We start from the raw sequence: 115,343 nt of genomic DNA, 5'->3' as shown, positions 1-115,343 counted from the left end.
GTCTCGCAGCAGCTGTCCAACCTCGCCAGGCAGCTCGGCGTGACGCTGCTCGAAGCGCACGGCCGCCGGGTCCGCCTCACCGACGCCGCCCATCTCGTACTGCGCCACGCCGAGGCCGTCTTCGCCCAACTGGAGCGCGCGGACGCCGAGTTGGCGGGCTATCTGCAAGGAGAGGCGGGAGAGGTGCGGGTGGGGGCGTTCTCCACGGCCGTGGCCGCTCTCGTCGTGCCGGCCGTGCAGCAGCTGCGCCGCAGCCACCCGGCTCTGGAGGTACGGGTGCGGGAGGCCGAGGCGGCCGAGGCGTACGAGCTGCTCTCGGCCGGGGCGGTGGACCTCGCCCTCTCCCTCGCCGCCCACGCGCCGAGCGCCCGCGACCCGAAGTTCGCGCTGCTTCCGCTGCTCACCGACCCGCTCGACGTGGCGCTGCCCGCCGGGCACCCGCTCGCCGCCGAACCGGGCCTCCGGCTCGCCGACCTGGCGCACGAGCCGTGGATCTTCGGCGGCAGCGGGCCCTGGTCGGAGATCACCACGGCGGCCTGCGAGGCGGCCGGCTTCGTCCCCGAACAGGCGCACAGCGCGGCCGGCTGGACCGCGATCCTGGCCATGGTCGAGGCCGGGATGGGGGTCGCCCTGGTGCCCCGGATGGCCGCCGCGGAGCGCCGCGCGGGCGTCGTCACGCGGATACTCAGTGCGGATCAGCCTCGGCGGCATGTCGTGGCCGCCGTGCGGCGCGGCGCGGAGGAGGGGCCTGCGGTGGCCCGGGTGCTGGCCGCGCTGCGGGAGGTCGCGGGCGCGCGGGCCGCGTAGGCGCTCCGCGGGGTGCGGGGATTCGTCTGCAGGCCGTCGGTGGCTGGTCGCGCAGTTCCCCGCGCCCCTGGAGGGTGTTGCTGTCAGGACGCCGAAGGGTGCGGCGCGTCCAGGCGGGCGAGTTCATCCTCGGTCAGCCGCAGCGCGCCCGCCGCCACGTTGTCCACGAGGTGGGCCGGGTCGCCCGTGCCGGGGATGGCCAGGATGTGCGGGCCGCGGTGCAGCGTCCAGGCGAGGCGGACCTGCGCCGCGCTCACGCCCCGCTCGCGTGCGACCGCGAGGACCTCCTCGCTCTCCGCGCCGCCCGCACCCGTCTCGCGCCCGGCTCCCGCGATCGCGTAGAACGGCACGAACGCGATCCCCTTCTCGCCGCACAGCCGCAGCATCTCCTCCTGCGCCGCGGGCGCGCCGATGCCGTACGGATTCTGCACGCAGACGACGGGCGCGATGGCCAGCGCCTCGTCGAGGTGCGCGGGGCCGACGTTCGACAGGCCCAGGTGCCGGATGAGCCCCGCCTCGCGCAGCTCGGCCAGCGCGCCGAAGCGGTCGGCGACGGAATCGGTGCCGGTGATGCGCAGATTCACCACGTCCAGGTGGTCGCGGCCGAGCTGGCGCAGGTTCTCCTCGACCTGCGCGCGCAGCGCCTCGGGCGTCCTGGCGTGCTCGCCCCACTCGCCCGAGGGGACCCGGGTGGGCCCGACCTTGGTGACGATGACGAGATCGTCCACGTACGGGGCAAGGGCCCGGCCGATCAGCTCGTTCGCGGATCGCAGCGGGGAGAAGTAGAACGCGGCGGTGTCGATGTGATTGACGCCGAGCTCAACTGCCTTGCGCAGTACGGCAATTGACCGTGCGCGGTCACTCGGTACGGCATCGGCGCGCAACGCCGCGCCCTGCTGCGGCAGGCGCATCGCACCGAAGCCGATCCGGTTGACGGTCAGGTCGCCGAGCTGCCAGGTGCCCGCGGCCGCCGCGGTGATGGTCTCTGGGGTGGTGGTCGTGGTCATGGCGGGAGTCTGGCAGCGGGAGGGTGGCCCGCCCCGAGATGGCAGCAAGCTGCCAGGAGCGCCAGGAGTGTTCACTATTGCTGAACGTATTGTGCGGAAACTTTCGATGGACGTGGAGTGTGGGGCGGGCGAGAGTCGGGTCATGACTTCCGCCACCGACGCCCCCGAGAACATCGCCGACCACGCATCCGCGGCGGTCCCGCACGCCAATGACGCCGCCCCCTATGGAGGCGGCGACCCGTACGCCGACTACCGATCCGGCGACTTCGCGTTCACCGAGCTCGTCGACCTCGCGGACCGCCGGCTCGGCGCCGGAGTCATCGCCGCCAACGACGAGTTCTTCGCCGAGCGCGAGAACCTGCTCGTTCGCGATCGGGCCGTGTTCGACCCGGAGCACTTCGGGCACAAGGGCAAGATCATGGACGGCTGGGAGACCCGCCGCCGTCGCGGCGTGGACGCCACTCACGTCTTCCCCGCGCCCGAGGACCACGACTGGGCGCTCGTACGGCTCGGCGCGCCCGGCGTGATCAAGGGGATCGTCGTCGACACGGCGCACTTCCGCGGCAACTATCCGCAGCGCATCTCCGTGCAGGCGACGGCGGTCGAGGGCTCGCCCAGCCCCGAGCAGTTGCTCGCCGACGACGTGAAGTGGGACGAGCTCGTCCCGCCGACGCCGGTGCGCGGCCACGCCGAGAACGGCTTCGAGATCACCACCGGCCGCCGCTACACCCACGTCCGGCTCTGTCAGCACCCCGACGGCGGCGTGGCCCGCCTGCGCGTGCACGGCGAGGTCGTACCGGACCCGGAGTGGCTGGACACGCTGGGCACGATCGACCTCGTGGCGGTCGTCAACGGCGGTTCGTACGAGGACGCGTCCGACAAGTTCTACTCCTCGCCGACGCAGATCATCCTGCCGGGGACGTCGCGGAAGATGGACGACGGCTGGGAGAACCGCCGTCGCCGTGTCCGCGACACCAACGACTGGGTACGGTTCCGGCTGGTCGCACAGGGGGCGATCAGGGCGGTCGAGATCGACACGGCGTACCTGAAGGGGAACTCTGCGGGGTGGGTCGCGCTGAGCGGGCGCAACGGTGAGGCGGGGGAGTGGTTCGAGATCATCCCGCGTACGCGTCTGCAGCCCGACACGCTGCACCGGTTCCGCCTGCCGGCGCAGGCGGTGGCGACGCATGTCCGCCTGGACGCGTTCCCGGACGGCGGGGTGGCCCGTATGCGGCTGCACGGGGCGCTGACGACCGAGGGCGCGGCCGAACTCCGCCGCCGCTACACGGAGCTGACCGGCTGACCCCCGGTCCCTCCCTCTTCCGCCCGGCGGCACGGTTGCGCACAGACGCCCGTCCGCCGGGCGGGTTTCATTTCCCCACCCCGCCCCATCCCGAGAGCCTCCGGCAGGCGGGGGCGACAGATGCGTCCGGTGGGCACGGGGCTCCGCCCCGGACCCCGCTCCTCAAACGCCGGAGGGGCTGATTTCGCGTACAGCACCCCCGGCGGGTTTCGGGAAGGGGCGGGGCGGGGTGGGGGCGGCCCCGGAGGGAAACGCCCCCACCCCGCACACCGCTACGCGGCCTCCGCGTCGGCCGCTCGTGCCCTCAGGGCCCGCTCCACGCCCGAGCGGGACTCCGAGATCAGGCGGCGCAGCGACGCGTTCGGCTGGGCCGAGGCGAGCCAGGCGTCCGTCGCGTCCAGGGTTTCCTGGGAGACCAGGAGGGACGGGTACAGGCCCACCGCGATCTGCTGGGCGATTTCGTGCGAGCGGGACTCCCATACGCCCTTGACCGCGTCGAAGAACTTCGCCGAGTACGGGGCCAGCAGTTCGCGCTGGTCCGTCTGGACGAAGCCGCCGATCACCGCTTCCTGGACGGCGTTGGGGAGCGTGTCGGCCTCCACCACCGACGCCCACGCCTCCGCCTTCGCCTCCGGCGTCGGACGCGCGGCCCGGGCGGTCGCCGCGTGGCGCTCGCCCGCTGCCGTCCTGTCGCGCTCCAGCTCCGCCGCGATCTCCGGCTCGTCGAAGACGCCCGTCGCCGCAAGCCGCTCCACGAACGCCCAGCGCAGCTCGGTGTCCACCGCGAGGCCCTCGATGGTCTCCGTGCCCGCCAACAGGCCCTGGAGCAGGTCGAGTTGCTGCGGCGTGCGGGCCGTCGCCGCGAAGGCGCGGGCCCAGGCCAGCTGGTGGTCGCCGGCCGGCTCGGCGGTGCGCAGGTGCGCCAGCGTCGCGTCGGTCCACTGGGTCAGGCCCGCGTCGCGCCACTCGGGCGCCGCGTACAGGTCGATGGCCAGCTTCACCTGGCGGTGCAGGGACTGCACCACGCCGATGTCCGACTCCTTGGCGATGCCCGACAGGACGAGCGCCAGGTAGTCGCGCGTCGCGAGTTCGCCGTCGCGGGTCATGTCCCAGGCCGAGGCCCAGCACAGCGCGCGCGGCAGCGACTCGGCGAAGTCGCCCAGGTGCTCGGTGACGAACCGCAGGGACTCCTCGTCGAGGCGGACCTTCGCGTACGACAGGTCGTCGTCGTTGAGCAGGACGACCGCCGGGCGGGGCGTGCCCGCGGGCAGCTCGACCTCGGTGCGGGCGGCCGCCTCGATGTCCAGCTCGAACCGGTTCGTACGGACCAGCTTGCCCGAGCCGTCCAGGTCGTAGAAGCCGATCGCGATGCGGTGCGGGCGCAGCGTCGGCTCACCCTTCGCACCGGCCGGCAGCGCCGGGGCCTCCTGGAGGACCGTGAAGGAGGCGATGGCGCCGGACGCGTCCGTCGCGATCTCGGGGCGCAGCACGTTGATGCCCGCCGTCTCCAGCCACGCCTTCGACCAGGTCTTCAGGTCGCGGCCGCTCGTCTTCTCCAGCGCGCCGAGCAGGTCCGGAAGGCGCGTGTTGCCGAACGCGTGCGCCTTGAAGTACGCCTGCACGCCCTGGAAGAACTCGTCCATGCCGACATAGGCGACGAGCTGCTTCAGGACCGAGGCGCCCTTCGCGTACGTGATGCCGTCGAAGTTGACCAGGACGTCTTCCAGGTCATTGATCTCGGCCATGATCGGGTGCGTGGACGGCAGCTGGTCCTGGCGGTAGGCCCAGGTCTTCTCGGAGTTCGCGAACGTGGTCCACGCGTTCGGCCACTTCGAGCCCGGAGCGTAGGCCTGGCAGGCGACCGAGGTGTAGGTGGCGAACGACTCGTTCAGCCACAGGTCGTTCCACCACTCCATCGTCACGAGGTCGCCGAACCACATGTGGGCCAGCTCGTGCAGGATGGTCTCGGCCCGGCGCTCGTACGCCGCGTCCGTCACCTTCGAGCGGAACACGTACTGGTCGCGGAAGGTCACCGCGCCCGCGTTCTCCATCGCGCCGGCGTTGAACTCCGGCACGAAGAGCTGGTCGTACTTGGCGAACGGGTAGGCGTAGTCGAACTTCTCCTGGAACCAGTCGAAGCCCTGCCGGGTCACCTCGAAGATCTCGTCCGCGTCGAGGAACTCGGCGAGCGAGGGACGGCAGTAGATGCCCAGCGGCACGGTCTGCCCGGCCGGACCCTCGTACGAGGAGTGCACCGAGTGGTACGGGCCCACGATCAGCGCGGTGATGTACGTGGAGATGCGCGGCGTCGGCTCGAAGACCCAGAGGTCGTCCTTGGGCTCCGGCGTCGGCGAGTTGGAGATCACAGTCCAGCCGGCCGGCGCCTTCACGGTGAACTGGAAGGTCGCCTTCAGGTCCGGCTGCTCGAACGAGGCGAACACGCGGCGCGCGTCCGGAACCTCGAACTGCGTGTACAGATAGGCCTGTTGGTCCACCGGGTCCACGAAGCGGTGCAGACCCTCGCCGGAGTTGGTGTACGCGCAGTCCGCGACCACCCTCAGCACGTTCGGGCCCGCTTCGAGCCCGGCCAGGGTGATCCGGCTGTCATGGAACACGGCGGCCGCGTCCAGCGCGGTCCCGTTCAGGACGACCTCGTGCACGGTCGGCGCGACCAGGTCGATGAAGGTCTCCGCCCCGGCCTCGGCCGAATCGAAGCGCACGGTGGCGACGGACCGGTAGGTCCCGCCCTCCTGCGCGCCGCTCAGGTCGAGCTCGATCTCGTACGAGTCAACGGTGAGCAGGGCCGCCCGCCGCTGCGCCTCTTCACGGGTCAGATTCGTGCCAGGCACCCGGTCATCTCCTTCAGATGCTTCAGTTCCATCAGATCGTGACGTTCCGGCCATCCTTGCACGCACGGCGCGCACAGCGCGATGTCCGTTTTCCGCCGGTGAACAGGGCCTCGCGCGGCCACGCTGGGGACATGACGATCTACACGGCACGCCCCATCGAGCCCGCCGTCCTCAAGCAGCTCCGCGACACCGACGACGCCGGGCGCGCCTGCGTCCCGTACATCGATCACGAGGGCGGCGACCCCTTGCGCTGCTGCCTGAGGCGGATCCGGCCGGGCGAGCGGGTGGCCCTGGTCACGTACGCGCCGCTGCGACGCTGGGCCGCCGAGGCCTCGGCCGCGCCGGGTGCGTATGACGAGCAGGGGCCCGTCTTCATCCATGCCGAGGAGTGCGACGGGCCGGCGGGCGCCGACCCGTACCCCTTCACGCACCCGGGAGCACTGCGGGTCCTGCGGCGCTACAGCCGTGCCGGGCACATTCTCGGGGGGCGGCTTCTCGAGTTCCCGGAGGCCGCCGCGGAGGGCTTCGACGCGGCCCTCGACGAGGCCTTCTCCGACCCGGAGGTCGCCCTGGTGCACGTCCGTGCCGTCGAATACGGCTGCTTCCAGTTCGAGGTGCGCAGGCCCTGACGTCGGCTGCGGACCGGTGGGGGCTGTGAGCACCCACCGGCCCGCAGCCGAAGACCAGCGGGGTCCAGGGGCGCTAGCCCTTGAGCTCGGCCGCCACCAGCTCGGCAATCTGGACGGCGTTCAGCGCGGCGCCCTTGCGGAGGTTGTCGTTCGAGAGGAACAGCGCGAGACCGTTCTCCACGGTCTCGTCGTTGCGGATGCGCCCCACGTACGACGCGTCCTTGCCCGCAGCCTGGAGCGGCGTCGGGATCTCGGACAGCTCCACGCCGGGCGCGGACGCAAGGAGCTCGTAGGCGCGCTCCACGCTGATCGGGCGCTCGAAGCGGGCGTTCACCTGGAGCGAGTGGCCGGAGAAGACCGGCACGCGGACGCAGGTGCCGGAGACCTTCAGGCCGGGGATCTCCAGGATCTTGCGGGACTCGTTGCGGAGCTTCTGCTCCTCGTCGGTCTCGAAGGAGCCGTCATCGACGATGCTGCCCGCGAGGGGGAGCACGTTGAAGGCGATGGGGCGCTTGTAGACGCCGGGCTCGGGGAACTCGACCGCGTCGCCGTCGAAGGTCAGCTGGTCGGCGGCCTCGGCGACCTTGCAGGCCTGGGTGTGCAACTCGGCGACGCCCGCCAGGCCCGAGCCGGAGACGGCCTGGTAGGTGGTGGCGACCATCGCGGTGAGGCCGGCCTCGTCGTGCAGCGGACGCAGGACGGGCATCGCGGCCATCGTCGTGCAGTTCGGGTTGGCGATGATGCCCTTGGGGCGGTTCTTGACCGCGTGCGGGTTGACCTCGGAGACCACGAGCGGGACCTCGGGGTGGCCGCGCCAGGCGGAGGAGTTGTCGATCACGACGGGGCCCTGGGACGCGACCTTCTCGGCCAGGGCCCGCGAGGTGGCGCCGCCCGCCGAGAACAGCACGATGTCCAGGCCCGAGTAGTCGGCGGTGGACGCGTCCTCGACCGTCACGCCGTCCAGGACCGTGCCCGCGGAGCGCGCGGAGGCGAACAGGCGCAGCTCGTCGACCGGGAACGCCCGCTCGACGAGGATCTTGCGCATGACCGACCCGACCTGCCCGGTGGCTCCGACGATTCCGACCCTCACGGTGACTCCCTTGGTGCTCACGTGCTTCACGCGCTCCTGTACGACTCCGGCGCTCCCATGATGCGTCGGAGTCCGGCGGACTTGTCCAATCCATTGTCCGTTGTGTGGGACGCCTGCCCACTTGTGACAAGTCCATGGCATCCGTGTTGCATCCGCCCCGAATTGCCCCACGGAGCCGTTTTTGCTGGCTACGGTCCTGACAAGCCGGTCGATCACCGGCGACACCACACCGTATTCCGGAGGATTTCCCGTGCCCGTATCCCGCCGCGTCCGGGCCATAGCCGCCCTCGCCGCCGCCCCGGTGATCCTGTCCTTGGCGACCCCCGCCGTCGCCCGCGGGGGGCCCGGCCAGCACTTCGCGAAGAAACTGGTCAAGGAGGCGTCGGGGGAGAGCGCCTATCGCCACTTGGAGGCGTTCCAGAAGATCGCCGACTCGAACGGCGGCAACCGGGCGGCAGGCACCCCCGGCTACGACGCCTCGGCCGCCTATGTCTACGGACAGCTCAAGCAGGCCGGGTACGACGTCTCGTACCAGGACTTCACCTTCTACGAGTCGAAGACCCTGCGCCAGAAGCTGACCGTGCAAGGCGCGGGCGGGCGTCAACTGACCGCAGCCGCCTACCAGTTCAGCAAGTCGACGCCGGCCGGCGGGCTCACCGCCGAGGTGAAGGCGGCCCGGGTCGACGACACCCCGGGCTGCTCGCTCGACGACTACGCCTCCGGCACCTTCACGGGCAAGATCGCGCTGGTGAAGCGCGGCAGCTGCACCTTCCAGGAGAAGGAGGCCGTCGCCGCGAAGGCGGGCGCGGCCGGCGTCATCGTCTACAACCACTCCGGGACCGACGTGGTGCACGCCACGGTCGGGGAGCCGGGGAACGCGCACATTCCGGCCGCCGGGATCTCCCTCGCGGACGGCGAGGCGCTCGCCGGGCAGCTCGCCAAGGGGCCGGTCGAGGTCACCCTGGACGTGGCCACCGAGGCCGTCGCCAAGAAGACCCGCAACGTGATCGCCGAGACCCGCACCGGCAGCCCGGACAGCGTGGTCGCGCTCGGCAGCCACCTCGACTCGGTCCCCGCCGGCCCCGGCATCAACGACAACGGCTCCGGCTCGGCCGGCCTGCTCGAAGTCGCGCTCAAGCTCGCCAAGGAGACCAAGCAGACCCGCAAGCACCCGAGGCAGCTCCCCAACAAGGTGCGGTTCGCCTGGTGGTCCGGCGAGGAGCTCGGACTGCTCGGCTCGGAGCACTACGTCAAGAACCTCACCGAGCAGCAGCAGAAGCAGATCAAGCTCTATCTGAACTTCGACATGATCGCCTCGCCGAACGCCGCCCAGCTCGTCTACGACGGCGACGACTCCGACAAGAAGGGCGCGGGCCCCGGCCCCGCCGGATCGGCGCAGATCGAGGGCCTGATCAACAGCTACCTCGACAAGCGGCACGTCCAGCACGAGGGCTACGACTTCGACGGCCGCTCCGACTATGGCCCCTTCATCGCGGTCGGCATCCCGGCCGGCGGCACCTACACCGGCGCCGAGGAGATCAAGACGCCCGAGCAGGCCAAGAAGTGGGGCGGCACGGCGGGCCAGGCCTTCGACCCCAACTACCACGCCAAGGGCGACACGTTGAAGAACATCGACAAGAGGTACTTCGACCTCAACATCGACGTCATCGCGCAGGCCGTCGGCACGTACGCCTACGACCTGAGCTCACTCAAGGGCTGAGCGGACACGAAGAGGCGGGGCGGGTGCTCGTGAAGAGCGCCCGCCCCGCCGTGTTCGTGCCAGCCGCTACTGAGTGACCTTGCCGATGATCACGCTGCCGCTGCCCGCGGCGGTGCCGCGCTCGTTCACCAGCTGGACCGTCCCGAAGAACTGGCGCCCCTCGGGAGCCGCACCGGCCGTGACGACATCCGCCGTGACCTGGGCGGACGCGCCGCCCACGAGCTTGACGGTCTTGCTCTCGTCGACCTTGACGGTGCCGAGCGAGGGAGCGAAGAACACGTCCCTGTAGGCGTACGTGGTCGAACCGGCCGGGACCGCGTAGCCCGCGACCTGGATCGTGTACGTGCCCGCGGCCGGCTTGACCAGGCTGACCGACTCGTCCGAGCTGCTGGTCGTGGACTTGCCGACGGTCTTGCCGTTCTGGTCCAGGACGTACAGGTCGAGGTCGGCGCCCTTGTCGGAGGTGCCGCCGATCGACACGTCCAGGTGCTCGACGCCCGCGCCGATGGTGACCGTGCTGGTCTGCGTCTCACCGGTCTTGATGGTGGGGGTCGCGACCTTCGCCGAACCCAGCGAGCCGCCCTTCAGCTTGCCGTCGAGGGCGGCGAAGTTGTTGGTGACCTTCCACTGCACGGGGGCCGGGGTGCCCGCCTTCGCCTCGGGCACCGTCTGGGTGGCCGGGTCGAAGTTCACGCCGAGCACCGAGACGTCCAGCTTGTAGGAGTTGTCCAGGTACGGCGACGTACGGCGCGCCTCGACCTCGATCTCCCACACGCCGGCCTGCGGGTTCGCGTACGAACGCAGGTCGGGGCGGCAGGTGTTGGCCGGGTTGTCGTAGTTCGGGTAGCAGTTCGGCGTGCCCGTCGTGTCCAGGGCGACACCGTAGGGGTGGATCGAGATGAAGCGGGTCTGGCTGCCCGAGCGCAGCGCGCCCATGCGGACCTCCAGGTTCTTCGCGCCCGCCGGGACGTTCACGAAGTACGACTTGGTGGAGTTGCGCTGCACCGTCGAGGACGCCGTGAAGGTGTAGCCGGGGCCCGCGACCGGCGTCGCGACGATGACGGTGGCCATGATCTGCTGGTCCACGCCGACGGTCTTGGGGTCGTCGACCTGGAGGATCGCGCTGTGCACGCCGCCGGACTTCGGCTGCGCCTGCACCTTGACGGTGACGGGCTTGCCGAGCGGGAGGCTCACCTCGTCGTCACCGAGGATCTTGAAAGTGCCGTCGTCGTTCTTCAGGGACAGCTTGTGCTTGACGTTCTTGTCCGGTCCGGTGGTGCGGGTGACCGTGACGTCGTACGCCTTCTTCTGTCCGGCCTTCAGGCCGCTCTCGCGGTCGTAGATGCCGGTGCCGGTGTCCGGGGTCTTGAGCGCGAAGGAGAGCGCGCTGGAGACCGGCGCGGTCACCGTGTACTCGTGCGCCGGGGCGTGCTTCTTCGCGGTCTGCTTGATCGCGTCCCAGGCGCCCACGATGTTGATGAGCCCGGCACCCTCGGAGTAGGCCTGGACTCCCTTGATGTGCTTGGCCGTCGAGGTCAGCGCGGTGCGCAGGTCGGCCGGCGGCAGGTCGATGCCCTGCTGCTTGGCGGCCGAGATCAGCAGCGCCGAGGCGCCGGCGGCCTGCGGGGAGGCCATCGAGGTGCCCTGGAGCATCGAGTAGCCGGCGGGGAGGCTGTAGCCCGACTCCTTGACCGGGCTGCCGGGCAGCCAGGTCTGGGTGGAGTTGATGGCCGCGCCCGGGGCGGTCAGCGTCGGTGTGAAGCCGCCGTCCTCACGCGGGCCGCGCGAGGAGAACGGCATCATCTGGTAGTCCGTGGAGACGCCGGAGCCGTAGTTGGCGGCCCAGGTCTCCTTGGAGATGCTCGCGCCGACGGATATGACGTGGTCGGCGAGGCCGGGGTCGCCGATGGTGTTGACGCCCGGACCGTCGTTGCCGGCCGAGATGACCAGCTGGACGCCGTAGCTGTCGATGAGGCGCTTGTAGAGCTCGGCGCGCGCGTTGTTGCCGTCGTTGAGCGCCGGCAGGCCGCCGATCGACATGTTCACGATGTCGACGTGGCGGTTGGTGACGAGGTCGATCATGCCCTCGGTCAGCGCGATGTTGGTGCAGCCGCCGTCCCAGTTGCAGGCGCGCGAGGAGACGATCTTCGCGCCGGGCGCGGCACCGCTCATCTTGCCGCCGAACAGGCCGTTCGCGGAGGTGATGCCCGCGACGTGGGTGCCGTGCTCGGACTCGATGACGCCGATGTTGACGTAGTCCGAGGTGTGCCCGGCCGCGTCGTAGACGACGTTCTTGCGGATCTCGACGGTGAACGGGACGCGCTCGACGACATCGGTCGCCGGGTTGTCCGTGCCGAAGTAGCCGACCTGGTAGCCGTCCTTGTACGGCTTCATCGGGACGTCGTCCGAGAAGTCGTTGTTGTTGTTCAGGTCGACGCGGACCGTGCCGGCGACCGGGTCGTAGAGCACGCCCCAGCTGTCGGTGGTGTCGCCGTCCCGGTTCAGGTCACCGGCCGCGTCGCCGCCCTTGGTGACCTTCTCGGCGAAGGTGGAGAACTCGTACGAGCCCGCCGGGGCCGTCCACGTCTTGCCGCCCGCGGTGAACGTCGGCCCGGAGACCGCGGTGTTGGCGCGCAGCCAGGTGCCGTCGTTGTCCTGCACCGGGTCGGTCGAGGTGACCCAGTCGACGATCTTGCGCTCGCCGGTGGTGGTCTTCTGGAGCGCCGGGTGGCCGAGGTCGACGCCCGAGTCCAGGATGCCGATGGTGACCCCGCGGCCGTCCGCCTCGGGGTGCTGCTTCACGAAGTCGACCGCACCCGTCTCGAAGTTCGGGTTGTACGGGTTCTTCGCGGGGGTGTCCTTGCCCGGCGCCGGGTAACTGCCCGACGTGCGCAGCTGCTTCGCGGACTTGGTGGTGTCCGCGGAGGGCGTCGGGTCGTCCAGCTGGATGTCCTGCTTCAGGTCGATGCCGTGCACCGAGGGCAGCTTCGCGGCCGCCTTCAGGGCCGCCTCGGCCTTCGCCGTCGGCAGGGTCGCGCGGACGTAGCCGAGCTTGTCGTCCTGCTTGCCGACGGTCGCCCCCGCGACCGCGTGCAACTGCGAGGTGACGGCGGACGTGGCGCCCGGTGCGGTCGCCACCATGACGGTGACGCTCTTCTCGCCCTTGGCCTGCGCCTCGGCGAGCCGCTGCTCGTCGGCCTTGCCGAGCTTGTCCTCGGCGGTCTTGGCCGGAGCGGTCTTGACCGGCGGCGCGGTCCACGGGTCGTCGCCGCCCCTCGCGGCGAAGGCGGGTGCGGCGCCCGCCGCGACGAGCGCGGCCACCAGGCCGGCCGCCGCCGCTGTGCGGGCTGTGCGTCTCGCCCCGGGTATGGAGCGCGGGGATTCAGTGGTCATTCAGCATCCCTATGAGGTGGGTAAGGGTCCGGCCGCAGGGAAGGTTCGAATTGCGGTGCCGGATGACCGCTGAGCATTGCGTATATGACTGTTGTTTGTGGAGAGTTGACCGTTACGTGATGTGAACATGGCGCTTTTCCGCCACCGCCCGGAGCCCGCCAGGCCGAGCCGGTCCGGTCGCGGCGCCGGAGAGCGGCGCCCCCGCGCACTGGGGCCCGTAACCTCACTGAATGAACACGGAGTTGCGGGTGGCGGCCTACGCCGTATGCGTACGGGAAACCGGTGGCGTCCAGGAGATCCTGCTCGCCCGCTGGGTGGCCGGGGACGGCACCAAGCGGTGGACGCTGCCGGGCGGCGGCATGGACCACGGCGAGGACCCCCTCGACACCGTGGTGCGCGAGCTAGACGAGGAGACCGGGTACGCCGTCGAACCCGTCCGGCTGCTCGGCATCGACTCCATCAACCGGCGCTACCCCCGAAAACTCGGCCGCTTCGCCGACTTCCAGGGCCTGCGCATCGTGTACGAGGCCCGCATCACCGGCGGCGAGCTGCGCCACGAGACCAACGGCTCCACCGACCTGGCCGCCTGGCACCCGCTGACCGGGGTGGCCGGCCTGGACCGGGTCGAACTCGTCGACGTGGGCGTTGAGTTGTGGCGCACCCGGCCGCCCACGGGCAAGGCGTCCCTGCCCGTGGGCTGAGCCGTACGTTTTCCGATCGCGGGCGGTGGGCCGTTCCCCTCCGAAGGCCCGCCGCCCGCGTCGGGTCTAGGGGGTGCCCGGTGGGCCATGGCCGGGGCCGCGGCGTCTGGCACGGCACCTCGCCGCGTTGCCGAAACGCCCCGAGAGCTCCTCCCCCAAGGCCTGAAGGGCCAGGGGGGACCCCCATTCGAGACGCTCCGGCGCCTTGCGATGCACCGCACCAGACGCCACGACCTACCCGACCCTGACCCACCGGACACCCCCTAGCGGGGGAGCACCACCACATAGGCGGCGGGCTCCCGGTCGGTGGACGCCATCAGCGCGGTCCGCACCACGGCCGCCTGCTGTTCGAGGGAGTCGCGGAGCTTCTTCGGCGTGATGTGCACGACGGTGATCCCGAGCCGTTCGAGTGCCTCGCGCTTGCGCGTGTATTCCGACCACATCGCGTCGTCATCCTGCCTCGGAGCCCGGGTGTCCAGCTCCACCGCCACCGCCTGCTCGGGCCAGTACGCGTCCAGGCCGCCCAGGTGCGGGCCGCCCGGCAGGCGCAGGTCCACGTTCCACAGCGGGTCCGGCAGGCCGAACCCGCGCACCATCGTGTACAGCCGCTCCTCGGCGATCGAGCGCCCCTCGGCGAGCAGCGCGTCCACCGCGTCCACGACATGGGCCCGGGTCAGCAGCCGCGCCTGGGTCAACTCCCGTACGATCGCGGCCGGTTCGGTGTGGCCGCGGCGCACCGCCTCGGTGAGCAGGCGGCGTACGGCCTGGGCGTCGCCGAGGACCGCGACGGCGTCCGCGAGCGCCCGTGGCACCGGCGCCACCGGCACCCCGGTGATCATCTCCTCGTACGGCATCGCGTGGGCCCGCACCAGCTGGACGCAGCCCGTCGAGCGCAGCCGCCGGGTGCGCGGCACCAGGATGTCGATCCGGTCGAGCGAGAGCAGCGGGGGAGCCGAGGAGAACCCGTGCAGCGCGAGCGCCGCGAGCCCGGTGACGATCGCCTGCGGCGCCTCGGTGCGGGCCTGGCCCTGCGCCGGGATGGCCTTGGCGCGCCCGGCGGCCGGCCACCCCGCGTACAACAGCGCGGCATGCAGCCGCTCCTCGCTGGTGGCGGGGCCCGGGTGCAGCACGTACACGCCCGGAAGGAGCTGCTGCCACGGCCCGCCGGGCAGGCACTGGGCGGCGGTCCGCGCGGCCGAAACCCCGTGCGCGCGCAGCTGGTTGGCGGACAGGACGCGCTGCTGTACGTCGGTGAGGTGGCTCAGGGGGCGGGGGGAGAGCGGGGTGTTGTGGTTCATGCTGCGGGGTTTTCCGCAGCCGAACCGCCTACTAACCGCTGTTACATGCCCGTCGACAAATCCGGACAACCCCGTCCTAAAGTACGGGCGTTCGAATGCCGATCAGGGGGCCCGTTCGCGGGCCCCCTCATCGGGCGTCAGACTGCGGTCGCCGCCGCGTCGCAGGCCTGGCCGCGCAGGGTGCGGGCCAGGTCGTCGCGGGCTTCGAGGACCAGGCGGCGCAGGGCCGGGGCCGCGTCCTCGTGCGCGGTGAGCCACTCGTCCGTGGCCGCCAGCGTCGCCTCGTCGTCCTGGAGGCCCGGGAACAGGCCCTTGACGATGTCCATGCCGATCTGGATCGAACGCTCGGCCCACACCCGCTCGATCACCTCGAAGTACTTCGGGGCGTACGGGGCGGTCAGCGCGCGCTGCGAGGGCTGGTTGAAGCCCGAAATCGTGGCCTCCGCCAGCGCGTTGGACAGCGCGTCCGACTCCACGACCTGTGCCCAGGCCTGCGCCTTGACGGCCTCGGAGGGGCGCGCGGCCAGGCAGCGCACCTGGTGGCGCTTGCCGGACGCGGTGTCGTCGCGGGCCAGTTCCGCGTCGATCGCCGACTCGTCCACGACGCCGTGTGCGGCCAGCGGTTCGAGCAGCGCCCAGCGCAGCTCCTGGTCCACGTCGAGGCCGTCGATCTTCGCCGTGCCCGCGAGCAGGCCTTCGAGGAGCTGGAAGTCGGCGCCGGTGGTGGCCGTCGCCGCGAAGAAGCGGGCCCAGGTCAGCTGGTGCTGGCTGCCCGGCTCGGCGAGCCGCAGCTCGTGCAGGGCGCCCTCGGCGAGCAGCCGGCCGCCCTCCTCGCGCCGGTCCGGCGCCGCGTAGTGCACGACCGCCGACTGGGCCCAGGAATGCAGCATCTGGAGCACGCCGATGTCCGACTCGCGGCCCGCGTGCGCGAGGACGAGCGCCACGAAGTCACGGGCGGGCATGAGCGCGTCCCGCGTCAGGTTCCACAGCGCGGACCAGCACAGGGCCCGCGCGAGCGGGTCGTCCATGTCGCCGAGGTGGGCGCGCAGGGTGGCGAGCGAGCCCTCGTCGAAGCGGATCTTGCAGTAGGTCAGGTCGTCGTCGTTGACCAGGATCAGGTCGGGCCGCTCGGCCCCGGCGAGCTCGGTCACGACCGTGCGCGGTCCCTCGACGTCGACCTCGGCGCGGGCGTAGCGCACCAGGGCGCCCGCCTCGTTGCGGTACAGGCCCACCGCGACCCGGTGCGGGCGCAGTTCGGGGTGTGTTTCCGCGGCCTCCTGGATGACGGCGAGCTCGGTGAGGCGGTCGCCCGCGTCGTAAGTGGCCACCGGCGTGAGGGAGTTGACCCCGGCCGTCTGGAGCCAGGAGCGCGACCACGTCGCCATGTCGCGCCCGGAGACCTCTTCGAGGACCGAGAGCAGGTCGCCCAGACGGGTGTTGCCGTACGCGTGCCGCTTGAAGTAGCGCCGGGCTCCTTCGAGGAAGGCGTCCCGGCCGACGTACGCGACGAGCTGCTTGAGCACCGAGGCACCCTTGGCGTACGTGATGCCGTCGAAGTTGAGCTTGGCGTCCTCCAGGTCACGGATGTCGGCCGTGACCGGGTGCGTGGACGGCAGCTGGTCGGCCCGGTAGGCCCACGCCTTGCGGTTGTTGGCGAACGTCACCCAGCTGTTGGTGAAGCGCGTCGCCTCGGCCTGCGAGAACGACCCCATGAAGTCGGCGAAGGACTCCTTCAGCCACAGGTCGTCCCACCACACCATGGTGACCAGGTCGCCGAACCACATGTGCGCCATCTCGTGCAGGATGACGTTGGCCCGGCGCTCGTAGGCGGCCTGCGTCACCTTGCCGCGGTAGATGTACTCCTCGCGGAAGGTCACCAGACCCGGGTTCTCCATCGCGCCCAGGTTGTACTCCGGCACGAACGCCTGGTCGTACTTCCCGAACGGGTACGGGAAGTCGAAGTTCTCGTGGAAGAAGTCCAGGCCCTGCTTGGTGATCAGGAAGATGTCGTCGGCGTCGAAGTGCCGGGCGAGCCCCTTGCGGCACATCGCGCCGAGCGGGATCTCCAGCTTGTGACCGTCGTCGAAGGTGCGCGTGTAGGAGTCCGTCACGTAGTGGTACGGGCCCGCGACCACGCACGTGATGTACGTCGAGATCGGCTCGGTGGGCGCGAAGCGCCACACCCCGCCCTCCCGTCGCCCGTCACCACCCTTATTCGGAAGCGCTTCGCGCGCCCCTTCCGTTACCTGGCCGCCCGCGCCGTTGGACCACACCGTCCAGCCCTCGGGGGCCCGCACCTCGAAGACGAAGGGTGCCTTGAGGTCGGGCTGCTCGAAGTTGGCGAAGACGCGGCGCGAGTCGGCGGGCTCGTACTGCGTGTAGAGGTAGACCTCGCCGTCCTCCGGGTCGACGAAGCGGTGCATGCCCTCGCCGGTCCTGCTGTACGCGCACTGGGCGTCGACCACCAGGACGTTGTCCTCGGCGAGGCCGTCCAGGGCGATCCGGCTGCCGTCGAAGACCTCGGCGGGGTCGAGCGCGCGGCCGTTCAGCGTCACCGACGTCACCGACGGGGCGATCAGATCGGCGAACGTCGAGGCGCCGGGGCGCGCCGAGCGGAACCGGATCGTGGTCAGCGACCGGAACGTGCGGGGCCCGTCCGGGGCGTCCCCGACGGCGGACCGCAGGTCGAGGGAGACGTCGTAGCCCTCGACGGACAGCAGCTCGGCCCGCTCGCGGGCCTCGTCGCGGGACAGATTCTCACCGGGCACGGGCACTCCTTCGTGTCTCGTTCGAACGGCCTCGATCCTCCCATGCCGCCGAGGCGGAGGCCGAACGGGAATGGGTCGGCCGAAACGGGCCCGGGGCGGAATGCTTTCGGCCGATGCCGGTGTTCGACCGTAGAGATGCTTGCTTGACCGACGTTGCTCGATATTGCCCGAGGAGAGACATGCCCGAGTCCGCCAAGACCCCCGTCGACTTCTGGTTCGACCCCCTCTGCCCCTGGGCCTGGATGACCTCGCGCTGGATGCTGGAGGTCGAGAAGGTCCGCGACGTCGAGGTCCGCTGGCACGTGATGAGCCTCGCGGTGCTGAACGAGGACCGCCTGGACGAGCTGCCCGAGGAGTACGCCGAGAACATGCGGCCCGGCGGCAAGTCCTGGGGCCCGGTGCGCGTCGTGACCGCGGCACAGCAGCTGCACGGCGACGAGGTCGTCGGCAAGCTGTACACCGCGCTCGGTACCCGCTTCCACAACGAGGGCCTCGGCGTGAACCGGGACTCCATCGCCGCGGCGCTGAAGGACGTGGGCCTGCCCGCCGACCTCATCGACTACGTCGACCGGGACACCTACGACGTGCAGATGCGCGCCTCCCACAAGGAGGGCATCGAGAAGGTCGGCCAGGACGTCGGCACCCCGGTCATCGCGGTGCCGGGCGCCGACGGCGAGCAGATCGCCTTCTTCGGCCCGGTCGTCACCCCCGCTCCCCAGGGCGAGGCCGCCGCCAAGCTGTGGGACGGCACCCTGCTCGTCGCCGCCACCCCGGGCTTCTACGAAATCAAGCGCAGCCGCACCAAGGGCCCCGACTTCAGCAACCTCTGACCGTCACGGGGCGTCCGGGCCCGTCCGTACGGGCGCCCCGTTCAGGGCAGCCGGATGTGGTCCCCGAAGAGGCGCTTGCCGAAGCCGGCGCGCAGGTTGCGGCAGCCCCCTTTCGGCGAGTGGCGGGGATTCCCGGGCCATTGGCGGGGGAGCGGCAGTACCAGAAGCAGCCGGGTACGCGACCGGCCCCCGCGAGTCACGTCCTCGCGGGGGCCGGTCGTTCTTCCGCCTGCAGGTGAAGGTTGAGAAGACGATCACGAGCAGGACGTCGGGTGTCGTAAGGGCGTGCCTTACGGGGCCAGGATCAGGTTGTTACCGGCCTGCTTGGCGGCGGCGTAACGCTTCGCCACGTCCTGCCAGTTGACGACCCGCCACATGGCCTCGATGAAGTCGACCTTCTGGTTCTTGTACTGGAGGTAGAAGGCGTGCTCCCAGGCGTCGAAGACCAGGATCGGGGTCGAGCCCTGGCCGACGTTGCCCTGGTGGTCGTAGATCTGCTCGACCACGAGGCGGCCGCTGATCGGCTCGTAGGCGAGGACGCCCCAGCCCGAACCCTGCGTCGTCGCCGAGGCCTTGGTCAGCTGGGCCTTGAACTTGGCGAAGGAGCCGAAGGACTCGGTGATGGCGTCGGACAGTTCGCCCACGCCGTCCTTGTCGAGCGGCTCGCCGCCGCCGTCGCCCGTCATGTTGTGCCAGTAGATCGAGTGCAGGATGTGGCCGGAGAGGTGGAACGCGAGGTTCTTCTCCAGGCCGTTGATCGAGCCCCAGGCGTCCTTGTCGCGCGCCTCCGCGAGCTGCTCCAGGGTGTCGTTCGCGCCCTTCACGTACGCCGCGTGGTGCTTGTCGTGGTGCAGCTCGATGATCTCCGGGCTGATGACGGGTTCGAGCGCCGCGTAGTCGTACGGAAGTTCAGGAAGCGTGTAAATGGCCATGTCCGAGCCCTCCGACTGCTCACTGCAAATGCTTATTGCAATTGATGTGCAAGTGCACGCTACCAGCAGCAATGCGGGTTTGCAGGTAAGGGTGGCCTCAGCAAAAAGTCCTGCGTCCCGAGGCCTAGGGCCAGGGGGCGCAGGACAGTTGAGAGGGGGGACGGGCCGTTCGGTCAGGCGTCGATCGGGGTCTGCGTCGACGTGCGCTGACGGATGTAGCCGATGATCGCGAGCACCAGGGTGAGGCCGCCCGTGTAGTAGAGCTGCACCCGCGTGCCGTCCTCACGGGCCATCAGGACGAAGACGATCGCCATGCCGAACAGCGCGGCCCAGGTGAGCCACGGGTATAGCCACATCTTCACGACGAGCTTCTCCGGCGACTCGCGCTCGAGGCGGCGGCGCAGCAGCAACTGCGAGGCGGCGATGAAGAACCAGACGACCAGGATGATCGCGCCGATGGTGTTCAGGAGCCACTGGAAGATGTCGTCCGGACGCCAGTAGCTGAGCAGCACGCACACGAAGCCGAAGGCGGAGGAGACGAGGACCGCGACCCGCGGCACCCCGCCGGAGATCCTGCCGAGCGCCTTGGGGCCCTGGCCGCGCGAGACGAGCGAGCCGGCCATGCGGGAGGCGCCGTAGATGTTCGCGTTCATCGCCGAGAGCAGGGCGACCAGGATCACGACGTTCATGATGTGGCTCGCGGCCGGGATGCCGAGGTAGTCCAGGGTGGCGACGTAGGGGCCCTTGGTCGCGATGTCCTTCGCGGTCCAGGGCAGCAGCGTCACGACGACCGCCATCGAGCCGATGTAGAAGATCGCGATCCGCCACATCGCGGTGCGCACGGCCTTCGCGACGCCCTGGACGGGGTGTTCGGACTCGGCCGCGGCGATGGTGACCGTCTCCAGGCCGCCGTACGCGAAGACGGAGGCGAGCAGCCCGACGATGAGGCCCTCGCTGCCGTTGGGCATGAAGCCGCCCTGGCCGGTGAGGTTGGTCAGGCCCGGGGCGCTCGTGTCCGGCAGCACGCCGATGATCGCGAGCACGCCGATGACCAGGAAGAGGACGATCGCGCCGATCTTCAGCGCGGCGAACCAGAACTCGAACTCGCCGAAGTTCTTCACGGCCGCCAGGTTGGTGCCGCAGAACAGCAGCATGAACACGGCGACCAGGGCCCACTCCGGGACGCCCGGCAGCCAGCCGTGCACGATGCCGGCGGCGCCGATGCCCTCCAGACCGACGGCCACACAGAGCAGGAACCAGAAGGCCCAGCCCGCGGTGAACCCGGCCCACGGGCCGATCGCCCGCTCGGCGTGCACCGAGAACGAGCCGGACGCGGGGTTGGCGGCCGACATCTCGCCCAGCATGCGCATGACGAGCATGACCAGGGCGCCGGATATCGCATAGGCGAGGACGATCGAGGGGCCGGCCGCGGCGATCGCGGTGCCGGAGCCGACGAACAGGCCGGCGCCGATGACGCCGCCGAGGGCGATCATCGAGAGATGGCGCTGCTTGAGACCATGGGTGAGCGGTGAGTCGGTCTGCGGCCGGCTGTCGTTCTGCGCGGGCGCGGTTGTCCGAGACATGGGCATGCCCTGTTCAGTAGCTGATCCACCGGGTCGGCGGCACGGAGGCCCACAGTCTTAGGGCGGCCCCGCTCAGAGGGAACACCCGACCGCTATGCGGACACCCGACTCACACAGCGTGAAGATACGGGCGCTTTTTGTTTACATGAACTTCACACGCGGCGCGTGCGCAACTCCCGTACCCCTGCCACCAGAAGCACCGCGGCCGTCGCGCCGGCCGACCACAGTACCTGCGGCCGGGCCGAGTCGTCGAAGAGCATCAGGACGAGCACCGCGGCCATCGCGGCGAGCGCCGCCCACGTGAGATACGGGAAGGCCCACATCTTCAGCGTCAGCGTCTCGGGCGCCTCGCGCTCGATCCGGCGGCGCAGCCGCAGCTGCGAGACGGCGATCAGCGCCCACACGAACAGGAGCACCGCACCGACCGCGTTGAGCATGTAGAGGAACACCGAGTCCGGCCACTTCAGGTTCAGCAGGACGGAGATGAACCCGAAGGCCACCGACGCGAGCACCGCCCGGCGCGGCACCCCGCCGCCGGACACCTTCAGCAGGCCCCCCGGCGCCTCGCCCCGCTCGGCGAGCGAGAAGACCATGCGCGAGGAGCCGTACAGATTGGCGTTCAGGGCGGAGAGCAGCGCCACGAACACCACGATGTTCATGATCTGGCCGGCATACGGGATGCCGATCGCGTCGAGGACCGCGACGTACGGGCTCTGGCCCGGCTTCATCGACGTCCACGGCAGCAGCGTCACGATGACCAGCATCGAGCCCACGTAGAAGAAGAGGATCCGCCACACCGCGCTGCGCACCGCGCGCCCGACCGCGCGGGCCGGGTCGTCGGACTCGGCGGCGGCGATCGTGACGACCTCCAGACCGCCGAACGCGAAGATCACCGCGAGCACCCCGGAGACCACCCCGCTCCATCCGGCGGGCAGGAAGCCGCCCTGCCCGGTCAGGTTGGACAGGCCCACCGCCGAGGTGTCCGGAAGGACACCGAAGATCGCGAGCAGCCCGAGCACCAGGAACGTGACGATCGCGAAGATCTTCAGGGCGGCGAACCAGAACTCGAATTCGCCGAAGTTCTTGACCGCGGCCAGGTTGGCGCCGGTGAACACCACCATGAAGATCAGCACCCAGGCCCACTGCGGCACCCCGGGTGCCCAGCCGTTCGCGATCTTCGCGGCACCGGTCGCCTCCACGGCGAGGACCACCACGAGCAGGAACCAGTAGAGCCAGCCGACGCTGAACCCGGCCCAGCGGCCGAGCGCGCGCTCCGCATGCACCGAGAAGGAGCCCGAAGCGGGCATCGCCGACGACATCTCGCCGAGCATCCGCATCACCAGCATCGCGATCGCGCCCGCGATCAGATACGAGACGACGATGCCCGGGCCCGCCACCGCGATCCCGGCACCCGACCCCACGAAGAGCCCCGCGCCGATCACCCCGCCGAGGCCGAGCATGGTCAGATGGCGCTGCTTCAGCCCGTGCGAGAGGGGCTCCGCGGGCAAGGAGTCGTGCATGGCCCTCGTACTTTCGGTTTATGGAGAACCTACAGTCTCGCGGAGCCACGGCCTCCGGCGCAAAAGGGATACTCGACTCCATCACCGCAGTGACGAGGGTCACGCGCGAGCGGGCATGAAACCAGCCCTTTGTTCAGACCCCACCAAGGCTTCAACGCCCGCTTTGTGGGCGGCTGCTGGTGATCCAGTGAGAATCAGTGGGCTAACGTCACCGTGTCCCCAGCACGTCCCGCTGCCCCAATACCTGCCGGAGTTCCGATGAGCACTGCGTCCGCCGCCGCCCCCCGCACCGGATCGGTACTCGCCGACCTGCTGCCTGCCTCCCGCACCAAGGACATCGCGCTCGTCGTCGGCGGCGCGGCGCTGACCGGACTCGCCGCCCAGATCGCCGTGCCCGTCCCCGGCTCGCCCGTCCCGGTCACCGGCCAGACGTTCGCGGCGCTGCTCGTCGGCGCGGGCCTCGGCGCGGGCCGCGGCTTCCTCTCGCTCGCGCTGTACGCCCTGGTCGGCATGGCCGGGATGCCCTGGTTCGCGAACGGCACCTCCGGTGCGGGCGGCGCCTCCTTCGGCTACGTGCTCGGCATGCTGCTCGCCTCCACCGTCGTCGGCGCCCTGGCCCGCCGTGGCGCGGACCGCTCGGTGCCGCGCACCGCGGGCACGATGGTGCTCGGCTCGGCGATCATCTACGCGGTGGGCGTCCCCTACCTCGCCGCCTCGGCCGGCATGTCCCTGACCGCGGCGGTCGCCGCCGGCCTCACGCCGTTCCTCCTGGGCGACGCCCTGAAGGCGGCCCTGGCGATGGGCCTGCTCCCGGCGGCCTGGAAGCTGATCGGCCGCAAGGGCTGACGTCCCTACGATGCGCGATGCAAAAAGGGCCCGGCAACTGCCGGGCCCTTTTTGCGTTACCGGTGTGGACGTCAGTGCCTGGCCATCCACCGGCGGCCCCGGGTCGTCCACCACAGGCCCGTGCCCCCGGCGATCAGGAACAGGGCGCCCGCCGCGGCCAGCGGGAGTACTCCGTCGTTGACGCCCGTCTTGGGGAGCTGGGGCGGTGCGGAGGGGGAGGACGGGGGCTCAGTGGCCGGGGTTCCGCTCGGGGACGGCGAGGCCGTGCCCGAGGGCGGGGCGGCGGGGACGTTGTCCGTGCCGAGCAGCAGCGGGGTGTCCGGCGCGTTCGGCGTCGGCTTGGTCGTGCCGAACGGCACCGGGCCCTGCTGCCAGAGCACCTTGTCGCTCTTCCCCTCCATCACCGGCAGGCAGATCTTGCCGGTCTTCGACAGGTCGTACGTCGCCGAGACGGTGTACGACTTCGACCGGCCGGGCGCCAGATCCGAAATCGCGCAGCCGTAGCCGCTGTTGGTGCCCGCCGGCAGCTTGTTCTTCGCGACCGGCGTGCAGTCCTTGACGCCGGTGATCTTCATGCCGTCCAGGCCGAGCACGGTCAGGGTGACCGGCCCGGTGGCCTTGCTCCCGTGGTTGGCGACCGTCGCCGTGAACGTGGTGCGGTGCGTCGTGTTGTCGACCTTGATCGTCGACGGCAGCTCGGTGGAGATCTTCAGGTCCGCCGGGGCGCTCGGCCCGGGTGTGCCGCCCTGGCTGCTGCCCGGCGTCGGATCGGCCGCGAACGCCGCCCCCGCTCCGAACGGCAAAATCAGCAAGGCCGCGAATACAGAGGCAAATAGAGATCCCTTGGCTTTTCGAACGTGCATTTCCCATCCCCCTCACCCGCATTGGGTGTGTCTGTGCACAGAAGGGTCCCACAAGATTTCCAGGAATTATGCTGTGATGGTGTCACTGTCGTGAATCAGTCCTGGTCACAGTAGGTGCTGAGGGGGTGGGTGTTCATGCCGGGAACGCGGGGGCTATTGATCGCCGGGCGCTACCGCCTGGGCGAAACAATTGGCCAGGGTGGAATGGGGCGGGTGTGGCGCGCGGCGGACGAGATACTCGACCGGCAGGTCGCTGTAAAGGAAATGCGCATCAATGAACTCGATGCAGAGGACAGCCGGATTCGCCGCGAACGCACCCTGCGCGAGGCCCGGGCCACCGCCCGGATCGACCACCCCAATGTGGTGCGGGTCTACGACGTGGTGGCCGAGGAGAGCGACCGGCTCTGGATCGTGATGGAGCTCGTCGAGTCCCGCTCCCTGGAGAAACTCCTCCTGGAGGACGGGCCGGTGACTCCGCGCGAGGCCGCCCGCATCGGCATCGGCCTCGCCGCGGCCCTCGTCGAGGTGCACGCGGTGGGCGTCCTGCACCGCGACATCAAACCCGGCAACGTCCTGCTCGGCCCCGGCGGCCGCGTCGTCCTCACCGACTTCGGCATCGCCGCGATCCAGGACGCGGCCGCCCTCACCGTCGTCGGCATGCTGGTCGGCTCCCCGGACTACATGGCGCCCGAACGGGTCTCGGGCAAGCCGCAGGGCCCCGCGTCCGACGTGTGGTCGCTCGGCGCCACCCTGTGCGCGGCGGTCGCCGGCTGCTCCCCGTTCGCCCGGCCCTCCACCCTCGCCACCCTGCACGCCGTGCTCTACGAGGAGCCCGAACTCCCGGACACCGCAGGCCCGTTGGCCCCGCTCCTCGCGCAGCTCCTGGTCAAGGACCCCGAGCTGCGGCCCGGCCTGGACGAGATCGCCGCCCGTCTGATGCCGATCGCCGCGCCCCCCACCGTCCTCGCCACCGGGCCGGCGCCCGTGCCGCATCCCCCCACCCTCCAGGTGTTCGGCGACCCGCCGCGCTGGCCCGGTGGCCCGTCCGTACGGGAGGAACCGCCGCCCCCGCCCAGGGAGTCGCCCCCGGCGCCCGGATCCGTATCACCCGGGCCCGCAGCGCCCGGACCCGTAGCGCCGGAGCCCGTGCGGGAGGAGCCGAAGCCGTCGCCCCGGCGTCGGCGGGCAGGCAAGGGGCTCCTGCTCACGGCCGTCGTTGTGGTGGCCGCCGCCGTGGCCGCCGTGCTGATCGCCACGACCGCGAATCAGCACGGCGACAGCGGCGGCGCGGGGGGCTCCAGCAGTTCCGCGCCGCCCACCGTGGCCGGCACCTCGCGCCCGCCCTCCGCGACTCCGCCCGCCGGTTCGATCGACGAGACCGGCTTCGCCTGGATCCCGCCCAAGGGCTGGACCCGTACCGCCAAGAGCCCGTCCAACGTCCACTACCACGCGCCGGGCGGAAAACAGGAGATCGCCGCCTCGTACGCACTCGTACGCGGCGGCGATCTCATGACCCAGTGGCAGGAGGCCGAGGCGGGTTCCCACGACGTGCCCGGCTACCAGAAGATCCGGCTCGACCGGACGACCTTCCACGACCAGCCCGCCATCATCTGGGACTACGACTTCACCCAGAACGGCGTCCCGTGGAAGGCCCGCCAGATCGGCTTCAACGAGGGCGGCAAGTCGTACCAGATCAACACCTGGTACGAGGCCGACACGGAGTCCGCCGCCCTCACCACCTATGACGCGGTGACGTCCTCGTTCACCCCGCTGTAGGCGGGGGCGGCGCGGCCCGCGAGGACCTTCTCCTTGACGACCGCGATCACGATGACGATCGCCGCGACGAGCAGCGACAGGAGCACCTGCTCGCGCCCGGACTTGTCGAACAGCATGTAGACGAGGACGAAGGAGATCATCCCGATCGTCAGCCAGGTGAGATAGGGGAAGCCCCACATCTTCACGGTCAGCTTCTCCGGCTGCTCGCGCAGGATGATCCCGCGCATCCGCAGCTGCGTGAAGCAGATGACCAGCCACACGAACAGGGCGACCGCGCCCGAGGAGTTCAGGAGGAACGCGAAGACGGTGTCCGGCCACTTGTAGTTGAAGAACACCGCGATGAAGCCGAAGACGACCGAGGACAGGATCGCGACCTGCGGCACGCCCCGCTTGTTCGTCCGGGCGAAGGACTTCGGCGCGTCCCCGCGCTCACCGAGCGAGAACGCCATCCGGGAGGCCGTGTACAGGCCGGAGTTGAGGCAGGACAGCACCGCCGTCAGAACGATCACGTTCATGATCTGGTCGGCGTGCGGGATGCCGATCGTCTTCAGGGCGGCGACGTACGAGCCGTCCGCGACGATCGAGGGGTCGCTCCACTTCAGGAGGGTGAGCACGATGAAGATCGAGCCGAGGTAGAAGACCGCGATCCGCCAGATCACGCTGTTGGTGGCCTTGGTCACGGCGCGCCGCGGGTCCTCGGACTCGCCGGCGGCCAGGGTGACGATCTCGGAGCCCATGAAGGAGAATACGACCATCAGCACACCGGTCAGGATCGCGCCGTAGCCCTTGGGGAAGAACCCGCCCGCGTCCGTGAGGTGCGCGAAGCCCGCGCCCGGGTTGTGCGAGCCCGGCAGCACGCCGAACACCGCGAGCAGACCGATGACCACGAAGCCGCCGATCGCGACGACCTTGATCCCGGCGAACCAGAACTCGAACTCACCGTACGAGGACACCGAGGCCAGGTTGGTGGCGGTGAGCACCACCATCACTATGAGCGCCCAGCCCCACTGCGGGACCCCCGGCACCCACTCGTGCAGGATCTTCGCGCCGGCCGTTCCCTCGACCGCGAGCACCACGACCCAGAAGAACCAGTAGAGCCAGCCGATCGAGAACCCGGCCCAGCGGCCGAGCGCACGGTCCGCGTATGCCGAGAACGAGCCCGACGACGGGCGGGCGGCGGCCATCTCGCCCAGCATCCGCATGACGAAGACGACCATCACGCCGACGAGTGCGTACGAGAGCAGGATGGCGGGTCCGGCGGCGGCGATGCCGGAGCCGGAGCCCACGAACAGGCCGGCGCCGATCACGCCACCGATGGCGATCATGGACAGATGGCGGTTCTTGAGACCGGCCTTGAGGCCGCTGTCGGGCACCTGCGAATCACCGGTTTCACCGGGCAGGCGGTCTTCCTTCGCAAGGGACGGCTGCGAGGTCATGGACGCTTCCTTACGTCTTCGGAGCACTCGGGTTACGAGCCCGGGTATTCAAACCTGGTCCGCTTCGGGACGGAAGGCCTGAATCCGGATCGTTAGACGGGACCAAGTGCGGGGACCAAAGTCCTCACCCCGCTCAGCCCTGCCCAGCCCCGCGCATGCCACACTCGGGGGCATGCGCGTGTACCTCGGCTCCGACCATGCCGGCTTCGAACTCAAGAACCACCTCGTCGAGTGGCTCACGGCCCACGGCCACGAGCCCGTGGACTGCGGTCCGCACATCTATGACGCCCAGGACGACTACCCGCCGTTCTGCCTGCGTGCCGCCGAGAAGACGGCCGCGGACCCGGACTCCCTCGGCATCGTCATCGGCGGCTCCGGCAACGGAGAGCAGATCGCCGCCAACAAGGTCAAGGGCGTCCGCGCCGCACTGGCCTGGAGCGAGCAGACCGCGGCGCTCGGCCGTGAGCACAACGACGCCAACGTGATCTCCATCGGCGGCCGGATGCACACCGAGGAGGAGGCGACCAAGTTCGTCGAGATCTTCCTCGCCACCCCGTACTCGGGTGAGGCACGTCACACCCGCCGGATCGAGATGCTCACCGAGTACGAGACCACCGGCAAGCTCCCCGAGATCCCGGCCCACCACCCCCAGCAGGGCTGATCATCACCCATGCCTGAAGGGCACACGATCCACCGGCTGGCCGCCGACCACGACCTCGTGTTCGGCGGCCGTCCGCTGCGCGTCTCCAGCCCCCAGGGCAAGTTCTCGGACGGCGCGGCCCTGGTCGACGGCCTGGTCCTGGAGAGCGCCGAGGCGCACGGCAAGCACCTGTTCCTCGGCTTCGGCCCGTCCGGCTGGGTCCACATCCACCTGGGCCTGTTCGGCAAGTACGGCTTCGGCGATGCCCCGGCCCCGCCGGCCACCGAGACCGTACGGCTGCGGCTGATCAACGACGAGGCGTACGCGGACCTGCGCGGACCGACGACCTGTGCGCTGATCACCGACGGCGAGAAGCAGGCGATACACGACCGGCTCGGCCCCGACCCGCTGCGCGCCCGCGACACCGGCGAGAAGGCCTGGCAGCGGATCTCGAAGAGCCGCACCACGATCGCCGCCCTGCTCATGGACCAGAAGGTCATCGCGGGCGTGGGCAACGTGTACCGCGCCGAGGTCCTCTTCCGGCACGGCATCGACCCGTACCGGCTCGGCAAGGACCTCACCCGCGCCGAGTGGGACGCGGTCTGGGCCGACCTGGTGGAGCTGATGCGCGAGGGCGTGCGGCTGGGCAGGATCGACACCGTCCGCCCCGAGCACACCCCCGAGGCGATGGGCCGCCCGCCGCGCGTGGACGACCACGGCGGCGAGGTGTACGTCTACCGCCGCGCCCACCAGCCCTGCCACATCTGTGGCGGCGAGATCCGCACCGCCGGTCTCGCCGCCCGCAATCTCTTCTGGTGCCCCGGCTGTCAGAAGCCGTGAGGCAGCCACGGCGCGAGCTCGCTGCCGAACGCCGTCGAGGCCTCGGCCAGCGCGCCCGGGCGCAGCTCGCGCACCCGGCCCGAGCCCGCGAGTGAGGCAAGGGTGACCCCGCCGAGGTAGGCGGCGCCCAACTCCCTTACGGACAGGGCCAGTTCGGCCGGATCCTCGGTGCGGACGCAGGACGCGCCCTTCGCGTCACCGGTCAGCCGCCAGCGGCCCGCGTTCCACGGACAGAACGCGTCCTCGACCTCCAGGACCACGTCGACGGGCGCCGCGTACGTACGCGCCTCGAGGGCCGCGCCCACCTCGACGAGCCGTACGTGCAGCGAGTCCTTCAGCCGCAGCTCGCAGCGGCGCACGTCGGAGACGAGGTGCTGGAACGGGTCGTCGGCCGGGCGGCTCTTCACCTTCAGCGTGTTCGTCAGGTCGATGCCGAACAGGTAGCGCCACAGCGCCGCGGACACCGCCGGGTCCACCGCCTCCAGGTCGGTCAGCGTGACCGTGCCGTCCACGCCGGCCGGCCCCGACTTCGAGGCGACCCGGTAGCGGGCGTATCCGACGAGCTCCCCGTCGCGCTCGGCCAGCACGCACTGCAACGGCGAGGCGCCGTCCCGGTAGGCCACCGGGTCGCACGTGGTGAACCGGTCCCAGCCGGGCTGCCGGGCCAGCATGCCGGGCCGCCCCGGCACGAGGCGCGCGTACAGGGCCTCGCACTCGGCCAGCGAATCCGCCACCTTCACGTACCGCAGCCGCACCTCGTCGGTGCCGGGCGGCACATCGAGGCGGACCCGGGTCGTGTCGATCTCCGCGGACAGCGCCATCGTGGCGATGCCGTACCCGAAGCGCCCGTAGATGGCCGGCTCGGACGCGGTCAGGACGGCCAGCGCCTCGCCGCGCTCGCGCACGTCGTCGAGCTGGCGGCGCATCATCGAGGTGAGGATGCCGCGGCGGCGGTGGGTGCCCATGACGCCGACCCCGGTCACGCCCGCGGCCGGCACCACGGCCCCGCCCGGCACGCTCAGCCGGAACGGGAAGGTGCTGGTGCCGGCCACGCACTGCGAGCCGTCCCACACGGCGATCGACCGCGCGGGGTCGATCAGCTCGCGCCACAGCTCGACTTCCTCGGGGGCATCCGAAATCCCCCCGAAGGCCACCAGCAGGGCTCCGTACCACTCGTCCCACTCGGCCGGGTCCAGAACCCGAAACTCCATCGTCATATGCCATGACTAGCAGGGACGACACGGGGGGAGCGAACGGATTTCAGGCACCTGCGGCCGCCGGGCAGGGGGCCGTGCCCCGGCGAGCCGTACGAGACCCGGGGGGGGAACGGATTTTCCTCACACCCCCGCTGGGGGGGGGACCGGCCCGGGGCGCGAGCGCCCGCCGCGCCGTGCCCGGCGGGCCGTACGCCTCCCTGGCTACCGGTTTTCCACCGGGGAGCCCCCTCCGGGCGCCGGGGGCCACCTGCACGGGAAGCCACCGGCTGGATAGGGTCCTCGGCAATGGCACGTGCGATGAGAGCGGACTCGTTCACCGCCCGGTGGCGCAAGGCGCTGCACCGGGTCCGCAACGCCGTGCGCAGATCCGGCGTCGACTACTTCCGCGGCGACGGCTCCGACTGGATCGCCCTGGCCGGCCTGCTCCTCACCGTCCCCGCCATCGCCTGCGCCACCCTCTTCGCCCCGGTCTGGTGCGCCCCCTCCGCCCTGGTCCTGCCGATCGTGGCGGGCGGGCTCCTGCTGCGGCCCGCCAACCTCCTCGCCCTGTACGCGGCCGCCGCGGCCGCGCTGATCGTGGAGTCGGTACGGCTCGGCCCGTACACGGCGGGGCCGTCGCGGGTCACCCCGGGCACGGTCCTCGTGGTGGCCGCCTGCGGGCTCTTCGGGCTGCTCATCGCCCAGTTCCGGGCCCGCGTCGGCGTGCCGTGGCGGCGCGGCGGCACCATGCTCTTCGACCTGCGCGAACGCATCCGGGTCCAGAGCGCACTGCCCCACCTGCCCAAGGGCTGGCACCGCGAGATGGCGCTGCGTCCCGCGGGCGGCCAGTCGTTCTCCGGCGACTTCGTGGTCGCGGCCCGCACCGGCGGCGGACGCACCCTGGAGGTCGTCCTCACCGACGTCTCCGGCAAGGGCATGGACGCGGGCTCCCGCGCCCTGCTGCTCTCCGGCGCGTTCGGCGGCCTCCTCGGCTCGCTGCCCCCGCACGCCTTCCTGCCGGCGGCCAACGGCTACCTGCTGCGCCAGGACTGGGACGAGGGCTTCGCCACCGCCATCCACCTGGTCCTGGACCTCGACTCCGGCGACTACGAACTCCTCTCCGCGGGCCACCCCCCGGCCATCCAGCTCCACGCCGGCTCGGGCCGCTGGCACGAACAGGCCGCCGAAGGCCCCCTGCTCGGCGTGTACGACGGCGCCGAGTTCCACCCCTCGAAGGGCTCGCTGGCCCCCGGCGACGTCCTGATGCTCTTCACGGACGGCCTGGTCGAGACCTCCGAACGCGACATCGGCGAAGGCATCGACCGCCTGACGGGCGAGGCCGACCGGTACGTGTCGACGGGCTTCGACGGGGCGGCGTGGCACCTGATCGAGGCGGTGGCGAAGGACGTCAACGACGACAGGGCGCTGCTGCTGATCCGACGAGAGGCGTGAGGGGGCTCCGGCTTTCCTTTCCCACCCGCCCGCCCGTTCCGCCCGCTCGGGAGCGGGAGGGACCTGTGGGCGGTTGGGGTGCGTTGGCGTCCGCGGGCTGTGGGTGGGCCCGGCCCGGCCTGCGGCCGGAGGGCGCTTCCCCACCCGCCCGCCCGTTCCGCCTGCTTGAGAGAGGGCTGGGGACCAGTGGATGAATCCGGTTCGTCGGCGGCCGCGGGCGGGGGGGGTGTCGCATCGGGCCGGGATGGCGGGTGGGGTGTCTGCGGCCGGGCGGCAGACGTTGGGGGCGCGGAACCGCGAGGCTGGCCACGGATGGCCCGCGGGCTGCACTGCGTCGGGCGTTGTGGGTCGCAGCCCGAGGTAGGCGCCATTGGCTCTGCCAGGGGCGCGGGAACTGCGCGACTGGCCACAGACGACCCGGAGGCCAATGTACGTCGGGGGCCCGGGCCGCAGTCCCGAGGGAGTCGGTATCAGCCCGGCCAGGGGCGCGGGGAACTGCGCAAAGCCCCCGACGGGCCCGCGGCCGAACCCGTACCGCCCCCCCCGAATCCGCCCGCAGCACGTCACAGGCGGAGCCCGCCCGCAGCATGCCCGAGCCGGGCTCGGAGGAGTGGGAGGTCCGGGCAGAGCCCAGCAGGGCATCCCTCAGCCCCCCCGCCGGGGGTGGGGTCAACCCCACCCTTGATCCACCGGCGGCCGCCATGGTTCGCACCCCTCCCTGATCCGTACGTTCGAAGGGTCGGCGTGAGTGCGTCGGCCAGGACGAGCGGAAGGCAAGGGCCATGGCATTGCGACGGGCCAAGAACACATGGCGGACGACCGCGGACGCGGCACCCGCCCACGACTGGGCCGTCGAACTTCGCGGGGTCCGTCGGCAGTACGGCCGCGGCGCCTCCGCCGTACACGCCCTGCGCGGCATCGACCTCACCCTGCCCCGGGGCAGCTTCACCGCGGTGATGGGGCCGTCCGGCTCCGGCAAGTCCACGTTCCTGCAGTGCGCGGCGGGCCTGGACCGGCCCACCGACGGCTCGGTCCGGCTCGGCGGCACCGAGATCACCGGCATGAGCGAGAACAAGCTCACCGAGCTGCGCCGCTCTCGCCTCGGCTTCGTCTTCCAGGCCTTCAACCTGCTGCCCTCGCTCACGGTCGAGCAGAACGTCGTGCTGCCCATGCGGCTCGCCGGGGACCGCCCCGACCGGCGCCGCGCGGCCGAACTCCTGGGCCAGGTGGGCCTCGCCGGCAAGGGCGACCGTCGCCCCGGCGAGCTCTCCGGCGGCCAGCAGCAGCGCGTGGCGATCGCCCGGGCCCTGGTCACAAGCCCCGACGTGATCTTCGCCGACGAGCCGACCGGAGCCCTGGACACCACCACCGCGGCCGAGATCCTGGCCCTCCTCCGCAACGCGGTGGACTCCCTGCGGGCGACGGTGGTGATGGTCACCCACGACCCGGCGGCCGCCGCCTACGCCGACCAGGTCCTGTTCCTGGCCGACGGCGCGATAGCCGACGCCCTCCCGAGCGCGTCGTCGTCCCAGATCGCAGCGAGGATGACAGCCCTGACAACAGCGAGGCACCCGTTGGCAGGGGTGGCGGCGTAAGCGCTCCGCGGGAATGGGGTGCTTCGTCCTCGGCCTGGGTGGCTGGTCGCGTAGTTCCCCTCGGACCGGTGGGGGCTGGTCGCGCAGTTCCCCGCGCCCCTGCAGGGTCGCGTGCAGCGCAGCACACACAGCCAAGCCCGCTTGAGCCGAACCCGCCCCGCCACACAGCGCGACCGCCCCGTTCGAACGGGCGGGCGGGTGGGGAAGCGCCAGCCGGCCGCGGGCCGGTGCCCCACCCACCGGCCCGCCGCCGCCAACGCACCCGCACCCGCACCCCCACCAGTCCCTCCCCTTCCCGAGGGAGCGGAACGGGTGGGCGGGTGGGAAGACCCCGCATCCCCGACCCAGCCCCCGCAGGAGCCCCGCATGCACCCCCCCAACCGCCTGGCCCGCGCAGCGATCCGGTTCAAACCCTCCGCCTTCGCCGGTACCTTCGTCGCCCTCCTCATGGCCTCGATGATCGTCTCCGCCTGCGGCCTCCTGCTCGCAACGGGCATCACCGCCTCCGTCCCGCCCCAGCGCTACGCCGCCGCCCCCGTCGTGGCCGCCGCCGACCAGAGCTTCCACTACACGACCGGCTCCGGCGAGGACCGCGACACCCAGTCCGTCGCCTACCCGGACCGGGCCCGCCTCGACGACTCCCTGGTCGCGAAGGCCGCCTCGGCCCCCGGCGCCGCCCAAGCCGTCGCCGACCTCGCCCTGCCCGTACGTACCGACAACAACACCCCCGCCACCGCCCACAACTGGGCCTCCACCGCCTTCACCGGTACGAAGCCGGCCACCGGCACGGCCCCGGGCCCCGGGGAGGCGGTCACCACGACCGGCACCGTGGGGGAGCGGATCACCCTCGACACCCCCGGTGGCAAGCGGGAGTTCAGGATCTCCGGCACCGCGGGCGCCCCCGGCAGCAACGAAATCTGGCTTGCCGACGCCGACGCCCGCGCCCTGTCCGGCCACCCCGGCAAGGTCGACGCGATCGCCGTACTCCCCAAGCCCGGCACCCCCACCGCCACCCTCGCCGCCCAGGTGAAGCAGGCCCTCGGCGGCCAGGCCCAGGTGCGTACCGGCGACGACCGGGCCGCCGTCGAGGACAGCGGCCTCGCCAAGGCGAAGGAGATGCTCACCGGCCTCGGCGGCTCGTTCGGCGGCGTCGCCGCGATGGTCGCCGTGTTCACCGCCGCAGGCACCGTCGCCCTCTCCGTCGGCCAGCGCCGCCGCGAGTACGCCCTGCTGCGCGCGATCGGCGCCACCCCGCGCCAGATCCGCCGCACCATCGCCACCGAAGCCCTCCTGGTCGCCCCGCTCGCCGGAGTGCTCGGCTGCCTGCCCGGCGTCGCGCTCGCCACCTGGTGGTTCGGCCAGCTCCGCGACAAGGGCGCCGTCCCGGACGCAGTCGACCTCGCGATCACCCCGCTCCCGCTGCTCATCGCCGCCGCCACCACCGTCCTGACCGCCCTGTGCGCCGGAGCGGCCGCCGCCCGCCGCCCCTCGAAGATCAAGCCCGGCCAGGCGCTGGCCGAATCCGTCGCCGAACGCCTGCGCCCCGGCTGGATCCGTACGCCGCTCGGCATCGCCTCCCTCGTCGGCGGCTGCGTGTTCGCCGGGGTCGCGGCCTCCGAGACCGGCGAGAACGCGGCCAACGCGGCCCTCGGCGTCGTCATGCTCTTCATGCTCGCCGTCGCCCTGCTCGGCCCGCTGGTCGCCCGCGCCTGCGCCGCCGTCTTCGGCCTCCCGCTGCGCGCGGCGGGCGCCCCCGGCTCGCTGGCCGCCGCCAACTCCCGTACGAACGCCCGCAGGCTGGCCTCCGCGATCACGCCCATCGTCCTCGCGATGGCCTTCTCGTCCGTGCTTGTCTTCATGCACACCAGCGAGGAGAGGGCGACCGAGGACCAGCAGCGGGCGGGCATCACCGCGAACCAGGTCGTCACCGCCCCCGCGGGCCTCCCCTCCGGCGCGGTCGCCCGCGCCGCGGCCACCCCCGGCGTCGACACCGCGGTCGGCCTCACCCGCACCGCCGTCCTGATCCCGAAAGCAGGCGCCGGCTCCACCCCGCGCGACGCCTCCGCCCAGGGCGTCACCGGCACCGGAACCGACCTCGCCAAGGTCCAGGACCTGGGCATACGCACCGGATCCCTGGCCTCCCTCGCCCCCGGCACGGCCGCGATCGACGCCTCCCTCGCCGACGCGGCCGGCGTACGCACCGGAGACCGCCTCCCGCTGCTGCTCCCCGACGGCACCAAGGCCGCCCCGAAGATCATCGCCACGTACGACCGGGGCCTGGGCCTTGCCCAAGTCACCTTCCCCCAGGCCGACGTGAGGTCCCACCTGACCTCTCCGACCCCCACCACCCTGCTCACCCGGGCCACCCCCGCCGCGGCCACCTCCCTCGCCGCCTTCGGCCACGTCACCGACGCCGCCGGCTATGCCACCGCGCAGAGCCTGGACCGGGAGGTCAACGCCTGGGCCAACACCGTCATGGCCGCGGTCCTCGGCGGATTCGCCGCCGTCGCCGCCGTCAACACCCTGGTGATGACCGTCTTCGACCGCCGCCGTGAACTCGGCACCCTGCGTCTCATCGGCACCACCCGCCGCCAGGTCCTCAAGATGATCCGCTGGGAGGCCCTCCTGGTGGTCGCGGCGGGCGTCGTCATCGGCAGCGCGATCGCCCTGGCCACCCTGGTCCCGATGATGAACGGCCTGACCGGCCGCGCCCCCTACATACCGCCGCTCCTGTACGGCTCGTTCGCGGGCGGCATCCTGGTCCTCGGGCTCGCGGCGACCGCCCTTCCGGCGCGGGCGGCACTGAAGTGAGCCGCACCCGGGCCCGTACAGTCGAAGCCATGTCCCACGCGAAGCCGATGATGACGCTCGGCGAGGTCGAGACCCTCGCACGGGCCGCCCACGAGGGCCAGACCGACAAGGCGGGCCGCCCCTACGCCGAACACCTGGCGGCGGTCGCCGAGGGCGTACGGGCCCGGGGCGGCACCGAGGACCAGATCAAGGCGGCCTGGCTGCACGACGCGATCGAGGACGACGCGCTGTCGGTCCAGTGGCTGGAATCCGCCCAACTCCCGCAATCTGTCAAGGAGTTGGTGCTCGCCATGACCAAGCGCCCGGGCGAGACGCTGGAGTCCTACACGCGGCGCATCCTTACCACCGAGGGCGCGCTCCTGATCAAGGAGTCCGACCTGGCGCACAACGCCGACCCGGCCCGCCTGGCGGTCCTCGACGAGCCGACCCGCACGCGTCTGAAGGCCAAGTACACCGAGGTACGCCGCCTGCTCGGCCTCGCGTGACCCCTGGAGCCCGGCTCGCGGTTGGCCTGATCCTTACCTTGGCGATCCGTCACCCGGCAGCAACCACAGGGGTGTTGGTGGCACGATAGTCATCGCGGGGGTGTGCGCGGCATGCTCCCGGGCCGGCAAGGCGGACCGACCAAGGGTGTGTGATCAGTTGTGGCCATTTCACTGTCAGTGGTGCTGCTGTTGGCGGTCGTCCTCGTGGTGCTCATCCGCGGCGGCTCCATCAAGGCCGGGCCGGCCATCGTCGCGATACTTTTCGGCTTCTTCCTGGCCTCGACGGGCATGGCCCCCTCGATCCAGCGATTCCTGAACTCGATAGCGGACACGATCAACCAGATCAAGTTCTGACCACGCCGAAGGGCCCGGCAGCCGAGCTGCCGGGCCCTTCGGGACTCAAGAGCGGGCGACGGGAATCGAACCCGCGTAGCTAGTTTGGAAGACTAGGGCTCTACCATTGAGCTACGCCCGCAAGCATCGCGCCGCAGGTCATCGCGACCGCGGCACGTAGAGCATCGTAGCGGGTCGCGCCCCGGACGCGCACACCGCCTTCTCCGGCGCGTGCTCCCGCGAAACGATTCCGGCCACACCCGAGCCGCACCCGCGCAACGATCCGGACCGCGCCGCCCGCACATTCCGGGTCACCCGTACCCGCGCATCCCGGTTACCCGTGCCCGCGCATTCCCGGCCACCCGCGCCCGCGCGATCCCGCCAGGCCGCGCCCCCCGAACGATCCGCACCGCACCGGCCGAACAAAGGGGCCGACGCACTCCCCGCGGCCATGTACCCTACGTGTCGCACCGACGGGGTGTGGCGCAGCTTGGTAGCGCGTCCGCTTTGGGAGCGGAAGGCCGTGGGTTCAAATCCCGCCACCCCGACCAGCGTCACCGATGTCCGATCTCCACGGACAAGATCACATTGTGGGTGGCATCCCGCTTGCGGTTACTATGCAAGCTGCGTGCCCGTGTGTCTGATGAATGATGTACCGGGCCCCATCCGCCAGGGACCGTCGGTCTTAGGCAGAACCCCCAAAGAAGTCAGCCACAAGGAGACCGAACCGTGAAGAGCGCCGTGGAGACCCTGAACCCGACCCGGGTTCGGCTCACTGTCGAGGTGCCCTTCGAGGAGCTCAAGGACAGCCTCGACGCGGCGTACAAGAAGATCAACCAGCAGGTCACGGTCAAGGGCTTCCGTAAGGGCAAGATCCCGGCCCGAGTGATCGACCAGCGGTTCGGTCGTGGCGCCGTGCTCGAAGAGGCCGTCAATGACGCCCTTCCGAAGTTCTACACCGAGGCGATCAACGAGGCGGAGCTGAACCCGCTGGGTCAGCCCGAGGTCGACATCACCGAGCTGAAGGACGGCGAGACGCTGAACTTCACCGCCGAGGTCGACATCCGCCCGACCATCGAGATCCCGGACTACTCCGGCATCGAGGTCACCGTGGACGCCGTCGAGGTCAGCGACGAGGACGTCGAGAAGTCCGTGGAGCAGCTCCGCGAGCGCTTCGCCTCGACCTCCCCCGTCGAGCGTGCCGCCGAGGACGGCGACGTCGTGACGATCGACCTGCAGGCCAAGGTCGACGGCGAGGTCCTGGAGGACGGCGTGGCCGAGGGTGTCTCGTACACCATCGGTTCCGGCGAGCTCCTCGAGGGCATCGACGACGCCGTGAAGGGCCTGGAGGCCGGTGGCGAGGCCACCTTCACCTCCGAGCTCAAGGGCGGCTCGGCCGAGGGCAAGGAGGCCGAGGTCACCGTCAAGGTCACCCAGGTCGCCGCCCGTGAACTGCCCGCCCTGGACGACGACTTCGCGCAGCTCGCGTCGGAGTTCGACACCCTGGACGAGCTCAAGGCCGACAGCCGCAAGCGCCTTGAGAACATGAAGCAGTACGACCAGGCCACCCAGGCCCAGGAGCGCGTCCTGGACGAGCTCCTGAAGCTGGCCGAGGTCCCGATCCCCGAGAAGCTCCTCGCGGACGAGATCCAGACCCGCAAGCACAACCTCGAGCACCACCAGCTCGGCCAGATGGGCATCGACCTCGCCAAGTACCTGGAGATCCAGGGCAAGACCGAGGAAGAGTTCACCGCCGAGACCGAGGAGCAGGCGGTCAAGGGCATCAAGACGCAGTTCATCCTGGACGAGCTCGTCAACAAGGAGAAGCTGAACGTCAACCAGGAGGAGCTCACCGAGCACCTCATGCGGCGTGCGGCCTCCTCCGGCATGAGCCCGGACCAGTTCGCCCAGGCCGTCGTCGAGGGCGGCCAGGTGCCGATGCTCGTCGGCGAGGTCGCCCGCGGCAAGGCGCTGGCCGTGGTCGTCGAGGCCGCCAAGGTCACCGACACCAACGGTGAGGTCGTCGACCTCGAGGACGACGAGGACGAGGTCGCCGAGGCCGTCGTCGCCGCCGCCGAGGGCGAGCCGGTCGAGGCCGCCGCCGAGGAGAAGACCGAGGCCTGAGCCTCTGCCCGACCCATCGGGAAGGGCCCGTACGCAGCCGCGTACGGGCCCTTCTTCGTGCGTAATTCCGCTTCAACCACCTTGCGCTCCGAGCGAACAGTTCGGGAACCGGGATGGCGTTGTCCCACCTGCGCGTTAGGGTCCATGAATACGAGGGTGGTGGAGTCTGGCGAGCCGGAGTCCGCGCCCCCGGAACGAAGACGCTGAGACGGCCGAAGCCGTCAGAGACGAGCAGGTGGATACGTGACGAATCTGATGCCTTACGCCGCCGGTGAGCCGTCCCTCGGTGGTGGCCTCGGCGACCAGGTCTACAGCCGACTGCTCAACGACCGCATCATCTTCCTCGGCCAGCAGGTCGACGACGAGATCGCCAACAAGATCACTGCCCAGATGCTCCTCCTGGCCGCTGCCGACCAGGACAAGGACATCTACCTGTACATCAACAGCCCCGGCGGCTCGGTGACGGCCGGCATGGCGGTCTACGACACCATGCAGTACATCCAGAACGACGTCGTCACCATCGGCATGGGCATGGCCGCCTCGATGGGCCAGTTCCTGCTGACCGGCGGCACCGCGGGCAAGCGCTTCGCGCTCCCCAACACCGACATCCTGATGCACCAGGGCTCCGCCGGCATCGGTGGCACCGCCTCCGACATCAAGATCCAGGCCGAGTACCTGATCCGTACGAAGAAGCGCATGGCGGAGATCACTGCCGCGCACTCCGGCCAGACCGTCGAGACGATCATCCGCGACGGCGACCGCGACCGCTGGTACACGGCGGAGGAGGCCAAGGACTACGGCCTCATCGACGAGATCATCTCCGCTGCCTCGGGCGTTCCGGGCGGCGGCGGCACCGGGGCCTGAGCCCCGACCCGCACCGCATCGACCCCGCCCACTTGAACGCCACCAGGATGGTGAACACCCCAATGAGCAACTTCTCCGGCCCCTCGGCCAACGCGAGCGGCCTCTACACCGGCCCGCAGGTCGACAACCGCTACATCGTGCCGCGCTTCGTCGAGCGCACCTCGCAGGGCGTGCGCGAGTACGACCCGTACGCGAAGCTCTTCGAGGAGCGCGTGATCTTCCTCGGCGTGCAGATCGACGACGCGTCCGCCAACGATGTGATGGCGCAGCTCCTGTGCCTGGAGTCGATGGACCCGGACCGTGACATCTCGATCTACATCAACAGCCCGGGCGGTTCCTTCACCGCCCTCACGGCGATCTACGACACGATGCAGTTCGTGAAGCCCGACATCCAGACGGTCTGCATGGGCCAGGCGGCCTCCGCCGCCGCCGTCCTGCTCGCCGCCGGCACGCCGGGCAAGCGCATGGCGCTGCCGAACGCCCGCGTCCTGATCCACCAGCCCTCGGGCGGCACCGGCCGTGAGCAGCTCTCCGACCTGGAGATCGCGGCCAACGAGATCCTCCGGATGCGTTCGCAGCTGGAGGAGATGCTGGCCAAGCACTCGACGACGCCGATCGAGAAGATCCGCGACGACATCGAGCGCGACAAGATCCTCACGGCCGAGGACGCGCTGGCCTACGGTCTCGTCGACCAGATCGTTTCGACCCGCAAGACGACGACCTCCGCGGCGGCCTGAGCCGCTTCGGTGACCTTGGCGCGGTCCACGTCGAAGTGAACCGCGCCAAGGGGGGCCCGAACGAGGGGCTCGGCAAGGTACCGTCGGTAGGGGGTCTGGGGGTGTCCCCCCGGAACACGCAGTAGGCACCAGGAGGCGGCGCACATGGCGTCTCCCAGGCGAAGGGGAAGCACCTCGTGGCACGCATCGGTGACGGCGGCGACCTGCTCAAGTGCTCGTTCTGCGGAAAGAGCCAGAAGCAGGTGAAGAAGCTCATCGCAGGCCCCGGGGTGTACATCTGCGACGAGTGCATCGACCTCTGCAACGAGATCATCGAGGAGGAGCTCGCCGAGTCCTCCGAGGTGCGGTGGGAGGAACTCCCCAAGCCGCGCGAGATCTACGAGTTCCTCGAGGGCTACGTCGTGGGCCAGGAGCCGGCCAAGAAGGCCCTCTCGGTCGCGGTGTACAACCACTACAAGCGCGTCCAGGCCGGCGAGAACGGCGGCGCCCAGGGCCGTGACGACGCGATCGAGCTCGCCAAGTCCAACATCCTGCTCCTCGGCCCGACGGGCTCCGGCAAGACGCTCCTCGCCCAGACCCTCGCCCGGATGCTCAACGTCCCCTTCGCCATCGCCGACGCCACGGCGCTCACGGAGGCCGGCTACGTCGGCGAGGACGTCGAGAACATCCTCCTCAAGCTGATCCAGGCCGCCGACTACGACGTCAAGAAGGCCGAGACCGGGATCATCTACATCGACGAGATCGACAAGGTCGCCCGCAAGAGCGAGAACCCGTCGATCACGCGCGACGTCAGCGGCGAAGGCGTCCAGCAGGCCCTGCTGAAGATCCTGGAGGGCACCACCGCCTCCGTCCCGCCGCAGGGCGGCCGCAAGCACCCCCACCAGGAATTCATCCAGATCGACACGACGAACGTCCTGTTCATCGTGGGCGGCGCCTTCGCGGGCCTGGAGAAGATCATCGAGTCCCGGGCCGGCGCCAAGGGCATCGGCTTCGGCGCGACGATCCGCTCCAAGCGGGAGATCGAGGCCAGCGACCAGTTCCAGGAGGTCATGCCGGAGGACCTGGTGAAGTTCGGGATGATCCCCGAGTTCATCGGCCGCCTGCCCGTCCTGACCTCGGTCCACAACCTCGACCGCGAAGCCCTTCTCCAGATCCTGGTCGAGCCGCGCAACGCGCTGGTCAAGCAGTACCAGCGCCTCTTCGAACTCGACGGCGTGGAGCTGGACTTCGACCGCCCGGCCCTGGAGGCCATCGCCGACCAGGCCATCCTGCGCGGCACCGGCGCGCGCGGCCTGCGCGCCATCATGGAGGAGGTCCTCCAGTCGGTGATGTACGAGGTCCCGTCCCGCAAGGACGTCGCCCGCGTCGTCATCACCGCGGACGTGGTCCGCAACAACGTGAACCCGACGCTGGTCCCGCGCGAGCCGCGCATCGTCAAGAACGACGGGCGGCACGAGAAGAGCGCGTAGCGCTGCGCTGGCTCAGGCATGACAAAGGGGCGCCCGGTCAACTTCCTTGACCGGGCGCCCCTGCTATAGGGCATGACATTCGAATAGTCGTGAGGCGTAGTAGGCCGATTCCTCCTGGGGAGGGCCGCGCGCAGCGATGCCCTCGCTCCGAGAGAGCCGTGCGGTGATGAATGCAGAGGGGCGCCCAGCCGGTCTGCCGGCAGGACGCCCCTCTTATTCGATCCTTGTGCTACGCGTTGGGCTACTTCTTGACGCGTGCGGTGTTGTAAAGCTTGGCGGCGAGTTCGGCGACCTTGTCCGTAGGCATGGTCGTACCACCTGTGCCCATCATCTGCTGGACATCGATGGCCTCCACGATGCCGACGGTGCTGTAGTCGGCCCAGATGCAGATCGGAATCTCCGCGGATGTGGGGCCCTTGCCCGTGCCGCTGGTGTCGGTCACCTTGGCGTTCTGGCACTTCATGAGGGCGCCGCTGAAGCCGGAGGGCTTCACCGCCGTGGGGCTGCCGACCAGCTCCATCTTCGTCTTGTCGTCCGACGACCCGCTGGCCTTGTCCTCGTCGCTGCCCTTCTGCATCTTCTGGAAGGTGGCGTCGAGGGTTTTCGCCGGGTCGCTGATGTCGCCGTAGACGCCGTTGAACATCAGCATCTTCGCGGCCATCGGGTTGCTGGAGTCGCCGGACTTGTAGCTGCCGGAGGTCGAGCTGGGGTCCTTGACGCCCATCGCCTCGGTCGATGCTTTGTCCTTGCCCGTCAGGGGCTTGCCGTCGGTCGACTTGGACTTGGAGGTGTCCTTCTTGTAGTCGCCCACCTCGGCCGGGGCCACCAGCTTGTACCCCTTCGTGCTCGCCGACACGTCGCTGTTGCTCGCGCCGCCCTTCGTCAGGAACCACACGCCGCCGCCGATCACTGCGACCGCCACGACGACGGCCGTGACGATCAGGCCCGTCTTCTTCTTCGGCGGGGCCGGGGGCATGGGCTGCATCGGGGCGCCGTACGGGGGCTGCTGGCCGTAAGGCGGCTGCTGCTGCGGGTAGCCGTACGGCTGCTGCGGCGGCACGCCCTGCGGGGCCTGCTGCGGGTAGCCGTAGCCGGGCTGCTGCGGACCGGGCTGCCCGTAAGGCTGCTGCGGAGGCTGCTGGCCGTACGGGCCGGGCTGCTGGGGCTGGCCGCCGTACGGGCCCGGCTGGTTGTAGCTCATTGCTGGGTTCCCCCTAGGGATGCTTATCCGATCCGAACATCCTGGCCGACGGGCCGATGACGTGGTGCATCGGGGGGCCTACCGTTACGAAAGATTCCCGTTTCGGCACGGGCCCGTGACACCCCTAAACTGACCCCGTGACCGAGAACACTCAGCAGCAGAATCCAGCGCCCACCACCGAACTGCCGACCCAGTACGCGCCGGCCGAGGTAGAGGGGAAGCTGTACGAGCGCTGGGTAGAGCGCGGTTACTTCACCGCCGACGCCGGGTCCGACAAGGACCCGTACACCATCGTCATTCCGCCGCCGAACGTCACGGGCGCGCTGCACCTCGGGCACGCCTTCCAGGTCACGCTCATGGACGCCCTCACCCGCCGCAAGCGGATGCAGGGGTACGAGACGCTGTGGCTGCCCGGCATGGACCACGCGGGCATCGCCACCCAGAACAAGGTCGAGCAGCAGCTCGCCGAGGAGGGCAAGTCCCGGCACGATCTGGGGCGCGAGGCGTTCACAGAGCGCGTGTGGCAGTGGAAGGGTGAGTACGGCGGCCGGATCCTGGGCCAGCTCAAGCGCCTGGGTGCCGGGCTCGACTGGACCCGTGAGCGGTTCACCATGGACGAGGGTCTTTCCAAGGCCGTCCAGACCATCTTCAAGAACCTGTACGACGACGAGCTGATCTACCGCGCCGAGCGCATCATCAACTGGTGCCCGCGCTGTCTGACCGCCATCTCGGACATCGAGGTCGAGTACCAGGACGACCCGGGCGAGCTCGTCTCGCTCAAGTACGGGGAAGGGGACGACGCCCTCGTCGTCGCCACCACCCGCGCGGAGACGATGCTGGGTGACACCGCGATCGCCGTCCACCCGGACGACGAGCGCTACCAGCACCTCATCGGCAGGCTCATCAAGCTGCCGCTGACCAACCGCTCCATCCCGGTCGTCGCGGACACCCACGTCGACCCCGAGTTCGGCACCGGCTGCGTCAAGGTGACCCCGGCGCACGACCCGAACGACTTCGCCATCGGGCAGCGGCACGGCCTTGAGTCGATCACGGTGATGGACGAGCGCGGTGTCATCACCGTTCCCGGCCCGTTCCAGGGGCTCGACCGCTACGAGGCCCGTTCGGCGATCGTCGGCGCGCTCAAGGAGCAGGGCCGCGTCGTCGCCGAGAAGCGCCCGTACATGCACTCCGTCGGGCACTGCTCGCGCTGCAAGACGACCGTCGAGCCGCGCCTGTCGATGCAGTGGTGGGTCAAGGTCGGCCCGCTCGCGCAGGCTGCCGGTGACGCCGTCCGCGACGGCCGGGTCAAGATCCACCCCGAGGACATGTCGAAGCGGTACTTCGACTGGGTCGACAACATGCACGACTGGTGCATCTCGCGCCAGCTGTGGTGGGGTCACCGCATCCCGATCTGGTACGGCCCGGAGGGTCAGGTCGTGTGCGTCGGGCCCGACGACGAGATTCCGACCGGCGAGGGCTGGCACCAGGACCCCGACGTCCTGGACACCTGGTTCTCGTCCGGCCTGTGGCCGTTCTCCACGCTCGGCTGGCCGGAGAAGACCGCCGACCTGGAGAAGTTCTACTCGACCGACGTCCTGCTCACCGGTCACGACATCATCTTCTTCTGGGTCGCCCGGATGATGATGTTCGGCCTGTACGCGATGGACGGCGAAGTCCCGTTCAAGACGGTCGCGTTGACCGGTCTCGTCCGCGACGAGTTCGGCAAGAAGATGTCGAAGTCCAACCCGAACGCGGTCGACCCGATCGACTGGATGGACGCGTACGGCTCGGACGCCGTCCGCTTCACCCTGGCCAAGGGCGCCAACCCGGGCGCGGACGTGCCGATCGGCGAGGACTGGGTCCAGGCGTCCCGCAACTTCGCCAACAAGATCTGGAACGCGACCCGCTTCGCGCTCATGAACGGCGCCACGGTCGAGGGTGAACTCCCGCCCGTGGAGCAGCTGTCGGCGGTCGACCGCTGGATCCTGTCCCGGCTGAACAAGACCGTGGCCGAGGTCGACGCGTACTACGAGGACTACCAGTTCGCGAAGCTCAGCGAGTCGCTGTACCACTTCGCGTGGGACGAGGTCTTCGACTGGTACGTCGAGCTGTCGAAGACCACGTTCTTCGCGGGCGGCGAGCAGGCCAAGGTCTCCGGCCGGGTCCTCGGTGAGGTCCTCGACGTGATGCTGCGGGTCCTGCACCCGATCGTCCCGTTCGTCACCGACACCCTGTGGACGACGCTGACCGGCGGCGAGTCCCTCGTCGTGGCCGACTGGCCCAAGGACAGTGGCTTCCGCGACGACGCCGCCGAGCGCGAGATCGAGCTGGTCCAGCAGGTCGTCACCGAGGTCCGCCGGTTCCGTTCCGACCAGGGCCTCCAGCCCGGCCAGAAGGTTCCGGCCGAGCTCACCCTGACCGGCACCGCGCTGGCCCCGCACGAGGCGGCCATCCGTCAGCTGCTCCGGCTCCAGCCGGCCGGCGAGGGCTTCCACGCCACCGCCTCGCTGCCGGTCGCGGGCGCCACGGTCGCGCTGGACCTGTCCGGCACGATCGACGTCGAGGCCGAGCGCAAGCGCCTGACCAAGGACCTCGGGGCGGCCGAGAAGGAGAAGGCGGACGCCAACAAGAAGCTCGGCAACGGGGCCTTCCTCGCGAAGGCCCCGGACAACGTGGTCGACAAGATCCGTACGCGCCTGACCAAGGCCGAGGCCGACATCGAGCGCATCACCAACCAGATCGCCGCCCTGCCCAAGGGCTGATCCGGACGCCCATACGGACATACGCACATGAGGAAGGCCCCCAGGAATCGACCTGGGGGCCTTCCTCATGCGTACGGAAGGACAAGGCGGTCAGAACAGGCGGTCGCCGAGCTCCGCCCACACCAGCGCCGCCACCACCGCGTACATCGCCAGCGGCACCAGCCAGTGCGGCGCCACCCGGCGCACCCACGAATGGGGCCCCGCCACGTGACGGGTGACGTACCAGAACAGAGGGATCATCACCGCCCACACCAGCAGGCACCACGGGCACAGCGCCCCGATGACGTACAGGCACTGGCTGATCAGCCACACGGTGAAGGCGAAGCCCGCCGTGACGCCGGCCCAGATGCCGAGCCACAGCCACCGCGGGAACTCCGCGCCCGCGAGCAGGGCCAGGCCCAGGGCCGCCAGGGCCGCGAACGTACCGACGCCGAGCAGCATGTTGGGGAAGCCGAGCAGGTTGCTCTGCCAGGTGTCCATCACGTCGCCGCAGCTCAGGACCGCGTTGATGTTGCAGCCGGGGGAGAAGGCCGGGTTCTGAAGGGTGTGGATGCGGTCGGCGGTCAGGACGGCCGAGGCGAGGGGGCCGAGCAGTCCGCCGATCAGCAGGAGCAGGGCGGGGCCGCGCGCCGGACGGCGGAAGGAGAGGGCAGGCATGGGAGCAACGCTAGGGATCCATGGGGCCACCGGGGCAGGGCCGAACGGCCAGGGGCCGCGTGCGACATATCACTAAATTTGGGCCGTTCGGCTTAGGCGTTCGGGTCCAAAGACCTTGGATGATGGAGGGCATGCACACGCCGCCCTCCTCCTCCGCGCCGCAGCGCGCGCTGGCGGCGGCGCGTGCCGCGAGCGCGCGCTGGGTGGGCGAGGAGCGCGCCCTGGACGTGCTGATCGCGCTGAGCTGCTTCGGCCTGATGGTCCTGGACGTGCCGGGCCTGGCCAAGGCCGACAACTCCCTCAGCAGCTACACCGCGCCGCCCGTCCTCGCCCTCGGCGCGGCGACCCTGCTCTTCCGGCGCCGCTGGCCGTGGTTGCCGTATCTGGTCTCGCTGGTATTCCTGGGCTGGCTGCACCAGCTGAACCTGGTGCAGTTCGCGCTGTATTCGCTCGGCCGCTTCCGGGGGCGGCGCGCGGGCATCATCGCCACGTGCGGGTACATCGCGGTGGCGTACGCCCTGTTCAACCTGCCGGGCTGGCCCGACACCCGGGGCGAGACGCTGAGTTCGTTCCTGGCGATCGTGGTGCCGGTGGGGGTGCTCGCCTCGGGCGTCGGCATCTCGGCCTACCGCCACGACCTCGTACGCGAGCTGGAGGCCCAGCGTGCCGAGCACGCGGCCCTGCAGGCCGTGCAGGTCGAGCGGGTCTCGGTGGCCCGGGACGTGCACGACATGGTGGGCCGGGAGCTGACGATGCTCGCGGTGCGTTCCGAGGTGCTCGCGATGCGGGCCAGGAACGAGCCGCACCACAAGGACTTCGAGGAGCTCGCCGACACCGCGCGCCGGGCCCATCTCATGCTGAACGAGATCATCGTGCGGCGCGCGGACGAGCGCACGGCCACGCCCGGCATCGACGGCCTGCACGCGCTCGCCGAGGAGAGCCGGAGCGCGGGCACCCCGGTCGGCCTGGACATCGAGCCGGCCGCGCACCGGGTGTCCCCGCTGCGCCAGGCGGCGGTCTACCGGGTGGTCCAGGAGTGCCTGACGAACTCGGTCAAGCACGCCCAGGGCGAGCCGGTCGCGGTGACGATCCGGCTCGCGGCGGGGGACCTGGTCGTGACGGTCCAGAACCCGCTGCCCCGCGCGGTACCGGTGAAGGCCCCGGTCTCCACGGGGACCGGGACCTTCTCGATGCGGGAGCGGGTGGAGAGCATGGGTGGCTCGCTCGCCACGACCCGTACGGACACGACCTATGAGGTGCGGGCGACGCTTCCGGCCGGGGCGGTCGGCTGACGCTTCCGGCCGGGGTGCGGGCACGGGCGCTCAGGCCGCCGCCCCGGCCGTCGAGGGCAGCTGGATCAGCGAGTGGATGTCGACGGGCAGCCGCTGCGGGACCGGGAGCCGGGCGGGGGCGTTCTGGGTGCCGTCCGTCGTCAGCAGGGTGAGCCCGCCCATCACGACCGCGCCGCAGGCCAGCGCGAGCAGCGTGCCCGTGGTCCCGTACCGGAAGCTCTCGCCGAACAGGGCGAGGCCGACGGCGGCGGCGATCACCGGGTTGGCCACCGTGACCACGGCCAGCGGGGTGGCGAGGCCGGCGCCTCGGTAGGCGGCCTGCGAGACCAGGGTGCCCGCCGTGGCGAGGACCGCGATCACGGCCAGGCTCGGCAGCTGCTCGACGACGGATCCGCTCGCCCAGTCGACCGCCACCAGCTTGGTGAACACCGAGCCCATGCCGAAGGCGATCCCGGCCGCCGTGGCGAGCAGCACGCTGCGCAGGACGGGGCGTCCGGCGGTGCGGGCGGCCATCATCAGGGCGCCGATCACGACGAAGGTGGTGAGGGCGACCGCGATGCGCTGGGCGCCGCCGAGCGAGGAGGAGTCGGCGCTGCCGGTCAGCGAGAGCAGCCCGGCCAGGCCCACCGTCGCCATGACCGCCCCGCGCCAGGCGGCGGCGCCGGCCCGGCGGCGTACGAACAGCGCGGCCATCGGCAGGGCGAAGACGATGGTGAGCGCGCCGAGCGGCTGGACCAGGCTGAGCGGGCCGCAGGCCAGGGCCACCACGTGGAGCAGCGCGCCCAGGCCGTTGAGCCCGATCGCGATCACCCAGCGGGCCCGGCGCGCGGCCGCGCTCCCGGCGGTCGCCTCCGCGACCCGCTCCTGCATGATCGCGCCGCCCGCGTACGCCACGGCGGAGACGAGGGAGAGCAGGACGGACAGTGCGAGTGCACTCATCGGGGGCTCCTTCCGGGGCGGCGTTCGGTGCGCGGTGGTGAGACCGACGAGAACACTGTACGACTCTGCGAACAGTGTGCGCAAGGGCGTACGGCGTACTGGAGGTGTCTTCGGGCCTGCACCGGGTGGACGGACTCGGGAACGACGACGGGCCGGGACCCCTGGGGGGATCCCGGCCCGAAGCGGCGCCCCTACGCGCCGACCAGCAGCTTCTGGAGCTGGTCGAAGTCCTCCACACACTTGCCCGAGCCGAGCGCCACGCAGTCCAGCGGGTTGTCCGCCACGAACACCGGGATGCCGGTCGCCGACGCGAGGCGCAGATCCAGGCCCGGAAGGAGCGCACCGCCACCGGTCAGCACGATGCCGTGCTCCATCACGTCGCCGGACAGCTCCGGCGGGCACTCCTCCAGGGTCACCCGCACCGCCGCGATGATCGACTCGACCGGCTCGTCGAGCGCGGCCCGCACCTCGCGCGCGGTGAGCCGGAGCGTCTTGGGCAGGCCGCCCACCTTCTCGCGGCCCCGGACCGCGAAGGTCAGCTCCTCCAGCTCCTCATTGCCCGGCACCGGCCAGGCCGACCCGATCGCGCACTTGACGTCCTCGGCGGTGCGCTCGCCTATGAGGAGCGAGTGCTCCTTGCGTACGTAGTCGGTGATCGCGGTGTCCAGGCGGTCGCCGCCCACCCGAAGGGACTGCGCGGTCACGATGCCGCCGAGCGAGATCACGGCGACCTCGGTGGTGCCGCCGCCGATGTCCACCACCATCGAGCCGCGCGGCTCGGCCACCGGGAGCCCGGCCCCGATCGCCGCCGCCATCGGCTCCTCGATGAGGTGCACGGCCTTCGCGCCGGACCGCTGCGCGGCGTGCACGATCGCGCGCCGCTCCACCGGCGTCACCCCGCTCGGCACGCACACCACCATGCGGGTGCGCGGGCGGCGTCCCGGCACCGCCTTCTTCACGAAGTGGCGGATCATTTCCTCCGCCGCCTCGTAGTCGCTGATCACGCCGTCCCGCAGCGGCCGGATCGCGGTGATCGAACCGGGCGTGCGGCCGATGGTCTCCTTGGCCTCCGTGCCGACGGCGAGCGCCGTGCGGCCGCCCTCCTTCATCGCCACCACGGACGGCTCGTTGAGCACGATGCCCTGCCCCCTGGCGTACAGCAGGGTGTTGGCGGTCCCGAGGTCGATCCCTATGTCCATGATCGCCAAGTTTGCCCGGAGAGTCTGCGGGACCCGGGGGTCGAACGTCCCGAAAGGGGCGGGTCCAAGGTCCTGTCGGTGCCCCTCCGTAGACTGGTCCCGTGACCGAGCAGCCCGACCGCAGTGAAGCCGATGACTTCGACGGAATCGTCGAAGCCGAAACCGATCGAGACCCCGACCTGGCGGTGATCGAGGCCGGCAGCCGCACCCTGCGCACCCACGGCGGCGTGCCCCAGGGCGAGGCCGTGCCCGCCCGCCCCGCCGACCCCGAGGTGGACGCGGCGCTGCGCGCGGTCGAGACCGAGCTCGCGGGCCGCTGGGGCGAGACCAAGCTGGAGCCGTCCGTCCGCCGCATCGCCGCCCTCATGGACGTCCTCGGAGAGCCGCAGCGCGCCTACCCGACGATCCACATCACCGGCACCAACGGCAAGACCTCCACCGCCCGCATGATCGAGGCCCTGCTCGGCGCCTTCGAGCTGCGCACCGGCCGCTACACCTCGCCGCACGTCCAGTCGATCACCGAGCGGATCAGCCTGGACGGCCTGCCGATCCCCGCCGAGCGCTTCATCGAGACGTATGAGGACATCAAGCCGTACGTCGAGATGGTGGACGCCAAGGAGGAGTTCCGGCTCTCCTTCTTCGAGGTCCTCACCGGCATGGCGTACGCGGCCTTCGCGGACGCCCCGGTGGACGTGGCGGTCGTCGAGGTCGGTATGGGCGGCACGTGGGACGCCACGAACGTCATCGACGCGGGCGTCGCCGTCGTCACCCCCATAGACCTCGACCACACCGACCGGCTCGGCAACACGCCCGCCGAGATCGCCGTGGAGAAGTCCGGCATCATCAAGCAGGGCGCGACCGTGATCCTGGCCCAGCAGCCGGTCGACGCGGCGCAGGTCATGCTGAAGAAGGCCGTCGAGACGGACGCCACCGTGGCCCGCGAGGGCATGGAGTTCGGCATCGTCGGCCGCGAAGTCGCCGTCGGCGGCCAGCTCCTGACGCTGCGGGGCCTCGGCGGCGAGTACGAGGAGGTCTTCCTCCCGCTGTACGGAGCCCACCAGGCGCACAACGCGGCGGTGGCGCTCGCCGCGGTCGAGGCGTTCTTCGGCGTCGGCTCGCAGCAGGCCGGCCCGCTCGACATCGACACCGTCCGCAAGGCGTTCGCCTCCGTCGTCTCGCCGGGCCGCCTGGAGGTCGTGCGCCGCTCGCCGACCATCGTCCTGGACGCCGCGCACAACCCGGCCGGCGCCCGCGCCACCGCGGACGGCCTGACCGAGGCGTTCGGCTTCTCGCGTCTGATCGGCGTGGTCGCCGCCAGCGCCGACAAGGACGTGAAGGGCCTGCTCGAAGCGTTCGAGCCGGTCTTCGCCGAGATCGTCGTCACCACCAACGCCTCCGGCCGCTCCATGGACGTGGACGAGTTGGCGGCGCTCGCCGTCGAGGTGTTCGGCGACGAGCGGGTCGTGGTCGAGCCCCGTCTGGACGACGCCATCGAGGCCGCCATCACCCTGGCCGAGGAGGAGGACGAGTACGCGGGCGCGGGCGTCCTCGTCACCGGCTCCGTGTTCACGGTCGGCGACGCCCGGCTGCTGCTGAAGAGGGGCTGAGCCGATGCGTACGCTCTGCGCGTCCACCCTGATCGGTGAATTCTTCGTCATCGCCTTCGCGGGCCTGGTCGCCATGAAGGACCCGGACCTCGCCGCCACCACCGTGTGGACGGTGTGCGGCATCGGCATGCTGCTTTCGGTGCTGCTCTGCGGGACGCTGGGCCGGCGCGGCGGGGTCGAGCTCGGCTGGGCGCTCCAGATCGCGCTGATCGCGAGCGGTTTCGCCGTCCCGCTGATGTTCTTCATGGGCGCCCTCTTCGCGGCGCTGTGGTGGGCCTCGGTCCACTACGGCCGCAAGATCGACGAGGCGAAGGCCAGGTTCGCGGCCCAGGCCGAGGCCCAGCCTCAGGCCTAGCGGGCGGGCGGCGGGACCGGGTGACAGCACTTCAGCTACACCCGGTAATCTCGGCGGACCGCACACGTTTGCCAAGGAGCCGTACACCATGACGCAGCGCACCCTCGTCCTCCTCAAGCCGGACGCCGTCCGCCGCTCGCTGGTCGGCGAGATCATCGGCCGCATCGAGCGCAAGGCCGGCTGGCAGATCACCGCTCTTGAACTGCGCACCCTGGATCAGGACACGCTGGAGCAGCACTACGGCGAGCACAAGGGCAAGCCTTTCTACGAGCCGCTCGTGGCGTTCATGGCCTCGGGCCCGGTCGTCGCCCTGGTGGTCGAGGGTGAGCGCGTCATCGAGGGCGTACGCCAGTTGGCGGGTCCCACCGACCCGATCGCGGCGGCCCCCGGTTCGATCCGTGGCGACTTCGGGACCATCGTCCGGGAGAACCTCATCCACGCCTCGGACTCCGAGGAGTCCGCGGAGCGAGAACTGAAGATCTTCTTCCCGGGCCGCGGCTGAGCATTTCCTGACGCAATGTCAGCCATATAGCGCTCATGACCTGGGGCGACCGAAGGAATTTCGGTCGCCCCCCGGCATATGCGGGGCGACTTCGGGAACGCATCGCCCCGACAAGACGTCACCAATACTGAGGTGGACCAACGCGCCGTGTCCGTGCAGGCCGGACTACGATGGAGCCTCGCGCTCAACGCACCCACCTCGCCGACCTGAGAAGCCGTCAACGCTCGATTAGGGAAGGCCGGACGCATCCTCATGGGGAGCAACAAAATGTCGTTCATCGGCCGTGACATGGCTGTCGACCTCGGGACCGCCAACACGCTGGTGTACGTCAGGGGCCGCGGAATCGTCCTGAACGAGCCGTCCGTCGTCGCCATCAACACCAACACCGGCGGGATCCTCGCGGTCGGCGCCGAGGCCAAGAAGATGATCGGCCGTACGCCGGGCAACATCGTTGCCGTACGGCCGCTGAAGGACGGCGTGATCGCCGACTTCGAGATCACCGAGCGGATGCTCCGCTACTTCATCCTGAAGATCCACAAGCGTCGGTACCTGGCCCGCCCGCGCGTCGTGGTCTGCGTGCCCTCGGGCATCACGGGAGTCGAGCGCCGCGCCGTCATCGAAGCGTCCACCCAGGCCGGCGCCCGTCAGGTGCACATCATCGAGGAGCCGATGGCCGCGGCCATCGGCTCGGGCCTGCCCGTCCACGAGGCCACCGGCAACATGGTCGTCGACATCGGCGGCGGCACCACCGAGGTCGCCGTGATCTCGCTCGGCGGCATCGTCACCGCGCAGTCCATCCGGGTCGCGGGCGACGAGCTCGACAACGCGATCATCCAGCACATCAAGAAGGAGTACTCCCTCCTCCTCGGCGAGCGGACCGCGGAACAGATCAAGATCACGATCGGTTCGGCGTACGACCTCGACAAGGACGAGCACACCGAGATCCGCGGCCGCGACCTCGTCTCCGGCCTGCCGAAGACCGTCGTGATCTCCGCCGCCGAGGTGCGCAAGGCGATCGAGGAGCCCGTCAACGCCATCGTCGACGCCGTGAAGACGACCCTCGACAAGTGCCCGCCGGAGCTCTCCGGCGACATCATGGACCGCGGCATCGTCCTCACCGGCGGCGGCGCCCTGCTGCGCGGCCTGGACGAGAGACTGCGCCGCGAGACGGGCATGCCGATCCACATCGCCGAGGACCCGCTCGACTCGGTGGCCCTGGGCTCCGGCAAGTGCGTCGAGGAGTTCGAGGCGCTCCAGCAGGTGCTCGACGCGCAGCCCCGCAGGTAGCCCCTGGGGCCTGCTGTCCGCCGTACGGGTCACTGCCAACTCGTACGGCGGATCGTTGATATACAGATCGAAGAGATCTTGTAGATCACCCACATTCCTACGAGGAAGGCACGGCCGCCGCACGTGAGGGACACACGAGAGAGCCGGCTGCTCCTGGTGCTGCTGATCGCCGTAGCGTTCGCGCTGATCACGGTCGATATCAGAGGCGGGGCGAATTCACCGGTGGACGGCGCCCGGCAGGCCGCCGCCGCGGTCTTCGGGCCGGTGGAGAACGGGGTCGCGGCAGCCGTGGACCCGGTCGGCAACGCGATCGGCGCGGTACGCGACTCGGGCAAGCGCCACGACAAGATTTCCACCCTGCAGGCCGAGAACGAGGCGCTCAAGCAGAAGCTCGGCAGTGACGCCCGCAACCGCAGCCGCCTGAACCAGCTCGACTCGATGCTGAAGACCGCGGGGGAGGGCCAGTACGGCATCAAGGCCGCCCAGGTCGTCGCCATAGGAGCGGCCCAGGGCTTCTCCTGGACGGTCACCATCGACGCCGGGTCCAACGACGGCATCAAGCGCGACATGACGGTGCTCAACGGCGACGGCCTGGTCGGCCGGGTCACCACCGTCGGCCCCTCCACCGCGACCGTACTGCTCGCCAACGACCCCGACTTCACCGTCGGCACCCGGATGGAGAACAGCGACGAGCTGGGCTTCGCCACCGGCCACGGCGACCGGCCGCTTTCGGTGCAGCTGCTCAACGGCAAGGCCAAGGTCAACCCCGGCGACCGCCTGGTGACCTTCGGTTCGCAGGCCGACAAGCCGTTCGTGCCGGGCGTCCCGGTCGGTGAGGTCGTCCGGGTCGACCCCTCGGGCGGCGCCCTCACGCGCACCATCTACGTACGCCCCTTCGTCGGCTTCACCAAGCTCGACATCGTCGGCGTCGTCGTCCAGGCCCCGCGCACCGACCCGCGCGACGAGGTGCTGCCCGCCAAGCCCAAGCCGACGCCGACCCCCACGGTCACCGTCACGGCCACCCCGTCCCCCAACGGCCAGGGCAACACCAACATCGCCGACCAGAACGCGAACCCCGACGGCAACCCCGTTCCGAACGGGATCCCGAACCCTCCGGCGGCCAACGCGAACCCCCCGGCCGCGAACGCCAATCCGAATCCGCCCAATCCCCATCCGAACGGTGATCCCAACGGCAATGCCAGTGCCGACGGCGACCAGTAGGAGCTGATCCAGATGCGTTTCAACAGGGTCATCCTCTCCGCCGCCCTGATCGTCGTCGCCCTCGTCATCCAGGTGAGCGTCCTCGCCCGCCTCCAACTCCCGGGCGCCGTACCGGACTTGATGCTCCTCACCGTCCTCGGTCTGGCCCTGGTCTACGGCCACCTCGGCGGGGCCTTCGTCGGATTCGGTGCCGGTCTGCTCGCCGACCTCGCCCCGCCCGCCGACCACGCGGCCGGGCGCTACGCACTCGTGCTCTGTGTGATCGGCTACCTCGCGGGCCTGGCCAAGCCCGACCACGGGCGGCTGCGCACGGCGGCCGGGCCGATGCTGGTGGTGGTCGGCGCGGCCATCGGCTCGACGCTGCTCTACGCGCTGGTCGGCGCACTCGTCGGGGACGGCGCGGCCCGCCATGTCGGCCTGCCCAGCCTGTTGTTCACGGCCGCCGTGTACGACCTGCTGCTCGCGCCCTTCGTCGTGCCGCTGATCATGGCGATCGCCCGGCGCGCGGAGAACGACCCGCTCGTCGAGACCACCGCCAACGGCAGCCCCAGGAGCGACATCACCTCCGGCTGGCTCTCCGGCGGCACCGGCCTGCGCATCGGCGGCCAGCGCGGCGGCCTGCGGGTCAAGGCGGCGAAGAACAGAGCGGCCCGCGCGGGCCGGATCAAGGGCGTCAAGCGACTGTGAACCAGGGGGTCACCGCGGCATGAGCAACATCCCCGAGACCGGCCGCACCCCCCGGGTGCAGATCCGGCTCATCATCATCCAGGTCCTGGTGTTCTCCCTCCTGCTCACGCTGGGCGGACGCCTGTGGTACCTGCAGATCCGCAACGGCCAGGAGTACGAGGACGAGGCCAAGAACAACCACGTCCAGCAGGTCGTCCAGCCCGCCGTGCGCGGCTCGATCCTCGACGCCCGCGGTGTGCCGCTCGCCGACAACGAGACCCGCCTCGTGGTCTCCGCCTCGCGCACCGACCTCTCGAAGATGCCCGACAAGGGCAAGGCCGTCCTGACCCGGCTCGCCGCCGTTCTCGGCATGAAGCCGCAGGACGTCATGGACAAGGTCAGGCTCTGCGACGCCAAGACCCCCAAGCCCTGCTGGAACGGCTCGCCCTACCAGCCGATCCCGGTCACCGACAAGGCCACCACCCAGCAGGCCCTCCAGATCCGCGAACGCTCCGAGGACTTCCCCGGCATCACCGCCGACCCCACCGCCGTACGCCGCTACCCCGGGCCCGGCAAGTCCAACACCGCCCAGGTGCTCGGCTACCTCTCGCCCGTCACCGACGACGAGATCACCAAGGCGAAGGACACCGACTCGCCCTACCTGCGCTCCGACCAGGTCGGCCGCTCCGGCCTGGAGCGCACCTACGACAAGCAGCTGCGCGGCAAGGCCGGCATCACCCGGTACGAGGTCGACAACCTCGGGCGCGTCATCGGACAGGCGCAGAGCGACAAGGCCCAGCCCGGCTCCAACGTCGTCACGTCGATAGACGCACGCGTGCAGGCCGTCGCCGAGTACGAGCTGAACAACGCGATGGTCGAGGCCCGCAAGCAGTTCGACAAGATCACCAACGAGAACTACAAGGCCGACTCCGGCGCGGTCGTCGTGATGGAGGCCAAGACCGGCCGCATCGTCGCCATGGCCTCGGCGCCGACGTACGACCCGAACGTGTGGGTCGGCGGCATCTCCGGCAAGGACTACCAGCAGCTCACCGGCAAGGAAAGCGACTACCCGCTGCTGAACCGGGCCATACAGGGTCAGGCCGCGCCCGGCTCGACGTTCAAGGTGGTCTCCACGGCCGCCGCCGTCGAGGCCGGCTACAAGTGGGACGGCGGCTACCCGTGCACCAGCTCTTACTCGGTGGGCGGACAGGTCTTCAAGAACTTCGAGGGTGAGAGCTTCGGCCCCATCTCGCTCGGCCGCGCCCTGGAGGTGTCCTGCGACACCGTCTTCTACGGACTCGCCGACAACGAGTGGAAGAAGGACGGCGGCATCAACCCGAAGCCGGGCCAGCCCAAGGACTACTTCTACAAGGCGGCCCACCAGTTCGGCCTCGGCAAGGCCACCGGCGTGGACCTCCCCAACGAGGTCACCGGCCGCGTCCCGGACCGCCAGTGGAAGGAGAACCTCTTCCTCGCGATGAAGGACACCTGGTGCAAGTCCGGCAAGAAGGACGGCACCTACGTCGAGAAGATCGCGTACGAGAACTGCCTCGAAGGCAACAAGATGCGCGAGGGCGACGCGATCAACTACTCCATCGGCCAGGGCGACACCCTCGTCACGCCGATCCAGGAGGCCATGATCTACGGGGCGATCGCCAACGGGGGGACCATACACGCACCCACCATCGGCAAGGCGATCATCAGCGCCGACGGCAAGACCGTCCAGGAGATCAAGCCGAAGGTCAACGGAAAGCTGCCGGTCAGCCAGGCCACCATCGACGGCTACAACAAGGCCCTCGCCGGCGTCGTCACCAGCGGTACCGCCGCCTGGAAGTTCCAGGGCTGGCCGCAGGACAAGATCGAGCTGCACGCCAAGACCGGCACCGCCGAGGTCTACGGCAAGCAGACCACGTCCTGGCTCGCCACGTACTCCAAGGACTACACGGTCGTCATGACGATCTCCCAGGCCGGTACGGGTTCCGGCGCCTCCGGTGAGGCCGTGCGCAGGATCTACGAGGCGATGTACGGCGTCGACGACGCCGGAAACCAGGACCTCAAGCGCGCCCTGCTCCCGCAGCCCGAGCAGGGCCTGCCCAAGGTCCAGGCCGACGGCACCATCGACGCCCCGACCATCACCGCGTACGACCCGAACGCCGGCAGGGTCAAGGACAAGCTGGGGCCCGACGGACGGCCGCTGCGGCCCAGCGGACAGCCGCAGCCCAACAATCCTCCGGCCACCGACGTCGACAACCGCAACCCACGGAGGGACTAGCGCCATGGCAGGTTTCTCCGTCCAGCGCTACGCCCCCGAGCGCAGCGCGTTCGCCAAGCTGACCGCACGGGACTCGGTGCTGCGCAGGCTCGACTGGCCGCTGCTCCTGTCGGCCCTCGCGCTCTGCCTCATCGGCTCGCTCCTGGTGTGGTCCGCCACCCGCAACCGCACCAACATCAACCAGGGCGACCCGTACTTCTTCCTGATCCGGCACATCGCGAACGCCGGTATCGGGCTTTGCCTGATGGTCGGCACCATCTGGCTCGGCCACCGCACCCTGCGCGGCGCGGTGCCCATCCTGTACGGGCTCTCGATCCTGATGCTGCTCGCGGTGCTCTCGCCGCTCGGCGCCACCGTCAACGGCGCGCACTCCTGGATCGTGCTCGGCGGCGGATTCTCCCTCCAGCCCTCCGAGTTCGCGAAGATCGCGATCATCCTGTGCATGGCGATGCTGCTCGCGGCCCGGGTAGACGCGGGCGACCAACTGCATCCGGACCACCGTACGGTGGTGAAGTCCCTCGGGATCGCCGTGATCCCGATCGGCTGCATCATGCTGATGCCCGACCTCGGCTCGACCATGGTCATCCTGGTGATCATCCTCGGCGTGCTGCTCGCCTCGGGGGCCTCCAACCGCTGGATCTTCGGCCTGCTCGGCGCAGGTGTGGTCGGGGCGGTCCTGGTCGCCGCGCTCGGGATACTGGACAAGTACCAGATCAACCGCTTCGCCGCGTTCGCCAACCCCAAGCTCGACCCGGCCGGCGTCGGCTACAACACCGGCCAGGCCAGGATCGCGATCGGCTCCGGCGGCCTGACCGGCACCGGCCTCTTCAAGGGCTCCCAGACCACCGGCCAGTTCGTTCCCGAACAGCAGACGGACTTCGTCTTCACCGTCGCCGGAGAGGAACTCGGCTTCGTCGGCGCGGGTCTGATCATCGTGCTGATCGGCGTCATCCTGTGGCGCGCCTGCCGCATCGCCCGCGAGACGACCGAGCTGTACGGCACCATCGTCGCGGCCGGCATCATCGCCTGGTTCGCCTTCCAGTCCTTCGAGAACATCGGCATGACGCTCGGCATCATGCCGGTCGCGGGCATCCCTCTGCCGTTCGTCTCCTATGGAGGATCGTCCATGTTCGCGGTGTGGGTCGCCATAGGGCTGCTCCAGTCGATCCGGGTGCAGCGGCCGATAACGGCATAGCCGACGGGGACTTCGGACCGGCGCGGGAGATGGCCGGTCCGGGACCCTGCCGCCAGGGCCCGATCGCGTCTAGATTCTGGTCATGGCGGACACGAAGCGCGAGATCGAGCGGAAATTCGAGTTCACATCGTCCGACGGGGACCAGGCGCGGCTGCCCGACCTGACCCGGGTCCCCGGGGTCGGCAGCGTCGTCGACAAGGGCGTCGTCGAGCTCGACGCCGTCTACTACGACACCCAGGACCTGCGCCTGGACGCCGACTCCCTCACCCTGCGCCGCAGAACGGGCGGCGACGACGCCGGCTGGCACCTCAAATTCCCGGTCACCGTGGGCATCCGCGACGAGATCCGGGCCCCGCTCTCCGACCGCCTCCCGCCCGCGCTGGCCGCCCTGCTGCGCTCCCGCGTCCGCGACGCCGAACTCGTCCCCGTCGTACGCCTGCTGTCCTCACGCGACGTACTCCATCTGCTCGCCGACGACCACATCGTGCTCGCCGAGCTGAGCATCGACACGGTCCGCGCCGAGGGCCTGCGCGAAGGCTCCACCTCCACCGCCTGGACCGAGATCGAGGTCGAGCTCGCCGACGGGGTGGCGGACGAGAGCATCCTGGACGGTGTGGAGAAACGGCTGCGCAAGGCGGGCATCCGGCCCTCGACGAGCTCTTCCAAGGTCGCCCGGGCCCTGCGGGAGACGGCCCCGAAGCCGCGCAAGGCGGCCAAGGCCGCGAAGAACGCCGAGCCCGCCGCCGAAGGCACCGCGGGCGCCCACGTCCTCGGCTACCTGCGCGCCCAGCGCGACGCGCTCGTCGCCCTCGACCCCGCCGTGCGGCGCGAACTGCCGGACTCCGTCCACCAGATGAGGGTCGCCACCCGCCGCCTGCGCAGCGCGTTCAAGTCGTACGCCAAGATCGTCGACCGGGGGGTCACCGACCCCGTCGGCGAGGAGCTCAAATGGCTCGCCGCCGAGCTCGGAGTCGACCGCGACAGGGAAGTCCTCACCGAACGCCTGCGGACCCGCATCGCCGCCCTGCCCCGCACCCTGCTGCTCGGCCCGGTCCGCGGCCGCCTGCGCATCTGGACGGCGGCCCGCCGCACCGGCTCCCGCCGCAGGACCGTCGCCGTACTCGACGGCAAGCGCTACCTCGCCCTCCTGGGCACCCTCGACACGCTGCTCGCCGCTCCGCCCCTGCTCCCGCCGGCCGAACGGCCCGTGTCCGACGTACTCCCCAAGGCCGTGCTCAAGGACTACGACCGGCTCGCGGGCCGCGTCCACACCGCGCTCGGCCTCGCGCCCGGCCACGAGCGGGACCTCGCCCTGCACGAGGCCCGCAAGGCCGCCAAGCGCGCCCGGTACGCCGCCGAGGCCGCCGCCCCCGCGCTCGGCAAGGCCGCCGAGAAGTTCGCCAAGCGCATGAAGGCCGTACAGAACGTGCTCGGCGACCACCAGGACAGCGTGGTCGCCCGCGAGGCCCTGCGCACGCTCGCCGCCCAGGCCCACGCGGCCGGCGAGTCCGCGTTCACCTGGGGACTCCTGTACGGCCAGGAGGAGGCGACGGCGGCCGCCCGCGAGCGGGAGCTGCCCGAGGTGTGGGCCCGCGCCGGCGCCCCGAAGCTGCGGGAGCGCCTGACGGCCCCATGATCGTCGTGCGAGGGGGCGACCCGGCTCGCGTTACGCTAGAGAGTCGCCCCCCTGCCAGCCCATGAAGGTCGAGATGTCTGCCGAGTCCGTCTTCCCACAGCTCGAAGCGCTGCTCCCGCATGTGCAGAAGCCGATCCAGTACGTCGGCGGTGAGCTCAACTCCACCGTCAAGGCCTGGGACGAGTGTGACGTCCGCTGGGCGCTCATGTACCCGGACGCGTACGAGGTCGGGCTGCCCAACCAGGGCGTCATGATCCTCTACGAGGTACTGAACGAGCGCGAGGGCGTCCTCGCCGAGCGCACCTACAGCGTGTGGCCGGACATGGAAGAGCTCATGCGCGAGCACAAGGTCCCGCAGTTCACGGTGGACTCGCACCGCCCGCTGCGCGCCTTCGACGTGTTCGGGCTCAGCTTCTCCACCGAGCTCGGCTACACCAACATGCTCACGGCGCTCGACCTGGCGGGCATCCCGCTGGAGTCCAAGGACCGCACCATCGACGACCCGATCGTCCTCGCGGGCGGCCACGCGGCCTTCAACCCCGAGCCGATCGCGGACTTCATCGACTGCGCGGTCATCGGCGACGGCGAGCAGGCCGTCCTCGACATGACCGAGATCATCCGCGCGTGGAAGGCCGAGGGCTGCCCCGGCGGCCGCGAAGAGGTCCTCTTCCGCCTCGCGAAGACGGGCAGCGTCTACGTTCCCGGCTTCTACGACGTCGAGTACCTGCCGGACGGCCGCATCGCGCGTGTCGTACCGAACAAGTCGGGCGTGCCGTGGCGGGTGTCCAAGCACACCGTCATGGACCTCGACGAGTGGCCCTACCCCAAGCAGCCCCTGGTCCCGCTCGCCGAGACCGTCCACGAGCGCATGTCCGTGGAGATCTTCCGCGGCTGCACCCGCGGCTGCCGCTTCTGCCAGGCCGGCATGATCACGCGCCCCGTGCGGGAGCGAAGCATCACCGGCATCGGCGAGATGGTGGAGAAGGGCCTCAAGGCCACGGGTTTCGAAGAGGTCGGCCTCCTCTCGCTGTCCTCCGCGGACCACACCGAGATCGGCGACATCGCCAAGGGCCTCGCGGACCGCTACACGGACGACAAGATCGGCCTGTCCCTGCCCTCGACCCGCGTGGACGCGTTCAACGTCGACCTCGCCAACGAGCTGACCCGCAACGGCCGCCGCTCGGGTCTGACGTTCGCCCCCGAGGGCGGCTCCGAGCGCATGCGCAAGGTCATCAACAAGATGGTCTCGGAAGAGGACCTCATCCGTACCGTCGCGACCGCGTACGGCAACGGCTGGCGCCAGGTGAAGCTGTACTTCATGTGCGGCCTGCCCACCGAGACCGACGAGGACGTCCTCCAGATCGGCGACATGGCGGTCAACGTGATCGCCAAGGGCCGCGAGGTGTCCGGCCAGAACGACATCCGCTGCACGGTGTCGATCGGCGGTTTCGTCCCGAAGCCGCACACCCCGTTCCAGTGGGCCCCGCAGCTCTCCGCCGAGGAGACGGACGCCCGCCTGACCAAGCTCCGCGACAAGATCCGCGGCGACAAGAAGTACGGCCGCTCCATCGGCTTCCGCTACCACGACGGCAAGCCCGGCATCGTCGAGGGCCTCCTGTCCCGCGGCGACCGCCGTGTGGGCGCCGTCATCCGCGCCGTCTACGAGGACGGCGGCCGCTTCGACGGCTGGCGCGAGCACTTCAGCTACGACCGCTGGATGGCCTGCGCCGAGAAGACGCTGCCCTCCTTCGGCGTGGACGTCGACTGGTACACCACCCGCGAGCGCACCTACGAGGAGGTCCTGCCCTGGGACCACCTCGACTCCGGCCTCGACAAGGACTGGCTCTGGGAGGACTGGCAGGACTCGCTCGACGAGACCGAGGTCGAGGACTGCCGGTGGACGCCGTGCTTCGACTGCGGGGTGTGCCCCCAGATGGACACGTCGATCCAGATCGGGCCTACGGGGAAGAAGCTGCTGCCGCTGACCGTGGTCAAGTAGCGCTGTACACGACGCTGCCGTGTCCACCTGTGCCCAGGTGGACACGGCAGCGTCGTGTGTGGGGGCCTAGGTACGGATACTCAGTCGATCTGAGTGATCGCACAGGCGGTTGGGGAACGGCTGTTTTGTAATGTGTGCGGCAGCAAGGTCGATGAGTGCACCGGCCGAACGGGGCGTCCCCGACGCGGGACCCGGGGCCACGGGGGAGGGAACTGCGCATGGCGTGGGACGAGTGGGAACAGCTCAAGGCCGATGCCGTCGCCCGCGGCGGTGCAACCCGCATGCAGATCAATGGTGTTCCGTCGGACGGGGCAAACGCGTCGGCGGGGAGTGAGGTCACCGGGGGACTCAAGACGACCAAGGCCGCGTGGGTGAAGGCCGGAGTCGGCGTGGGTGACCAGCGCGAAGGCCTCGGGAAGGCGCTTACCGCGCTGAGTGAGGGACAGAAGGGCCTCGGCCCGGCCGAGGGCTGCCTGACGGCCGCGGCGCAGGACAAGGTGCACGCATCGTGGGCGCGCTATGTGCGGGACCTCAGTGAGAAGTGTGGTGCACTCCAAGAGGTTCTGGACCAGACAGGTCACGATCTGCTGCGGACCGACAAGACGGTCACGGCCGCGTTGGAGCGAGTGCAGAGCAAGTATCAAGACACGCCCGCTGTCGGCGGCGACTCGCGGAACCGGTGATCGGCAGCCATGGACCTTGCGACTCTACGCAAGCTGAAACCGTACGAATTCGCGGAGGCCGCGGACGGTTACCGAGCCATCAGCGACCGGGCGGGCGCTTCCAGGGACGATTTGACCAATCGAGTCGTCCCCGGAATGCATGAGGCCCTTTTCGGTGATGCTGCGACCGCGGCGATCGGGCAGATTCAGCAGTTGATAGAAAATTTTCAGTACACCCAGGCTGAATGCGGGCTGATCAGCGCAGCCCTGAATGGGTTTTCGCATGACATCGAGGCCGCGAAGAAAAAGCTGGATGCCGCAATTGCCGACGCTGAAGCCAACAAGCTCACAGTGAACTCGGACGGTTCCGTGAGTTATCCGGCAGGCGGCAAACCGGGTGCCCCCACGCCTTCTCCAGGCGGCAAGACGACTGGACTGACAGACCCCACCGCCCAGGCGATCAACCGCCAAGCGGCCAACTTCGACCCCAACCCGGGCTTCCGCCTCGCCCAGGAGTGCGCGGACCGTATTGCCGCTCCGTTGCGGCTCCGCCGAATCATGGGACTCCGAAACAGAACGCGGAGTGGTGGAAGTCCCTCAGTGCCGAGGAGCGCTCCGCTTACCTGTCGGTCCACCCCGACACGATCGGCGCCCTGAACGGGCTGCCCGCGGACGTACGCGACGAGGCCAACCGCTCGATCCTCACTGAAAAGCGCGCCCAGGACCAGCTGGAGCTGGCTTCGATTCCCTCGGAGCCCGGGAACAAGTACACCTACATCACGTCTGGTGGCCTCGCCACGAAGGTTTATACCGACGAATGGGTGGCGTGGAACAACAAGTACGGGGATCGTAGGGACCAGCTGACCGATGCGGTCAAAGCCATGGGACAGATCCAGAAGCGATACGACAACTACAACGGGGACTCGACGACTCGTCCCTATCTGCTGGGGTTCGACGACAAGAAGCTGGGCCACGTCATCATGTCGATCGGCAACCCGGATACGGCTGACAACGTGGCGACGTATGTCCCGGGTACTGGCGCGAACCTCGCTGAAATCGACGGGGCGATACATCGTGCCGAGCAGTTGCAGACCAAGGCGGCGGCCACCGACCCCTTGCACACCACAGCTTCCATCATGTGGCTCGGCTATGACGCGCCACAGGACGTCATGGGCGATGCCAGGGATCCCAAGTTTGCCGATGCTGCGAAAGATCCGCTGAGTGACTTCCTCACCGGGGTGGACGCGGCCCATGGTGGCAACGTGAATTCAACTGTCATCGGCCACAGTTACGGTTCCCTCGTAGCGGGTGAGGCCTTGCGCGACCATCCCGATATACCGGTCGACAACGCGATCATGGTGGGCAGTCCGGGAGTGGGGGTGAACCATGCGAAGGACCTGAACATCCCGGCCGACCACGTCTGGGCGGCCACAGCGAAGAACGACCTCATCAATCTCGCTCCACCACCGGCAGGCTTCTTGGCCCCTCTCAACCCCAAGGAGTACATGCATCTCTTCGACGATCACTCGATCCTCTACGGCAACGACCCCACGTCCGACGACTTCGGAGGGCAGACGTTCCATGTCGCGGACGGGAAACTGCCGGGGGCGGATGGGTTCATGCCCGCTCACTCGCAGTACTGGGAGGGCGAATCGCTCGCAAACATGGCAACGATCGCGACCGGAGGAAAGCCGTGAGGCTGCGCTCAGCTGTAATGACAGCGACGATCCTGCTCATGATGGTGGGAGCAGCGGCATGCGGAAACGGAGACAGCGGCCACAGCCGCCAGAGCGACAAGACCCCACAGAATCGGGCCGGCAACATGGATGAGCAGCAAGCGACCAAGCGGGCAGAGGAGATCATCCACCAAGCCGTGGACGGGATGCTGCCCAAGCCGAAGCTGAAGCGGATCGGCCCCCTGCCAGTGGGCCCGTGCTTGGCCGATGACAACTCCAGCTCAAGCGGGCGTAAGCAGGTCGCGCTCACGTACCAGTTGACCGATGTGCCAGGAAGCGAAGCCAAGCGGTTGCTCCGCCATGCTCGCGACGCCTGGGTCAAGGAGGGGTACACATTTACCTCTCCCGACGCCGACTGGAGCGTTCCGTTCCCCAAGTTCTTCATGCGCACGCCCACCGACGATTTCAGGATGGACGGCATCATCGGCCCGACCAACAAGGAGACAGGTGAGGGCATCGCGGCGATTTCCGTCACGTCTCCGTGTTTCGCCGGCGGCGCAGGGACGCCTTCGGAAGCGAACCCGGCCGCTTACCAGACGCCGCCTGGGACGTCGGACGCGGAACGTCGCGTACTGGAGCACTCCAGCCGGATCTACGAAGCCCTTCGTGTCCGTCACCAATCACAGGCCGGTGACGGGGTGAGTCGCGTCGAGGACGGCACGGACCTGCTGACGCACCACACGTGGTCGACCGTGCCCCTCAGCCGGGAAGCGCTCAAGGGCGCAATACGTCGCGGGCGCGACAGCCTTGGTGTAGAAGGGTGGGCTGTGCGCTCCCTGCCTCTGGAGAACGATCAGGAAATGATCGTGGCGCGTCACCCCGCAGATGGCAGCCTCGCCCGCGTTGTGCCGTCGGCCGACGGCACCATACGAGTCGCCATCACGGCAGTTGATCATGAGGGCGCCCGGTCCGCTTGACGCCTCGACCACATCGAGGGCGAGGCCGGAGCGCAGATCGGCGGTAGCGCCTGCTCGGTCCTTCCTCGTGGATGAGTCGTCAGCCCATGGACGCGAGGACTGCGAGGGGCTGGTTGCTTCGCGACGACGGGGCAGCGACCAACATGCCGAAGATGGTCGGGCGCGCCGGACTCGTGCAACGTCCAGGGGTCCTTCGCGCGTCTCTGTACACATGGAGAACCGACCGACCCCGCAGGCACCCGAAGGCTGCCTCACCATCGCCATCCGCGTACCCGTGCGGATCGTGGTGCTCGTCCTGGTCGTGCCCGTGCGGATCGTCTGGGACCTCCTCGCGACCGGTGCGAAGGCGTTGCGCCGGGTGGTTCTCGCACCCCTGTGGCGCGCCCTGGTCGTGATCCCGTTCGGGTGGTTGTACGCCTGTGTGCTGACCCCGCTCGGGCGGGCAACTGCCTGGCTGGGCAGGGTGGTTGGGGCCGGGATCGGGTGGCTCGGGCGCGGGGTGGCGTGGGTCGCGGTGACCCTCGTCGCCGCTCCTGCGGTGTGGGCGCACCGCACGGTGCTGGCCCCGCTCGGGCGGGGCGTCGCCCGGGTGGCCCGGGGGACCGGCCTCGGACTTCGGTGGCTGCTTTGGGCGGTGTTCGTGTGGCCGCCGGTCACGCTGTGGCGCTGGGTCCTCGCGCCGCTGCTGCGGTACGGCCTCGTCGTGCCGGGGGCGTGGCTGTACCGGTACGTGCTCACCCCGGCCGGGCACGCCATCGCCCTGCTTGTCGCACTGGCCCGGGCGGGACTCGCCGCCGTGGGGCGGGGGTTTGCCGCGCTGATCGTCCTGCTGTTCGTGGTCCCGGTGGTGTGGGCGTACCGGACGCTGCTCACGCCGCTCGGGCGAGCGGTGGTCGTGGTCCTTCGGGAGATCGGTGACGCGATCGGGCACGCCTGGCGGGTTGCCGGATTCGTGTCCAGGGCGGTCGGACGGGCCCTGGAACGGCTCGCCCGGAATCTGCTGGGGCGGCCGGCGCGCTGGGTGTACGCCGTGCTGCTCACACCGGTCGGGCACTGGATGCGGGAGGCCGTGCTGCGGCCGGCCAAGAGGGCGGCGCTCACGGCGGGGCGCAGTGCGCGGGAGGCGCTGGCATCGGCCCGCGAGACCGTCCGTACGGCACGGCGCGACGCCTGGCGGGCGCTGGTCGGCGGGCCGCCCCGGGAACCTGCCGAGCACCGGGCGCGTACTCTGGGTAGTACAACTACTGCCTCCGGCGCGGTGCCCGCCCCCGAGATCTCCCTCAGCAAAGCCGAGGGATGAGCCGGGTGGCACACGGGCCGTGACCGGAGGGGCCCCCACAGGACGGTGGGCGGCGCCCACCCGCGCCCGCCCCGCACCGAGGAGAAGAACCACTGGGCAAGCGACAGCCCGAAGGCCCGCCGCCCGCACCTGCGGTGCAGCGCATCCGACTGCGCTACACCAAGCGCGGCCGCCTCCGGTTCACCAGCCACCGCGACTTCCAGCGCGCCTTCGAGCGGGCCCTGCGCCGCGCCGAGGTGCCCATGGCGTACTCGGCCGGGTTCACCCCGCACCCCAAGGTGTCGTACGCGAACGCCGCACCCACCGGCGTCGGCTCCGAGGCCGAGTACCTGGAGATCGCTCTCACCGCCCAGCGCGATCCCGAGAAACTGCGCGCCCTGCTCGACGAGTCGCTGCCCACGGGGCTCGACATCATCGACGCGGTCGAGGTCCGCACCTCGGGCCTCGCCGACCGGCTCACCGCCTCCGTCTGGGAGCTGCGCCTGGACGGCGTCACCGTGGACGCGGCCGAGAAGGCCGTCGCGACATTCATGGCCGCCGAGACCGTCGAGGTCCAGCGCAAGACCAAGAACGGCATGCGCACCTTCGACACCCGGGGCGCCGTCGCCGAGCTCCAGGCGCTTCCCGCGCAGGCTGATAGGCCTCTCGACGACGCCTGTGCGATACTGCGGCTGGTAGTACGGCACCTGACACCTGCCGTACGACCCGACGACGTCCTGTCCGGTCTCCAAGCTGTGGCCGACCTGGCGCCGCCGGTCCCCGCAGCGGTGACCAGGCTGGCGCAGGGGCTCTTCGACGAGGAGTCCGGCACGGTGACCGACCCGCTCGCGCCCGACCGCGAGGCAGCCCCGGCCGCACCACCAACGGCCGCCGGGACCGTCTCTGCGACGGCGCCGGAAGGTCCCGCCGCGTAAGGGCAGTCGTTGTAGCGCAGCCCTGGCACTCGGGAGCCACCTGGGTCGGGCCGCGCACTGACCTGAAGACTTTCGCCAGGCCGTACGTACAACGCGTACGGAACCGGCGAGCCAGATATCAGCTCCCGTGCGGCGCCCGCGCCCCGGACGGCGGCACCCGCGCACATCACGCGGGCCGTGCCGCCGGACCGGAACAGGCGCGGCGCCCGGGAGCGTGACGGGAGCTACGCCCGCATGCTTGAGCAGAACGAACCCGGCACCACCGGGGACAACACCAACGACAACAACAGCCCCAGCGACACGCTGCCGCCGCGCCGCAGGCGCCGCGCGGCGTCGCGGCCCGCAGGGCCGCCGGTGGGCGCACAGAACACGGAGACGGCAGAGCCCGCGGCGCAGACCGCCGAGCCGGCCGCCGTGGCCGCCGACGACGCCGCTCCGGCGCCGCGCACCCGCCGCCGTGCCACCCGTACGGCGACCACTCCGGCCACCGAGGCCCCGGCCGCCGCAGAGCCCGAGACCGTAGAGGCCGCTGCCGAGGCGCCCGCGCCGCGGACCCGTCGTCGCGCGACCCGCAAGGCCACGGCTCCGGCCGGTGCGCCGCAGGCCGCGGAGACCGATGAGGCCGTCGAGGCCCCGGCTGCCGCAGAGCCCGAGACCGTAGAGGCCGCTGCCGAGGCGCCCGCGCCGCGGACCCGTCGTCGCGCGACCCGCAAGGCCACGGCTCCGGCCGGCGCGCCGCAGGCCGCCGAGGAGATCGTCGAGGCCCCCGCCGCCGCCGAGCCCGAGGCCGCCGAAGAGGCCGCCGAGGCCCCGGCGCCGCGGACCCGCCGCCGTGCGACCCGCAAGGCGACCGCGCCGCAGACCACCGTCGCCGCCCCGGCCGAGGTCGTCGCGGAAGTCGAGGAAGAAGAGCTCGACGTGGCCGAAGAGGCCGCCGCCGTCGAGGCGCCGGTCGCCGAGGCCCCCGTCGAGGACGAGGCTCCGCGCGGTCGTACCCGCCGTCGCGCCACCCGCCAGGCGACCGCGCCCGCCGCCGCTGCCCCGGCCGCTGTCGAGGAGCCGGTCGAGGCTGCCGCCCCGGCCGTCGAGGACGAGGCGCCCCGCGGTCGTACCCGCCGCCGCGCCGCCCGGCCCGCGTCCGCCCCGCAGTTCACGCCGGTCGAGCCGGAGGCGCAGCCCGCGCCGCAGGCGCAGGAGCCCAGCACCGGGCGTCGCCGCCGCGCCACGCGTCCCGCCGTGGCCGTGTTCCAGGCCCCGGTCTTCACCGAGCCGATGTTCCAGACGCCGGAGACGGCCGCGGCCGCCGCTGCCGCCGCCCGCGTCGAGGAGTCCGAGCCCGAGGCCGAGGCCGAGGAGACCGTGGTCGAGGCCCCCGAGCCCGCCGCCGAGCCGCAGGGCCGCTCGCGCCGTCGCCGCCGCCGTGGCGAGCCCGCCGAGCCGGTCCAGGAGAAGCCGGCCGAGCAGCCCTTCGACGAGGAGGCCGAGGAGGCCGCAGAGGCCGAGGCCGAAGCGGAGTCCGAGGAGTCCGACGACGACCGCCCCTCGCGCCGCCGTCGCCGTGGCGGCCGCCGCCGTCGCCGTGGCGAGCCCGCCGAGGCCGAGGACGCCGCGGAGGAGCAGACGTACGAGCCGGCCGGGCAGGCCGCCGAGGGCGCCGAGTCCGACGAAGAGGACGACGAGGACGAGGAAGCGGACGGCACCCCCTCCGCGGCCGGGACCAGCAGCAGCCGTCGCCGGCGCCGCCGCCGTCGCCGCTCCGGCGACTCGGGTCCCGAGGCCGAGCAGGGCTCCGACGACCCGGAGCGCACCGTCGTCAAGGTCCGCGAGCCGCGCCCGGCCCGCGAGCGCAGCGAGTCCACCTCCTCCGACGAGGTCCAGTCCATCAAGGGCTCGACGCGTCTGGAGGCCAAGAAGCAGCGCCGCCGCGAGGGCCGCGAGCAGGGCCGCCGCCGCGTCCCGATCATCACCGAGGCCGAGTTCCTGGCCCGCCGCGAGGCCGTCGAGCGCGTCATGGTCGTCCGCCAGAGCGGCGAGCGCACCCAGATCGGCGTCCTGGAAGACAACGTGCTCGTCGAGCACTACGTCAACAAGGAGCAGGCCACCTCGTACGTCGGCAACGTCTACCTGGGCAAGGTCCAGAACGTACTGCCCTCCATGGAGGCCGCGTTCGTCGACATCGGCAAGGGCCGCAACGCCGTCCTGTACGCCGGTGAGGTCAACTTCGAGGCGCTCGGCATGGGCAACGGCCCGCGCCGCATCGAGGCCGCCCTCAAGTCCGGCCAGTCGGTGCTCGTCCAGGTCACCAAGGACCCGATCGGCCACAAGGGCGCCCGCCTGACCAGCCAGGTCTCGCTGCCCGGCCGCTACCTGGTGTACGTGCCCGAGGGCTCGATGACCGGCATCAGCCGCAAGCTGCCCGACACCGAGCGCGCACGCTTGAAGACCATCCTCAAGAAGATCGTCCCCGAGGACGCGGGCGTCATCGTGCGCACCGCCGCCGAGGGCGCGAGCGAGGACGAGCTGCGCCGTGACGTCGAGCGCCTGCAGGCGCAGTGGGCCGACATCCAGAAGAAGGCCAACCAGATCTCGACGTCCTCGCCGTCGCTGCTCTACGGCGAGCCGGACATGACCGTCCGGGTCGTCCGCGACATCTTCAACGAGGACTTCACCAAGGTCATCGTCAGCGGTGACGAGGCGTGGGAGACCATCCACGGCTACGTCGCCCACGTCGCCCCGGACCTCACCGAGCGCCTGTCGCGCTGGACCAGCGAGGTCGACGTCTTCGCGACGTACCGGATCGACGAGCAGCTGGCCAAGGCCCTGGACCGCAAGGTCTGGCTGCCCTCCGGCGGCTCGCTCGTGATCGACAAGACCGAGGCGATGATCGTCGTCGACGTCAACACCGGCAAGTTCACCGGCCAGGGCGGCAACCTCGAAGAGACCGTGACGAGGAACAACCTCGAAGCGGCCGAGGAGATCGTGCGCCAGCTGCGGCTGCGCGACCTGGGCGGCATCGTCGTCATCGACTTCATCGACATGGTCCTGGAGTCCAACCGCGACCTGGTCCTGCGCAGGCTGCTCGAATGCCTGGGCCGCGACCGGACCAAGCACCAGGTGGCCGAGGTCACCTCGCTCGGCCTGGTCCAGATGACCCGCAAGCGGGTCGGCCAGGGCCTCCTCGAGTCGTTCTCCGAGACCTGCGTCCACTGCAACGGGCGCGGCGTGATCGTGCACATGGAGCAGCCGACCACGGTCGGCGGCGGTGCGGGCAAGCGCGCGAAGAAGCGCGGCCGCGGTGGCGCCGAGCACGACCAGCACGTCCACGAGCACGAGGTCATCGACGCCGAGGCCGTCGAGTCCGAGGCCGAGGTCGCTGCCGAGATCGCCGCTCCCGTGGCGCTCGCCGAGCCGGAGTTCGTGCCCGACGAGGAGCTGTACAGCAGCGCCGCCGAGGCGGAGGCCGCGGCCCGTGGCGGACGGTCCCGCCGCCGCGCCACCCGCAAGGCCTCGGCCCCGGCCGGTGCGCCCCGTACGGCAGCCGTCGAGACCCCGGCCCCCGTGGCCGAGGAGCCGGAGGCCGCGCAGGCTCCGGCCGCGGTGACCGTCGCCTCGTTCATCGAGGACGACGCGCCGCGCGGCCGCACCCGTCGCCGCGCCACCCGCAAGGCGACCGCCCCCGCGGGCGCGCCGACGGCGGCCGTCGCCGAGCCGGTGGTGGTCGTCGCGGAGCCCGAGCCGAAGGCCGAGGAGGCCAAGGCGCCGGAGCCGGTGGCCGAGCCGTCCGCGCCGGTCGCGGAGCCCGTCGCCGAACCCGTCGAGGAGGCACCCTCCGGTGCGAGCACCGGCTCCACTGGAGCGGCTGACGCCGCGCGGACTTCCGCGCCGCGGGCCCGTCGCCGGGTGACCCGCAAGGCCACGGCTCCGGCCGGTCCGCCCTCGGGTGCCGAGGACGCCGCGGTCGTCGTGGTGGCCGCCGCCCCGGCAGCCGAGCAGGCCGCCGAGACGGTCGCTGCCGCGGAGCCCGCCGAGGAGGCCGCACCGGCCAAGAAGGCGGTCCGCAAGACGGCGAAGAAGGCCACCGCGAAGAAGGCCGCCACCAAGAAGACGGCGGCAAAGAAGACCGCGGCGAAGAAGACGACCGCCAAGAAGGCCACCGCCAAGAAGACGGCGGCGGCCGAGCAGCAGCAGACGTCGGTCTCGGCGTCGGCCGACAGCTGACGGACAGCCTGAGCTCGGACGACGTACACCAAGCGGTAGTTGGCTGTTGTACGGCCCCAGGAGCCCGTCCCCGGAACACCGGGGGCGGGCTCCGTCGTACGCAAGGAGAGTCCGCCCCCGCATGAGTCCCCGTATGAGCCCCCGCACGGGTGCGATCAGCAAAGCCGTCATCCCCGCCGCCGGGCTCGGCACGCGTTTCCTGCCGGCCACCAAGGCCACCCCCAAGGAGATGCTGCCGGTGGTCGACGAACCGGCGATCCAGCTGCGCGGCCGTTGCGTCGAGAAGCCGGAGCGGTCCGCCGCGCCCTCGAACCTCGCCGTCATCGGCCGGTACGTCCTGGACCCGGCCGTGTTCGGCGCGTTGCGCCGCACCGGGCCCGGCAGGGGCGGCGAGATCCTGCTCACCGACGCCCTCAACCGGCTCGACACCGTGCACGGCGTCGTCTTCAAGGGGCGCCGTTACGACACGGGGGACCGGGCGGAGTACCTGCGGGCCATCGTCCGGCTCGCCGGTGAGCGGGCCGATCTGGGCCCGGACTTCCGGCCCTGGCCGCGTGGTTTCGTCGCCGAGGAGTGCGGGTAACGACCCTGGTTTGACCCGCCACGTCCGGCCCCGTAGCCTTGACCCTCGGCGTGTTTATATACGCGCCTGCCCCTGAGCACCTCACCTCCCGGTTCCGCCGGGGGAGGCCTCCTGCATTTCTGCGGGATGGCTGGCTTCAAGGGTTCCGTATCGAGCGAGAGAGAGATCCGCGTGTACGCCATCGTGCGCAGCGGTGGTCGCCAGCACAAGGTTGCTGTCGGCGACATCGTTGAGGTTGACAAGATTTCCACTGCCAAGGTTGGCGACACGGTCGAGCTCTCGACCCTGCTCGTTGTCGACGGCGACGCTGTGACCAGCGACCCGTGGGTGCTGGCCGGGATCAAGGTCACCGCCGAGGTCGTGGACCACCACAAGGGTGCCAAGATCGACATCCTTCGGTACAAGAACAAGACCGGTTACCGCCGTCGCCAGGGCCACCGCCAGCAGTACACGGCGATCAAGGTCACCGGCATCCCCGCGGCTGCGAAGTAAGGGACTGAGGAGACATGGCACACAAGAAGGGCGCATCGTCCACTCGGAACGGTCGCGACTCCAACGCTCAGCGGCTCGGTGTGAAGCGCTTCGGCGGTCAGACCGTGCTCGCCGGTGAGATCCTGGTCCGCCAGCGCGGCACCCACTTCCACCCGGGTGCGGGCGTCGGTCGCGGTGGCGACGACACCCTGTTCGCGCTGCTGCCCGGCGCGGTGCAGTTCGGCACCCACCGTGGCCGCAAGGTCGTGAACATCGTTCCGGTTGCCTGATCACTTAGGCACCCGTAGAGCGGTTTCAGCGGAGGCGGACCTCACTTCCCCCACGGGAAGCGGGTCCGCCTTTCGCGTGTTACTAGATAGACATTCCCGTACTTTCTCTCGGCCTCCGGCCGGGGGCCCTCAGGAGGCACATCCCATGACCACCTTCGTGGACCGCGTCGAGCTGCACGTCGCCGCGGGTAACGGAGGCCACGGCTGCGCCTCCGTCCACCGTGAGAAGTTCAAGCCGCTCGGCGGGCCGGACGGCGGAAACGGCGGCCGTGGCGGCGACGTCACCCTGGTCGTCGACCAGTCCGTGACCACGCTTCTCGACTACCACCACTCGCCGCACCGCAAGGCCACCAACGGCCAGCCCGGCGCCGGCGACCACCGCTCCGGCAAGGACGGCCAGGACCTGATCCTGCCCGTGCCCGACGGCACCGTCGTCCTCGACAAGCAGGGCAACGTGCTCGCCGACCTGGTCGGCGAGGGCACCACCTACATCGCGGGCCAGGGCGGCCGCGGCGGCCTCGGCAACGCGGCGCTCGCCTCCGCCCGCCGCAAGGCCCCCGGCTTCGCGCTGCTCGGCGTGCCGGGCGAGTCCACCGACATCGTCCTGGAGCTCAAGACCGTCGCCGACGTGGCCCTGGTGGGCTACCCGAGCGCCGGAAAGTCCTCGCTGATCTCGGTCCTCTCGGCGGCCAAGCCGAAGATCGCGGACTACCCGTTCACGACGCTCGTCCCGAACCTCGGCGTCGTCACGGCCGGCGCGACCGTCTACACCATCGCGGACGTCCCCGGTCTGATCCCCGGCGCCAGCCAGGGCAAGGGCCTGGGCCTGGAGTTCCTGCGGCACGTCGAGCGCTGCTCGGTCCTCGTGCACGTCCTGGACACCGCGACCCTGGAGTCCGACCGCGACCCGGTCTCCGACCTCGACGTCATCGAGGAGGAGCTCAAGCAGTACGGCGGGCTCGACGACCGGCCCCGCATCGTCGTCCTCAACAAGATCGACATCCCGGACGGCCAGGACCTCGCGGACATGATCCGCCCCGACCTGGAGGCCCGCGGCTACCAGGTCTTCGAGGTCTCCGCCGTCGCCCGTACGGGCCTGAAGGAGCTGTCCTTCGCGCTCGCCGGGATCGTCGCCGAGGCGCGTGCCGCCAAGCCCAAGGAGGAGGCGACCCGCATCGTCATCCGCCCGAAGGCCGTCGACGACGCGGGCTTCACCGTCACCTTCGACGAGGCCAACGAGGTCTACCGGGTGCGGGGCGAGAAGCCGGAGCGCTGGATCCGCCAGACCGACTTCAACAACGACGAGGCCGTCGGCTACCTCGCTGACCGCCTCAACCGCCTCGGCGTCGAGGACGCGCTGGTGAAGGCCGGGGCCCGCTCCGGCGACGGCGTGGCCATCGGGCCCGAGGAGAACGCGGTCGTCTTCGACTGGGAGCCGACGATGATGGCGGGTGCGGAGATGCTGGGCCGCCGTGGCGAGGACCATCGCCTGGAGGCGCCCCGTCCTGCCGCCCAGCGCCGCCGGGACCGCGACGCCGAGCGCGACGAGGCCGAGCAGGAGTTCAAGGAGTTCGGGCCCTTCTAGGCGGGGCCTGCCCAGGGGCGCGGGGTTTCGACTGCGGGCCGTCGGAGGCTCTTGCACAGTTCCCCGCGCCCCTGTAGGGCACCCAGCATGTTCCGGTCGCGCCCACACTTGGCCGGAGCAGGAGCGTGCGGCCCCTCCCGTAGGATTCGGTGGGTGAGTCAGAGTTCTGCCACCCCCCACGGTCCCACGGGCGTCAGCGTCGTCGTCATCGCCTACAACGATGCCGAGCTGGTCGGTGACGCCGTTCGGTCGGCGCTTTCGCAGGGGCCGGCCGTCGCCGAGGTCGTGGCCGTCGACGACTGTTCCAGTGACGGAACGGCTGCTGTCCTGGACCAGCTGGCCACCACCGAGCCCCGTCTGCGCGTGGTGCGGCGTACGGAGAACAGTGGCGGGTGCGGGACGCCCCGCAATGACGGAATCGCCGCCGCCACCTCCCCGTACGTCATGTTCCTCGACAGTGACGACGTGCTGCCTCCCGGCGCCGTCGAAGCCCTTCTGGCCGCGGCCGAGGAGCACGGCACCGAGGTCACCGTGGGCCGGGCCGTGCGCCGCGAGCTGCCCGGCGGCCGCGATGTGCGCTGGCAGCCGGGCCTCTACAACGAGGCGGCCGTGCACGAGTCGCCCGAGGCCGCGCCGGAGCTCCTCCACGACACGCTCTGCGTCAACAAGCTCTATCGACGTGACTTCCTGAACGACCGTCAACTGCGTTTCCCCGACGGCAAGTTCACTTACGAGGACTTCGTCTTCACGGCCCGCGTGTACGCCGCGGCCCCCCGCGTCGCCGTCGTGCCCGAGCTCGTCTACATCTGGCACGTGCGCCGCGCCGCCGCCCAGGTCTCCATCTCGCTCGCCCGCAAGGACGTCGGCAACTGGCAGGCGCGCATCGCCGCCCACACCAAGGCCGTCGAGGCGTTCCGCGCCGCCGACCGCAAGGGGCTCGCGGCCGCCTGCCGCACCAAGTTCGTCGACTACGACCTGTGCCTGTACCTGCGCGAGCTGCGCGTGCGCGACGCCGGGTACCAGGCCGACTGGTGGCGGCTGACCCGCGACCACCTCGCCTCCTTCGAGGCCGCCGAAGTGGCCGCGGCCGCCGCCCCGGCCCGCTGGGCCGCCCAGGTGGTGCTCGCCTCCGACGCCCCGCGCGACCTGGACCGGCTCTCCCAGCTCGCCGCCGACCCCGCCCGCCTGATCCCGCCGTACGCCACCGCCGGATCCGGGCCGGTGTGGGCGGACGACCTGGACGTACCGCTGGACGGACTCGACGTGCTGCCCGCGGAACGCCTGCCCGTCGCCGTCGACGCGGCCCTGCTCGCCGGCCGGCGCGGCATCCTCAAACTGCGCGTGCACGAGCTGTACGGGCGGCTCGCCGCGAGCGGCGCCCCGGCCAGCGCGGACATCGAGTTCGTGCCCAGGGACGGCGGCGAGAGCGCCCTGACCGTCACCGCCCCGCTGCGCCCGGCCGAGGGCGGCTGGAGCGGGCAGGTCCCCGTATCGCTGGCCCGCCTGGCCGCGGCGGGCGGCCGGGGCACCCAGATCTGGGACCTGCGGGTCCGCCTGAACACCGGATCCGGCCGGGGCCCGCGCACCACGCTGCGGGCCAAGGCGTCCGGGCTGCGGCGCACGGCCGTGCCCGGCAGCCGGTACGGTGTTCTGCTGGTGCAGCCGTACCGGACGTCGAGCGGATCGCTCGCGGTGCGGCTCGCGCCCGGAGTACAGGGGGCCTTCGGGGTGGTCGGCGGGAAGCTGCGCAGACTGACCCGGACGGTTCGATCAAGGCGACGATGAGGACGTGGACGCGCATATGACTTTTCTGATCACTGGCGGCGCCGGATACATCGGTTCCCATGTCGTGCGGGCCATGACGTCGGCGGGGGAGCGCGTGGTCGTCCTCGACGACCTCTCCAGCGGTGACGCGGCCCGTCTGCCACAGGGTGTGCCTCTGGTGGTCGGCTCCGTCCTGGACCGCGAGCTCGTGGACCGCACCCTCGCCGAGCACGGGGTCACCGGGGTCGTACACCTCGCGGGCAAGAAGCAGGTCGGCGAGTCCGTCGAGATCCCGCTGCACTACTACCGCGAGAACGTGTTCGGCCTGACCGTGCTCCTGGAGGCGGTCGCCGCGGCCGGCGTGCGCACCTTCCTGTTCTCCTCCTCCGCCTCCGTGTACGGCATGCCGGACGTCGACCTCGTCACCGAGGACACCCCGTGCCTGCCGATGAGCCCGTACGGCGAGACCAAGCTGGCCGGTGAGTGGCTGGTCCGCGCGGCCGGCAAGGCGCACGGCATCTCCACCGGCTGCCTGCGCTACTTCAACGTGGCCGGCGCCGCCACCCCCGAACTCGCCGACACCGGCATCTTCAACCTCGTACCGATGGTGTTCGAGAAGCTGGAGGACGGTCAGCCGCCGCGCATCTTCGGCGACGACTACGAGACCCCCGACGGCACCTGCGTGCGCGACTACATCCACGTCGAGGACCTCGCCGACGCCCACCTGGCGGCCGCCCGCAAGCTCGCCGAGTCCGCGAAGGCCGGCGAGTACGGCGACCTGACCGTCAACATCGGCCGCGGCGAAGGCGTTTCGGTGCGCGAGATGGTCGACCTGATCAACGAGATCAGCGGTCGCGGCATCGCCCCCGAGGTGCACCCGCGCCGCGCGGGCGACCCGGCGCGCGTCGTCGCCTCCGCCGACCGCATCGCCGAGGAACTGGGCTGGAAGGCCCACCACGACGTGCGCTCGATGATCTCCTCGGCCTGGCAGGGCTGGCGCCACCACCGCGACGCCGTCCGAGACCTGGACACGTAGAAGCTCCGAAACGCGAAGGAGGGGCGCCCCGGAGAAATCCGGGGCGCCCCTCCTTCGTCGTTACTGCGTCACGGCTTGTGGATGCGGTCCACGCCGTAGAACTTCGAGGTGCACTGGGCGACCCAGTCACGCTGGTAGTTCTTGGTGAAGAACGGCTCGGCGAGCGAACCGATGTACATCGGCTTGTACGCCACGTCCGTCTCGCCCTTGGCGATCTCCGAGCGGATCTTCGCGTTCTGCTTGTCCCAGGCGATGCTGCGGTACACCGTCGAGACGGCGAGCTTCTGCACCGACGGCACCAGCGCCGCCGTCGCCGACAGGGCGAACGCGCCGACCAGGACCGTCGCCACGATCGGCACCATGCGCGGCGCCCGGCGCTCGGCGATGCGGCGCCCGGCCCAGTGGCCGAGCAGCACGCCGTACCCGCACAGCGCGATCACCAGCGGGATCATGAAGTTCATCCAGGTACGCGCGTACGTCCAGCCCGTCGGGCCGTAGCCGCTGCGCAGGGCGTACGCCACGAGCAGCGTGCACAGCGCCATCAGCGGGACCGGCAGCACGAAGATGACGCGCAGCATCGCGGCCGGCGGACGCGAGGCGGCCGGCTGCTCGCGGCGCGGCGCGAGCAGGGCCACGGCGAGGCCGAGGAGCAGACCGGCGGCGACGGCACCCAGGTAGATCCACTGGTGCAGGATCGTGTCCCAGATGTGGAAGTAGTCCTTGAACACGTCGCCGACGCTCATCTTCGTCGGCGGCGTCTGCGCCCGGCGCCAGCGGGCACCCGGCGAGGTGTACAGGAAGGTGAGGCCGATCACGGCCGCCGCGCAGTACACCGCGGACCAGGTGAACGGGTACCAGCTCTTGGCGACCTTCAGGCGCGGCAGGCACACCAGCGCGGCCGTGCCGACCAGCACGCAGCTGACCACGGTGAACGGCTCGCTCAGCGTGCCGATCGCGAAGCCCACCACGGCGGTCAGGACCAGCGCGGTGTTGCGCAGCGCCTTGCGGCCGGTGCGGAACGCCCAGATGCCGAACAGGAGCGCCCACAGGGCGATGATGAACGGCATCGTGTGCGAGATCGTCGCCGGCGTCCACAGGAGCACCTGGTAGGAGCGGGTGCCCGCGAAGAACAGCAGCGTCTCCAGGACCATCGCGACGGCGACGAGCAGCAGCAGCGGGGCCCGGGTGCCGAACGCGCGCAGGACCTCGCGGCCGAGCAGCACCAGGCCGATGCCCATGGTGACCACCAGGATCACCGGAAGGATCTTGATGCCGGCCAGGCCGTCCGAGTAGATGATCCCGCTCAGGAAGGCGTTGGTGACCCGCCCGTTCTGGGTGTTGTAGAAGTCGGACGTGATGCCGAAGACGCCCATGTCCCGGGACTTCCAGGCGGCGCACCAGTCGTCGGATGTGGGCCGCACGTACAGGCCCAGGAACGAGCCGACGGCCAGGAGTATCCCGGTGGCGGCGGTGATGGTCCCCGCGGTCCACAGCAGGGCTCTGCGCGCCCCCGACCGCTCGGGGCGGTCCGTGGCGGCGTCCCGCGCCGGGGCGGCGCTGTCGTCGGCGGCCACAGTGGTCGATGAGTTCATGATTCCAGTGGGGTCTCGGGCGCCGTCAGCGCTGCAGCAGGTCGAAGAGCGACTCCCAGCGGCGGACGATCTCCTCGGTCCGGTAGCGCTGGATGTTCTCGCGGGCCGCCTCGCCGAGACGGTCGCGCAGCTCCTGGTCGGCCAGGAGGCTGCTCAGGCGGCGCGCGAAGACGTGCGTGTTGCCGGGGGGCGCGAGCAGACCGTCCTCGCCGTCCCGGATGATCTCGTGGATGCCGGGGGCGACGTCGAAGGCGACGCACGGCACGGCGGTCGCCATCGACTCCATCAGCGACAGCGGGAAGCCCTCGCCGCGCGAGGCGAGCGTGAAGACCGAGCCGTCGCGCAGCGCGCCCGCCGGGTCGTCGGTGCGGCCCATCCACTCCACCGAGCCGTCCAGGCCCAGCTCGGTGCACTGGCGGCGCAGCGCCTCCTCGTCGGAGCCGGAGCCGTAGATCCGCAGCGTCCAATCAGGGTGCACCGGAGCCACCTCGGACCAGGCGTCCAGGAGCAGGTCGGTGCCCTTCTCCTCGTGCAGCCGGCCGATGCTGACCACGTGCTTCTCGGTGCGCGGGGAGGGCACCTCGGGGAAGAACGGCAGCGGGTTGGGCATGAAGCCCACGTTGTCCAGGCGCTGCAGCGCCCACAGGTCGGCGTCCTCGCGGGTCAGCGCGAGCATCCGGTCGACGTCCTTGTAGAACCGCTTGACCCGGCCGAAGCGCGAGGACTTGCGGCAGGTCTCGTACGACTCGTGGGTCATGCCGATGACGGTCACGTTCGAGGTGTCGGCGAGCGCCACCCACTCCATCGCCCACACCTGGGTGACGATGACGATCGCGCCGGGCCGGGCCTGCCGGAACAGCCGGCTCATCTTCGCGGCCTGCGCGTGCATGCCGGCCGCGCGGGCGGCCCGGCGGCGGTGCTCGACGACGTTCAGCTTGCCCTTGATGCCGCGCGCGCTGCCCACCGACGGCGGGTGCACGTCGTACAGCGTCGTCGTCGCGTACGGCAGGTCGTCGTCCAGCTCGTGCGGGACCGACGGCGGGGTGATGCCGATGACATGGACCTTGTTGCCGCGCTCCACGAAAAGGCGGGCCATCTGGTGCGACCAGGTGGTCACGCCGCCCAGCTCGTTGACGGCGTTCGAGACGAGGAAGATGTCACGGCCGCCGTCCGTGGCGGTCACTTCAGTCACTTACCGCTCCCGGGAGTGAAGAACTTGGCAACGATCTGCTGGGCCGCGGTGCCCTTGTCGTACTCGCCGAACTCGGTGGCGAACCGCTCGCGAGCCCCCGCGTAGTCGGCGTCCGCCGCCTTGAGGCCGTCCACCGCCGCGAACAGCTCGCTCTCGGTGGCGACGACCGGCCCGGGGGCCTTGTCGCGCAGATCGAAGTAGGTGCCGCGGGTCTCGTCCGCGTACTCCTCGTAGTCGTACGCGAAGAAGATCATGGGACGGTCGAGCAGAGCATAGTCGAACATCAAGGACGAATAGTCGGTGATCAGACCATCGGCCAGAGCGAGGAGCGGCGTGATGTCGTGGCCCTGCGAGACGTCGATGACCTTGCCGCGCACCGAGGGCGGAAGGACCACCTGGTTCAGGTAGTGCGAGCGGATCAGCAGGGTGTAGCGGTCGCCGAAGCGGTCCGCGAACTCCTCGACGTCAAAGGGCAGTTCGAACTTCTTGACGGCCCCGGACTCGGAGGCGCGGAACGTCGGCGCGTAGAGCAGCACCTTCTTGTCCGCGTCGATGCCGAGCTGCTCGGCGATCGGGCCCCGGACCCGCTCGCCGGTCTCCGCCTCCTGCTCGCGCGCCGTGACGAGCGCGTCGTTGCGCGGGTAGCCGGTGCGAAGGAGCACCTCGTCGCGCAGCCGGAAGCCGCTGGCCAGAGTGCGCACGTCGTGCTCGGAGCGGATCAGGAAGTGGTCGAAGCGGTCCAGGACCTTCTGGTGGGTGGCCTGGCCGGCCCGGTTGAGCAGCTTCATCTGCGGCACGTCGAAGCCCATGCGCTTGAGCGCGCTGCCGTGCCAGGTCTGGATGTAGGTGGTGCCGGGCCGCTTGGCCAGCTTCATCGGGAAGCCCTGGTTGTCGATCCAGAACTCGGCCTGCGCCAGCGCCCGCAGATACGGGTAGCTCCACCGCTTGACCAGCGTGGCGTCCTTGGGGAAGCCCGTGGGCTTCGCGCCGTCGTAGGACCACACCGCGTCGAACTGCACGCCCTGGCGGCGCATCTCGTCGTAGATCGCCTTCGGGCTGTCGCTGAACTGCTTGCCCATGTGGCTCTCGAAGACCACCAGACCCTTGCGGATCGGCAGCTTGGAGAACGCCTCGTGGTACACGCGGATCTTGGTGTCGCCCGAGTTCAGGTCCTTCTTGGCCTTACGGGCCTTGCGCAGGCCCTTCTTGGCCAGCGAGGCGGCCTTGCTCTGCAGCGCCTCGCCGATCAGCTCCTGGGTGCGGACGGTGGCCTGGCCCTCCGCCGTCAGCAGGTAGGACAGGTTGCCCTTCGCGGAGATCTCCGGCACCAGGCGGTCGGCGACCAGGCGGCTCAGGCGCGGCCGGATGCGCAGCGGGCGCGCCGACTCCAGCTCGATGCGGCCCGCGCCCACGCGGGTCGGCACCTTTTCGCCGTCGACGTCCAGGTTGACCCACACGTCCCAGACCACGTCGATGATGCCGAGCGGCCGCAGCTTGCGGGCCAGATCGGCCTCGGCCGTCCAGTCCAGCGTCTGGCCCGCGTGCTTCAGCGAGGTCAGCGGGAACTTGAAGGACTGCAGGCTGGTGCGGCGGGCCCGGAACTCCAGGGTGCCGCTCAGCTTGGCCCCGGAACGGATCCGGCCCAGCGGATTGACGACCGAGCCGCCGAGCCGCACCTTGCCGCGCCCGTCGTCGGCGTACGAGGTCAGACGGTTGCCGAGCGCCAGCTGGGTCAGCGGGCGGGTGTGGTAGCCGAGGCCGGTCACGTCCAGGAACCTGGCGCCGTCGGCGGTGTCGAGGTGCTCGCCGCACCAGTAGATCCGGCCGTCGCGCTCGATCAGCGGCGACGTCACCGTGTTGCGGCGGATCAGCGCGTCCACGGCCGGCAGCAGGTTGTCCCAGTCGCCCTGCTGGAGCAGGTAGGAGCAGATCGCCTGGATCGGCAGGACGCTGTCGTACGCCTCCGGCGAGAGGTCCGCGAGGTACTCGCGCGACAGCTCGGCGAACTCCGCCCGGTACTCCTCGTCACGGTGCGGCAGGTCACGCAGGTGCAGGACCAGGTCGTGCTTGAGGAACTTGACGTCCTTGGCGAGCCGGAGCCCGTGCAGGTCGTTGTGCTCCAGGAGCGCCTCGATCCGGCGGTGGATCTCCAGACGGTGCTCGTAGTTGGTCATCTCGTGGCGCCGGTTGGTGACCGACTTCACGGCCGCCTTCTCGTGCACGTTCCAGAAATAGACCTGGTTGGGGATGAGGGTGATGCGGTTCGCGGCGAGGTAGGCCTCGGCGATGAACATCAGGTCCTCGTAGAACATGCCCTTGGGGAAGCGCAGGTCGTTGTCGAGGAGGAACTCGCGGCGGTAGCACTTGTTCGTGGACAGCGTGTCCCACACGAACAGGTCGGGGAGCTCGGTGATCGACTCCAGGGTGCGCGTGGTGCGGTACAGCCACGGGTACCACTCGGTGCGCTTCGTGGTGCGGGTGCCCTGCGTGAGGCGTACACAGAGGCCGGAAACAATGTCTGCCTGCGTCTGTTCCGCGGCCTCCAGAAGGTTCCGGCAGGCGTTGTGCTCCAGCACGTCGTCACTGTCCAGGAACATGATGTAACGGCCCGTGGCGTGGCCGATGCCCACGTTGCGCGGCTCGCCGCCGGCGCCGCTGTTCTCGGGCAGCTGGAAGGCGCGGATGCGGCCCGGGTGAGAAGCTTCCAGTGCCCTGGCGACCTCGAAGGAACCGTCGGTGCTGCAGTCGTCGACGATCAGGACCTCGACGCTGTTCAACGTCTGGTCCAAGACCGATTGGACAGCCGTCGGCAGGCGATCTGCGTCGTTGTAAACGATGACGATCACGGAGACGTCAGGCACTGGCACCTCAATCCACTTGTTCTACTCGCAGGCGCTTCAACGCTACCTGGTATTCCTACCGTGCTCTGCAGCCGCCCGGTCGCACCCGGCCACCCGGCAAAAGGGCCGTCGTCAGGCCCGCGCGGGTTTTCCACCCGAATGTGTGGCGGGAAGGCAACCCCCGCGAGCCCCTGCCCCTCTATAAGGAGAAGCGGCGCCGAACCGGGGGCCGCTTCGCCCGTGGGACACTCGACAGGGTGGCCGACGCCCCGCAGGCCACCGGCCCGGGGCGCGGCGGCGGCCACTGGCTCCAGGCCGTCCTCCGCCCGGGAGGGGCTCCCTCGTCACCTGCTCGTACCATACTCCCGGGCTGAAGTCCGGACCGGTGGTGAGCGGTCCGGCACCCGTCACCCTGCTCGCTGTCGCCATCGGTGGGGCGCTCCGCACCCGCACCTGCCGCTCCTCTACTGGAAAGCACTGATGATGAAGCTGTCGGTCGTCGTCCCCTGTTACAACGAAGAAGCGGTCATCGACCAATTCGACGCCAAGACCCGCAGCGTGCTCGACACCCTCGCGATCGAGTACGAGATCTGTTACGTGGACGACGGCAGCCGGGACAAGACGCTCACGCATCTGCGGGCGCTCTCCGAGAAGTACCCGGACGCCACCCGCTACGTCTCCTTCAGCCGCAACTTCGGCAAGGAGGCCGGTATGCTCGCCGGTCTGCGCGAGGCCACCGGCGACGCCGTGGTCATCATGGACGCCGACCTCCAGCACCCGCCGGAGCTCATCGAGCGGATGCTCGGCCTGTACGAGCTGGGGCACGACCAGATCATCGCCCGCCGCACCCGCGAGGGCGACAAGAAGGTCCGCTCCGCCCTGAGCCGCCTCTACTACCGAGCGGTCAACAAGTGGGTCGACGTCGAGCTCACCGACGGTGTCGGTGACTTCCGCATGCTGTCGCGGCCCGCCGTGGACGCGCTGCTCTCGCTCGGCGAGTACAACCGCTTCTCCAAGGGCCTGTTCTCCTGGATCGGCTTCGACACCGTCACCTTCGACTACCAGAACGCCGCCCGCGAGGCCGGCGAGACGAAGTGGAAGTTCGGGTCCCTGCTGAACTACGGCATGGACGGCCTGATCTCCTTCAACAACCGTCCGCTGCGCATCGCGATCTGGCTCGGCCTGACCCTGGTGGGTCTCGCCGCGGTCTACGCCGTGTGGATCGCGGTGGCCGCGATGACCCACGGCGTCGACTCTCCGGGCTATGTCACCCTCGTCGCGATCATCGTCGGCATGGGCGGCGTGCAGATGGTGATGCTGGGCCTGATCGGCGAGTACATCGGCCGCATCTACTACGAGACCAAGCGTCGCCCGCACTTCCTGGTCAAGGAGTCGCACGGCTTCCCGGGCAAGCCCGAGGGCGTCGAGCGGCGCGAGGTCTACCGCAACGGCCAGCCGCACAAGGTGGTCTGATGCCCAGTCAGCTCGGACAGGTGATCCGCTTCGGCTTCGTCGGCGGCGTCAACACCTGCACCTTCTACGCCTTCTACTGGCCGCTGCTGCACCTCGCGCACCTGCCGTACTTCGTGGCGTACACGATCGCCTTCCTGCTCAGCATGGTCGGCTCGTTCTTCCTCAACACCTACTTCACCTACCGCACCAAGCCGACCTGGAAGAAGTTCCTGCTCTTCCCGCTCACCAACGTCACCAACTTCGTGGTGCAGAGCGCGGGCCTGTTCGCCCTGGTGCACTGGGTCGGGATGAACAAGACGATCGCCCCGCTGGTCGCCGCCGTGGTGGCGATCCCGTTCACCTATGTGCTGTCCCGCAAGATCCTGGTGTCGGGGCACCAGGAGGCGAGCGAACCCGAGGCGGTCGCGCCGAAGATCCCGGTGAAGTAGCGGCGCCGCGAGAAGCAAGGGAGGGGGCGGACACCACAGGGTGTCCGCCCCCTCCGTCATCTCCTAGACGTGGTTGCCCGCGCTCTCGTTCCCCGCCGGAGCCCACTCGCCGAACCGGGCCCCCGGCCTGGTCTGGCGGGACGCGTACAGCCGGCCGTCCGTGCCGATCACGGCGAGCACGGCCCGGCCCGCGGAGTCCTGCGCCGCGCCCGGTATGCCCACGAACTGCACGCCCGGGCTCTCCCAGGCCGGCTGCGCCGACTCGTCCGACGACGGCACGACCCGGCCCCCGTCGTCCCGGACCGCCAGGACCAGCGAGCCGCCCTTCCCACCGAGCCGGTACGCGGCGACCCGCCCGTAGCCGCCCGCCGGGGTGCGCCGCGCCACCGTCCACGGGGCACCCGGACCGCCCGGCGAGGCGACGGCCACCTGGGCGGTGCCTGCCTGGCGGTAGACGGCCGAGACGCCGCCCCTGCCGTCCGCGACCAGGCTCACCGCGCTGCCCGCCGGCGTCACACCCGTCGGCGGCGACAGCTTCGGCAGCTCGCCGGGCGCCGGGGACACCCAGTGCAGCACCGTCTTGGCGATCGGGGCCGCCACATGGATGCGGCCCGACGGGTCGACGAGAGCGTCGATCCCCTCCACCACCAGCGGGTGCGGAGGCTGCTTGCCCGGCGGGTGGTCCAGAAGCTGCCAGGGACCCCAGTCCTTGCCGCCCCGCCCGCTGCGCATCGCGACATCGCCCGCCCAGTTCCGCGCGAGGACGTGCACGGTGCCGTCCGGGGCGAGCGCGGTCGCCGGATAGCCCGTCTCCAGCGACTTGTCGGGATTCGCGTCCGGCGTGCCGAGCGAGGTCCACGCGCCGAACCTGGGCACCCCGTCGGCGCCGAGGCCGCTCTGCAGGACGCACACCAGCTCCTTGTGGTGCTTGTTGCCCTTGAACGGCAGGACCGTACGCGTGGCGAACAGCTGAAGCGTGCCGTCCGGGTGGCGCACGACCTCCACCTGCGGGTCGAGCGGCGAGCCCGCGCTGCCCACCACATCGAACGGCCCCACCCACGGGCCCTGCCCGGCCACCCGCTCCACCCAGCAGCGCACCGCGCCGTTGAGCACCGCGAACGCCGCGAGCCGGCCGTCCTTGAGCGGCGCCAGCCAGCGCGAGGTGCCCGGCGCGCGGGTGCGCGTGCCGCGCGCCCAGCCGGCGCCGCCCGCCTTCAGGCCGTTCGGGCCCACCTTGAGGTCGCCGCAGCCCGACGGGTCGCCGCAGTCGCGGTGGTCGACCCAGCCGTACGCGTTCAGGAGCTGCGCGGTGCGCCGGGTGGTCGCCGCGTCCAGGGACGGCGGCGTGTAGTTCGTCGGGTAGCCGAAGTAGTTGGTCACCGACGCGGCACGGCCCTTGCCCGCACCCCAGTAACGCTCCATCGCGGCCTGCATGAAACGGGCCGAGGCGGTGTGGTCCTGGTGGTCCAGGTAGCTCAGCCCGCGCAGTATCGTCGGCGCGCTCATCATCGCCACCGTCTCGCGCGGGGCGTGCAGGGGAGTGGGATCCAGGGTCCGTATCACCGTCGGATTGACCCGCCCGATCGTCGCCACCAGAGCGTCGGTGAGCTGGTCACGCGTGTAGGCGCGGGGCATCCGCACCGGGCTGCCGGTACCCGGCAGCGTCGGCAGCTGCTCGATGGCCCCCAGCCACAGACCCCGCATGCTCACCGGACGCGGCACGCTCACATAGCGCGCCTCGCACAGGCCCATGTAGATCAGCTGGACGTGCGGAGCGGCCTGCAGATAGTGCAGCTCTGAACGGAACCCGGGCAGCAGCTCCACCGGCTCCACCGACCACGGGCTGTTGTCGTCGCCCGTCGCCATCAGCGCGTGGGCGGCGCGCAGCCCGTTTATCCGGGCCCGCGCGAAGCCCGGCCGGTCGGTGGGCAGCGACTTGAACTGCGGGCTCTTGGGCGCCGCGTTGCGCCCGTCCGACTCACCACTGGTCATGCACACCGTGACCGAGAGCGCGCCGCTGCGGATCGACTGCTCCAGGTCCGGGTTCATGAAGTAGATGCCGTCGTCCGCATGCGCGATCACGTGCAGATACGACTGCTCCGACGCGGCCGAGGCGGGCTTCCCGGTCGTCGTCCCGGTGGACGAGCCCTGCGTGCCCGAACCGTCCTGCGGTGCCAGCCACTGCCATCCTCCGTAGGCAAGAGGCGCCGCCACAAGTCCGCCACCGGCGACCTGCAACAGGCGTCTACGAGACGGCGACGACGGCATCCGGCACGCTCCTTGAGGCATCCATGTGAGCCGAGTCCCGCCCTGCGCCCACCATGGAATTGTTCGACTGGTCATCAGAAGGGAGGGCGAAGCGGCTGCGGAGGTTTCACTTCAGACGCTAAATTTGCCCGGCTGGTATGAAACAGCAAGGTACGGACGTGTGCGCTTCAGCACCCCATCGGGCCATGACTTCCCCAGTTTTCGTACTTTGTCGAACTTAAAGGTTCTCTGTGCGGTCACGTTGAGACTGTCCGCCGATTGGAACTTCCAAGCGCCCGACCCTCCTCCTGACATAGATTTCACCGTGTGACAGTGGCAAGGCAGCAGGTGGCACAGGCCCGCAGAATCGTAGTCAAGATCGGATCCTCCTCACTCACCACCGCCTCCGGCGGCCTCGACGCGGACCGGGTCGACGCGCTGGTCGACGTGCTCGCCAAGGCGCGCAGCGGCGGCGAGAAGGAGATCGTCCTCGTCTCCTCCGGCGCCATCGCCGCAGGCCTCGCCCCACTCGGCCTGCGCCGCCGCCCCAAGGACCTCGCCCGCCAGCAGGCCGCCGCCAGCGTCGGCCAGGGCCTCCTCGTCGCCCGCTACACCGCCTCCTTCGCCCGCTACGGCGTACGCGTCGGACAGGTCCTGCTCACCACCGACGACACCAGCCGGCGCGCCCACTACCGCAACGCCTACCGCACCCTCGACCAGCTCCTGGCCATGGGCGCGCTCCCCGTCGTCAACGAGAACGACACCGTCGCCACCGACGAGATCCGCTTCGGCGACAACGACCGCCTCGCCGCCCTCGTCGCCCACCTGGTCCGCGCCGACCTCCTCGTCCTGCTCTCCGACGTCGACGGCCTCTACGACGGTGACCCGTCGAAACCCGGCACCTCCCGCATAGACGAAGTCCGCAGCCAGGCCGACATCGCGCACGTCCAGATCGGCAGCGCGGGCAAGGCCGGCGTCGGCACCGGCGGCATGGTCACCAAGGTCGAGGCCGCCCGCATCGCCGCCGCCGCCGGCATCCCCGTCGTCCTCACCTCCGCCAGCCAGGCCGCCGACGCGCTCGCCGGACGCGCCACCGGCACCCACTTCCACCGCACCGGACGCCGCTCCGCCGACCGCCTCCTGTGGCTCGCCCACGCCTCCACCCCGCAGGGCGCCCTCGTCCTCGACGACGGAGCCGTACGCGCCGTCGTCGAAGGCCACAAATCCCTGCTCCCCGCCGGAATCGCCGCCGTCGAGGGCGACTTCTCCGCCGGCGACCCCGTCGAACTGCGCGACCCCCAGGGCCGGGCGATCGCCCGCGGCCTCGTCAACTTCGACGCCAAGGAGATCCCCCAGCTCCTCGGCCGCTCCACCCGCGACCTCGCCAAGGAACTCGGCCCCGGCTACGAGCGCGAAGTCGTACACAGGGACGATCTGGTCGTCCTGCACCCCTGAAACGGCTGAAAGTCCAGCCATAAGACAGACACCTTCAGGAAAACCACCCCGCGCCCCGCCTCGGGCTGGTCAACTTTGAAGCGGGGGTACACACGGGCCGGCAACCCGCGCAGTACCGCACCACATCGCACACAGCAGCACAGGAGGCCGCCGGTGAGACGAGCGCGCCCGGGGGCGGCGCCCCGAGGGACGACGGCTGAGCGGACCCTGACCAGTGTGGGGACGGGGGCCGACGTCGAACGGAGAGAGGTACCCGAACAGCCCAGGGACACCCCCCGGCTGTGGCACATCACGCTCAGCGTCTCGGGAGCCGAGGCCCCGCTGAAAGAGGTCCGCCGCGGCCTCGAACAGCTCGCCCACGACCACCCGTTCCTGCTGACCAGCCGCTACGCCAACGACCACGCCGAGATCCGCTACTGGGAAGAGGCCCGCGACCTGCACGACGCGGCCGCCGTCGCCCTGCGCCTGTGGGGCGAACACCGCTCCACGGCCAGACTGCCTCCCTGGGAGATCGTCGGCCTCGAAGTCATCGACCGCGGCACCTACCACCAGCGACTCGCCGAGGGATACGGGCCGCCGCCGGCCGCACCCGTGGGCGTCCACCCTTTCTGACCCCGCTCCCCGGCACCGTCTCGGGGAGTGGAATACGGTCAGAACGACCTCCCGGCGCCCATTAGTCTGCGGACATGGCTTCGCACACCCAGCCCTCCCCGGCCGCCGACTCCGACGACATCTCCCCGGTCACCCGGACCGCCCGGCGGGCGCGCACCGCGGCCGCCGAGATCGCGCCACTTCCGCGCGCCGTCAAGGACGAGGCCCTGCTCGCCATCGCGGACGCCCTGGAAGCGCGCAGCGCCGAGATCGTCGAGGCCAACGCCGTCGACGTCGCCCAGGCCCGCGAGGCCGGCACCAGCGAGACCGTCATCGACCGGCTCACCCTCGACCCCGAGCGGATCCGCGCCATCGCCTCCGACGTACGCGACGTGGCGGCCCTGCCCGACCCCGTCGGCGAGGTCGTCCGCGGCTCCACCCTGCCCAACGGCATCGACCTGCGGCAGATCCGCGTCCCGCTCGGCGTCGTCGGCATCATCTACGAGGCCCGCCCCAACGTGACCGTGGACGCCGCAGCCCTCTGCCTCAAGTCCGGCAACGCCGTCCTGCTGCGCGGCTCGTCCTCCGCGTACGCCTCCAACACCGCGCTGGTGGGCGTCCTGCGCGACGCCGTCGAAGGCGCGGGCCTGCCCGCCGACGCGGTCCAGCTCGTACCCGGCCAATCCCGGGACTCCGTACGGGAGTTGATGCGCGCCCGGGGCCTGGTGGACGTGCTCATCCCGCGCGGCGGCGCCTCCCTGATCCGCACCGTCGTCGAGGAATCCACCGTCCCCGTCATCGAGACCGGCACCGGCAACTGCCACGTCTACGTCGACGCCCAGGCCGACCTCGACATGGCCGTCGACATCCTCATCAACTCCAAGGCGCAGCGCCCCTCGGTGTGCAACTCCGCCGAGACCCTCCTCGTCCACCAGGACATCGCGGCCGCCTTCCTGCCGCGCGCCCTGGACGCACTGGCCGACGCCGGGGTCACCGTGCACGCCGACGAGCGGGTGCGGGCCCACGCCGGCGCCTCCAAGGCCACCGTCGTCGCGGCCACCGAGGAGGACTGGGAGACCGAGTACCTCTCGTACGACATCGCCGCCGCGGTCGTCGACTCCCTGGACGCCGCCGTCGCCCACATCCGGCGGTGGACCTCCGGGCACACCGAGGCCATCGTCACCACCTCCCAGGCCGCGGCCCGCCGCTTCACCCAGCTCGTCGACTCCACCACCGTCGCCGTCAACGCCTCCACCCGGTTCACCGACGGCGGCCAGTTCGGCTTCGGCGCGGAGATCGGCATCTCCACCCAGAAGCTGCACGCCCGCGGCCCCATGGGACTGCCCGAGCTGACCTCGACGAAGTACATCGTGACCGGCGACGGTCACATCCGGTAACTGTCTCTCCGGTAGGCGGAGTTCGGCCACTCCCTGCCCAAAAAGACCGGCCGGGGATACTCTGAACGGGTGCCGGACGACGTAGGGGGCGGGCCGTTTCCGGACGGCCGGGAGCCCGACGACGACCACGGGGGCGCGGACGACGACTTCGCCTCCGTGGTGTTCGACGAGGACTTCGTACGCGCCGCCGAGATCCACGAACCCAGTGCCGTAGAGCGACTGCTCGCCGCCGCCCAGGCCCGTGCCGAGGCGGAGGCGGCTCGCGCCCGCGCGGGCGCCGGAGCCCCCGACGACGAGCTCTACGACGACGGCTACGACCCCTACCGCCCCGGCCGCGACCCGGACGACCTCGGCGGCCCCGGCCTGTCCGGCGGCGCCGAAGCGGGCCCCTACGGGCGCCACGGCGGCGCCCTGCGCCCCTACCGGGGCCGGGCCCGCTGGCACCGCCCCATCGCCTGGCTGCTCGCCGTGGTGATGGGCATCGGCATGGTCGCCCTGGCCTTCTCCGCCGTCTACCGAGGCGCCACCTCCGACCACGAGGACAAGGCCCCGCCCCCCGCCACGAGCAACGTCGACAACCCGACGAACGCGGCGGGACCGGCCGTGGGAGGGCCCTCGTCGAACGCCGGAGGCCTGGGCAAAGGCGTAGGCCCTGGCCCGGGCACGAACGGCATGCCCCTGGTACCAGCGGTCTCGGCTTCGGCCTCGGCCGCTTTCGAAGGACCGGCGGTCTCTGCTGCGCCTCGGGTGCCTTAGGGGGGGCGGGTTTCTGTCGGGGCACTGGGGGTGGGGCCCCTCCCCCCCGCCCACCCTCCCCTTCCCCCGCCCACCCCCTGAGCAGCGCCTGAACGCCACCGTGGAAACTCGTCGGAAGTTGTCGTGTACCAGCGCGTTTACGTTTCCCTCACCAGACCTACCCTGAAGGTATGGCAGGGCGTGGAGAGCCACCCGAGGGGACACCGGAGGGCCTCCCCGGCGGTGGTGACGACGAGTACCGGTCCGTCGTCTTCGACGAATCGTTCGTCCGTGCTGCCCGCCTTCAGGAGTTCTCCGCGCAGGAGCGCATGCGCGAGCACGCGCGAGCCGTACGGTCCCGTCCGAGCTGGTCCCTCAGGGCTTCCTCCAAACCCGCCGTCGCGCTGGTGCTGCTCCTCCTCATCGCGTTCAGTACCGCCATCTACATGGGCATCCGGCACCCGTACCAGCCGCCGTCCACCAGCCACCCCGAGCCGCTGCGGATGACCGTGATCCCGCTGGCCCCGCAGGGCCCGGTGCCGGGCGGCGACGCGGAGCAGCTCTTCGCGCACAGTCCGGCCGCCGCGTTCCGGATCGGCGGCTCCGGGATCAACCTGCCCTCGGCCACCAGGACCGAGCACTTCTCCGAGGCGCAGGTGATGAACGCCCTGTCCATCGCCAAGGACTACCTGGTCAAGTCGTCCCTGGACCCCGATGTGCTGGCCGGCGGCCCGGTCCGTCAGATCCGGGTGCTGCTCGACCCCGATCTGATGTCCCAGTTCGACCAGAGCGTGGCCGCCCCGGTCGACGACGGCCGGCACTCCGCCACCGGCTGGCTGGTGCGCTTCGATCCGGCCAAGGTGGTCCTGGCCGACCCCCAGATCCGTGTCCAGGGCTCGATGAGCTACGCGGAGTCCGGGCCGGACGCACTGGACGTCGCCACCGACTATGTCTTCGTCTACGCCCTGCACCCGGCGGGGAACGGCCCGCACACCACCGACGCCTCGCTGTTCACCGTCCGCCGCGAGCTGCACTTCCGGCTCGACCGCGATGACCTGCGGCTGAACCGTACGGAACTGCAGGCCAGCACGGTCGAGGCCGGGCCGCAGGCCTGCTCCGCCGACGTCGCGGCCCAGATGCGGCCGCTCCTCGCCGGGGAGCGGGCGAGCGCGCAGAGCCCGGCCGCCACCGACCCGTACGCGATCGGTCCCGCCCCCGAGTCCGTCTGCGGCACGCTGGCCGCCGGAGCCCAGCCGTCCCCCGCGGCCGGCTGATCCGGCTCGGTCTTCTTCCTCGGTCCTCCTCCTCAGCCCTCCCCGTTGCCGTTCTGCTCCGGCTTGCCGTCGGTCGGCTCCGTGTCCGGTCCGGCCGCCTTGTCCGAGGGGCGCGCACCCGTGCCCGTGAACTTGTCGCGCAGCTTGCCGCCCAGGTCCGCCGTGCCGCCCGCGATGTCGCCGACGAGCTTCATCAGCGGGTCCTTGCTGCTCTTGACCGCGTCGGCGTACGAGGCCGCGGACTCGCGGAAGGAGTCGGTCACCGAGGTGTCCTTGTCCTCGTCGCGGCGGGGGTAGTGACCGTCCATGATCCGCTGGTAGTCGCGGGTTTCCGACCACTTCTTCAGCTCGGCCGCGCGCACCGTGGTGAACGGGTGCGAGCGGGGCAGCACGTTGAGGATCTTCAGCACAGAGTCGCGCAGGTCGCCCCCGGCCTCGTACTCCTCGGCCTGCTCCAGGAACGCGTCCACGTTCATCTCGTGCAGGTGGTTGCCGCCCGCTATCTTCATCAGCCCCCGCATCGAGGCCTGCAGATCCTGGCCCACCAGCAGCCCCGCCCGGTCCGCGGACAGCTCCGACTTGCGGAACCATTCGCGCAGCGCCGTGACGATCGCCATGATCGCGACGTTGCCCAGCGGGATCCAGGCCACCTTCAGCGCGAGGTTGGTGAGGAAGAGCAGGATCGTGCGGTACACGGAGTGGCCGGAGAGGGCGTGGCCCACCTCGTGGCCGACGACGGCGCGCATCTCCTCCTCGTCGAGCAGTTCCACGAGGCCCGTCGTCACCACGATGATCGGCTCGTCGAGACCGATGCACATCGCGTTGGGCTGCGGATTCTGCGTGACGTACATCGGGGGGACCTTCTCCAGGTCCAGGATGTAACAGGCGTCCCGCAGCATGGCGTTGAGGTGGGCGAACTGGGCGTCGCTCACCCGTACCGAGTCGGACAGGAACAGCAGCCTGAGGCTGCGCTCGGGCAGCAGCCCGCTCAGGGCCTTGAAGACGGTGTCGAAGCCGGTCAGCTTGCGCAGCGCGACCAGCGCCGAGCGGTCGGCGGGGTGTTCGTAGGCCCGGGAGGAGATCCCGGGGAACCTGCGCCGCTGCCTGCTCGGCACGTTGTCGTTGATGTCCTCGGTCATGGGTGCCCCCTGTCGTTCGAGTCGTCGGCTCGTCCCCCTGACGACATCCACATTAGGCGGTGGGGTTACCGTGGCCCGGGGGCCTGTGGATAACTTCGAGGAGACCTGCCATGCCGGACGTCGTCACCGCTCTCGCTGCCGCATCCGGCCAGGGGCCGGGCGCACTGCTGCGGATCCTGCTGCTCGGCTCCATGGTCGGAGCGGGCCTGCTGGCCTGGTTCCTGCTGCGCGGATACCGCTCGAACGGTGGCGACGACAACAAGAACGACTGAGTCGGCGTGAGCGTGCCCGGACCGCCCGCATACGATGTGGGCGAAGTCTCCGCCCCGACTCCCGGATAGGTCCTGCCGAAGATGAGCCTCCACAGCACCGCCGCCAACCTGGTCACGCTCGCCGAAGGCGCCGAGCACGGTGGCAACCACGAAAGCCTGCAGCCCTGGATGACGGGTGGCGGCGCGCTGGTCATCCTGCTTCTCCTGCTCTGGGTCACCACCCGCTTCAACCGCGACCGCTGAGTCGGGGCCGAAAAGCCGGGCCAGTAGGCTCTGCACGCATGGGAGAGCAGGAAGTGCCTACCGGTCCGGTGAAGCGACGCATCGGTGTGATGGGCGGAACGTTTGACCCGATCCATCACGGACACCTCGTGGCCGCCAGTGAGGTGGCCTCGCAGTTCCATCTGGACGAGGTCGTCTTCGTACCGACCGGGCAGCCGTGGCAGAAGAGCCACAAGCTGGTCTCCCCGGCCGAGGACCGCTATCTGATGACGGTCATCGCCACCGCGTCCAACCCGCAGTTCTCCGTCAGCCGCATCGACATCGACCGCGGCGGCGCGACGTACACCATCGACACCCTGCGGGATCTGCGCGACCGCAACAGCGACGCGGACCTCTTCTTCATCACCGGCGCCGACGCGCTCGGTCAGATCCTCACCTGGCGGGACGCCGAGGAACTGTTCTCGCTGGCCCACTTCATCGGCGTGACCCGGCCCGGCCACGTACTGACGGACGACGGGCTGCCCGAGGGCGGGGTCTCCCTGGTGGAGGTGCCCGCGCTGGCGATCTCCTCGACCGATTGCCGGGCGAGAGTCGCGCAGGGCGACCCGGTCTGGTATCTGGTTCCGGACGGTGTGGTGCGCTACATCGACAAGCGCCAGCTGTATCGCGGCGAGTGAGTCCAGCCGTACCGCCTGTACGTCGGCGAGTGAGAGAAGGCCACCGGTGAACGACCGCCAGTACGACCCGTACGCACCCCAGGTGCAGCTGGTCGGGTACGACGAGTACGGCCGGCCGGTGTACCAGCAGGTCCAGCCTCACCAGCAGGCGTACGACCCCTATGCGCAGCCCCAGGAACCCCAGCAGCATCAGCAGCAGGGGTACGGCTACGACCAGGCGTACGTCCCGCAGCAGTCGACGTACGACCCGTACGCGCAGCAACAGCCGCAGCAGACCCAGCAGTTCCCCCAGCAGCAGCCTGAGCAGTTCCCGCAGCAGGACTACGGGCACGGCTACGGCACCGCGCAGCAGCCGGCCGTCCAGACGCCCCCCGCGCCCGAGCCGGCGCCGAAGCCGCAGGGCTCGCCCGTGCTGCCCCAGCAGCGGCGGGACGAGCACGCCGAGAGCGGCGGACGGGACTACCGCACCGAGCAGTTCTCGTTCATCGAGGAGCCCGACGAGGACTCCGAAGACGTCATCGACTGGCTGAAGTTCACCGAGAGCCGCAGCGAACGCCGCGAGGAGGCCAAGCGGCGCGGCCGCAACCGCGTCGTCGCGCTCGTCGTGGCGCTCGCCCTGGTCGCGGTGGGTGGTGTCGGCTACCTCTGGTTCGCGGGCAAGCTGCCCGGGCTCTCGTCGTCCTCGGACAGCAAGAAGGGCGGCGCCACCACGGCCGGCCCGCAGAAGCGCGACGTGATCGTGGTGCATCTGCACAACACCAAGGCGGGCGGCACCTCCACGGCGCTTCTCGTCAACAACGTGACCACCAAACAGGGCACTACAGTGCTGCTGCCCAACTCGCTCGCCGTCTCCAATGACGACGGCAGCCGCACCACCCTGGGCAAGTCGGTGGACGCGGACGGCTCGCAGGGCACCCGGGATTCCCTCTCCACGCTCCTCGGCACCAAGATCACCGGCACCTGGCGCCTGGACACCCCGTACCTGGAGAACCTCGTCGACCTCGTCGGGAACATCGACATCACTACGGATGCGGACGTTCCCGGGGCCAAGGAGGGCGGCGACCCGGTGGTGAAGAAGGGCGCCGACCAGACGCTCACCGGTCAGATGGCCGTCGCCTACGCCACCTACCGCGGCCCCGGCGAGGCCGAGGCCAAGCAGCTCCAGCGGTTCGGCGCGGTGATGTACGGGGTGCTGCGCAAGATCTCCGACGACCCCAAGGCCGCCACCATCACCGTCCAGACGCTCGCGCAGATCCTCGACCCGTCGCTGCCCGAGAGCGACCTCGGGGCCTCCCTCGCCAAACTCGCCGAGCACGCCAAGATCGGCGCGTACAAGACGGCGGTCCTGCCCGTGCAGCCCGACGGCACGCTCAGCCAGCAGGCCAGTGACAGCGTGGTCAAGGACGTCCTGGGCGGCCAGCTGGGCGGCGGGGGGTCCGGCCAGGGCTCGGCGGTGCGGGTCGGTGTCAAGAACGCCGGCGGCAACCCCAAGAGCGCGGAGGCCGCACGGGTCGCCCTGATCAACGGAGGCTATGCGTTCGTCGACGCCGGAAACTCGGGCACGGAGGCCACCTCGCAGGTCCTGTACGCGGATGAGAAGAACAAGGCGAAGGCCGTCGAGGTCGCCAAGACCCTCGGCCTGCCGGACAGCGCGGTCAAGCAGGGCAAGGCGGCCGCCAACGCGGATGTGTCGGTCGTCATCGGAAAGGACTACAAGGCGCCGCAGTGAGGTGCCCGGGGTAATCCTTTCGGGGCTGTCGGCGGTCCGTGAGATCCTGGAAATCGATCCGATTGGATCTGACCGCCGACGAAAGCCTGCTTGTGACCGCCACGGACCGTTCCATCGAGCTCATCACCGCCGCCGCTCAGGCGGCCGCCGACCGGCTCGCGCACGACATCATCGCGTACGACGTCAGCGATGTGCTGTCGATCACCGACGCCTTCCTGCTCGCCTCCGCTCCCAACGACCGCCAGGTCAAGTCGATCGTCGACGAGATCGAGGAGCGCCTCAACAAGGAGCTCGGCGCCAAGCCGGTGCGCCGCGAGGGCGACCGCGACGCCCGCTGGATCCTGCTCGACTACGTCGACATCGTCGTGCACGTCCAGCACAGCGAGGAGCGCGTCTTCTACGCCCTGGAGCGGCTGTGGAAGGACTGCCCCGAGCTGCCGCTGCCGGACGACGCCATGAAGACGCGCGGCAAGGCCGCCGAGCACGCCGCGCTGACCACCGGCGCCGACGAAGCGGACGGTGAGCTGAGCTGAACAGCACCACCAAGGGCGGCCGGGGCCGCCGGATAGTCCTGTGGCGGCACGGCCAGACGGCCTGGAACCTGGAGCGCCGCTTCCAGGGCTCCACGGACATCGAGCTGACCGAGACCGGAATCGGCCAGGCACACCGGGCCGCGCGCCTGCTTGCCGCGCTGAAGCCGGACGCGATCGTCGCCTCCGACCTTCAGCGGGCCGCTGCCACCGCCGCCGAGCTGGCGGCCGTCACCGGCCTGCCGGTCGAGCACGACTCGGCCCTGCGCGAGACGTACGCGGGCGCCTGGCAGGGGCTCACGCACGAGGAGATCGTCGGCCAGTACGGCGAGCAGTACGCGGCGTGGAAGCGCGGCGAGCCCGTGCGCCGGGGCGGCGGCGAGCTGGAGACCGAGGTCGCCGACCGGGCCGCCCCGGTCGTGCTGCGCCATGCCGACAAGCTGCCCGACGGCGGCACCCTCGTCGTCGTCAGTCACGGCGGCACCATCCGCACCACCATCGGCCGGCTGCTCGGCCTGGAGGCGCACCACTGGGAGGGCCTTGGCGGGCTCACCAACTGCTGCTGGTCCGTCCTCGGCGAGGGCGCCCGCGGCTGGCGCCTGCTCGAGCACAACGCCGGAACGCTGCCCGAGCCGGTCCTCGGCGACGACGACTAACCGCTGCTCAGGGGCGGTGACAGCCGGATTTCACTTTCCGGCAGGTCACAGGCTAGAGTTCTTCTTGTTCGCAGCGCGGGACCGCCGAAGAAGCGGAAACAAGGCGAACAGCGGGGCTATAGCTCAGTTGGTAGAGCGCCTGCATGGCATGCAGGAGGTCAGGAGTTCAATTCTCCTTAGCTCCACAATCGGATCCCGTCCCCTCGTGGGGGCGGGATCTTCTTGTTGTCCACCCCCGGTGGCCGGTCTCGTACGGCGACAGCACTGACCCCCTTGCGAGGACATGGCAGAATCGGGACGGCCGGAGGGGGACGACGGACCGAACGGGAGGGAGCGCGCGATGCCCGCTAGTCGCGAAGAATTCCCGGAACCGCCCGGCGGGCCCGAAGCCGCGTCGCACGGCGCCTGCCTGAGCTGTCCCTCCTGTGGCTCCCTCCACGTCGCGCAGATGCTCGGCGACAACGGCGGGGTGTCCTACGTGTGCACGGCCTGCGGCCACAGCTGGAGCTGAACATGGGTGCACACAGGCGGAAATGCGACTGGTGCGGCAGCGGTACGCCCATCGTCAGGGACATGGATCCGGTCAACACCGACTATCAGTACTGGTGCGAGGAATGCGCCAGGGCGCTGATCATAAAGGGCGACCCGATCGAGACGTATCGGGAGCTCGAAGGGGAGCCGATCTACGGCCGCCTCCTCGAGGCGCACTGCACGCTCAAGCGCTTCTACTCCTTCGCCACGGCCTGAGCGCCGCCAGGACGAGGAAGCACGTCCCGGCCGGCGGACAGAGCGCCGAGAGCGCCATCCAGCCGCCGCCCTGGGCGAGTTCGGGACGGCCCGTGCCGTGCGGGACCCACCACAGCGCGTACGAACCGAAGACGGTGCCGAGCAGCGCCCGGCGCGAGCCCTCCACCGCGACGTCCAGAAGCGCAGCGAGTCGTGCGGGAGCGCGACTGCCGCGTCGCCGTGGCCGCGCAGAACGCCCCGGCGGCCTTGATGGTCATGCCCAGGCGAAAGTTCCCGGCGCCGCTCCTTGTCCGTACGACGGCGGTGATCAGCAGGAACAGCGCGAACAGGGCGGGCGTGAGCTTTCAGCGCGGCGGCCAGACCGATGCCGGCGCCCGCCCAGCGGTGGCCCTGTCGACCGGCGAGGTCCCACAGCACCGCGACGGCGATCCACAGCGCGGCCCCGGGACGCGTCCGGCCCGCGAGCCGCAGCGACAGATGGGCAAGGGCGAGCAGCCTCCCCAGAGCGGTGTGCGCGAGTACCTTCACGGTCACGAAGGCGGATGCTTCCGTCCTTATCCGTACAGAACGGAAACCGATTTGGTGAAGTACCGGGGGGACCGTGTAATGTTCTCGATGTCGCCGCGGGAAACCGGGCGGCGGGAAAGCAAGGGGCTATAGCTCAGTTGGTAGAGCGCCTGCATGGCATGCAGGAGGTCAGGAGTTCAATTCTCCTTAGCTCCACAATAGAGAAGGCGGGCCATCCGAATCGGATGGCCCGCCTTCTTGTTGCGCCTCCCTCTCTGATCGTTACGCCGCCCCCTGGGGCGGCGTAACGATCAGAAGCGGTCAACTCCGGCCGCTGCCCAGGGCCTTGCGGGGAATCTGGGGAAGCGCGGCCGGGGCCTGCTCGATCCGGAGCGCCAGTGCCGGGCAGCGGCGCACGGCCCGTTGGGCGCGCCCCCGCAGATGCATCGGCACGGTGGCATCTGCGACGAGCGGGTAGCCGTCGGGGCCGAGCCGGATCAGCTCCGGCACGATGTCCGCGCAGAGCCCGTGGCCCTCGCACAGCGTCCAGTCGACAAGGACCTTCTCGCCGCTCGGCACGCCTTCCTCCTGGTAGCCGGGCGAGGGCAGCGGCAGCACGCCCACGGTCGGCCGGCCGCAGCCCCCCGCCAGCACATGGGCCGCCAGGTCGTCCGTGAACGCCGCGAGCGTCGAGGCGAGGAAGCGGGCCGAGCCGTCCGGATGCTTGCAGGCGCCGCGGCCCTTCACCGCCCCCGTCACCTCGCGCAGCGCCTCCAGGGCGGCCGGGCCACCGCCGTTCAGCACATCGGCGAGCCCTCCCGCGGCGGCCGGCAGACCCAGCCTGCACGGGCCGCACTGGCCCGCCGTCTCGGCCGCCAGCCAGTTGGCGACCCGCAGCGCCTCGCCGAGCGCACAGGTCTCCGTGCCGATCGGCAGGATCGCGCCTGCCCCCAGGGCGCCGCCGAGTGCCGAGAGCGAGGCCCGCGAGACGGCCGCGTCATGGGCGGCCACCGAGTTCAGCCAGCTGCCGTGATAGCCGCCGGTCAGCACACCCTGGGGCAGCGAGGGCGCCCCGGCCAGCTGGAGGACGTAGCGCAGCGGCACCCCCGTGGGCACCTCGACGACCATCGGGCGGGCGACCGCCCCGGACAGCGTGAGCAGCACAGTGCCGGGCTCGGTCGGCTCGCCGGTGTTGCAGAAGCGGCGCGGGCCGAGCCGGGCGGCCACCGCGAGCTGGGCGTACGTCTCCGCGTTGGAGAGCAGCGTCGGGGCGCCGCCCACGCCCGATTCGGCGGCCCGCTCGCGGCGGCCCGGCGGCAGGGCGGGGCCACCGTCCACCGCCCGGATCACCGCGGAGGCCTCGCCGGACACCATGCGCTCGGGGGTTCGGACCACGCGGGCGCGCAGGGGGGAGCTGCGCTTGTCGGCGAGGCCGCGCTCGGCGAGGGCGGCGCGCACGGAGGCCTCCGTGGAATCGCGGGTCACGGCGACGACCAGGGTGCGGGCACCAAGGGCCTCTGCGGCCAGCAGAGCGCCGTCCAGGACGAGATGGGGGGCCCGGCACACCAGGACGGTGTCCTTGCGGCAGGCGGGCTCGCCCTCGCTCGCGTTGACGACGACGACCGGGCGTATCCCGCGCCGGATCGCGGCGGAGGCGACCGCGCGCAGCTTGCGGCCGAAGGGGAAGCCCGCGCCGCCGCGGCCGTTGAGGGCGATGTCGTCGGCGAGTTGGGCCAGGCGTTCGCCGTCGACCGGCTTCAGCGGACCGTGCACCTTGAGGTGCATCGGCAGGGCGAGGCGCTCGACGAGATCGAAACCCGCGGTCAGATGGGGCAGGCCGACGACGCGGACTTCGGGAACATCGGGGAGGGGGGTGTTCATGGTCGTACTCCTGCTGTTGCGGGCACCGTCACGGGCGTTCTCGGGAGGCCGAGCCCGGCTGGGAGTGCCAGGGCTCGCCGGCGGCCGGCGGCTGGTACGGCGTGGACGGCGCGGGGGAGGGCAGCGGCTCGGGGGGCCGCGGCGAGGGCGCGGGCCAGCGGGCGGCCGGGGGCGCGGACGGGGCCAGGGAGACGGCGCGGTAGGCCGCCGAGATGCCCGTGCCCGCGTCGCCGCCGCGGACCTCCTGCCCGGCGGCCGGACGATAGCGGGGCAGCGCCTCGTGCGGAGGCTCGTACAGGGCGTGCGCCTGCTGGAACTGCGCCTCCTGGAACTGCGGCGCCTCTTCGAGGGCTTGGTACGCAGGCTGCGCTCCGGGGAGCTGCTGCGTCGGCTGCGCCTCATAAGAGGGCTCGTAGGAAGGCTCGTAGGAGGGCGGCTCGTAAGCCTCATAAGAGGGCGGCGTCGCGGGACGCGGCGGCACGGCGGGCTCCGCGGGCTCGCTCTCCGAACGTGGCCGGAAGGGCGCGAGCCGGTCGGCGATCCGGCGCTTCACCGGGCGCGGCAGCGCGCGTACGGCCAGCGCGCTCGCCACTCCCGCCAGCGACAGGCCGTACATCACGACCACCCAGGAGGCCGGCGGGCGTCCCGCGTACAGGCCGTGCATCAGGGCGAAGCACCAGGCCGGGTAGGCCAGCATGTGTACCGCGCGCCAGCGTGCCGCGACGCGGCCCGGGGTGGCGAAGGCGCTGCGCATCGCGCCCGTGACGGCCGTGAGGATCATCAGGATCCCGGCGAGTGAACCGAAGCCGATCAGGCCGGACGCGCCGGTGATGCCGAGTCCGAACGGGACCACCGCGCCGAGCAGCCCCACATGGCCGATCGCGATCTTGACGGTGACGTGCAGCAGGAGGAAGCCGATCGAGGCGATCGCGGTCGCCCGGTGGACGGCCTGCGCCATGAGGCGGTCACGTGTGGTGAGGAGCAGTCGGTCGGTGGCGAGCAGGCCCCAGGCGACGGAGGCGGTCAGCGAGACCAGCGACAGGACACCGGCGGTGAAGTCCAGGGCGGCGCGCAGCCCGTCCGAGGAGAGCAGTGCCAGTGGCGGTATGAGCAGGGCGACGACGCCCAGTGCTGCCGCGGAAAGCCCGCCCCGGCGGGCCGGGCGGCCCCGTGCCGGATTCTGGCGCGGGCGGTGCGGGTTGAGCGGATTGCGAGATTTCATGGTGGGGCGACTCCGAATGGTTCGGCAAAGCGGTCCCGTGGCGGCATGCTAGGTCGCCCCATACCAGCCGGTACGGGGTTTGAGCGGTTGCCCCAGAAGAGGGGGGTACGCGGAGTAACCTCGCCCTCGGCACCCCCAGGGGGTAGGCCCCGGGCACCCCCCACGGGTACTCCGTGCGGGCCTTGCGGGGCCTGCGGTACCCTGACGCCATGCGTGCCGTACGCCTTCTGCTTAGCGAGCCGCGCTGAACACTCCCGACCGATGAAGAGATCCGGTCGGACTCGGCGCGGCGCCCCCTCCTGTGCGAGGGGTTTTTTCGTTTGGCGATTCGATGGCGGATCGACGGACGAACGCTCGTAACCGCTGGCAGAGACGATCGATGGAGCTTTGAGGACATGAGCGAGACGAACACCGCTGCCGCCGCAGAGACGGCCGCGCCGCACCGCTACACGGCGGCCATGGCCGCCGACATCGAGGCACGCTGGCAGGACTTCTGGGACGCCGAGGGCACCTACGCGGCGCCGAACCCGGCCGGTGACCTGGCCGGGGATCCGGCGGTCGTCGCGCGGCCCAAGAAGTTCATCATGGACATGTTCCCGTACCCCTCGGGCTCGGGCCTGCACGTCGGCCACCCGCTGGGCTACATCGCCACCGACGTGTACGCCCGCCACCAGCGGATGACCGGCCACAACGTGCTGCACACGCTGGGCTTCGACGCCTTCGGCCTGCCCGCCGAGCAGCACGCGGTCGCCACTGGCACGCACCCGCGGGTCTCCACCGAGGCCGCCATGGACAACATGAAGCGGCAGCTGCGCCGGCTGGGCCTGGGCCACGACAAGCGCCGGTCGATCGCGACGATCGACCCGGAGTACTACAAGTGGACCCAGTGGATCTTCCTGCAGATCTTCAACTCCTGGTACGACGCCGACGCGCAGCAGGCCCGCCCGATCGCCGAGCTGGTCGCCGCGTTCGAGAACGGCACCCGCGAGGTCCCCGGCGGCCGTGACTGGGCCGCGCTGAGCGCCGCCGAGCGGTCCGACGTCCTGGGCGAGTACCGCCTGGCGTACGCCTCCGACGCGCCCGTCAACTGGTGCCCCGGCCTGGGCACCGTCCTGGCCAACGAGGAAGTCACCGCCGACGGCCGTTCCGAGCGCGGCAACTTCCCCGTCTTCAAGTCCAAGCTGCGCCAGTGGAACATGCGCATCACCGCCTACGCGGACCGCCTGCTGGACGACCTGGACGCGCTGGACTGGCCGGACGCCATCAAGCTGCAGCAGCGCAACTGGATCGGCCGCTCCGAGGGCGCCCGCGTCGACTTCAAGGTCGGCGACACCGACGCCATCACCGTCTTCACGACCCGTCAGGACACCCTGTTCGGCGCCACCTACATGGTGCTGGCCCCCGAGCACGAGCTGGTCGACACGATCGTCCCGGCCGCCTGGCCCGAGGGCACCCACGACGTGTGGACCGGCGGGCACGCGAGCCCCGCCGAGGCCGTCGCCAAGTACCGCGCGTTCGCCGCCTCCAAGTCGGACGTGGAGCGCCAGGCCGACGCCAAGGAGAAGACCGGCGTCTTCACCGGCGCGTTCGCCGTCAATCCCGTCAGCGGCGAAAAGGTTCCCGTCTTCATCGCCGACTATGTGCTGATGGGCTACGGCACCGGCGCGATCATGGCTGTACCGGCGCACGACACCCGTGACTTCGCCTTCGCGCGCGCCTTCGAGCTGCCCATGCGCTGCGTCGTGCAGCCGTCCGACGACCGCGGCACGGACGCCTCGACGTGGGACGAGGCGTTCGCCTCCTACGAGGCGAAGCTGGTCAACTCCGCCAACGGCGAGATCTCCCTGGACGGCCTGGGTGTCGTCGAGGCCAAGGCGAAGATGACCGACTGGCTGACCGAGCGCGGCATCGGCGAGGGCACCGTCAACTTCCGCCTGCGCGACTGGCTGTTCAGCCGCCAGCGCTACTGGGGCGAGCCCTTCCCGATCGTTTACGACGAGGACGGCGTCGCCCACCCGCTGCCCGAGTCGATGCTGCCCCTGGAGCTGCCGGAGGTCGACGACTACTCGCCGCGTACCTTCGACGCGGACGACGCCGACACCTCGCCGGAGACCCCGCTGTCCCGCAACGAGGACTGGGTCAACGTCGAGCTGGACCTGGGCGACGGCGTGAAGAAGTACCGCCGCGAGACCAACACCATGCCCAACTGGGCCGGTTCCTGCTGGTACGAGCTGCGCTACCTGGACCCGCACAACAGCGAGAAGCTGGTCGACCCGGCCATCGAGCAGTACTGGATGGGCCCGCGCGAGGGCATGCCGACCGGTGGCGTCGACCTGTACGTCGGCGGTGCCGAGCACGCCGTGCTGCACCTGCTGTACGCGCGCTTCTGGTCCAAGGTGCTGTTCGACCTGGGCCACATCTCGTCGGCCGAGCCGTTCCACAAGCTGTACAACCAGGGCATGATCCAGGCGTACGTCTACCGGGACAGCCGCGGCTTCCCGGTGCCGGCCGCCGAGATCGAGGAGCGCGACGGCAAGTTCTTCTTCGAGGGCGAGCCGGTCAAGCGCGAGCTGGGCAAGATGGGCAAGTCCCTGAAGAACGCGGTCACTCCGGACGAGATCTGCACCGAGTACGGCGCCGACACCCTGCGCCTGTACGAGATGGCTATGGGCCCGCTGGACGTCTCGCGCCCCTGGGACACCCGCGCGGTGGTCGGCCAGTACCGGCTGCTGCAGCGGCTGTGGCGCAACATCGTCGACGAGGCGACCGGCGAGGTCACCGTCACCGACGCCGAGCCCGACGAGGCGACGCTGCGTGCCCTGCACAAGGCGATCGACGGCGCGGGCGGCGACCTGGCGGGGCTGCGCTTCAACACCGCCATCGCCAAGATCACCGAGCTGAACAACCATCTGACCAAGGCGGGCGGCCCGCTGCCGCGGCCGGTCGCCGAGCAGCTGGTGCTGCTGATCGCGCCGCTGGCCCCGCACATCGCCGAGGAACTGTGGCGCAAGCTGGGCCACACCGACTCCGTGGTGCACCGCGACTTCCCGGTCGCCGACCCCGCGTACGTCGTGGACGAGGCCGTGACCTGCGTCGTCCAGATCAAGGGCAAGGTCAAGGCGCGCCTGGAAGTGCCTCCGTCGATCTCCGACGACGAGCTGGAGAAGCTGGCGCTGGCGGACGAGGCCGTCGTCGCGGCACTGGCCGGCGCGGGCATCCGCAAGGTCATCGTGCGCGCGCCGAAGCTGGTGAACATCGTCCCCGCGTAAGGGCCGAAACGGTACTGGGGGCTTTCCCCTACGGGCAGGTTGGGGGTTCCAGGGGAACCCACGGCCTGCCCGTTCCGTTTACGGTGGAGGGGACGATGCCGACCAACCTGGGGGACGTTCATGGAAGCCGCGATCCTGATCCTGGCGCTGCTGTTCGTCGCTTTCGTGGTGCTCGGCGTGTACGTGACGGCCAAGGTGGTCGGCGCCGCCAAGCGCGGAGTGGAGCGCACGGTCACGCAGGCCCGCAGGACCGTCGAGGACACCACGCTGCGCGCGAAGAGCGTGGGCCAGCCGGGCGTCGCGGGCCAGCTCGCCCAGCTGCGGCTTTCGCTGCGTACGTCGATGCGGGCCACGCAGGACGCGCTGCACGCGCGCCTCGCCGAGGACGAGTCCCTCAAGGAGTCGCTCGCCCTGTTCGAGCGGCTCAGCGGGCACGGCCATGAGCTGGACGCCGAGCTGAGGCGCCTGGAGCGCGAGCCGGACAAGCGCAAGATCGCGGACCGGATGCCGGAGCTCCGTGAGCGCACCGAGCGGATCACGCACTCCGCGGACTCGCTGCGCTGGGCCGCGCTGGACCGGGCACGGCAGTTCGCCGACGACGACCTCGCCTCGCTCAGTGAGCAGATCGAGATGGAGTCGGGAGCGCTGCGGGACTGGTCGACCAAGGGGCCGACCAACGGCGAGTCCGTCTCCTGGGACGACCTTTCGGACAACCCCGCGCCCGCGCAGAGCAAGCCGTCGCCCTCCCCGTCGCCGGAGCGGGGCGCGCAGACGCGGCCCGAACCACCGGCCCAGGCACCGCAGGCGATAGGCGCCGCCGAGTCGCCGGTGACGTACCCGTGGCAGAAGTCGCCGCGGCCCGAAACCACGAGCTGACCCGGCGAACACCAGGTCGAGGCGCTGGAACAGGGCGTCCGGCGCTGACCCGAACTGATCATTCCACCAGGGCCGGACTGCCGTCCGGCAGCCTCGGCGGGTAACCTCCCGCTCATGTCCCGCCATGTCGCGATCGTCACCGATTCAACGGCCTATCTGCCGCCGCAGACGATGGAGCGGCACAGCATCACCGCAGTGCCGCTGACCGTTGTCCTGGGCGACCAGGCGCTGGAGGAGGGCACCGAGATCTCGGCCCGCTCGCTGGCGCTGGCCCTGCAAAAACGGCGCCCCGTCACCACTTCCCGGCCCAGCCCCGAGGTATTCGCGGCCGCCTACCGCAAGGTCGCCGAAGCCGGGGCGAGCGGGATCGTCTCGCTGCACCTCTCGGCCGAGTTCTCCGGCACCTATGACGCCGCCGTGCTCGCCGCCAAGGACGCCCCGGTGCCGGTGCGGGTGGTCGACACCGGGATGGTCGCGATGGCGCTCGGCTTCTGCGCACTGGCCGCGGCCCAGGTCGCGGACGCGGGAGGCGCGCTGGACGAGGCGGTGGCCGCAGCGGAGAAACGCGCCGGCGAGACCTCCGCCTTCTTCTACGTCGACACCCTGGACTACCTGCGCCGCGGCGGCCGTATCGGGGCCGCTCAGGCACTGCTCGGCTCGGCCCTGGCGGTCAAGCCGCTCCTCCAGCTCGACGGCGGCCGGATCGACATGCTGGAGAAGGTACGCACCGCCTCGAAGGCCATCGCCCGGCTTGAGGAGATCGTGGTCGACCGGGCCGGGAGCAGCCCGGTCGACATCGCCGTGCACCATCTCGCGGCACCGGAACGCGCCGCCACCCTCGCCGACCGGCTGAGGGCACGGGTGCCGGGCCTGGTCGACCTGTACACGAGCGAGGTCGGAGCGGTGATCGGCGCGCACACGGGGCCGGGGCTGCTGGGGGCGATCGTCTCATCGCGTTGAGGCGGGTGAGCCCGGTTCGAGGCCGTCGGGTCGGCCGCGCCGAGGCGGGTATGGGGTGGATCGGGGCCGTCGGGTCGGCCGCGCCGAGGGCCGTCGGCGTGCCGTGGCCGCCCCGCTGAGCGGTCCGGATCGGGCCGGACTCCCTCGTACGGGTGGCGGAGTTGTCCACAACTCGCTGGCCGTCCACCGGAATTGGGCCTGTTCGGCGGGCTCGCGCTCGGGTGCCTAACGTCTCGTGACATGGCACTCCGATCACCACGCACCGCCACGAGCGGACCGGGCCGGGCACCCGGCTCCGACGGTCGGGCCCGCCCGGGCCATGGCCGCCGAAGCAGCACCGCCCAGGCCCATGTCTCCGCCCTGACCGCACGCAGGCGCGCGGACGCGCTGTTCCTCCCGCCGCCACCGGGCACGGCGGCCCCGCCGCACGAGCCCGCCGCCCCGACGGCGCGCACTCTCGGGGAGTCGGCACTGGCACCTCCGCCTGTACCCGAGCGGGCTGTCCCGGGGACGCCCGCCCCGCCGGAAGGAGGTCTGGCCGGTCCTGGTGTACGGGAGCGGGCCTGGGTGGCGGTGCGGGAACGGCTGCCGGTGTGGGCCCAGTTGAGGTTCGGTCTCGCACCGCGCAGCCTGGCCGCGCTGTGTGTGGTGCTGGTGGTCGCGGCGGGGTTCGCCGTGCACCACTTCTGGGCCGGGCGCCCGCAGTCCGTACGAGCCCCTGACCTGGTCGGCGGGCCGGGCCCGACGCTGCCCGGGGCGAAAAGCGCGGGCGGCAGCGCATCGGGACGTGGGGCGAGCGCCGAGGCGACGCCCCGGCCGGTGGCCAACGCGGTGCCGTCGCCGGCCGGAGTGCTCGTGGTGGACGTCGGCGGGAAGGTGTGGCGGCCGGGGATCTACCGGCTGCCCGCCGGATCGCGGGTCGCCGATGCGCTGGCCGCGGCGGGTGGGGTGCGCGACGGCGCCGATCTGACCGGCCTCAACCGGGCACGCCTGCTCACGGACGGCGAGCAGGTGCTGGCGGGAGTGCCGGGCGCGGCGCCTTCCGGGACGGGCGGCGGTGCCGGCACCGGTGCCGGCGGTGGCGTGGGCGGATCGAGCGGGCCGGTCAGTCTGAACTCGGCTTCGGTGGAGCAGTTGGACGGGCTGCCCGGCGTCGGTCCGGTGCTCGCGCAGCACATCGTGGACTACCGCGCCCAGCACGGTGGCTTCCGCTCCGTCGATGAACTGCGGGAGGTCAATGGGATCGGCGAGCGCAGGTTCAACGATCTGCAACCCCTGGTGCGGCTGTGAACCGCCTGGAGATCCATGCCGAGTCGGGCCACCGGCTGGGCGCGGCCAACCCGTACCGCGAAGGGCCGGCGGACCTGCGCCTGATCGGCCCGGCGCTGGGGGCGTGGGGCGGCGCGGCCGTTGCGCTCAACTCCTCGTCAGATGAAGCGAGTTGGAGTGTCGTGGTGTGTCTCGCCGCGGCAGGGGTGCTGATGGCGCCGGTCGTCCGGCGGGCTCTGGCGGGGTGGATCTCGGGCGCGGGGTTACGTGCAGTACGCGAGCGGGGCCGGGAGGAGGACGGCCGTCACGCCGGTGCAGTGGGCGAGGCTCACGGGACAGTGGGCGGCGGTGGGGTCTGGGGGTATCGAGGCGCCGTCGCGGGGGTGTTGGTCTGTGCGGCGGCCGGGATCGTGGCCGGGGGGCTGCATGCCGCCGAGGTGCGGCGGGGGCCTCTGCCGGGGCTGGCACGGGAGTTCGGGCAGGCCACGGTGGAGTTGACGGTCCGGGGGGACCCGAGACCGACGCGGTCCGCCGGGTGGGGTGGCGCCTCGGTCGCGGTGGATGCCGAGGTCGAGCGGGTCCTCGGGCCGGGCGGCAAGGTCGAGCGGGTCCATACACCCGTCCTCGTCATCGCGCCCGCGAGCTGGCAGGGGCTGCTGCCGTCCACCCGGGTGCGGGTGACCGCGCGGCTCGCGCCGGGCGACGGGAAGATCGCCGCCCTGCTCAGGGCCCCGAACGGGCCGCCCCGTATCACCGGGCCGCTGACTGCCGTGCAGCACTGGGCCGGTGGGCTGCGGGGCGGGCTGCGCGAGGCGGCCGGAGGGCTTGCGCCGGATGCGCGGGCGCTTGCTGCCCGGCCTGGTCGTCGGCGACACGTCCCGGGTGACGCCCGAGCTGCGCGCCGCCTTCGAGTCGACCGACCTCATGCATGTCATGGCGGTATCCGGAAGCAACTTCGCGATCATGCTGGCTCTGTTGATCGGATCGCCGGGGAAGGCTCTGCTGGCCGAGCGGGGTGGCCTCGCGCCGCGGCTCGGGATCTCCCTGAGGGCGACCGCACTGCTGGGAGGGGCGCTCGCGCTTGCCTTCGTCGTGGTGTGCAGGCCGGAGCCGAGCGTGCTGCGGGCCGCCGCATGCGGTCTGGTCACGCTGCTGGCGATCGGTACGGGCCGGCACAGATCGCTGATCCCCGCGCTGGCGGCCGCCGTCCTGCTCCTGGTGCTGTACGCGCCCGAACTGGCCCGGAGTTACGGGTTTCTGCTGTCGGTGCTCGCGACCGGGGCGCTGCTCACGATCGCGCCGGGATGGGCCGCGGCACTGCGGCGGCGTGGGGTGCCGGCCCGGCTCGCCGAGGTGCTGGGCGCGGCGGGAGCGGCGCAGGCGGTGTGTGCTCCGGTGGTGGCCGTGTTCGCGGCGCGGGTCAGTCTGGTCGCGGTGCCCTGCAATCTGCTGGCCGAGCCGGCGGTGGCGCTGGCGACGTTCGCGGGCTTCGCCGCACTGGCCGCCGCGCCGATCGTGATGCCTCTCGCCAAATGCTTTGCCTGGAGCGCGGGTTGGCCCACGGGCTGGATCGCGTCGGTGGCCCGCACCGGAGCGGCCCTGCCCGGGGCGGAGTCGGGATGGCCGGGCGGCTGGCGCGGGGGAGCGCTGCTCGCCGTCGTCACCGCAGTGGGGGTACTCGTGGCGCGGCGGCTGCCCCGGTACCCCTGGGCGGCCGCGGCGCTGGCGCTCGTTCTGCTGCTCGCCGTGATGCGGCCGGCCCCGCTGACCAGGATCGTCACGGGCTGGCCGCCGCCGGGCTGGTCGTACGCCATGTGCGATGTGGGGCAGGGTGATGCCACGGTGCTGGCCGCCGGGGCGGGCGCGGCGGTGGTGATCGACACCGGGCCCGAGGCCCTGCCGGTCGACCGCTGTCTGCACGAGCTCGGGGTGAACCGCATTCCGCTGCTCCTCCTCACCCACTTCCATGCCGATCATGTGGGCGGCCTGGCAGGGGTGTTGCGGGGAAGGTCCGTCGGGCTGATCGAGACGACGGGGTTCGCGGATCCGCCCGACCAGGCGGCGTTCGTACGGCGCACCGCCGCCGCGGACGGGGTACCGGTGGTGGCGGCCGCGTACGGGGAACGGCGGGAGCTGGGCGGGCTTTCGTGGGAGGTGCTGTGGCCGCCGCCCGAGCCCGGTCCGGTGCCGGACGGGCCGAACGACGCCAGCGTCACGCTGCTGGTCCGCACCGCCGCCGGGCTGACCCTGCTGTTGCCCGGCGACCTCGAACCCCCATCGCAGCGCGGGCTGTTGAGGCGCAATCCGGAGCTCGCGCGGGTGGACGTCCTCAAGGTCGCCCACCACGGCTCGGCACACCAGGACCCCGCCCTGCTCGGAGCCGTACGTCCGAGGCTGGCGCTGATCTCGGTCGGCCGGGGCAACCGGTACGGCCACCCCGCGCCCGGCACCATCGCCGTACTGCGCGCGTGGGGCGCGGCGGTGCTGCGCACGGACACGGACGGGGCGATCGCGGTCACGGGGGTGGGGGAGGGGCTGCGGGCCGTACCTCGGGGGCGGGACCCGTGACAGGGGCTCGATACGGAGTGCGCCCCAGGCGTGGCTGCGGCCGGGGACGCGGCCACGGCGTGGCCGCCGGCTGGGGAGGCGCCGGGTGCCCAGTGGTCTCGCGGGTCAGACGAGCCAGGCTCCCTCGTGCATCAGGTCGCGGTCGGGGATTTCGTTGACCTCGCGCCAGGCCTGGATGCGCTGGGGGACGACGCGGAAGTAGGTGTACGAGGGGCCGCTGTCGCGCGGATCCCAGATGACCTTGGCGGCGAAGGCGTCCCCCGAGGACTTCGGGAGTTCGGTGGCGGGGATCACGGTGGCGGTGCCGGTGATGTGCACGACGTCCCGAGTGTGGCCGAGCGTGACCTGCACCGGGCGGCCGCCGGGCAGCAGGTTGCGCAGGGTGGGGTTGGTCAGGCGGGTGCACATCAGCAGGGAGCCGTCCTCCCAGACGAAGGAGAGAGGCATGAGGTGGGGTTCACCGGAAGCGGAGGCGGTCGCGACCCAGGCGTCCTCGTCGTTTTCGAGGCGGGTCAGTACGTCCTGCTTGCGTTGTTCGCGGCTGCGCGCCGGCTCGCGTGTCGTCATGTCCCGTTACGCTAGCGGCGGTTGGGGCCCGAGTGCCTCGGGCGCCGGACCTAGGACTTGCGGGGGAGAGCGGGGTCCGGAGGGGGCGGAACGCGGTCCGTTCGGGCCGGGCAAGCGGAATGGCCAATTCGGGCCTCTGGTGACAGGTGCCTCAAGAGTGCCCAGGCGCCGCGTTTGCCTCGAACGGCACAACAGTGATCGAATGCATCTTCGTCATGGGGCCGCAGTCCTGCTGTGGCGAGGACGGACGAGGATGTCTGCCCCCTGCGCGGCCCGGCAGAAACTTCAACGCACGGGGGTGCGTACACAGTGTTCAGCCGCTGGTTCGGCAAGAGCTCGACCAGTTCTCCGCTTCGTACCGGGCCACTGGCCGGCCTGTCCGTCCCGTCGACCGCGGGCGTGCTCAGCTGCCGGGTGCTCGATCCGGTCAGCGAGCCGGTGCAGCGGGCCGAGTTCGTGGTCAGCGACACCTCGGGCCGCCGGGTCGTGGGCGGGGAGACCGACCCGTTCGGGACGGTGGTCACGACGGTTCCGGCGGGTGAGTACCGGCTGGCCGTCACGGCCGAGGGATATACGCCCTTCCACGCCAACGCCACCGTCAGCGCGAGCGGGCTCGCCGCGCTCGGCGACGTCACGCTCCAGGTGGCGGCCCCTCCCTCGCTGCCCGACCCGGGCGAGTGGGAGCTCGACCCGACGCACTCTCAGATCGGCTTCACCGCGAGCCATATCGGCCTTGCCCGGATCCACGGCCGGTTCAACACCTTCGCCGGGGTCATCCGGATCGGGGAGCGCATGGAGGGGTCCGCCATGCACGTCATCATCGACACCGCCTCCATCGACACGGGCGTGCAGATGCGCGACGACCACCTGCGGTCGGGCGACTTCCTGGACGTCGGGAGCTATCCGACGATGGAGTTCTACAGCGACCGGTTCGTGCACCGGGGCGGCGGCCGGTGGGCGATCATCGGCGGGCTCACGCTGCACGGCGTGAGCCGTACGGTGACGCTCGACACGCAGTACCTGGGGCTCGGCACCGGGCTCGGCGGCGAGACCCGGGGCGCCTGCCGGGCCAGCACCGAACTGCACCGCGAGGACTTCACGCTCACCTGGCAGACCATGCTGGCGCGGGGCATCGCGGCGATCGGGTCCTCGATCTCGATCGACCTCGACATCCAGATCGTGCCGAAGACGGGCTGAGCCCGGGCGAGTCAGGTCCCCGGGGCGCGTCAGGGGGATTCGAGCCAGCCGTCGTGTTCGGCGGCCAGGGCGTCCAGGGCCTTGGGGTCCAGGCGGGCGTCCGGGTCCTCCACGACGACGAGCCACTGGGCGTCCTCGGCGTCGTCCTCGCCGGCCAGGGCGTCGCGGACGAGCTGGGGTTCCTCGGCGAGGCCGAAGAGGTCGGTCAGCTCGGTGGCCACGTCCTCGGCGGCGTCGCGGTCCGGGAGCACCAGTACGTGTCGGGTCACATCGTTCACCTGGCCATTCTCCGATATCGGGGTGGCGCGGGAGGGAGGGGGCCGGGGAGCGGGCCGGGACTGTCAGTGGCCCGTGGGATGCTGGAAGGCGATGGCCACCAGGAAGAACTCCACCGACGATCCGCTCGCCCCCGTCACGCTCGCCGTGGGCCAGGAGGACCTGCTGCTCGACCGCGCCGTGCAGCAGGTGGTGGCGGCCGCCCGGGCCGCCGACTCCGACACCGATGTGCGTGACCTGACCTCCGACCAGTTGCAGCCCGGCACTCTGGCCGAGCTGACCAGTCCCTCCCTCTTCGCCGAGCGGAAGGTCGTGGTCGTCCGCAACGCGCAGGACCTGTCCGCGGACACGGTCAAGGACGTGAAGGCGTACCTCGACACGCCCGCAGAAGAGATCACCCTGGTGCTCCTTCACGCGGGCGGGGCCAAGGGCAAGGGGCTGCTTGACGCGGCCCTCAAGGCGGGGGCCCGGGAGGTCGCGTGCCCCAAGACCACGAAGCCGGCCGAGCGGCTGACGTTCGTACGGCAGGAGTTCCGGGCGCTGGGGCGTTCGGCCACGCCCGAGGCCTGCCAGGCGCTCGTCGACTCCATCGGCAGCGATCTGCGCGAGCTGGCCTCCGCGGTGTCGCAGCTCTGCGCGGACGTGGAGGGGACGATCGACGAGGCGATCGTCGGGCGGTACTACACCGGGCGGGCCGAGGCCTCCAGCTTCACCGTCGCCGACCGGGCGGTGGAGGGGCGGGCCGCGGAGGCGCTCGAAGCGCTGCGGTGGTCGCTGTCCACCGGGGTCGCGCCGGTGATGATCACCAGTGCGCTCGCGCAGGGGGTGCGGGCGATCGGGAAGCTGTCCTCCGCCCGGGGGGGCCGGCCGGCGGATCTCGCGCGGGAGTTGGGCATGCCGCCGTGGAAGATCGACCGGGTGCGGCAGCAGATGCGGGGGTGGACGCCGGAGGGGGTTTCTTTGGCCCTGCGGGCCGTGGCTGAGGCGGATGCGGGGGTGAAGGGCGGGGGGGACGACCCCGAGTACGCCCTGGAGAAGGCCGTCGTCACGATTGCCCGGGCGGCGCGGTCGGGGCGGTAGCACCCTGGGCTGCGCCCTGTCCCGCCTCGGAGGCTTCGCCCCCAGCCCCCTTGTCTGCCGGTCGCGGCCCGTCCGTGGCTGGTCGCGCAGTTCCCCGCGCCCCTAACAGGGCATGGCGCCCGGCCGGGATTGCGGTTTGGAGGTGGGCTGCTCCCGCGGAGAGGGCGTTCGTCTTTCGGTCGCGGGCCGTCCATGGCTGGTCGCGCAGTTCCCCGCGCCCATAAAAACAGCCCCCGAGGCGAGCGGTCCCGGGCCCCGCGGTCGAGCGAGGCGAGAGGCCGGTCCTCAGCCGCTCGACCCGGGAGGGCCCGG

The 115,343-nt window shown here is 70.8% G+C and carries 91 protein-coding genes, 4 tRNA genes and 2 pseudogenes (1 of these 97 only partly in view); 69 read left to right on the top strand and 28 right to left on the bottom strand.

The genetic code is table 11. The annotated features are described in order from the left end of the window. Positions 1–807 carry the 3' portion of a LysR substrate-binding domain-containing protein gene (locus IE206_RS21590; protein ID WP_189964452.1) on the top strand. 102 nt of this gene lie to the left of the window's left edge, so the window shows 807 of its 909 coding nt (coding positions 103–909); its start codon lies beyond the left edge, outside the window; its stop codon occupies positions 805–807. An 83-nt stretch (positions 808–890) separates the two neighbouring features. Here IE206_RS21590 and IE206_RS21585 read toward each other — a convergent pair whose 3' ends face one another. Next, positions 891–1,814 (bottom strand): aldo/keto reductase, encoded by a 924-nt coding sequence (locus IE206_RS21585; RefSeq protein WP_189964449.1) that lies wholly within the window; start codon positions 1,812–1,814, stop codon positions 891–893. Positions 1,815–1,956: 142 nt separating this feature from the next. Between IE206_RS21585 and alc the strand changes: the two genes are divergently transcribed. Further along, on the top strand, positions 1,957–3,117 hold the full coding sequence (alc, locus tag IE206_RS21580; RefSeq protein ID WP_189964447.1) for an allantoicase: 1,161 nt from the start codon (positions 1,957–1,959) through the stop codon (positions 3,115–3,117). Between the two features lie 272 nt (positions 3,118–3,389). Here alc and pepN (IE206_RS21575) read toward each other — a convergent pair whose 3' ends face one another. Further along, the gene (pepN, locus tag IE206_RS21575; RefSeq protein ID WP_189964445.1) at positions 3,390–5,966 is read right to left on the bottom strand and encodes an aminopeptidase N; all 2,577 of its coding nucleotides are present in this window, start codon (positions 5,964–5,966) and stop codon (positions 3,390–3,392) included. A 131-nt stretch (positions 5,967–6,097) separates the two neighbouring features. Between pepN (IE206_RS21575) and IE206_RS21570 the strand changes: the two genes are divergently transcribed. Beyond that, positions 6,098–6,595, top strand: coding sequence for a DUF1203 domain-containing protein (locus tag IE206_RS21570; RefSeq protein WP_189964443.1), 498 nt, complete (start codon positions 6,098–6,100; stop codon positions 6,593–6,595). Between the two features lie 73 nt (positions 6,596–6,668). Here IE206_RS21570 and IE206_RS21565 read toward each other — a convergent pair whose 3' ends face one another. After that, complete coding sequence (locus IE206_RS21565; RefSeq protein ID WP_189964513.1) at positions 6,669–7,685, bottom strand: aspartate-semialdehyde dehydrogenase; 1,017 nt, start codon at positions 7,683–7,685, stop codon at positions 6,669–6,671. 250 nt (positions 7,686–7,935) lie between these two features. Between IE206_RS21565 and IE206_RS21560 the strand changes: the two genes are divergently transcribed. Continuing rightward, positions 7,936–9,405, top strand: coding sequence for a M28 family metallopeptidase (locus tag IE206_RS21560; RefSeq protein ID WP_226600164.1), 1,470 nt, complete (start codon positions 7,936–7,938; stop codon positions 9,403–9,405). Positions 9,406–9,471: 66 nt separating this feature from the next. Here the strand turns inward: IE206_RS21560 and IE206_RS21555 are convergent, their stop codons facing one another. Then, positions 9,472–12,798: a S8 family serine peptidase gene (locus tag IE206_RS21555; protein ID WP_189964441.1), complete on the bottom strand. Its 3,327-nt coding sequence runs from the start codon at positions 12,796–12,798 to the stop codon at positions 9,472–9,474. A gap of 230 nt (positions 12,799–13,028) precedes the next feature. Between IE206_RS21555 and IE206_RS21550 the strand changes: the two genes are divergently transcribed. Next, a complete protein-coding gene (locus IE206_RS21550; protein ID WP_189964439.1) occupies positions 13,029–13,499 on the top strand; it encodes an NUDIX hydrolase in 471 nt (156 codons plus the stop codon). A gap of 263 nt (positions 13,500–13,762) precedes the next feature. Here IE206_RS21550 and IE206_RS21545 read toward each other — a convergent pair whose 3' ends face one another. Both IE206_RS21545 and pepN (IE206_RS21540) read right to left on the bottom strand, forming a co-directional pair. Next, positions 13,763–14,797, bottom strand: coding sequence for a hypothetical protein (locus tag IE206_RS21545; RefSeq protein WP_189964437.1), 1,035 nt, complete (start codon positions 14,795–14,797; stop codon positions 13,763–13,765). 137 nt (positions 14,798–14,934) lie between these two features. Beyond that, positions 14,935–17,565: an aminopeptidase N gene (gene pepN / locus IE206_RS21540; RefSeq protein WP_189964435.1), complete on the bottom strand. Its 2,631-nt coding sequence runs from the start codon at positions 17,563–17,565 to the stop codon at positions 14,935–14,937. A 179-nt stretch (positions 17,566–17,744) separates the two neighbouring features. On the opposite strand from pepN (IE206_RS21540), the gene IE206_RS21535 reads away from it, so the two are divergent. Continuing rightward, complete coding sequence (locus tag IE206_RS21535) at positions 17,745–18,395, top strand: DsbA family protein (RefSeq protein WP_189964433.1); 651 nt, start codon at positions 17,745–17,747, stop codon at positions 18,393–18,395. Between the two features lie 290 nt (positions 18,396–18,685). Here IE206_RS21535 and IE206_RS21530 read toward each other — a convergent pair whose 3' ends face one another. The 3 genes from IE206_RS21530 to IE206_RS21520 all read right to left on the bottom strand — a co-directional run bounded on the left by IE206_RS21530 (position 18,686) and on the right by IE206_RS21520 (position 22,430). Next, positions 18,686–19,327, bottom strand: a complete 642-nt coding sequence (locus tag IE206_RS21530; protein ID WP_189964431.1) for a superoxide dismutase — start codon at positions 19,325–19,327, stop codon at positions 18,686–18,688. Between the two features lie 173 nt (positions 19,328–19,500). Continuing rightward, positions 19,501–20,910 carry an amino acid permease gene (locus IE206_RS21525; protein ID WP_189964429.1) on the bottom strand — a complete coding sequence of 470 codons (1,410 nt, stop codon included), beginning with the start codon at positions 20,908–20,910 and terminating at the stop codon, positions 19,501–19,503. Between the two features lie 152 nt (positions 20,911–21,062). Next, the gene (locus tag IE206_RS21520; RefSeq protein WP_189964427.1) at positions 21,063–22,430 is read right to left on the bottom strand and encodes an amino acid permease; all 1,368 of its coding nucleotides are present in this window, start codon (positions 22,428–22,430) and stop codon (positions 21,063–21,065) included. Positions 22,431–22,688: 258 nt separating this feature from the next. Between IE206_RS21520 and IE206_RS21515 the strand changes: the two genes are divergently transcribed. Next, positions 22,689–23,276, top strand: coding sequence for a biotin transporter BioY (locus tag IE206_RS21515; RefSeq protein ID WP_189964425.1), 588 nt, complete (start codon positions 22,689–22,691; stop codon positions 23,274–23,276). Between the two features lie 71 nt (positions 23,277–23,347). Here IE206_RS21515 and IE206_RS21510 read toward each other — a convergent pair whose 3' ends face one another. Further along, entirely contained in the window at positions 23,348–24,088 is a 741-nt protein-coding gene (locus tag IE206_RS21510; protein WP_226598950.1) for an LPXTG cell wall anchor domain-containing protein, read from the bottom strand. Positions 24,089–24,274: 186 nt separating this feature from the next. Between IE206_RS21510 and IE206_RS21505 the strand changes: the two genes are divergently transcribed. Continuing rightward, positions 24,275–25,915, top strand: a complete 1,641-nt coding sequence (locus IE206_RS21505) for a serine/threonine-protein kinase (RefSeq protein WP_189964421.1) — start codon at positions 24,275–24,277, stop codon at positions 25,913–25,915. Here IE206_RS21505 and IE206_RS21500 read toward each other — a convergent pair. Beyond that, complete coding sequence (locus IE206_RS21500; protein ID WP_189964419.1) at positions 25,879–27,351, bottom strand: amino acid permease; 1,473 nt, start codon at positions 27,349–27,351, stop codon at positions 25,879–25,881. The genes IE206_RS21505 and IE206_RS21500 overlap by 37 nt on opposite strands. Positions 27,352–27,523: 172 nt before the next feature. On the opposite strand from IE206_RS21500, the gene IE206_RS21495 reads away from it, so the two are divergent. Both IE206_RS21495 and IE206_RS21490 read left to right on the top strand, forming a co-directional pair. Then, positions 27,524–28,012: a ribose-5-phosphate isomerase gene (locus IE206_RS21495; protein ID WP_189964417.1), complete on the top strand. Its 489-nt coding sequence runs from the start codon at positions 27,524–27,526 to the stop codon at positions 28,010–28,012. Positions 28,013–28,021: 9 nt separating this feature from the next. After that, positions 28,022–28,831, top strand: a complete 810-nt coding sequence (locus tag IE206_RS21490) for an Fpg/Nei family DNA glycosylase (RefSeq protein ID WP_189964415.1) — start codon at positions 28,022–28,024, stop codon at positions 28,829–28,831. On the opposite strand, the gene IE206_RS21485 is transcribed toward IE206_RS21490, so the two are convergent. Further along, positions 28,819–30,048, bottom strand: coding sequence for a GNAT family N-acetyltransferase (locus IE206_RS21485; RefSeq protein WP_189964413.1), 1,230 nt, complete (start codon positions 30,046–30,048; stop codon positions 28,819–28,821). The genes IE206_RS21490 and IE206_RS21485 overlap by 13 nt on opposite strands. Before the next feature lie 285 nt (positions 30,049–30,333). On the opposite strand from IE206_RS21485, the gene IE206_RS21480 reads away from it, so the two are divergent. From IE206_RS21480 to IE206_RS21460, 5 genes are all read left to right on the top strand, one after another. Further along, positions 30,334–31,479: a PP2C family protein-serine/threonine phosphatase gene (locus tag IE206_RS21480; protein ID WP_189964411.1), complete on the top strand. Its 1,146-nt coding sequence runs from the start codon at positions 30,334–30,336 to the stop codon at positions 31,477–31,479. 782 nt (positions 31,480–32,261) lie between these two features. Continuing rightward, on the top strand, positions 32,262–33,074 hold the full coding sequence (locus IE206_RS21475) for an ABC transporter ATP-binding protein (RefSeq protein ID WP_189964409.1): 813 nt from the start codon (positions 32,262–32,264) through the stop codon (positions 33,072–33,074). Positions 33,075–33,440: 366 nt separating this feature from the next. Then, on the top strand, positions 33,441–35,885 hold the full coding sequence (locus IE206_RS21470) for an ABC transporter permease (RefSeq protein ID WP_189964407.1): 2,445 nt from the start codon (positions 33,441–33,443) through the stop codon (positions 35,883–35,885). A 29-nt stretch (positions 35,886–35,914) separates the two neighbouring features. Next, entirely contained in the window at positions 35,915–36,370 is a 456-nt protein-coding gene (locus IE206_RS21465) for an HD domain-containing protein (RefSeq protein WP_189964405.1), read from the top strand. A gap of 159 nt (positions 36,371–36,529) precedes the next feature. Next, positions 36,530–36,724 carry a hypothetical protein gene (locus tag IE206_RS21460; RefSeq protein ID WP_053727400.1) on the top strand — a complete coding sequence of 65 codons (195 nt, stop codon included), beginning with the start codon at positions 36,530–36,532 and terminating at the stop codon, positions 36,722–36,724. Positions 36,725–36,774: 50 nt separating this feature from the next. Here IE206_RS21460 and IE206_RS21455 read toward each other — a convergent pair. After that, positions 36,775–36,845, bottom strand: a tRNA-Gly gene (locus IE206_RS21455). A gap of 332 nt (positions 36,846–37,177) precedes the next feature. Here IE206_RS21455 and IE206_RS21450 point away from each other — a divergent pair. The 5 genes from IE206_RS21450 (at position 37,178) to clpX (ending at position 41,897) form a co-directional block, all read left to right on the top strand. Then, positions 37,178–37,254, top strand: a tRNA-Pro gene (locus IE206_RS21450). A gap of 178 nt (positions 37,255–37,432) precedes the next feature. Further along, a complete protein-coding gene (gene tig, locus IE206_RS21445; protein ID WP_189964403.1) occupies positions 37,433–38,827 on the top strand; it encodes a trigger factor in 1,395 nt (464 codons plus the stop codon). A 255-nt stretch (positions 38,828–39,082) separates the two neighbouring features. Next, positions 39,083–39,691 (top strand): ATP-dependent Clp protease proteolytic subunit, encoded by a 609-nt coding sequence (locus IE206_RS21440; RefSeq protein WP_189964508.1) that lies wholly within the window; start codon positions 39,083–39,085, stop codon positions 39,689–39,691. A gap of 47 nt (positions 39,692–39,738) precedes the next feature. After that, positions 39,739–40,428 (top strand): ATP-dependent Clp protease proteolytic subunit, encoded by a 690-nt coding sequence (locus tag IE206_RS21435; protein WP_053727403.1) that lies wholly within the window; start codon positions 39,739–39,741, stop codon positions 40,426–40,428. A 176-nt stretch (positions 40,429–40,604) separates the two neighbouring features. Further along, the gene (clpX, locus tag IE206_RS21430) at positions 40,605–41,897 is read left to right on the top strand and encodes an ATP-dependent Clp protease ATP-binding subunit ClpX (protein ID WP_053727404.1); all 1,293 of its coding nucleotides are present in this window, start codon (positions 40,605–40,607) and stop codon (positions 41,895–41,897) included. A gap of 241 nt (positions 41,898–42,138) precedes the next feature. On the opposite strand, the gene IE206_RS21425 is transcribed toward clpX, so the two are convergent. Beyond that, complete coding sequence (locus IE206_RS21425; protein ID WP_189964401.1) at positions 42,139–43,098, bottom strand: hypothetical protein; 960 nt, start codon at positions 43,096–43,098, stop codon at positions 42,139–42,141. A gap of 137 nt (positions 43,099–43,235) precedes the next feature. On the opposite strand from IE206_RS21425, the gene IE206_RS21420 reads away from it, so the two are divergent. Then, on the top strand, positions 43,236–45,860 hold the full coding sequence (locus IE206_RS21420) for a valine--tRNA ligase (protein WP_189964399.1): 2,625 nt from the start codon (positions 43,236–43,238) through the stop codon (positions 45,858–45,860). 90 nt (positions 45,861–45,950) lie between these two features. On the opposite strand, the gene IE206_RS21415 is transcribed toward IE206_RS21420, so the two are convergent. After that, positions 45,951–46,517, bottom strand: coding sequence for a vitamin K epoxide reductase family protein (locus IE206_RS21415; RefSeq protein ID WP_189964397.1), 567 nt, complete (start codon positions 46,515–46,517; stop codon positions 45,951–45,953). 131 nt (positions 46,518–46,648) lie between these two features. Between IE206_RS21415 and IE206_RS21410 the strand changes: the two genes are divergently transcribed. Further along, on the top strand, positions 46,649–47,809 hold the full coding sequence (locus IE206_RS21410; RefSeq protein WP_189964395.1) for a sensor histidine kinase: 1,161 nt from the start codon (positions 46,649–46,651) through the stop codon (positions 47,807–47,809). Positions 47,810–47,839: 30 nt separating this feature from the next. Here the strand turns inward: IE206_RS21410 and IE206_RS21405 are convergent, their stop codons facing one another. Both IE206_RS21405 and IE206_RS21400 read right to left on the bottom strand, forming a co-directional pair. Continuing rightward, positions 47,840–48,748 (bottom strand): DMT family transporter, encoded by a 909-nt coding sequence (locus IE206_RS21405; RefSeq protein WP_189964393.1) that lies wholly within the window; start codon positions 48,746–48,748, stop codon positions 47,840–47,842. Positions 48,749–48,939: 191 nt separating this feature from the next. After that, positions 48,940–49,947, bottom strand: a complete 1,008-nt coding sequence (locus tag IE206_RS21400) for a rod shape-determining protein (RefSeq protein ID WP_189964391.1) — start codon at positions 49,945–49,947, stop codon at positions 48,940–48,942. A 101-nt stretch (positions 49,948–50,048) separates the two neighbouring features. On the opposite strand from IE206_RS21400, the gene folC reads away from it, so the two are divergent. From folC to IE206_RS21345, 11 genes are all read left to right on the top strand, one after another. Continuing rightward, positions 50,049–51,554 carry a bifunctional tetrahydrofolate synthase/dihydrofolate synthase gene (folC, locus tag IE206_RS21395; RefSeq protein WP_189964389.1) on the top strand — a complete coding sequence of 502 codons (1,506 nt, stop codon included), beginning with the start codon at positions 50,049–50,051 and terminating at the stop codon, positions 51,552–51,554. 4 nt (positions 51,555–51,558) lie between these two features. Beyond that, positions 51,559–51,909, top strand: a complete 351-nt coding sequence (locus IE206_RS21390) for a DUF4233 domain-containing protein (protein ID WP_189964384.1) — start codon at positions 51,559–51,561, stop codon at positions 51,907–51,909. A gap of 88 nt (positions 51,910–51,997) precedes the next feature. Further along, positions 51,998–52,411: a nucleoside-diphosphate kinase gene (gene ndk, locus IE206_RS21385; RefSeq protein WP_189964382.1), complete on the top strand. Its 414-nt coding sequence runs from the start codon at positions 51,998–52,000 to the stop codon at positions 52,409–52,411. 267 nt (positions 52,412–52,678) lie between these two features. Further along, a complete protein-coding gene (locus IE206_RS21380; protein WP_053727412.1) occupies positions 52,679–53,698 on the top strand; it encodes a rod shape-determining protein in 1,020 nt (339 codons plus the stop codon). Between the two features lie 123 nt (positions 53,699–53,821). Then, positions 53,822–54,919 (top strand): rod shape-determining protein MreC, encoded by a 1,098-nt coding sequence (mreC, locus tag IE206_RS21375; RefSeq protein ID WP_189964379.1) that lies wholly within the window; start codon positions 53,822–53,824, stop codon positions 54,917–54,919. 12 nt (positions 54,920–54,931) lie between these two features. Then, positions 54,932–55,606 carry a rod shape-determining protein MreD gene (gene mreD / locus IE206_RS21370; RefSeq protein WP_189964376.1) on the top strand — a complete coding sequence of 225 codons (675 nt, stop codon included), beginning with the start codon at positions 54,932–54,934 and terminating at the stop codon, positions 55,604–55,606. A gap of 19 nt (positions 55,607–55,625) precedes the next feature. Continuing rightward, positions 55,626–57,857 (top strand): penicillin-binding protein 2, encoded by a 2,232-nt coding sequence (gene mrdA / locus IE206_RS21365; protein ID WP_189964374.1) that lies wholly within the window; start codon positions 55,626–55,628, stop codon positions 57,855–57,857. 4 nt (positions 57,858–57,861) lie between these two features. Beyond that, positions 57,862–59,052, top strand: coding sequence for a rod shape-determining protein RodA (gene rodA, locus IE206_RS21360; protein WP_189964371.1), 1,191 nt, complete (start codon positions 57,862–57,864; stop codon positions 59,050–59,052). Between the two features lie 82 nt (positions 59,053–59,134). Further along, positions 59,135–60,688, top strand: coding sequence for a CYTH and CHAD domain-containing protein (locus IE206_RS21355; RefSeq protein ID WP_189964368.1), 1,554 nt, complete (start codon positions 59,135–59,137; stop codon positions 60,686–60,688). Positions 60,689–60,761: 73 nt separating this feature from the next. Next, a complete protein-coding gene (locus IE206_RS21350; protein ID WP_189964366.1) occupies positions 60,762–62,687 on the top strand; it encodes a TIGR03960 family B12-binding radical SAM protein in 1,926 nt (641 codons plus the stop codon). A 218-nt stretch (positions 62,688–62,905) separates the two neighbouring features. Continuing rightward, positions 62,906–63,370: a hypothetical protein gene (locus tag IE206_RS21345; protein WP_189964363.1), complete on the top strand. Its 465-nt coding sequence runs from the start codon at positions 62,906–62,908 to the stop codon at positions 63,368–63,370. 24 nt (positions 63,371–63,394) lie between these two features. On the opposite strand, the gene IE206_RS21340 is transcribed toward IE206_RS21345, so the two are convergent. Next, the gene (locus IE206_RS21340; RefSeq protein ID WP_189964361.1) at positions 63,395–63,820 is read right to left on the bottom strand and encodes a hypothetical protein; all 426 of its coding nucleotides are present in this window, start codon (positions 63,818–63,820) and stop codon (positions 63,395–63,397) included. 44 nt (positions 63,821–63,864) lie between these two features. Between IE206_RS21340 and IE206_RS21335 the strand changes: the two genes are divergently transcribed. From IE206_RS21335 to galE, 11 genes and pseudogenes are all read left to right on the top strand, one after another. Next, positions 63,865–65,046: an alpha/beta hydrolase gene (locus tag IE206_RS21335; RefSeq protein ID WP_189964359.1), complete on the top strand. Its 1,182-nt coding sequence runs from the start codon at positions 63,865–63,867 to the stop codon at positions 65,044–65,046. Positions 65,047–65,063: 17 nt separating this feature from the next. Further along, positions 65,064–66,002, top strand: a complete 939-nt coding sequence (locus tag IE206_RS21330) for a hypothetical protein (RefSeq protein ID WP_189964358.1) — start codon at positions 65,064–65,066, stop codon at positions 66,000–66,002. Positions 66,003–66,213: 211 nt separating this feature from the next. Continuing rightward, on the top strand, positions 66,214–67,302 hold the full coding sequence (locus IE206_RS21325; protein WP_189964355.1) for a hypothetical protein: 1,089 nt from the start codon (positions 66,214–66,216) through the stop codon (positions 67,300–67,302). Positions 67,303–67,436: 134 nt separating this feature from the next. Continuing rightward, entirely contained in the window at positions 67,437–68,216 is a 780-nt protein-coding gene (locus tag IE206_RS21320; protein ID WP_189964353.1) for a TIGR03936 family radical SAM-associated protein, read from the top strand. 234 nt (positions 68,217–68,450) lie between these two features. Continuing rightward, positions 68,451–72,434 (top strand): Rne/Rng family ribonuclease, encoded by a 3,984-nt coding sequence (locus tag IE206_RS21315; RefSeq protein ID WP_189964352.1) that lies wholly within the window; start codon positions 68,451–68,453, stop codon positions 72,432–72,434. A 274-nt stretch (positions 72,435–72,708) separates the two neighbouring features. Beyond that, positions 72,709–73,017, top strand: a pseudogene (locus IE206_RS21310) (UTP--glucose-1-phosphate uridylyltransferase); the annotation flags it as partial. Between the two features lie 171 nt (positions 73,018–73,188). Then, complete coding sequence (gene rplU, locus IE206_RS21305; RefSeq protein WP_015033583.1) at positions 73,189–73,509, top strand: 50S ribosomal protein L21; 321 nt, start codon at positions 73,189–73,191, stop codon at positions 73,507–73,509. A 14-nt stretch (positions 73,510–73,523) separates the two neighbouring features. Then, on the top strand, positions 73,524–73,778 hold the full coding sequence (gene rpmA, locus IE206_RS21300; RefSeq protein ID WP_189964347.1) for a 50S ribosomal protein L27: 255 nt from the start codon (positions 73,524–73,526) through the stop codon (positions 73,776–73,778). Positions 73,779–73,923: 145 nt separating this feature from the next. Then, entirely contained in the window at positions 73,924–75,363 is a 1,440-nt protein-coding gene (gene obgE / locus IE206_RS21295) for a GTPase ObgE (RefSeq protein ID WP_189964344.1), read from the top strand. 153 nt (positions 75,364–75,516) lie between these two features. After that, a complete protein-coding gene (locus IE206_RS21290) occupies positions 75,517–77,148 on the top strand; it encodes a glycosyltransferase family 2 protein (protein WP_226598951.1) in 1,632 nt (543 codons plus the stop codon). Between the two features lie 16 nt (positions 77,149–77,164). Continuing rightward, positions 77,165–78,163 (top strand): UDP-glucose 4-epimerase GalE, encoded by a 999-nt coding sequence (galE, locus tag IE206_RS21285; RefSeq protein WP_189964338.1) that lies wholly within the window; start codon positions 77,165–77,167, stop codon positions 78,161–78,163. A 68-nt stretch (positions 78,164–78,231) separates the two neighbouring features. Here galE and IE206_RS21280 read toward each other — a convergent pair whose 3' ends face one another. The 3 genes from IE206_RS21280 to IE206_RS21270 are packed head-to-tail and all read right to left on the bottom strand — an operon-like array spanning position 78,232 to position 83,814. After that, positions 78,232–79,755 (bottom strand): DUF6056 family protein, encoded by a 1,524-nt coding sequence (locus IE206_RS21280; protein ID WP_189964335.1) that lies wholly within the window; start codon positions 79,753–79,755, stop codon positions 78,232–78,234. Between the two features lie 25 nt (positions 79,756–79,780). Continuing rightward, positions 79,781–80,947, bottom strand: coding sequence for a glycosyltransferase (locus IE206_RS21275; RefSeq protein WP_189964332.1), 1,167 nt, complete (start codon positions 80,945–80,947; stop codon positions 79,781–79,783). Further along, positions 80,944–83,814, bottom strand: a complete 2,871-nt coding sequence (locus tag IE206_RS21270) for a bifunctional glycosyltransferase/CDP-glycerol:glycerophosphate glycerophosphotransferase (RefSeq protein WP_189964329.1) — start codon at positions 83,812–83,814, stop codon at positions 80,944–80,946. The genes IE206_RS21275 and IE206_RS21270 overlap by 4 nt, the downstream gene beginning before the upstream one ends. Positions 83,815–84,270: 456 nt before the next feature. Between IE206_RS21270 and IE206_RS21265 the strand changes: the two genes are divergently transcribed. Then, complete coding sequence (locus IE206_RS21265) at positions 84,271–85,260, top strand: glycosyltransferase family 2 protein (RefSeq protein ID WP_189964507.1); 990 nt, start codon at positions 84,271–84,273, stop codon at positions 85,258–85,260. Continuing rightward, the gene (locus IE206_RS21260) at positions 85,260–85,688 is read left to right on the top strand and encodes a GtrA family protein (protein WP_189964325.1); all 429 of its coding nucleotides are present in this window, start codon (positions 85,260–85,262) and stop codon (positions 85,686–85,688) included. Before IE206_RS21265 ends, IE206_RS21260 begins: the two co-directional genes overlap by 1 nt. A 63-nt stretch (positions 85,689–85,751) precedes the next feature. Here IE206_RS21260 and IE206_RS21255 read toward each other — a convergent pair whose 3' ends face one another. Next, a complete protein-coding gene (locus IE206_RS21255) occupies positions 85,752–87,956 on the bottom strand; it encodes a PIG-L family deacetylase (RefSeq protein ID WP_189964323.1) in 2,205 nt (734 codons plus the stop codon). Between the two features lie 306 nt (positions 87,957–88,262). Here IE206_RS21255 and proB point away from each other — a divergent pair, with 306 nt between their 5' ends. The 5 genes from proB (at position 88,263) to IE206_RS21230 (ending at position 93,387) form a co-directional block, all read left to right on the top strand. Beyond that, complete coding sequence (gene proB / locus IE206_RS21250; RefSeq protein ID WP_189964321.1) at positions 88,263–89,390, top strand: glutamate 5-kinase; 1,128 nt, start codon at positions 88,263–88,265, stop codon at positions 89,388–89,390. A gap of 153 nt (positions 89,391–89,543) precedes the next feature. Continuing rightward, on the top strand, positions 89,544–90,002 hold the full coding sequence (locus IE206_RS21245; RefSeq protein ID WP_189964319.1) for a DUF8830 family protein: 459 nt from the start codon (positions 89,544–89,546) through the stop codon (positions 90,000–90,002). A 74-nt stretch (positions 90,003–90,076) separates the two neighbouring features. Then, on the top strand, positions 90,077–91,378 hold the full coding sequence (locus tag IE206_RS21240; protein WP_189964317.1) for a glutamate-5-semialdehyde dehydrogenase: 1,302 nt from the start codon (positions 90,077–90,079) through the stop codon (positions 91,376–91,378). Positions 91,379–91,447: 69 nt separating this feature from the next. Beyond that, positions 91,448–92,134: an SCO2584 family spore wall biosynthesis protein gene (locus IE206_RS21235; RefSeq protein ID WP_226598952.1), complete on the top strand. Its 687-nt coding sequence runs from the start codon at positions 91,448–91,450 to the stop codon at positions 92,132–92,134. A gap of 170 nt (positions 92,135–92,304) precedes the next feature. Continuing rightward, entirely contained in the window at positions 92,305–93,387 is a 1,083-nt protein-coding gene (locus tag IE206_RS21230; RefSeq protein WP_189964315.1) for an SCO2583 family membrane protein, read from the top strand. A 32-nt stretch (positions 93,388–93,419) separates the two neighbouring features. On the opposite strand, the gene IE206_RS21225 is transcribed toward IE206_RS21230, so the two are convergent. Next, positions 93,420–94,526 (bottom strand): M48 family metallopeptidase, encoded by a 1,107-nt coding sequence (locus tag IE206_RS21225; RefSeq protein WP_226598953.1) that lies wholly within the window; start codon positions 94,524–94,526, stop codon positions 93,420–93,422. Positions 94,527–94,636: 110 nt separating this feature from the next. Between IE206_RS21225 and IE206_RS21220 the strand changes: the two genes are divergently transcribed. The 9 genes from IE206_RS21220 (at position 94,637) to IE206_RS21180 (ending at position 99,359) form a co-directional block, all read left to right on the top strand. Continuing rightward, on the top strand, positions 94,637–94,798 hold the full coding sequence (locus tag IE206_RS21220; RefSeq protein WP_189964314.1) for a hypothetical protein: 162 nt from the start codon (positions 94,637–94,639) through the stop codon (positions 94,796–94,798). Between the two features lie 81 nt (positions 94,799–94,879). Next, positions 94,880–95,041, top strand: coding sequence for a hypothetical protein (locus tag IE206_RS21215; RefSeq protein WP_189964312.1), 162 nt, complete (start codon positions 94,880–94,882; stop codon positions 95,039–95,041). A gap of 38 nt (positions 95,042–95,079) precedes the next feature. Beyond that, positions 95,080–95,697 (top strand): nicotinate-nucleotide adenylyltransferase, encoded by a 618-nt coding sequence (gene nadD, locus IE206_RS21210; RefSeq protein WP_053726166.1) that lies wholly within the window; start codon positions 95,080–95,082, stop codon positions 95,695–95,697. A gap of 46 nt (positions 95,698–95,743) precedes the next feature. Continuing rightward, a complete protein-coding gene (locus IE206_RS21205) occupies positions 95,744–97,426 on the top strand; it encodes an LCP family protein (RefSeq protein WP_189964311.1) in 1,683 nt (560 codons plus the stop codon). Positions 97,427–97,518: 92 nt separating this feature from the next. Beyond that, on the top strand, positions 97,519–97,959 hold the full coding sequence (rsfS, locus tag IE206_RS21200) for a ribosome silencing factor (RefSeq protein ID WP_189964309.1): 441 nt from the start codon (positions 97,519–97,521) through the stop codon (positions 97,957–97,959). Beyond that, positions 97,956–98,612: a histidine phosphatase family protein gene (locus IE206_RS21195; RefSeq protein WP_189964505.1), complete on the top strand. Its 657-nt coding sequence runs from the start codon at positions 97,956–97,958 to the stop codon at positions 98,610–98,612. Before rsfS ends, IE206_RS21195 begins: the two co-directional genes overlap by 4 nt. Positions 98,613–98,724: 112 nt before the next feature. Next, positions 98,725–98,797, top strand: a tRNA-Ala gene (locus IE206_RS21190). A gap of 155 nt (positions 98,798–98,952) precedes the next feature. After that, positions 98,953–99,123 carry a hypothetical protein gene (locus IE206_RS21185; RefSeq protein ID WP_189964307.1) on the top strand — a complete coding sequence of 57 codons (171 nt, stop codon included), beginning with the start codon at positions 98,953–98,955 and terminating at the stop codon, positions 99,121–99,123. Positions 99,124–99,125: 2 nt separating this feature from the next. Next, a complete protein-coding gene (locus tag IE206_RS21180; RefSeq protein WP_053726163.1) occupies positions 99,126–99,359 on the top strand; it encodes a hypothetical protein in 234 nt (77 codons plus the stop codon). Here the strand turns inward: IE206_RS21180 and IE206_RS21175 are convergent. Beyond that, positions 99,328–99,525, bottom strand: a complete 198-nt coding sequence (locus IE206_RS21175) for a hypothetical protein (protein ID WP_189964305.1) — start codon at positions 99,523–99,525, stop codon at positions 99,328–99,330. The two genes, IE206_RS21180 and IE206_RS21175, sit on opposite strands and share 32 nt — an antisense overlap. Positions 99,526–99,551: 26 nt before the next feature. On the opposite strand from IE206_RS21175, the gene IE206_RS21170 reads away from it, so the two are divergent. Continuing rightward, positions 99,552–100,019 (top strand): hypothetical protein, encoded by a 468-nt coding sequence (locus tag IE206_RS21170; RefSeq protein ID WP_189964304.1) that lies wholly within the window; start codon positions 99,552–99,554, stop codon positions 100,017–100,019. Continuing rightward, a tRNA-Ala gene (locus IE206_RS21165) sits at positions 100,010–100,082 on the top strand. Before IE206_RS21170 ends, IE206_RS21165 begins: the two co-directional genes overlap by 10 nt. A gap of 105 nt (positions 100,083–100,187) precedes the next feature. Here the strand turns inward: IE206_RS21165 and IE206_RS21160 are convergent. Continuing rightward, positions 100,188–101,747 (bottom strand): NADH-quinone oxidoreductase subunit NuoF family protein, encoded by a 1,560-nt coding sequence (locus IE206_RS21160; protein WP_189964302.1) that lies wholly within the window; start codon positions 101,745–101,747, stop codon positions 100,188–100,190. A gap of 28 nt (positions 101,748–101,775) precedes the next feature. Then, positions 101,776–102,969 (bottom strand): ferric reductase-like transmembrane domain-containing protein, encoded by a 1,194-nt coding sequence (locus IE206_RS21155; protein ID WP_189964300.1) that lies wholly within the window; start codon positions 102,967–102,969, stop codon positions 101,776–101,778. 395 nt (positions 102,970–103,364) lie between these two features. Between IE206_RS21155 and leuS the strand changes: the two genes are divergently transcribed. The 5 genes and pseudogenes from leuS to IE206_RS21130 all read left to right on the top strand — a co-directional run bounded on the left by leuS (position 103,365) and on the right by IE206_RS21130 (position 111,911). Further along, positions 103,365–106,238, top strand: coding sequence for a leucine--tRNA ligase (gene leuS, locus IE206_RS21150; RefSeq protein ID WP_189964297.1), 2,874 nt, complete (start codon positions 103,365–103,367; stop codon positions 106,236–106,238). 120 nt (positions 106,239–106,358) lie between these two features. Next, on the top strand, positions 106,359–107,114 hold the full coding sequence (locus IE206_RS21145; RefSeq protein ID WP_189964295.1) for a hypothetical protein: 756 nt from the start codon (positions 106,359–106,361) through the stop codon (positions 107,112–107,114). 114 nt (positions 107,115–107,228) lie between these two features. Continuing rightward, complete coding sequence (locus IE206_RS21140) at positions 107,229–108,074, top strand: DegV family protein (RefSeq protein ID WP_189964292.1); 846 nt, start codon at positions 107,229–107,231, stop codon at positions 108,072–108,074. Positions 108,075–108,314: 240 nt separating this feature from the next. Further along, a complete protein-coding gene (locus IE206_RS21135; RefSeq protein WP_189964290.1) occupies positions 108,315–109,364 on the top strand; it encodes a ComEA family DNA-binding protein in 1,050 nt (349 codons plus the stop codon). 191 nt (positions 109,365–109,555) lie between these two features. Continuing rightward, a pseudogene (locus tag IE206_RS21130) lies at positions 109,556–111,911 on the top strand (ComEC/Rec2 family competence protein). Between the two features lie 105 nt (positions 111,912–112,016). On the opposite strand, the gene IE206_RS21125 reads toward IE206_RS21130, so the two are convergent. Continuing rightward, the gene (locus tag IE206_RS21125) at positions 112,017–112,478 is read right to left on the bottom strand and encodes a pyridoxamine 5'-phosphate oxidase family protein (protein ID WP_189964287.1); all 462 of its coding nucleotides are present in this window, start codon (positions 112,476–112,478) and stop codon (positions 112,017–112,019) included. Between the two features lie 309 nt (positions 112,479–112,787). Here IE206_RS21125 and IE206_RS21120 point away from each other — a divergent pair, with 309 nt between their 5' ends. Further along, positions 112,788–113,675 carry a YceI family protein gene (locus tag IE206_RS21120; protein WP_189964283.1) on the top strand — a complete coding sequence of 296 codons (888 nt, stop codon included), beginning with the start codon at positions 112,788–112,790 and terminating at the stop codon, positions 113,673–113,675. Between the two features lie 29 nt (positions 113,676–113,704). Here IE206_RS21120 and IE206_RS21115 read toward each other — a convergent pair whose 3' ends face one another. Continuing rightward, positions 113,705–113,953, bottom strand: a complete 249-nt coding sequence (locus tag IE206_RS21115) for a hypothetical protein (RefSeq protein WP_189964280.1) — start codon at positions 113,951–113,953, stop codon at positions 113,705–113,707. Positions 113,954–114,044: 91 nt separating this feature from the next. Between IE206_RS21115 and holA the strand changes: the two genes are divergently transcribed. Next, positions 114,045–115,031 carry a DNA polymerase III subunit delta gene (gene holA / locus IE206_RS21110; RefSeq protein WP_189964278.1) on the top strand — a complete coding sequence of 329 codons (987 nt, stop codon included), beginning with the start codon at positions 114,045–114,047 and terminating at the stop codon, positions 115,029–115,031. The last annotated feature ends 312 nt before the right edge of the window (positions 115,032–115,343 follow it).

This window comes from Streptomyces violascens (assembly GCF_014649955.1).
Classification (GTDB): Bacteria; Actinomycetota; Actinomycetes; order Streptomycetales; family Streptomycetaceae; genus Streptomyces; species Streptomyces violascens.
Note: the sequence above shows the minus strand (reverse complement) of the source record. Positions and strands in the feature narration are given on the sequence as shown.

What these genes read in the sequence shown, in the direction of transcription:
- IE206_RS21355 (WP_189964368.1), top strand. Translation starts at nt 59,135, where the DNA reads ATGGCGGACACGAAGCGCGAGATCGAGCGGAAATTCGAGTTCACATCG.
- IE206_RS21390 (WP_189964384.1), top strand. Translation starts at nt 51,559, where the DNA reads ATGCGTACGCTCTGCGCGTCCACCCTGATCGGTGAATTCTTCGTCATC.
- alc (WP_189964447.1), top strand. Translation starts at nt 1,957, where the DNA reads ATGACTTCCGCCACCGACGCCCCCGAGAACATCGCCGACCACGCATCC.
- mreD (WP_189964376.1), top strand. Translation starts at nt 54,932, where the DNA reads ATGCGTTTCAACAGGGTCATCCTCTCCGCCGCCCTGATCGTCGTCGCC.
- IE206_RS21140 (WP_189964292.1), top strand. Translation starts at nt 107,229, where the DNA reads ATGTCCCGCCATGTCGCGATCGTCACCGATTCAACGGCCTATCTGCCG.
- rodA (WP_189964371.1), top strand. Translation starts at nt 57,862, where the DNA reads ATGGCAGGTTTCTCCGTCCAGCGCTACGCCCCCGAGCGCAGCGCGTTC.
- IE206_RS21440 (WP_189964508.1), top strand. Translation starts at nt 39,083, where the DNA reads ATGCCTTACGCCGCCGGTGAGCCGTCCCTCGGTGGTGGCCTCGGCGAC.
- IE206_RS21470 (WP_189964407.1), top strand. Translation starts at nt 33,441, where the DNA reads ATGCACCCCCCCAACCGCCTGGCCCGCGCAGCGATCCGGTTCAAACCC.
- IE206_RS21485 (WP_189964413.1), bottom strand. Translation starts at nt 30,048, where the DNA reads ATGACGATGGAGTTTCGGGTTCTGGACCCGGCCGAGTGGGACGAGTGG.
- IE206_RS21315 (WP_189964352.1), top strand. Translation starts at nt 68,451, where the DNA reads ATGCTTGAGCAGAACGAACCCGGCACCACCGGGGACAACACCAACGAC.
- IE206_RS21545 (WP_189964437.1), bottom strand. Translation starts at nt 14,797, where the DNA reads ATGAACCACAACACCCCGCTCTCCCCCCGCCCCCTGAGCCACCTCACC.
- IE206_RS21380 (WP_053727412.1), top strand. Translation starts at nt 52,679, where the DNA reads ATGTCGTTCATCGGCCGTGACATGGCTGTCGACCTCGGGACCGCCAAC.
- IE206_RS21215 (WP_189964312.1), top strand. Translation starts at nt 94,880, where the DNA reads ATGAGCCTCCACAGCACCGCCGCCAACCTGGTCACGCTCGCCGAAGGC.
- IE206_RS21570 (WP_189964443.1), top strand. Translation starts at nt 6,098, where the DNA reads ATGACGATCTACACGGCACGCCCCATCGAGCCCGCCGTCCTCAAGCAG.
- IE206_RS21240 (WP_189964317.1), top strand. Translation starts at nt 90,077, where the DNA reads ATGGCTTCGCACACCCAGCCCTCCCCGGCCGCCGACTCCGACGACATC.
- IE206_RS21505 (WP_189964421.1), top strand. Translation starts at nt 24,275, where the DNA reads ATGCCGGGAACGCGGGGGCTATTGATCGCCGGGCGCTACCGCCTGGGC.
- IE206_RS21400 (WP_189964391.1), bottom strand. Translation starts at nt 49,947, where the DNA reads ATGGACATAGGGATCGACCTCGGGACCGCCAACACCCTGCTGTACGCC.
- IE206_RS21125 (WP_189964287.1), bottom strand. Translation starts at nt 112,478, where the DNA reads ATGACGACACGCGAGCCGGCGCGCAGCCGCGAACAACGCAAGCAGGAC.
- IE206_RS21410 (WP_189964395.1), top strand. Translation starts at nt 46,649, where the DNA reads ATGCACACGCCGCCCTCCTCCTCCGCGCCGCAGCGCGCGCTGGCGGCG.
- IE206_RS21330 (WP_189964358.1), top strand. Translation starts at nt 65,064, where the DNA reads ATGACAGCGACGATCCTGCTCATGATGGTGGGAGCAGCGGCATGCGGA.
- IE206_RS21260 (WP_189964325.1), top strand. Translation starts at nt 85,260, where the DNA reads ATGCCCAGTCAGCTCGGACAGGTGATCCGCTTCGGCTTCGTCGGCGGC.
- IE206_RS21520 (WP_189964427.1), bottom strand. Translation starts at nt 22,430, where the DNA reads ATGCACGACTCCTTGCCCGCGGAGCCCCTCTCGCACGGGCTGAAGCAG.
- IE206_RS21515 (WP_189964425.1), top strand. Translation starts at nt 22,689, where the DNA reads ATGAGCACTGCGTCCGCCGCCGCCCCCCGCACCGGATCGGTACTCGCC.
- IE206_RS21550 (WP_189964439.1), top strand. Translation starts at nt 13,029, where the DNA reads ATGAACACGGAGTTGCGGGTGGCGGCCTACGCCGTATGCGTACGGGAA.
- IE206_RS21465 (WP_189964405.1), top strand. Translation starts at nt 35,915, where the DNA reads ATGTCCCACGCGAAGCCGATGATGACGCTCGGCGAGGTCGAGACCCTC.
- IE206_RS21585 (WP_189964449.1), bottom strand. Translation starts at nt 1,814, where the DNA reads ATGACCACGACCACCACCCCAGAGACCATCACCGCGGCGGCCGCGGGC.
- ndk (WP_189964382.1), top strand. Translation starts at nt 51,998, where the DNA reads ATGACGCAGCGCACCCTCGTCCTCCTCAAGCCGGACGCCGTCCGCCGC.
- obgE (WP_189964344.1), top strand. Translation starts at nt 73,924, where the DNA reads ATGACCACCTTCGTGGACCGCGTCGAGCTGCACGTCGCCGCGGGTAAC.
- IE206_RS21345 (WP_189964363.1), top strand. Translation starts at nt 62,906, where the DNA reads ATGGCGTGGGACGAGTGGGAACAGCTCAAGGCCGATGCCGTCGCCCGC.
- IE206_RS21180 (WP_053726163.1), top strand. Translation starts at nt 99,126, where the DNA reads ATGGGTGCACACAGGCGGAAATGCGACTGGTGCGGCAGCGGTACGCCC.
- IE206_RS21160 (WP_189964302.1), bottom strand. Translation starts at nt 101,747, where the DNA reads ATGAACACCCCCCTCCCCGATGTTCCCGAAGTCCGCGTCGTCGGCCTG.
- IE206_RS21220 (WP_189964314.1), top strand. Translation starts at nt 94,637, where the DNA reads ATGCCGGACGTCGTCACCGCTCTCGCTGCCGCATCCGGCCAGGGGCCG.
- nadD (WP_053726166.1), top strand. Translation starts at nt 95,080, where the DNA reads ATGGGAGAGCAGGAAGTGCCTACCGGTCCGGTGAAGCGACGCATCGGT.
- IE206_RS21475 (WP_189964409.1), top strand. Translation starts at nt 32,262, where the DNA reads ATGGCATTGCGACGGGCCAAGAACACATGGCGGACGACCGCGGACGCG.
- IE206_RS21350 (WP_189964366.1), top strand. Translation starts at nt 60,762, where the DNA reads ATGTCTGCCGAGTCCGTCTTCCCACAGCTCGAAGCGCTGCTCCCGCAT.
- IE206_RS21425 (WP_189964401.1), bottom strand. Translation starts at nt 43,098, where the DNA reads ATGAGCTACAACCAGCCGGGCCCGTACGGCGGCCAGCCCCAGCAGCCC.
- IE206_RS21230 (WP_189964315.1), top strand. Translation starts at nt 92,305, where the DNA reads ATGGCAGGGCGTGGAGAGCCACCCGAGGGGACACCGGAGGGCCTCCCC.
- IE206_RS21405 (WP_189964393.1), bottom strand. Translation starts at nt 48,748, where the DNA reads ATGAGTGCACTCGCACTGTCCGTCCTGCTCTCCCTCGTCTCCGCCGTG.
- IE206_RS21255 (WP_189964323.1), bottom strand. Translation starts at nt 87,956, where the DNA reads ATGCCGTCGTCGCCGTCTCGTAGACGCCTGTTGCAGGTCGCCGGTGGC.
- IE206_RS21280 (WP_189964335.1), bottom strand. Translation starts at nt 79,755, where the DNA reads ATGAACTCATCGACCACTGTGGCCGCCGACGACAGCGCCGCCCCGGCG.
- IE206_RS21415 (WP_189964397.1), bottom strand. Translation starts at nt 46,517, where the DNA reads ATGCCTGCCCTCTCCTTCCGCCGTCCGGCGCGCGGCCCCGCCCTGCTC.
- rpmA (WP_189964347.1), top strand. Translation starts at nt 73,524, where the DNA reads ATGGCACACAAGAAGGGCGCATCGTCCACTCGGAACGGTCGCGACTCC.
- IE206_RS21555 (WP_189964441.1), bottom strand. Translation starts at nt 12,798, where the DNA reads ATGACCACTGAATCCCCGCGCTCCATACCCGGGGCGAGACGCACAGCC.
- IE206_RS21325 (WP_189964355.1), top strand. Translation starts at nt 66,214, where the DNA reads ATGGAGAACCGACCGACCCCGCAGGCACCCGAAGGCTGCCTCACCATC.
- IE206_RS21535 (WP_189964433.1), top strand. Translation starts at nt 17,745, where the DNA reads ATGCCCGAGTCCGCCAAGACCCCCGTCGACTTCTGGTTCGACCCCCTC.
- IE206_RS21495 (WP_189964417.1), top strand. Translation starts at nt 27,524, where the DNA reads ATGCGCGTGTACCTCGGCTCCGACCATGCCGGCTTCGAACTCAAGAAC.
- IE206_RS21135 (WP_189964290.1), top strand. Translation starts at nt 108,315, where the DNA reads ATGGCACTCCGATCACCACGCACCGCCACGAGCGGACCGGGCCGGGCA.
- galE (WP_189964338.1), top strand. Translation starts at nt 77,165, where the DNA reads ATGACTTTTCTGATCACTGGCGGCGCCGGATACATCGGTTCCCATGTC.
- mrdA (WP_189964374.1), top strand. Translation starts at nt 55,626, where the DNA reads ATGAGCAACATCCCCGAGACCGGCCGCACCCCCCGGGTGCAGATCCGG.
- IE206_RS21525 (WP_189964429.1), bottom strand. Translation starts at nt 20,910, where the DNA reads ATGTCTCGGACAACCGCGCCCGCGCAGAACGACAGCCGGCCGCAGACC.
- holA (WP_189964278.1), top strand. Translation starts at nt 114,045, where the DNA reads ATGGCCACCAGGAAGAACTCCACCGACGATCCGCTCGCCCCCGTCACG.
- IE206_RS21185 (WP_189964307.1), top strand. Translation starts at nt 98,953, where the DNA reads ATGCCCGCTAGTCGCGAAGAATTCCCGGAACCGCCCGGCGGGCCCGAA.
- IE206_RS21155 (WP_189964300.1), bottom strand. Translation starts at nt 102,969, where the DNA reads ATGAAATCTCGCAATCCGCTCAACCCGCACCGCCCGCGCCAGAATCCG.
- IE206_RS21480 (WP_189964411.1), top strand. Translation starts at nt 30,334, where the DNA reads ATGGCACGTGCGATGAGAGCGGACTCGTTCACCGCCCGGTGGCGCAAG.
- IE206_RS21225 (WP_226598953.1), bottom strand. Translation starts at nt 94,526, where the DNA reads ATGACCGAGGACATCAACGACAACGTGCCGAGCAGGCAGCGGCGCAGG.
- IE206_RS21265 (WP_189964507.1), top strand. Translation starts at nt 84,271, where the DNA reads ATGAAGCTGTCGGTCGTCGTCCCCTGTTACAACGAAGAAGCGGTCATC.
- leuS (WP_189964297.1), top strand. Translation starts at nt 103,365, where the DNA reads ATGAGCGAGACGAACACCGCTGCCGCCGCAGAGACGGCCGCGCCGCAC.
- IE206_RS21435 (WP_053727403.1), top strand. Translation starts at nt 39,739, where the DNA reads ATGGTGAACACCCCAATGAGCAACTTCTCCGGCCCCTCGGCCAACGCG.
- IE206_RS21490 (WP_189964415.1), top strand. Translation starts at nt 28,022, where the DNA reads ATGCCTGAAGGGCACACGATCCACCGGCTGGCCGCCGACCACGACCTC.
- IE206_RS21530 (WP_189964431.1), bottom strand. Translation starts at nt 19,327, where the DNA reads ATGGCCATTTACACGCTTCCTGAACTTCCGTACGACTACGCGGCGCTC.
- IE206_RS21500 (WP_189964419.1), bottom strand. Translation starts at nt 27,351, where the DNA reads ATGACCTCGCAGCCGTCCCTTGCGAAGGAAGACCGCCTGCCCGGTGAA.
- IE206_RS21145 (WP_189964295.1), top strand. Translation starts at nt 106,359, where the DNA reads ATGGAAGCCGCGATCCTGATCCTGGCGCTGCTGTTCGTCGCTTTCGTG.